At 63.2% G+C, this 113,386-nt stretch carries 113 protein-coding genes, 1 tRNA gene and 1 pseudogene (1 of these 115 running past the window's edge); 44 read left to right on the forward strand and 71 right to left on the reverse strand.

The genetic code is table 11. From position 1 onward, the window contains the following. Positions 1-244: 244 nt before the first annotated feature. On the forward strand, positions 245-832 hold the full coding sequence (locus ACH79_RS34540) for a TRAP transporter small permease subunit (protein WP_161854936.1): 588 nt from the start codon (positions 245-247) through the stop codon (positions 830-832). A 2-nt stretch (positions 833-834) separates the two neighbouring features. Continuing rightward, positions 835-2,370, forward strand: a complete 1,536-nt coding sequence (locus ACH79_RS34545; protein ID WP_161854937.1) for a TRAP transporter large permease subunit — start codon at positions 835-837, stop codon at positions 2,368-2,370. A gap of 49 nt (positions 2,371-2,419) precedes the next feature. Here the strand turns inward: ACH79_RS34545 and ACH79_RS34550 are convergent, their stop codons facing one another. After that, entirely contained in the window at positions 2,420-3,535 is a 1,116-nt protein-coding gene (locus tag ACH79_RS34550) for a TRAP transporter substrate-binding protein (protein ID WP_161854938.1), read from the reverse strand. A 148-nt stretch (positions 3,536-3,683) separates the two neighbouring features. After that, entirely contained in the window at positions 3,684-4,427 is a 744-nt protein-coding gene (locus tag ACH79_RS34555) for a C13 family peptidase (RefSeq protein ID WP_246738246.1), read from the reverse strand. A gap of 222 nt (positions 4,428-4,649) precedes the next feature. Between ACH79_RS34555 and ACH79_RS34560 the strand changes: the two genes are divergently transcribed. From ACH79_RS34560 to ACH79_RS34575, 4 genes are all read left to right on the forward strand, one after another. Beyond that, positions 4,650-5,180, forward strand: a complete 531-nt coding sequence (locus ACH79_RS34560; RefSeq protein ID WP_161854939.1) for a DUF992 domain-containing protein — start codon at positions 4,650-4,652, stop codon at positions 5,178-5,180. A gap of 476 nt (positions 5,181-5,656) precedes the next feature. Beyond that, complete coding sequence (locus tag ACH79_RS34565; RefSeq protein ID WP_161854940.1) at positions 5,657-6,973, forward strand: hypothetical protein; 1,317 nt, start codon at positions 5,657-5,659, stop codon at positions 6,971-6,973. A gap of 50 nt (positions 6,974-7,023) precedes the next feature. Beyond that, complete coding sequence (locus tag ACH79_RS34570; protein ID WP_161854941.1) at positions 7,024-7,266, forward strand: hypothetical protein; 243 nt, start codon at positions 7,024-7,026, stop codon at positions 7,264-7,266. A gap of 136 nt (positions 7,267-7,402) precedes the next feature. Beyond that, positions 7,403-7,687, forward strand: coding sequence for a hypothetical protein (locus ACH79_RS34575; protein WP_161854942.1), 285 nt, complete (start codon positions 7,403-7,405; stop codon positions 7,685-7,687). 210 nt (positions 7,688-7,897) lie between these two features. Here the strand turns inward: ACH79_RS34575 and ACH79_RS34580 are convergent, their stop codons facing one another. From ACH79_RS34580 to ACH79_RS34600, 5 genes are all read right to left on the reverse strand, one after another. Next, a complete protein-coding gene (locus ACH79_RS34580; protein WP_161854943.1) occupies positions 7,898-8,419 on the reverse strand; it encodes a hypothetical protein in 522 nt (173 codons plus the stop codon). A 150-nt stretch (positions 8,420-8,569) separates the two neighbouring features. Continuing rightward, a complete protein-coding gene (locus tag ACH79_RS34585) occupies positions 8,570-8,965 on the reverse strand; it encodes a RidA family protein (protein WP_161854944.1) in 396 nt (131 codons plus the stop codon). 593 nt (positions 8,966-9,558) lie between these two features. Next, entirely contained in the window at positions 9,559-10,488 is a 930-nt protein-coding gene (locus ACH79_RS34590) for a TAXI family TRAP transporter solute-binding subunit (RefSeq protein ID WP_161854945.1), read from the reverse strand. A 1,265-nt stretch (positions 10,489-11,753) separates the two neighbouring features. Continuing rightward, a complete protein-coding gene (locus ACH79_RS34595) occupies positions 11,754-12,521 on the reverse strand; it encodes a gamma-glutamyl-gamma-aminobutyrate hydrolase family protein (protein WP_161854946.1) in 768 nt (255 codons plus the stop codon). Between the two features lie 123 nt (positions 12,522-12,644). Beyond that, complete coding sequence (locus tag ACH79_RS34600) at positions 12,645-13,340, reverse strand: hypothetical protein (RefSeq protein ID WP_161854947.1); 696 nt, start codon at positions 13,338-13,340, stop codon at positions 12,645-12,647. A 147-nt stretch (positions 13,341-13,487) separates the two neighbouring features. Here ACH79_RS34600 and ACH79_RS34605 point away from each other — a divergent pair, with 147 nt between their 5' ends. Further along, on the forward strand, positions 13,488-14,615 hold the full coding sequence (locus ACH79_RS34605; RefSeq protein ID WP_161854948.1) for an AI-2E family transporter: 1,128 nt from the start codon (positions 13,488-13,490) through the stop codon (positions 14,613-14,615). 5 nt (positions 14,616-14,620) lie between these two features. Here ACH79_RS34605 and ACH79_RS34610 read toward each other — a convergent pair whose 3' ends face one another. After that, positions 14,621-14,923, reverse strand: a complete 303-nt coding sequence (locus ACH79_RS34610) for an antibiotic biosynthesis monooxygenase (RefSeq protein ID WP_057839131.1) — start codon at positions 14,921-14,923, stop codon at positions 14,621-14,623. A 202-nt stretch (positions 14,924-15,125) separates the two neighbouring features. On the opposite strand from ACH79_RS34610, the gene ACH79_RS34615 reads away from it, so the two are divergent. Beyond that, positions 15,126-17,279 (forward strand): carboxypeptidase-like regulatory domain-containing protein, encoded by a 2,154-nt coding sequence (locus ACH79_RS34615; protein WP_202639099.1) that lies wholly within the window; start codon positions 15,126-15,128, stop codon positions 17,277-17,279. A gap of 12 nt (positions 17,280-17,291) precedes the next feature. Here the strand turns inward: ACH79_RS34615 and ACH79_RS34620 are convergent, their stop codons facing one another. The 7 genes from ACH79_RS34620 to ACH79_RS34650 all read right to left on the reverse strand — a co-directional run bounded on the left by ACH79_RS34620 (position 17,292) and on the right by ACH79_RS34650 (position 24,395). Beyond that, positions 17,292-17,528 carry a hypothetical protein gene (locus tag ACH79_RS34620; RefSeq protein ID WP_161854949.1) on the reverse strand — a complete coding sequence of 79 codons (237 nt, stop codon included), beginning with the start codon at positions 17,526-17,528 and terminating at the stop codon, positions 17,292-17,294. Positions 17,529-17,667: 139 nt separating this feature from the next. Then, positions 17,668-18,639 carry a tripartite tricarboxylate transporter substrate binding protein gene (locus ACH79_RS34625; RefSeq protein WP_161854950.1) on the reverse strand — a complete coding sequence of 324 codons (972 nt, stop codon included), beginning with the start codon at positions 18,637-18,639 and terminating at the stop codon, positions 17,668-17,670. Positions 18,640-18,693: 54 nt separating this feature from the next. Then, positions 18,694-19,824: an iron-containing alcohol dehydrogenase gene (locus ACH79_RS34630; protein WP_161854951.1), complete on the reverse strand. Its 1,131-nt coding sequence runs from the start codon at positions 19,822-19,824 to the stop codon at positions 18,694-18,696. Between the two features lie 11 nt (positions 19,825-19,835). Next, positions 19,836-20,876, reverse strand: coding sequence for a 4-hydroxythreonine-4-phosphate dehydrogenase PdxA (gene pdxA, locus ACH79_RS34635; protein ID WP_161854952.1), 1,041 nt, complete (start codon positions 20,874-20,876; stop codon positions 19,836-19,838). Continuing rightward, on the reverse strand, positions 20,873-21,985 hold the full coding sequence (locus tag ACH79_RS34640; RefSeq protein WP_161854953.1) for a four-carbon acid sugar kinase family protein: 1,113 nt from the start codon (positions 21,983-21,985) through the stop codon (positions 20,873-20,875). The genes pdxA and ACH79_RS34640 overlap by 4 nt, the downstream gene beginning before the upstream one ends. A gap of 2 nt (positions 21,986-21,987) precedes the next feature. Next, complete coding sequence (locus ACH79_RS34645; protein ID WP_161854954.1) at positions 21,988-23,448, reverse strand: FAD-binding oxidoreductase; 1,461 nt, start codon at positions 23,446-23,448, stop codon at positions 21,988-21,990. Between the two features lie 26 nt (positions 23,449-23,474). Then, on the reverse strand, positions 23,475-24,395 hold the full coding sequence (locus ACH79_RS34650; RefSeq protein WP_246738247.1) for a dihydrodipicolinate synthase family protein: 921 nt from the start codon (positions 24,393-24,395) through the stop codon (positions 23,475-23,477). Positions 24,396-24,528: 133 nt separating this feature from the next. On the opposite strand from ACH79_RS34650, the gene ACH79_RS34655 reads away from it, so the two are divergent. After that, positions 24,529-25,350: an IclR family transcriptional regulator gene (locus tag ACH79_RS34655; protein WP_161854955.1), complete on the forward strand. Its 822-nt coding sequence runs from the start codon at positions 24,529-24,531 to the stop codon at positions 25,348-25,350. Positions 25,351-25,383: 33 nt separating this feature from the next. Here the strand turns inward: ACH79_RS34655 and ACH79_RS34660 are convergent, their stop codons facing one another. From ACH79_RS34660 to ACH79_RS34675, 4 genes are all read right to left on the reverse strand, one after another. Further along, positions 25,384-26,598: a diguanylate cyclase gene (locus tag ACH79_RS34660; protein WP_161854956.1), complete on the reverse strand. Its 1,215-nt coding sequence runs from the start codon at positions 26,596-26,598 to the stop codon at positions 25,384-25,386. A 234-nt stretch (positions 26,599-26,832) separates the two neighbouring features. Continuing rightward, positions 26,833-27,309 carry a 30S ribosomal protein S9 gene (gene rpsI / locus ACH79_RS34665; RefSeq protein WP_161854957.1) on the reverse strand — a complete coding sequence of 159 codons (477 nt, stop codon included), beginning with the start codon at positions 27,307-27,309 and terminating at the stop codon, positions 26,833-26,835. A gap of 1 nt (position 27,310) precedes the next feature. Beyond that, positions 27,311-27,775 (reverse strand): 50S ribosomal protein L13, encoded by a 465-nt coding sequence (rplM, locus tag ACH79_RS34670; protein ID WP_057839142.1) that lies wholly within the window; start codon positions 27,773-27,775, stop codon positions 27,311-27,313. A 154-nt stretch (positions 27,776-27,929) separates the two neighbouring features. Continuing rightward, positions 27,930-28,358, reverse strand: a complete 429-nt coding sequence (locus ACH79_RS34675) for a PaaI family thioesterase (RefSeq protein WP_161854958.1) — start codon at positions 28,356-28,358, stop codon at positions 27,930-27,932. Between the two features lie 86 nt (positions 28,359-28,444). On the opposite strand from ACH79_RS34675, the gene ACH79_RS34680 reads away from it, so the two are divergent. From ACH79_RS34680 to nadC, 8 genes are all read left to right on the forward strand, one after another. Further along, positions 28,445-29,269 (forward strand): enoyl-CoA hydratase, encoded by an 825-nt coding sequence (locus ACH79_RS34680; protein WP_161854959.1) that lies wholly within the window; start codon positions 28,445-28,447, stop codon positions 29,267-29,269. Positions 29,270-29,374: 105 nt separating this feature from the next. Next, on the forward strand, positions 29,375-29,959 hold the full coding sequence (locus ACH79_RS34685; RefSeq protein WP_161854960.1) for a CoA-binding protein: 585 nt from the start codon (positions 29,375-29,377) through the stop codon (positions 29,957-29,959). Positions 29,960-30,111: 152 nt separating this feature from the next. Next, positions 30,112-31,392: an O-acetylhomoserine aminocarboxypropyltransferase gene (locus ACH79_RS34690; protein ID WP_161854961.1), complete on the forward strand. Its 1,281-nt coding sequence runs from the start codon at positions 30,112-30,114 to the stop codon at positions 31,390-31,392. A 209-nt stretch (positions 31,393-31,601) separates the two neighbouring features. Next, the gene (locus tag ACH79_RS34695) at positions 31,602-32,126 is read left to right on the forward strand and encodes a hypothetical protein (protein ID WP_161854962.1); all 525 of its coding nucleotides are present in this window, start codon (positions 31,602-31,604) and stop codon (positions 32,124-32,126) included. Positions 32,127-32,162: 36 nt separating this feature from the next. Further along, positions 32,163-33,119 carry a hypothetical protein gene (locus ACH79_RS34700; RefSeq protein ID WP_161854963.1) on the forward strand — a complete coding sequence of 319 codons (957 nt, stop codon included), beginning with the start codon at positions 32,163-32,165 and terminating at the stop codon, positions 33,117-33,119. 54 nt (positions 33,120-33,173) lie between these two features. Further along, complete coding sequence (gene nadA / locus ACH79_RS34705) at positions 33,174-34,160, forward strand: quinolinate synthase NadA (protein ID WP_161854964.1); 987 nt, start codon at positions 33,174-33,176, stop codon at positions 34,158-34,160. Beyond that, positions 34,157-35,710 carry an L-aspartate oxidase gene (locus ACH79_RS34710; RefSeq protein ID WP_161854965.1) on the forward strand — a complete coding sequence of 518 codons (1,554 nt, stop codon included), beginning with the start codon at positions 34,157-34,159 and terminating at the stop codon, positions 35,708-35,710. The genes nadA and ACH79_RS34710 overlap by 4 nt, the downstream gene beginning before the upstream one ends. Beyond that, on the forward strand, positions 35,707-36,576 hold the full coding sequence (gene nadC / locus ACH79_RS34715; RefSeq protein WP_161854966.1) for a carboxylating nicotinate-nucleotide diphosphorylase: 870 nt from the start codon (positions 35,707-35,709) through the stop codon (positions 36,574-36,576). The genes ACH79_RS34710 and nadC overlap by 4 nt, the downstream gene beginning before the upstream one ends. 11 nt (positions 36,577-36,587) lie before the next feature. On the opposite strand, the gene ACH79_RS34720 is transcribed toward nadC, so the two are convergent. Then, positions 36,588-37,400, reverse strand: coding sequence for an FTR1 family protein (locus ACH79_RS34720; protein WP_161854967.1), 813 nt, complete (start codon positions 37,398-37,400; stop codon positions 36,588-36,590). 144 nt (positions 37,401-37,544) lie between these two features. Further along, on the reverse strand, positions 37,545-38,636 hold the full coding sequence (locus ACH79_RS34725; RefSeq protein ID WP_161854968.1) for a COX15/CtaA family protein: 1,092 nt from the start codon (positions 38,634-38,636) through the stop codon (positions 37,545-37,547). A gap of 130 nt (positions 38,637-38,766) precedes the next feature. Between ACH79_RS34725 and ACH79_RS34730 the strand changes: the two genes are divergently transcribed. Further along, positions 38,767-38,976 (forward strand): DUF2842 domain-containing protein, encoded by a 210-nt coding sequence (locus tag ACH79_RS34730; RefSeq protein WP_161854969.1) that lies wholly within the window; start codon positions 38,767-38,769, stop codon positions 38,974-38,976. Between the two features lie 99 nt (positions 38,977-39,075). Here the strand turns inward: ACH79_RS34730 and ACH79_RS34735 are convergent, their stop codons facing one another. Continuing rightward, positions 39,076-40,128 (reverse strand): polysaccharide deacetylase family protein, encoded by a 1,053-nt coding sequence (locus tag ACH79_RS34735; protein WP_202639344.1) that lies wholly within the window; start codon positions 40,126-40,128, stop codon positions 39,076-39,078. Positions 40,129-40,256: 128 nt separating this feature from the next. Between ACH79_RS34735 and ACH79_RS34740 the strand changes: the two genes are divergently transcribed. Continuing rightward, entirely contained in the window at positions 40,257-41,447 is a 1,191-nt protein-coding gene (locus tag ACH79_RS34740) for a GNAT family N-acetyltransferase (protein ID WP_161854970.1), read from the forward strand. A 63-nt stretch (positions 41,448-41,510) separates the two neighbouring features. Here ACH79_RS34740 and ACH79_RS34745 read toward each other — a convergent pair whose 3' ends face one another. Further along, positions 41,511-43,781, reverse strand: a complete 2,271-nt coding sequence (locus ACH79_RS34745; RefSeq protein ID WP_161854971.1) for an exopolysaccharide transport family protein — start codon at positions 43,779-43,781, stop codon at positions 41,511-41,513. A 285-nt stretch (positions 43,782-44,066) separates the two neighbouring features. On the opposite strand from ACH79_RS34745, the gene ACH79_RS34750 reads away from it, so the two are divergent. The 3 genes from ACH79_RS34750 (at position 44,067) to ACH79_RS34760 (ending at position 48,291) form a co-directional block, all read left to right on the forward strand. Then, positions 44,067-45,200, forward strand: a complete 1,134-nt coding sequence (locus tag ACH79_RS34750; protein ID WP_161854972.1) for a glycosyltransferase family 4 protein — start codon at positions 44,067-44,069, stop codon at positions 45,198-45,200. A 139-nt stretch (positions 45,201-45,339) separates the two neighbouring features. Then, on the forward strand, positions 45,340-46,854 hold the full coding sequence (locus ACH79_RS34755) for an undecaprenyl-phosphate glucose phosphotransferase (protein ID WP_161856711.1): 1,515 nt from the start codon (positions 45,340-45,342) through the stop codon (positions 46,852-46,854). Positions 46,855-47,022: 168 nt separating this feature from the next. Further along, on the forward strand, positions 47,023-48,291 hold the full coding sequence (locus tag ACH79_RS34760; protein WP_161854973.1) for an O-antigen ligase: 1,269 nt from the start codon (positions 47,023-47,025) through the stop codon (positions 48,289-48,291). Here ACH79_RS34760 and ACH79_RS34765 read toward each other — a convergent pair. Beyond that, positions 48,288-48,764 (reverse strand): MarR family winged helix-turn-helix transcriptional regulator, encoded by a 477-nt coding sequence (locus tag ACH79_RS34765; protein ID WP_246738757.1) that lies wholly within the window; start codon positions 48,762-48,764, stop codon positions 48,288-48,290. The genes ACH79_RS34760 and ACH79_RS34765 overlap by 4 nt on opposite strands. Before the next feature lie 123 nt (positions 48,765-48,887). On the opposite strand from ACH79_RS34765, the gene ACH79_RS34770 reads away from it, so the two are divergent. Continuing rightward, a complete protein-coding gene (locus ACH79_RS34770; protein ID WP_161854975.1) occupies positions 48,888-50,093 on the forward strand; it encodes an NAD(P)/FAD-dependent oxidoreductase in 1,206 nt (401 codons plus the stop codon). A gap of 159 nt (positions 50,094-50,252) precedes the next feature. On the opposite strand, the gene ACH79_RS34775 is transcribed toward ACH79_RS34770, so the two are convergent. The 3 genes from ACH79_RS34775 to ACH79_RS34785 all read right to left on the reverse strand — a co-directional run bounded on the left by ACH79_RS34775 (position 50,253) and on the right by ACH79_RS34785 (position 53,245). Continuing rightward, entirely contained in the window at positions 50,253-51,431 is a 1,179-nt protein-coding gene (locus ACH79_RS34775) for a trans-acting enoyl reductase family protein (RefSeq protein ID WP_161854976.1), read from the reverse strand. 153 nt (positions 51,432-51,584) lie between these two features. Continuing rightward, on the reverse strand, positions 51,585-52,370 hold the full coding sequence (locus ACH79_RS34780) for a DUF169 domain-containing protein (RefSeq protein WP_161854977.1): 786 nt from the start codon (positions 52,368-52,370) through the stop codon (positions 51,585-51,587). A 71-nt stretch (positions 52,371-52,441) separates the two neighbouring features. Further along, the gene (locus tag ACH79_RS34785) at positions 52,442-53,245 is read right to left on the reverse strand and encodes a YdcF family protein (protein ID WP_161854978.1); all 804 of its coding nucleotides are present in this window, start codon (positions 53,243-53,245) and stop codon (positions 52,442-52,444) included. Positions 53,246-53,312: 67 nt separating this feature from the next. Between ACH79_RS34785 and ACH79_RS34790 the strand changes: the two genes are divergently transcribed. Then, complete coding sequence (locus ACH79_RS34790) at positions 53,313-54,254, forward strand: acetamidase/formamidase family protein (RefSeq protein WP_161854979.1); 942 nt, start codon at positions 53,313-53,315, stop codon at positions 54,252-54,254. A gap of 20 nt (positions 54,255-54,274) precedes the next feature. Here the strand turns inward: ACH79_RS34790 and ACH79_RS34795 are convergent, their stop codons facing one another. After that, positions 54,275-54,622, reverse strand: a complete 348-nt coding sequence (locus tag ACH79_RS34795; protein WP_161854980.1) for a GrlR family regulatory protein — start codon at positions 54,620-54,622, stop codon at positions 54,275-54,277. Positions 54,623-54,904: 282 nt separating this feature from the next. On the opposite strand from ACH79_RS34795, the gene ACH79_RS34800 reads away from it, so the two are divergent. After that, on the forward strand, positions 54,905-55,105 hold the full coding sequence (locus ACH79_RS34800; RefSeq protein WP_057839093.1) for a hypothetical protein: 201 nt from the start codon (positions 54,905-54,907) through the stop codon (positions 55,103-55,105). Between the two features lie 44 nt (positions 55,106-55,149). Further along, entirely contained in the window at positions 55,150-55,623 is a 474-nt protein-coding gene (locus ACH79_RS34805; protein ID WP_161854981.1) for a GcrA family cell cycle regulator, read from the forward strand. Between the two features lie 199 nt (positions 55,624-55,822). Here ACH79_RS34805 and ACH79_RS34810 read toward each other — a convergent pair whose 3' ends face one another. Then, entirely contained in the window at positions 55,823-56,791 is a 969-nt protein-coding gene (locus ACH79_RS34810; protein WP_161854982.1) for an SDR family oxidoreductase, read from the reverse strand. Positions 56,792-56,945: 154 nt separating this feature from the next. Next, a pseudogene (locus ACH79_RS34815) lies at positions 56,946-57,847 on the reverse strand (dihydrodipicolinate synthase family protein); the annotation flags it as partial. A 350-nt stretch (positions 57,848-58,197) separates the two neighbouring features. Here ACH79_RS34815 and ACH79_RS34820 point away from each other — a divergent pair. Continuing rightward, on the forward strand, positions 58,198-59,421 hold the full coding sequence (locus tag ACH79_RS34820) for an ABC transporter substrate-binding protein (protein WP_161854983.1): 1,224 nt from the start codon (positions 58,198-58,200) through the stop codon (positions 59,419-59,421). Positions 59,422-59,465: 44 nt separating this feature from the next. Here ACH79_RS34820 and ACH79_RS34825 read toward each other — a convergent pair whose 3' ends face one another. The 9 genes from ACH79_RS34825 to ACH79_RS34865 all read right to left on the reverse strand — a co-directional run bounded on the left by ACH79_RS34825 (position 59,466) and on the right by ACH79_RS34865 (position 65,844). Then, positions 59,466-60,146, reverse strand: a complete 681-nt coding sequence (locus ACH79_RS34825) for a hypothetical protein (RefSeq protein ID WP_161854984.1) — start codon at positions 60,144-60,146, stop codon at positions 59,466-59,468. A gap of 15 nt (positions 60,147-60,161) precedes the next feature. Beyond that, positions 60,162-60,743, reverse strand: coding sequence for a hypothetical protein (locus ACH79_RS34830; protein ID WP_161854985.1), 582 nt, complete (start codon positions 60,741-60,743; stop codon positions 60,162-60,164). Between the two features lie 376 nt (positions 60,744-61,119). After that, positions 61,120-61,197 (reverse strand) — tRNA-Pro (locus tag ACH79_RS34835). A 90-nt stretch (positions 61,198-61,287) separates the two neighbouring features. Next, the gene (locus ACH79_RS34840; protein WP_161854986.1) at positions 61,288-61,848 is read right to left on the reverse strand and encodes a MerR family transcriptional regulator; all 561 of its coding nucleotides are present in this window, start codon (positions 61,846-61,848) and stop codon (positions 61,288-61,290) included. Between the two features lie 77 nt (positions 61,849-61,925). Beyond that, positions 61,926-62,255: an integration host factor subunit alpha gene (locus ACH79_RS34845; RefSeq protein ID WP_057858942.1), complete on the reverse strand. Its 330-nt coding sequence runs from the start codon at positions 62,253-62,255 to the stop codon at positions 61,926-61,928. Positions 62,256-62,386: 131 nt separating this feature from the next. Beyond that, positions 62,387-63,364, reverse strand: a complete 978-nt coding sequence (locus ACH79_RS34850) for a beta-ketoacyl-ACP synthase III (protein ID WP_161854987.1) — start codon at positions 63,362-63,364, stop codon at positions 62,387-62,389. Then, the gene (plsX, locus tag ACH79_RS34855) at positions 63,361-64,407 is read right to left on the reverse strand and encodes a phosphate acyltransferase PlsX (protein ID WP_161854988.1); all 1,047 of its coding nucleotides are present in this window, start codon (positions 64,405-64,407) and stop codon (positions 63,361-63,363) included. The genes ACH79_RS34850 and plsX overlap by 4 nt, the downstream gene beginning before the upstream one ends. Before the next feature lie 301 nt (positions 64,408-64,708). Beyond that, positions 64,709-65,296, reverse strand: coding sequence for a DUF177 domain-containing protein (locus tag ACH79_RS34860; protein WP_161854989.1), 588 nt, complete (start codon positions 65,294-65,296; stop codon positions 64,709-64,711). Beyond that, positions 65,293-65,844, reverse strand: a complete 552-nt coding sequence (locus ACH79_RS34865; protein ID WP_161856713.1) for a ubiquinol-cytochrome C chaperone family protein — start codon at positions 65,842-65,844, stop codon at positions 65,293-65,295. The genes ACH79_RS34860 and ACH79_RS34865 overlap by 4 nt, the downstream gene beginning before the upstream one ends. A gap of 121 nt (positions 65,845-65,965) precedes the next feature. On the opposite strand from ACH79_RS34865, the gene ACH79_RS34870 reads away from it, so the two are divergent. Together ACH79_RS34870 and ACH79_RS34875 are read left to right on the forward strand one after the other, a co-directional pair. Further along, positions 65,966-66,451, forward strand: coding sequence for an outer membrane protein assembly factor BamE (locus tag ACH79_RS34870; protein ID WP_371419482.1), 486 nt, complete (start codon positions 65,966-65,968; stop codon positions 66,449-66,451). Positions 66,452-66,577: 126 nt separating this feature from the next. Further along, entirely contained in the window at positions 66,578-67,582 is a 1,005-nt protein-coding gene (locus tag ACH79_RS34875) for a tripartite tricarboxylate transporter substrate binding protein (RefSeq protein WP_161854990.1), read from the forward strand. A gap of 162 nt (positions 67,583-67,744) precedes the next feature. Here the strand turns inward: ACH79_RS34875 and ACH79_RS34880 are convergent, their stop codons facing one another. From ACH79_RS34880 to ACH79_RS34980, 21 genes are all read right to left on the reverse strand, one after another. Continuing rightward, on the reverse strand, positions 67,745-69,865 hold the full coding sequence (locus tag ACH79_RS34880; RefSeq protein ID WP_161854991.1) for a sodium-translocating pyrophosphatase: 2,121 nt from the start codon (positions 69,863-69,865) through the stop codon (positions 67,745-67,747). A 332-nt stretch (positions 69,866-70,197) separates the two neighbouring features. Further along, positions 70,198-70,407: a cold-shock protein gene (locus ACH79_RS34885; protein WP_028345703.1), complete on the reverse strand. Its 210-nt coding sequence runs from the start codon at positions 70,405-70,407 to the stop codon at positions 70,198-70,200. Positions 70,408-70,610: 203 nt separating this feature from the next. Then, positions 70,611-71,606, reverse strand: a complete 996-nt coding sequence (gene thiL, locus ACH79_RS34890; RefSeq protein ID WP_246738248.1) for a thiamine-phosphate kinase — start codon at positions 71,604-71,606, stop codon at positions 70,611-70,613. After that, positions 71,599-72,093: a transcription antitermination factor NusB gene (nusB, locus tag ACH79_RS34895; RefSeq protein ID WP_371419483.1), complete on the reverse strand. Its 495-nt coding sequence runs from the start codon at positions 72,091-72,093 to the stop codon at positions 71,599-71,601. Before nusB ends, thiL begins: the two co-directional genes overlap by 8 nt. A 2-nt stretch (positions 72,094-72,095) precedes the next feature. Continuing rightward, on the reverse strand, positions 72,096-72,587 hold the full coding sequence (gene ribH, locus ACH79_RS34900) for a 6,7-dimethyl-8-ribityllumazine synthase (protein WP_161854993.1): 492 nt from the start codon (positions 72,585-72,587) through the stop codon (positions 72,096-72,098). A gap of 193 nt (positions 72,588-72,780) precedes the next feature. Then, positions 72,781-73,389, reverse strand: coding sequence for a riboflavin synthase (locus tag ACH79_RS34905; protein ID WP_161854994.1), 609 nt, complete (start codon positions 73,387-73,389; stop codon positions 72,781-72,783). Positions 73,390-73,493: 104 nt separating this feature from the next. Further along, on the reverse strand, positions 73,494-74,648 hold the full coding sequence (gene ribD / locus ACH79_RS34910) for a bifunctional diaminohydroxyphosphoribosylaminopyrimidine deaminase/5-amino-6-(5-phosphoribosylamino)uracil reductase RibD (protein WP_161854995.1): 1,155 nt from the start codon (positions 74,646-74,648) through the stop codon (positions 73,494-73,496). Further along, complete coding sequence (nrdR, locus tag ACH79_RS34915) at positions 74,645-75,127, reverse strand: transcriptional regulator NrdR (RefSeq protein ID WP_057839076.1); 483 nt, start codon at positions 75,125-75,127, stop codon at positions 74,645-74,647. The genes ribD and nrdR overlap by 4 nt, the downstream gene beginning before the upstream one ends. A gap of 13 nt (positions 75,128-75,140) precedes the next feature. Next, positions 75,141-76,439 (reverse strand): serine hydroxymethyltransferase, encoded by a 1,299-nt coding sequence (glyA, locus tag ACH79_RS34920; RefSeq protein WP_161854996.1) that lies wholly within the window; start codon positions 76,437-76,439, stop codon positions 75,141-75,143. A gap of 213 nt (positions 76,440-76,652) precedes the next feature. Continuing rightward, the gene (locus ACH79_RS34925) at positions 76,653-77,276 is read right to left on the reverse strand and encodes a glutathione S-transferase family protein (RefSeq protein WP_161854997.1); all 624 of its coding nucleotides are present in this window, start codon (positions 77,274-77,276) and stop codon (positions 76,653-76,655) included. Positions 77,277-78,413: 1,137 nt separating this feature from the next. Continuing rightward, positions 78,414-78,989, reverse strand: coding sequence for a histidine phosphatase family protein (locus ACH79_RS34930; protein WP_161854998.1), 576 nt, complete (start codon positions 78,987-78,989; stop codon positions 78,414-78,416). Between the two features lie 10 nt (positions 78,990-78,999). After that, a complete protein-coding gene (locus tag ACH79_RS34935; protein ID WP_161854999.1) occupies positions 79,000-79,488 on the reverse strand; it encodes a DUF6644 family protein in 489 nt (162 codons plus the stop codon). Positions 79,489-79,494: 6 nt separating this feature from the next. Beyond that, entirely contained in the window at positions 79,495-79,851 is a 357-nt protein-coding gene (locus ACH79_RS34940; RefSeq protein WP_161855000.1) for a DUF6152 family protein, read from the reverse strand. 105 nt (positions 79,852-79,956) lie between these two features. Continuing rightward, on the reverse strand, positions 79,957-80,178 hold the full coding sequence (locus ACH79_RS34945; protein WP_161855001.1) for a hypothetical protein: 222 nt from the start codon (positions 80,176-80,178) through the stop codon (positions 79,957-79,959). Between the two features lie 37 nt (positions 80,179-80,215). Then, positions 80,216-80,440 (reverse strand): hypothetical protein, encoded by a 225-nt coding sequence (locus tag ACH79_RS34950; RefSeq protein ID WP_161855002.1) that lies wholly within the window; start codon positions 80,438-80,440, stop codon positions 80,216-80,218. 114 nt (positions 80,441-80,554) lie between these two features. Then, positions 80,555-81,649, reverse strand: a complete 1,095-nt coding sequence (locus tag ACH79_RS34955) for an ABC transporter ATP-binding protein (protein WP_161855003.1) — start codon at positions 81,647-81,649, stop codon at positions 80,555-80,557. 74 nt (positions 81,650-81,723) lie between these two features. After that, positions 81,724-83,010: an extracellular solute-binding protein gene (locus tag ACH79_RS34960; RefSeq protein ID WP_161855004.1), complete on the reverse strand. Its 1,287-nt coding sequence runs from the start codon at positions 83,008-83,010 to the stop codon at positions 81,724-81,726. 44 nt (positions 83,011-83,054) lie between these two features. After that, positions 83,055-83,885, reverse strand: coding sequence for a carbohydrate ABC transporter permease (locus tag ACH79_RS34965; RefSeq protein WP_246738249.1), 831 nt, complete (start codon positions 83,883-83,885; stop codon positions 83,055-83,057). Between the two features lie 10 nt (positions 83,886-83,895). Next, the gene (locus tag ACH79_RS34970; protein ID WP_246738250.1) at positions 83,896-84,789 is read right to left on the reverse strand and encodes a carbohydrate ABC transporter permease; all 894 of its coding nucleotides are present in this window, start codon (positions 84,787-84,789) and stop codon (positions 83,896-83,898) included. Between the two features lie 350 nt (positions 84,790-85,139). Continuing rightward, positions 85,140-85,655: a transcriptional regulator LdtR gene (ldtR, locus tag ACH79_RS34975; RefSeq protein WP_028345688.1), complete on the reverse strand. Its 516-nt coding sequence runs from the start codon at positions 85,653-85,655 to the stop codon at positions 85,140-85,142. Between the two features lie 443 nt (positions 85,656-86,098). Beyond that, positions 86,099-86,518, reverse strand: a complete 420-nt coding sequence (locus ACH79_RS34980; RefSeq protein ID WP_246738251.1) for a DUF6163 family protein — start codon at positions 86,516-86,518, stop codon at positions 86,099-86,101. 246 nt (positions 86,519-86,764) lie between these two features. On the opposite strand from ACH79_RS34980, the gene hemB reads away from it, so the two are divergent. The 4 genes from hemB (at position 86,765) to ACH79_RS35000 (ending at position 90,076) form a co-directional block, all read left to right on the forward strand. Next, entirely contained in the window at positions 86,765-87,826 is a 1,062-nt protein-coding gene (hemB, locus tag ACH79_RS34985) for a porphobilinogen synthase (protein WP_161855006.1), read from the forward strand. Between the two features lie 158 nt (positions 87,827-87,984). Continuing rightward, the gene (locus tag ACH79_RS34990) at positions 87,985-88,569 is read left to right on the forward strand and encodes an RDD family protein (RefSeq protein WP_161855007.1); all 585 of its coding nucleotides are present in this window, start codon (positions 87,985-87,987) and stop codon (positions 88,567-88,569) included. Between the two features lie 178 nt (positions 88,570-88,747). Next, positions 88,748-89,524, forward strand: a complete 777-nt coding sequence (locus tag ACH79_RS34995; protein ID WP_057849385.1) for an arginyltransferase — start codon at positions 88,748-88,750, stop codon at positions 89,522-89,524. Positions 89,525-89,530: 6 nt separating this feature from the next. Beyond that, positions 89,531-90,076, forward strand: coding sequence for a hypothetical protein (locus ACH79_RS35000; RefSeq protein WP_161855008.1), 546 nt, complete (start codon positions 89,531-89,533; stop codon positions 90,074-90,076). Between the two features lie 90 nt (positions 90,077-90,166). On the opposite strand, the gene ACH79_RS35005 is transcribed toward ACH79_RS35000, so the two are convergent. Further along, positions 90,167-91,561, reverse strand: coding sequence for an Nramp family divalent metal transporter (locus tag ACH79_RS35005; RefSeq protein WP_202639100.1), 1,395 nt, complete (start codon positions 91,559-91,561; stop codon positions 90,167-90,169). A gap of 123 nt (positions 91,562-91,684) precedes the next feature. On the opposite strand from ACH79_RS35005, the gene ACH79_RS35010 reads away from it, so the two are divergent. From ACH79_RS35010 to ACH79_RS35020, 3 genes are read left to right on the forward strand one after another with little or no spacing between them, the layout of a single operon-like run. Then, positions 91,685-92,812: a PspA/IM30 family protein gene (locus tag ACH79_RS35010; RefSeq protein WP_161855010.1), complete on the forward strand. Its 1,128-nt coding sequence runs from the start codon at positions 91,685-91,687 to the stop codon at positions 92,810-92,812. Further along, a complete protein-coding gene (locus ACH79_RS35015; protein WP_161855011.1) occupies positions 92,809-93,462 on the forward strand; it encodes an OB-fold-containig protein in 654 nt (217 codons plus the stop codon). Before ACH79_RS35010 ends, ACH79_RS35015 begins: the two co-directional genes overlap by 4 nt. 3 nt (positions 93,463-93,465) lie before the next feature. Then, positions 93,466-95,238: a flotillin family protein gene (locus ACH79_RS35020; protein WP_161855012.1), complete on the forward strand. Its 1,773-nt coding sequence runs from the start codon at positions 93,466-93,468 to the stop codon at positions 95,236-95,238. A 112-nt stretch (positions 95,239-95,350) separates the two neighbouring features. Here ACH79_RS35020 and ACH79_RS35025 read toward each other — a convergent pair whose 3' ends face one another. Beyond that, on the reverse strand, positions 95,351-96,235 hold the full coding sequence (locus ACH79_RS35025; protein ID WP_161855013.1) for a hypothetical protein: 885 nt from the start codon (positions 96,233-96,235) through the stop codon (positions 95,351-95,353). Here ACH79_RS35025 and ACH79_RS35030 point away from each other — a divergent pair. Beyond that, positions 96,234-97,478 carry an MFS transporter gene (locus ACH79_RS35030; protein ID WP_161855014.1) on the forward strand — a complete coding sequence of 415 codons (1,245 nt, stop codon included), beginning with the start codon at positions 96,234-96,236 and terminating at the stop codon, positions 97,476-97,478. The genes ACH79_RS35025 and ACH79_RS35030 overlap by 2 nt on opposite strands. Before the next feature lie 122 nt (positions 97,479-97,600). Here ACH79_RS35030 and ACH79_RS35035 read toward each other — a convergent pair whose 3' ends face one another. The 5 genes from ACH79_RS35035 to ACH79_RS35055 are packed head-to-tail and all read right to left on the reverse strand — an operon-like array spanning position 97,601 to position 100,888. After that, positions 97,601-98,860, reverse strand: coding sequence for an adenylate/guanylate cyclase domain-containing protein (locus ACH79_RS35035; RefSeq protein ID WP_161855015.1), 1,260 nt, complete (start codon positions 98,858-98,860; stop codon positions 97,601-97,603). A 46-nt stretch (positions 98,861-98,906) separates the two neighbouring features. Continuing rightward, positions 98,907-99,314, reverse strand: coding sequence for an arsenate reductase (glutaredoxin) (arsC, locus tag ACH79_RS35040; RefSeq protein ID WP_161855016.1), 408 nt, complete (start codon positions 99,312-99,314; stop codon positions 98,907-98,909). Between the two features lie 2 nt (positions 99,315-99,316). Further along, a complete protein-coding gene (locus ACH79_RS35045) occupies positions 99,317-100,006 on the reverse strand; it encodes an MIP/aquaporin family protein (protein ID WP_161855017.1) in 690 nt (229 codons plus the stop codon). Continuing rightward, on the reverse strand, positions 100,006-100,533 hold the full coding sequence (locus ACH79_RS35050; protein ID WP_161855018.1) for an arsenate reductase ArsC: 528 nt from the start codon (positions 100,531-100,533) through the stop codon (positions 100,006-100,008). Before ACH79_RS35050 ends, ACH79_RS35045 begins: the two co-directional genes overlap by 1 nt. Next, positions 100,526-100,888, reverse strand: a complete 363-nt coding sequence (locus ACH79_RS35055) for a helix-turn-helix transcriptional regulator (protein WP_161855019.1) — start codon at positions 100,886-100,888, stop codon at positions 100,526-100,528. The genes ACH79_RS35050 and ACH79_RS35055 overlap by 8 nt, the downstream gene beginning before the upstream one ends. A gap of 107 nt (positions 100,889-100,995) precedes the next feature. Between ACH79_RS35055 and ACH79_RS35060 the strand changes: the two genes are divergently transcribed. From ACH79_RS35060 to ACH79_RS35075, 4 genes are read left to right on the forward strand one after another with little or no spacing between them, the layout of a single operon-like run. Next, the gene (locus ACH79_RS35060) at positions 100,996-101,313 is read left to right on the forward strand and encodes a helix-turn-helix transcriptional regulator (RefSeq protein ID WP_161855020.1); all 318 of its coding nucleotides are present in this window, start codon (positions 100,996-100,998) and stop codon (positions 101,311-101,313) included. Positions 101,314-101,369: 56 nt separating this feature from the next. After that, a complete protein-coding gene (locus ACH79_RS35065) occupies positions 101,370-102,734 on the forward strand; it encodes an NAD(P)-binding domain-containing protein (RefSeq protein ID WP_161855021.1) in 1,365 nt (454 codons plus the stop codon). Between the two features lie 52 nt (positions 102,735-102,786). Continuing rightward, positions 102,787-103,956, forward strand: coding sequence for an MFS transporter (locus tag ACH79_RS35070; RefSeq protein ID WP_202639345.1), 1,170 nt, complete (start codon positions 102,787-102,789; stop codon positions 103,954-103,956). Further along, complete coding sequence (locus ACH79_RS35075) at positions 103,953-105,110, forward strand: MFS transporter (RefSeq protein ID WP_161855022.1); 1,158 nt, start codon at positions 103,953-103,955, stop codon at positions 105,108-105,110. The genes ACH79_RS35070 and ACH79_RS35075 overlap by 4 nt, the downstream gene beginning before the upstream one ends. Positions 105,111-105,135: 25 nt before the next feature. Here the strand turns inward: ACH79_RS35075 and ACH79_RS35080 are convergent, their stop codons facing one another. After that, positions 105,136-106,014 carry a DMT family transporter gene (locus ACH79_RS35080; RefSeq protein ID WP_161855023.1) on the reverse strand — a complete coding sequence of 293 codons (879 nt, stop codon included), beginning with the start codon at positions 106,012-106,014 and terminating at the stop codon, positions 105,136-105,138. 323 nt (positions 106,015-106,337) lie between these two features. Between ACH79_RS35080 and ACH79_RS35085 the strand changes: the two genes are divergently transcribed. Then, the gene (locus ACH79_RS35085; protein ID WP_161855024.1) at positions 106,338-106,586 is read left to right on the forward strand and encodes a hypothetical protein; all 249 of its coding nucleotides are present in this window, start codon (positions 106,338-106,340) and stop codon (positions 106,584-106,586) included. Here the strand turns inward: ACH79_RS35085 and ACH79_RS35090 are convergent, their stop codons facing one another. Further along, positions 106,587-107,828: an MFS transporter gene (locus tag ACH79_RS35090; protein ID WP_161855025.1), complete on the reverse strand. Its 1,242-nt coding sequence runs from the start codon at positions 107,826-107,828 to the stop codon at positions 106,587-106,589. It lies immediately after the preceding gene. A 336-nt stretch (positions 107,829-108,164) separates the two neighbouring features. Here ACH79_RS35090 and ACH79_RS35095 point away from each other — a divergent pair, with 336 nt between their 5' ends. After that, on the forward strand, positions 108,165-108,983 hold the full coding sequence (locus ACH79_RS35095) for a chromate resistance protein ChrB domain-containing protein (protein ID WP_161855026.1): 819 nt from the start codon (positions 108,165-108,167) through the stop codon (positions 108,981-108,983). Then, positions 108,983-110,386 (forward strand): chromate efflux transporter, encoded by a 1,404-nt coding sequence (gene chrA, locus ACH79_RS35100; RefSeq protein ID WP_161856718.1) that lies wholly within the window; start codon positions 108,983-108,985, stop codon positions 110,384-110,386. The genes ACH79_RS35095 and chrA overlap by 1 nt, the downstream gene beginning before the upstream one ends. A 111-nt stretch (positions 110,387-110,497) precedes the next feature. Here the strand turns inward: chrA and ACH79_RS35105 are convergent, their stop codons facing one another. Further along, positions 110,498-111,445 carry a cation diffusion facilitator family transporter gene (locus ACH79_RS35105; RefSeq protein ID WP_161855027.1) on the reverse strand — a complete coding sequence of 316 codons (948 nt, stop codon included), beginning with the start codon at positions 111,443-111,445 and terminating at the stop codon, positions 110,498-110,500. A gap of 174 nt (positions 111,446-111,619) precedes the next feature. Then, positions 111,620-113,386: the 3' portion of a DNA topoisomerase IV subunit A gene (parC, locus tag ACH79_RS35110; RefSeq protein ID WP_161855028.1), read on the reverse strand. The gene runs 489 nt beyond the window's last position; the window shows 1,767 of its 2,256 coding nt (coding positions 490-2,256); its start codon lies beyond the right edge, outside the window; it ends in the stop codon at positions 111,620-111,622.

A 113,386-nucleotide genomic window follows, 5' to 3' on the forward strand; every position in this document is an offset into this window, starting at 1 on the left:
GCAACGACCAACCACGTACGCGCCATACCTCAGCGAGCGGAGGCGAAAACGACTACCAGGGCGGCGGCCGGATAGCCGCCCGCGCTCCTGGGGGCGGCTGCGACGGCTACCCAGCCGCTGGCGCCGAGATCGCCGCTCAAGTAACATTCCATCGGACCCGCTCGACGGGACTGATCGGTCGCACTGGATGGTGCGGCCGGTTTTTCACGGGGTCCACGACAGCGCTGCCTCTGAGGGTCAGTTGATGGCCACTGTAATGACCAGCGTCTCCTCTCCGCCAAAGCCGACCCCTCCCCGGGGCTATTTGGCCGTTATCCGCACCATCGACAAGTTCACGGAGTGGACCGGTCATCTCTTCGTGCTCTTCATCATTCCGCTGGTGTTAGCCAACGTTTTCGAGGTTTTCGCCCGGTACTTCCTCAGAAGCCCCACCGTCTGGGCGCTCGACGTAACGACCATGTCGTATGCGGCGCTCTTCATGCTGGGATCAGCGCTGGCGCTTCTGAAGGGTGCTCACGTCCGCACCGACATGCTCTGGGACGGGTTCTCGGATCGGACCAAAGGCATGATCGACAGCCTCGCCTTCATCCTGTTCTTCCTGCCGACGATGGCTGTGCTGTTCTATATCTCGATCGATGACTTCCTTTACTCGATCTCGATCGACGAGCGCTCGAGTTCCGGGGCCTGGACGCCGATATTGTGGCCGCTTCGCGGAGTTATCCCGCTCACCGCCTTCATGCTGTCCCTGCAGGGCATCTCAGAGCTCATGAAGAGCCTGTGGGCATGGCGCACCGGCGAATTCCTGACCAGGCACGAGAAGATCGAGGTCTGAACATGAGCTATTCGGAGCTCCTCGGCCTCATCATGCTGGTCTGCATGGTGGCCGTCATCTTCATCGGATTCCCGATCTCCTTCACGCTGCTGTTTCTCGCCATCATCTTCGGCGGCCTGGGTTTAGGCTGGGAGCAGACCTTCAATCTGAGTTACCTGCAGATCTGGGGCACGATGAAGGACGAGATCTTTCCGGCCGTGCCGTTGTTTATCTTCATGGGGTACATGACCGAACAGGCCGGGCTGATGGAGCGCCTGTTCGGCGCGATGCGCAGCCTGCTTGCACCGGTACGTGGCTCGCTTTATTTGGCGGTGATCCTGACGGCGACCATCTTCGCCATGGCGACGGGCATCGTCGGCGCCGCCGTCACGGTGCTCGGCATCATGGCCGCGCCGATGATGATCAAGAGCGGCTACGACGCCCGGCTGTCCGCGGGCGCCATCGCTGCCGGCGGCACGCTCGGAATTCTCATTCCGCCCAGCGTCATGTTGGTGGTGATGGGCCCGGTCATGGGCGTTCCCGTCAACCTGCTTTACTCGGCGGCGTTCGGCCCGGGCTTCCTGCTCGCCGGCTGCTACATCGCCTACACGCTGACCCGAAGCTTCCTCAACCCGAAGCTCGGCCCGGCCATGACGATGGAGGAGCGCGAGACCGCCTACAAGGAGATGACCACTGAAAGGGTGGGAATGCCGGTATTGATCCTGGCGCTTCTCTGCCTCGTGGCGATTGTCTATCTGCTCATCTATCTGCTGCTCGGCGTTACCCGCGCCCCGTCTCTTGCGGTGACGATCGGCGGGATCAGCGTGTCGGTTGCGGCGCTGCTGCCGTCGCTGCTGGCGGCGTGGGCCTACGTCCGCAACGCCTATTTCCGGGCTGTCGTGCTGGGTATCGCACCGCTGAGCGCGCTGATCGGCTTTACGCTTGGCACCATTGTCGGCGGCCTGGCGACGCCGACCGAGGCCGCCTCCTGTGGAGCCTTCGGCGCCGCCATCCTGGCGCTCGTGTATCGCCGGCTCAGCCTGCAGTCGCTCACGAATGCGGGCATCGGCACGATGGTGACCTCCGCTATGGTGCTGTTCCTGGCAGTGGCCTCAACCGTGTTCGGCGCCGTCTTCACCAAGCTCGGCTCGGCCAATCTGATCACCAACTACCTGCTCGCCGTTCCCTTGGGCGACTGGTGGAAGCTCGCTCTCATCATGGCGATCTTCTTCGTGCTCGGATGGCCGTTCGAATGGCCCGTGATCATCCTGGTGTTTCTGCCAATCGCCCTGCCGGTGGTGGAAAAGCTCCAATTGGGCCTCGGCAAGCTCGACCTGCTGATCTGGTTCGGCACGCTCACCGCCGTCAACATGCAGACTGCGTATCTCAGTCCGCCCGTCGCCATGTCGGCCTATTATCTGCGCAACGTCGTGCCGAACTGGAGTCTCTCCACGATCTACAAGGGCATGGCCGACTACATGGTGATCCAGGTCTTCGTCCTCATCCTGCTGCTGGTGTGGCCGCAAATTGCGCTGTGGCTGCCGCATGCGGTGAGATAGCAAGAGGGGCGGCGCTGCCGCCGCCCCTCGATTTGGTACTCCCCTGCTGCTACTTGCCCTCCTTTGGCGGCCAGTAGTAGTCCGCCTGAAAAGCGTAGGGCGGGAACATGAAGCGCTTGGCCGGCACCACCTTGGCGGCATAGGCCCTCTGAGAGTCGTAGACCTTCTTGAAGAACGGATTCTTCGCCGACTCGGCGGCAGCGAATTCATCCCAGGTCTTGAGGAAGGCCTGGTTGATCTCGGCCGGCGTGGTCAGTAGCTTCACGTTGTGCTTCTCCGCGAATTCGGCAATCGCGTCCGCGTTCTGCCGCTGATAACTCGCCCACCAGCGGAGAAACGTTTCCGAAAGCGCCGACTTGATGGCCTCCCTGTTCTGGTCCGGCAGGCTGTCCCAAACGTCCTTGTTGAAGGCCATCTCGGCCACGGATGCGCTCTCATGCATGCCGGGCGTGTAGTGGAACTTCCACACGGTGTGCAGCCCTAGCCGCTGATCCTCGATGCCGCCGACCCACTCGGCACAGTCGATGGTACCACGCTCAGCCGCCGGCAGGATCTCACCGCCCGGCATGTTGACGACGGCCATACCCATCTTGGAATAGAGTTCGGCAACGATGCCCGTCTGTCGGCACTTCATGCCTCTGAATTCGCTGAGGTCCTTGATCGGGCGCTTGAACCAGCCAAGCGCCTGCGGGCTCGGCGGGATGCTGGGAAACGCGACCAGGTTGAGCTTGAGCTCCTTCTGGTAGAACTCGTTCCACAGATCGAGGCCCCCGCCCTCGTAGACCCAGCCGACGAAGTCGACAGGATCCATGCCGGCAATGCCGGCAGGCGTATTGGCGAACAGGGTCGCAGCCTTGTTCTTGCCGAACCACCAGTAGGAGATGCCCCAGGCGCCATCGATCACCTTCTTGTGCGTTGCGTCGAGAATCTCGAACGGCGGGACGATCGCACCGCCCGGCAGCGCCTCGATCTTGAGCTGGCCTGCCGTCAACTTGTCCACCCGTTCAGCGAAGAACTTCAAGGCATCCTGCGTCGTGGACGACGGGGGCACTGCCGATTGGACCTTTAGTGTTCGAGCCTGCTGCGCGTGCGCCGTGACGGCGAGCGCCAATGTGGCAGAGACAGCAACGACCAGAGCCGTCCCCGTAAGCGAGCTGATTTTCATTGCCTACCTCCCTCTAGCGTTTAAGTGTCTTCCTCCCTCTAACAAATGTGCAGGCGAGCCCATCGGCGTTCTGCCGGCGAACAATCCTATCGCAGATGGGGCGGCTTGGCTGCACATAATGCGCCCCAACAGCTCGTTGGCCGGCCGCTCAGGGACGCGCAATGAGCAACGGCTGTACGTTTTCGCCACCTGACATCAGGGGATTTGACGGCTCGAAGCGCTCGCGCAGTTCTCGCTTTCTGACGAGCGCGCGCGCAACAACAAAAGCGTCCTTCAGGGTGTCAGCCCTCCGGAGTGCGACATTGAAGAAGGCATTTCCGAAATAGGTCCACTTGGCTTTGTCCTGGCAGCCGAATGACGGATGGTCGGCATCGGCCGCCGTGATGACGAGTGTATCGGGGCTCGCGAGACGAGGAATAAAGACCCCGGAATAGCAGGCCGAGATGACCACCACCTTGTACCGCATGCCGGTACGCGCCAGCATGTAGGCGAGATTGGACGGCGTGAGCGTTTGCTCAAGCCGGCCCGCTTTGACTGCGAGGCCTTCGCGCGAGCCATGCGAGGTCAGGATCAACAGCAGAATGTCATTCTTGACGTCCATCCCATTGGCCGCCGCCTGCAGGGACGTGGCCAGGCCTTCAATCGTTGCACCTCCGCCTTTCTTCGAATTGTATTGCACGCGGATCGGGTCGCCTCCGAAGCGAGCTGCTACGACCTGTGCTGCGCCGGTCGCCTCGCTTCTAAACACGCCCTGATCGCCGAAAAGGCCGAAAGACACCACGCTCACCTTGCGCGCAGCCTCAGCGGCGTGCACCGGCGAAACCGACGGCGCAACGGTCACGACAAAAGCGACGAGCAGCGCGCTGAGCTGATTCATCCAGCGTGGGTACACGGCTTCACCTCCCAATCAGCCTCCTCCTCCAAGACGCCGCAGTGAGGCGCCTGGATGCCGGCCATCATCCTCACTCATGAGCGTTCCAGTCTGCCGATCCGGATCGGAAACGTCGCTACCCCCGGTCCTGTAGGGCCATTATAGCCCGGAACGGGGACCTGGAACGGGAACATCGCAATGTCGCCGCGCGTTGAAGGGGTCCATCAGAACGGAGGGACGCCCATGAACAAAGCAACCCTGACTAGAACAACGTTGAATAGCCTCGCAACCACGTGCGTCGCCCTGGCGCTCACTCTCGCCACGGCTCCGGCCACGGCTCAGGACACCGGGCGGACGAGGGTCGGCACGCTCACCTGCAACATATCGCCCGGTGTCGGCCTCGTTGTCGGCGGGCAGCGGCAGCTGGGCTGCGTCTATGCCTCAGCGAGAGGCAGGGGGCGCGAGGCTTACGAGGGCACCGTCAGCACGCTTGGCCTCGACATCGGTGCCACGACCGGCGGTCAGATGGCCTGGGCGGTCTTCGCGCCTGCCACGCTGCCCCGGGGAGCATTGGCGGGAACCCATACGGGTGCGACCGCCGGCGGCACCGTCGGCGCCGGAGCGAGTGCCAACGTCCTGGTCGGAGGCCCGGACCGCAGGATCATCATGCAGCCGGCGTCCGTACAGGGGCAGACGGGCGTGAATGTTGCCGCAGGCGTATCCACACTGGAGCTGCGGCCGGCCGCTGCGCCCGCCCGTCGCATGGCCAAGTGATGACATCATCGCTGGTGGAGTAGTGGGCGGCTCGCCGCCGGGATCATTGCCGCAAGATGCGAAAGGCGCCTCCATTCGGGGCGCCTTTTGCTTTTTGCAGTAGGATGGATGGAGCGACTTGTCCGCCGTAGCTCAACGAGCGAAGGCGGAAGCGATACCCATCATCCCGGACCTTGCGGGGCGGTGATGGGTTTCGCTTCGCTCTACCCATCCTGCATTCTGTTGTCGGATGAGCGGTATCAAGCGTAGCCCGAATGAGCAAAGCGATATCCGGGATTCTCACCGCACCCGCATATCGCTGCGCTCATGCGCGCTACTTGCTGTCGCCGCAGTCGATCGGCGCCCCGTGAGCCTGCGCGCCTGAGTTCAGCCGAGCACCGAAGCACTCCTATAGTTCAAGGCAACGGCATTTGGCTGCGAGGACCCAATCCCCGTCCGACACGTTATCGCGAGGCGAGGTCGACCGAAGGCCAGCCATGGAAACCATCGAGGCATATCTCGACAGGAAACACGAGGAACTCAGGCTGCTGAACGGTTTCCTCGGCACGCCTTTGGCGCTGCGGCATCCAACCTCGGTGACCGAGGTCGTTGAGCAAAAATTCCACATCGCTGCCGCGCTGAAGGCCGAGCATGCGCTGCACGACTGGGCGCTCACGGAGACCGCCTGGACACATCGGGGCCAACTGCGCGCCGGGCCGTTCGAATTCAGCTACGACTATCAACGCGCCGACCTCGAAGTGCGCGGCCCGTCTTTCTACCAGTTTGACAGTTCGGCAGCAGCGAACCAGACCATCTACACGTCTTCTGGAATGGCGGCGATATCGGCTCTGCTGCTGGCGCTCGTACGCTTGACACCCGAGGCGGATATCCTGGTCCTGCCTGGCTCCTACGGTGAAACCCTGGAACTGATCGAAAGCCATTTCCGGCAACTGCGCATAGTCCCGCTGAAGGGCACACCGGGCGAACTCGCCTTCTATGCGGGCCAGCCGCGAATTCTGTTGTTCGATTCCTGTATGTCCGCCGCCGCATTCGAAGCGACCCTCCGTTGTGCAAGGCCGCACCTTGATCTCGTGATTTTTGATACGACCTGCTTCTCGACGGGCTCGGGGCGGGTCCGTCGGGTCCTGAGCTGGGCGCGCCGTTCGGAAATACCTGTCGCGCTCGTGCGCAGCCACACCAAGTTGGATTCCCTCGGCGTGGAGTACGGCCGGCTCGGCTCCGCGGTTTTCGTCGCCTGCGAAAAGCACATTGCCACGGCGAAGCAGCAACGGCTGGCGGACCTCGTCAAGGAAATGCGCAATGCCGTGCGATTGTTCGGCGGCGCGGCGCTGCCCGCGCATTTCCCGCCCTACGTTGGAACGAAGGCCTACCGGATCCTGACCGACAAGCGCGTCGCGGCCATCTTGCGCAACAGCAGGCGGACCGCCCGTTATTTTGCGTCGGCGCTTGCCGGCTCATCGGCGGAGTTGCATTTCGCCCACGGGCTCTATGTCACGCTGGCGCCCAGGCGAATGCTCGACGACAAGCAGACGAAGCAGATGGCGGCGGATTTGTGCGACGATCTGAGAAAGGCCGGATTGCCGCTGCGGCATGCGGGGAGCTTCGGCTTCGATTTCGGCGCGGCCGAATGGTTCCTCGATACCGCACGCAATCGCCACGTGGTCAGGATAGCGGTGCCCGATCTTCCGACGCCGCTGTGGGACGAAGTCGCTCAAGCCGTGGTGCAATGGTGGTCGGCGCACGAGGAGGAACGATTTCGTCCCGCCGGCTTGCCCTTGAATGCGCCCGTATAGGCAAATCGCGGAGCGAGTTTCGATGCCGGTTTCTGCGGAGCGCGAGCCTGATGGATGAACTCCTGCGCTGGGTAGCGACTGTCGGCACGATCGGCGCGGGGCTGGTTCTGGCTGCCCGGGCGCAGCCACGCACGACCGGCTGGGCTTTCGTCGTGCTGAGTGGGGCATCGGTAATCTGGATCGTCGTCGGCTATCTGACCGGAGAATATGCGCTGATGGTGCAAAACGTGGTGGTGACACTTATCAACCTGTTCGGCGTCTACCGATGGCTGATCTGGAAAGGAAAGGTATGAAAGACTTCGCGACGCCGACCTTCGGCAGCCTACGACCGTCCGGGTCGCTTCCGATTTAGGAACCCGTCCGCTGACAAACCATTGTCCCGCGCAAAACCACCTCATCGGGCATCTCAGACCAACCGGAGACCGACAGATGTTGAATTCGCTGACGAGGTTGGCGATCGAGGCAAACGGCGTCATCGCGCTGCGGATGATGAAGCTCATGCTCGGCGGAAGACGCGCGGCGCGGCGCGAAGCCCGACTGATGGTGAGCGAAAAGATCGATACAGCGCTCAAGGCATCCAGGAGCCTGATCGGCGGCGCTTCGGCCGAGGAGATAATCGGTCAATACCGCAGACGCGTGGCCGCCAACGCGAAACGGCTGAGCAAGGTCCGCACGGCAAAAAAGATACGCCGTCGCCGCAAGTGGAAACCATAGCCAACTTTCGCGTTGAGTTCGTAGGTGGAGCGAAGGGTAACAAGCATAGGTACGTAGGGCGGCTTGGCGCTCTTACAGACACGCGGGAGCGCGCCGCTTCATCCTTCTACTTCGAAATGTGCATATTCTGAGCGGGCAAATAATGGAAGGCACAATCACTCCGCAGATAATACACATGGTTCTTGCAAGAGTGAGAAAACAACCTCACCATCAACGCCATTTGATGCCCGGATAGGTCAGATCAAAAAGGCCGATCCACAACATGAGCGCGGCCGCTCCCAAAGAGACGGCCCGCATCACGGTCGTCAATCTCCATTCTTGTCCTGGCACTTTCAAAACAGGGTAAGCACACCCAGAAGACAATCCCAACGGAAGAAAGATAAATGCCAACTCGAGAAGAGACGGATATCTGACGGAAATTGTCGACAGAAGAAGCTCCCTCTCGAAAAGAATTGCGGCTGGCAATACCAAAAGCGACACTGTCAGCAGGAGTGCCGCTCCCCTTCTGTAGATCAATCCTCGCAAGAAGTACGAAGCGAGGAGTAGGCAACTGAACAACAGGCACAAACCCAGTTTGACCAACCTCACATCGCCTATTGGATGGCCGGCCGAAACTGGAAACTTGATCGTCGAAATCAGTGCTGCCCGCAGATCTCCTGACAAGGTCAGCCAAAGCAGGATGCTTACGATCGAAATCGTCGCTTGCAAGCAAAACTGGACGACGCGGTTCAATCCACGACCCTCATGGTATCGTATCTGGTCACTGACTCAGCAAGAGTAGCCGGGTGAGCGCAGCGACACCCGGGATTTTTTATCGATCCCCGCATATCGCCCTGCTCATGCGGGCTACCTGCAACAGGCGAGGCCCGATCCTATGGCATCTCACCACTCCCTCGTCACCGCCGTGAGGCTCATCGTCAGCAACGCGCCGGCCTTCGGAAGCTCCTGGACGCCAATGACCGTGCGCGCCGGCCTGCGATCGCCCATGATCTCGACATAGGCCGCGTTCATCGTCTCGAAGTCGGACATGCGCAGCAGGAAGATGTTGATATGCGTGACATGGCGGAGGTCGGAGCCCACCGCCTCGAGCATCACGGTGAACGATTTCAGGATCTGCCGTGTCTGGGTGGCGACATCGCCGGCCAATTGCCCGGTCGCCGGATCGACGCCGGCCGTCCCTCCAATCGATATGTGTTCACCAACCTTGGCGATGTGACTGTAGGGACCGATCGGTGTCGGCGTGTTCGGCGGTGTGAGCGTCTCAACGCGAGATTTCATTGGCCTGCCCCCTTCATGGCTTCTTCAGTCTGTAGGATGGGTGGAGCGAAAGCGATACCCATCGCTCAAATTTTAATATCGCGATGGGCTTCGCTGTACCCATCCTGGATCCTGCATCAAGATGCTGGAATTGGCGGTTCAGCAAACAGCTTGGAATCTGTCCGCCGTTTCCCAGGCATCGCTTCAAGCGGATGTAATGGTGAGGGGTGTGAGGCCACCCACGTTCGATCTGGTCGAACGTCCAGCCAGACACGGAACTTCATGAGTCAAATGGTGCTATCGTCTCCGGGTCTGTACAAGTGCGACCGCGAGCGATGCCACCAGAACAAAAGCAACGACAATGGCGAACGCTTCAATGTGTCCCATAGCGCCGATCCCTGTCAGGTCAGCCACCCTCCCAATGCTAACTCATCAGGAGGATTGACCCGTGCGACAATTCGCATCGGAGGCCGCAATGACGCACCCCCGAAACATCACCTTCAGAGAAATGCACGCCGGCGGCCTCCGCGGTGTGCTGGCGAACGTCTTGAGGCTTGGGCGCCGGGATGCTCGATCACCAAAAGAGGCAGAAGATGCGAGGGCAATCGTCGGATCTAGCGCACGATCTTGATGTTCGGGCCCTTTGGCTTGGGCTGCGGCTGCTCCTGCGTTGCCGCCACACATTCATATTGCGGCCACTTCGGTAATCGCTCATCGAGATTCACTTCGCGCCATTTCGGATGGCCGTTAACATCCAGCCAACCCTTGTTCTCGCGGATAATCTGAGCGACTTTGGCCACGTTCTGGCACTGCTCGCCGGCGTAGCTAAACGTTATCAGAACGGCTTTGACCGCTACCGTTCTCACCTCGGAGTCCTGCCATTTGTACGTGCCCGCCGGGATGACTGTCGTGAGGTAGCTGTCGAGGGCTTTGTCGTCCACCCCGATGAGCTGGAATTTATCGTCGACCGTCGTGTTCTCCGAAAAGAGCGTTGCCGGCGCGCCAGCCACATAGAACATCGCGTCAATTTCACCCTTGCGCAGTGCCTCCAGCGCTTCCTTGCCTCCGAGAAACACCTCTTTCGAAGGAGTGATCCCCGTCTGGAAGAAAATCGTCTTTGCGGTCAGGTACGTGCCACTTCGTTGGGGACCTATCGCGACACGTTTGCCGTGCAAGTCGTGCAGCGTTTTCAAGGAAAGATCGCCGAGGACATGGACCTCCTCCTTGTAAAGCGGATAAACGGCAGCAAGCTTGGCGGCGATAGCTTTCAGTTCATTGTCGTCAGAAATGTCGCGGATATAGTCGAGCACGTCCGATTGCACGATTCCGAGTTGGACACCGCGCTTCCTGCGAACGTCGAATACGTTCTGAATTGAGCCGGCCGATTCAAAAACCTGCAAGGAGATGCGGCTCGGTTCGGCGATCTTCCTGATGTCCTCGCCAATCTTGATGTACGTGCCAGTTGCACCACCGGTGACAATTCCCATCTGCGGCCCAGTCGAGAGGGACATAGCAAGCACAACGGCCAAAACGGGAAGCTTCATCACTCACTACCTTGGGTTATAACTATGTCACAAATCGCGTGTTATGGTGGCGCGTCACACGCACGTTCAGGTTTTCGATGTGGAACTTTGCTCGCTTGGCCGGCGAGCCTGGCCCAATGAACCCCGGGCGGCATGGGGATATTCCCGCCTTTTGTTATGCATTTTTTTCATTCATCAGCTCGATCACGTATTTCAGGACGTGACGGTGACGTCGGCAGGATACAGGAACTTATAAACTGACGGCTGCGTGACGGGAGTACGGCGATTTCAGGAGAGATCGTTGTGGTGGATCTGGTGAGATAATTGCGGCGAGTCTAGGGCGCAAACACAGGAAACGTCTACCTCCGGCTGTCAATGTTCCTAACTGCCGTCGGTCTCAGCATCGTCGCGCAGCGCAAATCGGGAGTGCGTCGCAGCCATGTGGCGTCATCCCGGGACAGTTATCCCCGCATATCCGCTTGCGCTCAAATTTACTGCGCGCTGCGACCTGATTTGCTTCGCGCGCAACCGCAATCTCAACGTGCACCCTGCGACAAATCAACACAAGGGGCAAATCAATTCTGATTTTCAGAAATCGTGTCAATCCCGGAAATCAAAAATATTCCGCTTAACATGCAGGGCAAATCACTCGCATAACTCCGTTCGTCTCACCCGATTGAGGGGCGCTTCGCGATCGTCACGAACGTGCGGTGAGATGCGATGGACGCTGAATGCGCGGTAGACGTACGCGCAAGGCAGCGTACGGCGAAGTCGTGTGGTTCTGGCGCCGCGGTGCTGGCGTTAAGTTCTTAAGAAGCGAAGCTTCTCAGGGACGACGGAGGCAAAAGAGCCGTTCTCCGGGAAGAGCACGAAGTAAGCCGTAAAGCCATTGCGCAGGGAAGGCCGGAGTGTTTCCGCTGTACCTGTATGTTCGTGTGCGTTTCCTTTATGCGCGACGGCACACAGACCTCGGGTGCAGCCAGCACCCGGTCTTCCCTGCGCCCTCCGTTCTCCAAGGAGGGCAAACGAAGATGCAAACCTCGGGCGATCAGCGCCGCGAGAAGGCGAAACTATTCGCACCGTCATTGCGGGCGAAGAAACAATCCATTGTCACCTCATATGCGGAAAGATGGATTGCTTCGCGGAGCCTGTCATCGGGCGCGTTCGCGCGACCCGTTGACTTTACCAATCTGGGGATGATGGAAAATTTAGCCGACTTCCCGGAGCCGATCCCCTCTTTTCCGCCCCGTAAAATTACGGATCGGATCGGCGGCGGCGTCCGCCGGTCAATTCGCGCGGTGCGCCTTGAGCGCCGCCCCGAACGCCTCGAACAAGGTGCGGTTGATCGGGTTGCGCTGCGGGTCGTATTCGGCGTGCCACTGGACGCCGAGCGCGAAGCTCGGGGCGTCCGCGATCCGGATCGCTTCGATGGTGCCGTCCTCGGCAATGCCTTCGATGACGACGCGCTCGCCGGGTTCGAGGATGCCCTGTCCGTGCAGCGAATTGACCCGGATGGTCTCGCAGCCGAGCAGGCTTGCAAAGGTGCCACCGGGCGTGAGGTGGACGTCGTGGCGGTCGGCGAACACGACTGTCGGGTCGGGATGGATTTCGCCGTTCTCCAACCGCGGCATGCGGTGGTTCATGCGCCCCGGAATCTCGCGGATTTCCGGATGCAGCGAGCCGCCGAACGCGACGTTCATCTCCTGCAGGCCGCGGCAGATGCCGAAGATCGGCACGCCGCGGGCGACGCAGGCCTCCGTCAGCGCCAGCGCGACGTCGTCGCGGTGGATGTCGTAGGGCTCGTGCTTCTCATGCGGCTCGGTCTTGAAGCGGGTGGGATGAACATTGGCGCGGGCGCCGGTCAGGATCACCCCGTCGACGACATCGAGCAGCGCGCCGATATCGGTGATCTCCGGCGACCCCGCAAACATCAGCGGCAATGCGCCTGCGACGTCGGTGACCGCGCGCAAATTGCGCTCTCCGACCATCTGGGTCTGGAAACGATTTTCGACGCGATAGGCGTTCCCGATCACACCGACGACGGGCCGTCTCATCGCAAGTCTTCCGCTGTCATCGTCCTGTGCAAGGATCTTCTGGGTTGGGTCATGATTGGAGAAGATAATGCCTGCGGCTCGGCTGCGGATCAATATCCGCAGGGCGGCAGCGGGGCTGCCTTGCTATTTTCGCGTGAAGGCCTCCCCGGCCTCGATCCCGTCCACACCGGGCAGACCGGCCGCCCGGAGCGCCGAGGCAGCCGAATTGCCGCCATCATCCAGCCAGGGCAATTTGGCCTGGATTCCGCGCGTGACCGGCTCGCCCAGCGCGCCGCCGAAATCGAGCGGCCAGTATCCGTTCGGCACCACTTCGGCCGATATCCCCTGGAGACGATAGCCTTTGCCGAGCACCGCTTCGGCATCGTCGGCCGCCACCGTCCGCGCGGTGCCGGGTGTGGCCGGGTCGGCAAAGCTGACGAGCACCGGAATCAACTCGCTCTTCACCGGTACAATTCCGGTCAGCCGGCTCATCTCGCTGAACGGCACGCGCTTGCCGGTGGCCGCCCCATAGGCGCGCAGGGCGACATAGTTGATGTCATCGAGCACGAGCTTGTTGTCGACATGCGCGAGCAGCGCGACGAGGTTCTTGCCCTGCCCGAGATCGACGAAAACGGCGTCGCCGAGAGTGCGGGTCTGGCCGCGGCGGGTGTAGCTGCGATCGGGATGAACGGCAACGACGCCGGATGCCGATTTGCGCCCCTCCGGCGTCTCGACCTCGACCGTCAGGCGATATTTGTGGGCGGGACGGTTGATCCTGATCTGGTCGCCGATCACCAGCGCCGCCAGCAGCGCAAGCGGACCGAACCATTTGAAACTCATCTCGTCCTCGCCGGCGTCATATCAGTTCATACACCGCTTGGCATACCGGGTGCGGCAGCGTCAAACCGGCGCGTGCGCTGGCGCTTGATCCCGGCGGCGTTTTGTCGAAAGACTGGCCGGTCAATTGTCTTTCGAGAAGGAATCAACGTGACAGGTCCGGCTGACAATCGCCTTCAGGCCCGCAGCGATATGGCGTGGGCGATCTCGGTCGGGGGCATCGGCGTCGTGCTGTTCGCGGCGCTGCTTGCGTTCACCTGGCACTTCGCCGCGACCCTGTTCCTGATCTTTTCCGGCATGCTGCTCGGCGTCGCCCTCAACGCCATGAGCAATTTGCTCGGGCGCGTGGTGCGCCTGCCGCATGCGCTGCGGCTGACGATGGTCTGTCTGGTGGTCGCAGGCATGCTGGCGGGCATCGTCTTCCTCGGCGGCACCACGATCGCCCAGCAGACGACGGCGCTCAGCAGCACGCTCAAATCGCAGCTCGTCAACGTCAAGGGTTTTCTGGAAAGCAACGGTATCGACACCAGTTTCTTCGACTTCGGCACGCTGTCCTCGACCTCGGACGATGGCACGCCGGCGCCCGCCGCGACGCCGACGCCGCATGCGCTTCCGAGCGCCGGCACGATTGCAGCCAGCGGCGGCGCGATCTTCAGCCAGAGCCTGAAACTGGTTCTGGGCACGGCAAGCGCCGTCGGAAACTTCTTCATCGTCCTGTTTTTGGGTATCGCATTCGCGACCCAGCCAAGCGTCTACCGCGATGGACTATTGTTCATGGCGCCCGCAAAGCATCGCACGCGCGCGGTCGCGATCGTCGACCGGATCGGGGAGACGCTGGAGCGCTGGCTGATCGCGCAGATCATCACCATGGTCGCGGTGTTTCTGGTGACCTGGATTGGGCTATCGATCATCGGCATCCAGAGCTCGTTCATCCTCGGAATTCAGGCAGGCCTGCTCGCCTTCATTCCAACGGTCGGCGCCATCCTCGGCGGCCTGATCGTGGTGCTGGCGAGCCTCGCATCGGGATGGGTCGCCGCCCTCTCCGCCTTCATCCTGTTCCTCGGCGTGCACGCGCTCGAAAGCTACGTGCTGACGCCGATCATCCAGCGCCAGGCGCTGGATATTCCACCCGCCACGCTGTTTGCGTTCCAGATCCTGCTCGGCGTCGTCTTCGGCATCTGGGGGCTGGCGCTGGCGCTGCCCCTGATGGCGATCGCCAAGGTGATGATCGACCATTTCAAGGCAGAACCGGTGCCTGTCGCGATCGCGGCCGGCTGATGGCTTCAGTCCGCCGTGGTCAGCACCGTCTCGGTATGCTCGACTTCAGGCGGCGAAGCGAAATACGGCCCGACCAGCGCGCGCCAGGCGGTGAAATCCTCCGAGCCGCGGAAGTCGACGGTGTGGTTCTCCAGCGTCTCCCACTTCGCTACCAGCCGGTAGCGCTGCGGCTTCTCGATCGACTTGTGCAGCTCAAAGCCCTTGCCGCCTTTGGCACGCAGGAACAACGGACGCGCCTTGGCAACGGCCGCTTCGAAATCCTTCTCGGTGCCCGGCTTGACGTCGATTTGTGCGATTTCGGTGATCATCGGTTACGCCTTCTCATGAGAATGGCCGTGTCTAACCCAGCCACCCAAAAAGCAAAAGGCGGATGCATGCGCGTTGCTGCGATGCACGATGCCGCAAGCGTGAGGAAATCGCGCGCGTGACATGCTCCCGCCGCAACCCTCGTTTGATGTACGCTACCGCCAAACAAAGAGCGGCAAGCTCACGGTCACGGGGAGAGAAACGATGAATCTCGGTCGGGCCCTATTCGCATTCACCTTGGCAGCGTCGGCAATCGTGCTCAGCTTGATGGCGGCACCGTCCCGCGCGCAACAGCCGGCGGCGGTCGCGATCGACAATGACGATATCGGCGGCGTGGTGCGCGGACCGAACGGGCCTGAGGCCGGCGTCTGGGTCATCGCCGAAACCAATGAGTTGCCGACGAAGTTCGCCAGGATCGTCGTGACCGACGATCAGGGACGCTACGTGATCCCCGACCTGCCGCCAAACGTGAACTACGCAATCTGGGTCCGTGGCTATGGGCTCGTGGATTCGCCGAAGCTGCGCGCCAAGCCGGGCCAGCAACTCAATCTCACGGCGGTCCCGGCGCCGAACGAAGCGGCTGCGGCGCACTACTACTCGGCGATCTACTGGTACACGATGATGAAGATCCCGCCGGCCAAGGATTTCGGTGGGACGACCGAGATCCCGAAGGAGATCACGCAGGACATCTGGCGCCAGCGGATGAACAATGTCGACTGCATCGGCTGCCACCAACTTGGCCAGGAATCCACGCGCACGATTCCGGGCGCGTTCGGCGAATTCAAGTCCGGCGAAGAAGCCTGGATGCGCCGCGTCGCCTCGGGGCAAACCGGCGAATGGATGGTGAACCGGCTCGCCGGCCAAATGGGCGGCGTGCCGTTCAAATATTTCGGGGACTGGACCGACCGGGTCGCCAAGGGCGACCTGCCGAAATCGAAGCCGCCGCGGCCGGCCGGCATCGAGCGCAACGTCGTCATTTCCTCGTGGGAATGGGCGACCGAAAAACACTTCGTCCACGATCTGATTTCCTCGGACCGGCGCTATCCGACCGTCAACGCCTACGGCCCGCTGTTCGGAGCGAACGAATATTCGTCCGACGACATGCCGATCCTCGATCCCAAGACGCACAAGGTGACGTTCTCGAAGATGCCGGTTGCCGATCCCAATGCGCCGGAATCGTTCGGCCCGCCGCTCCATGCCACGGCTCTGCTCAATCCGGTCAGTCCCTCGGCCTATTGGGGTGACGAGAAGATCTGGAGCCAGCGGACCAACAATCACAACAGCATGTTCGACAAGCAGGGCCGCCTGTGGCTGGCAGCGGCCGTTCGCGGCATCGAAAATCCGGCGTACTGCAAGAAAGGGTCGGACCACCCGTCGGCCAAGGCCTTTCCGCTCGAACGTTCGGGACGGCAGGTGACGGTGTTCGATCCCAAGACCCAGAAGTACAGCTTCGTCGATACCTGCTTCGGCACCCATCACCCGCAATTCGGCTACGATGCCGACGATACGCTATGGGTTTCGGGCACCGGTCCTGTCGCCGGCTGGGTCAACACCAGACTATGGGACGAGACCGGCGATGCCGTCAAAGCGCAGGGCTGGGCGCCATTCGTGCTCGACACCAACGGCAACGGCAAGGTCGACGAATACACCGAACCGGGCAAGCCGGCGGAGGCCGGCAAGGACATGCGGGTCGCTGGTTCGGGCCCCTACGCGGTGATGCCGCATCCGACCGACGGCTCGGTCTGGTACACCGTCAACGTGTTCGTCGGCCAGCCCGGCTTCATGCGCTTCGACCCCAAAACCAAGCTCTCGGAATTTTATGCCATTCCGAAGGAAGGCATCGGCGTTCGCGGCGGCGATATCGACAAGAACGGCGTGCTCTGGGGCTCGGGCTCGAACGGCAGCCTGATCCGCTTCGATCGCAGCAAATGCAAGGCGCCGCTGAACGGACCAGAGGCGACCGGCAACCACTGCCCGGAAGGATTCTCATATTTCAAGTATCCGGGACCCGGCTTCGAGGGCTTCGAGAACTCCAGCGCCGAAGCGAGCTATTACACCTGGGTCGATCACCACAACACGGTCGGCCTCGGCGAAAACATCCCGATCTCCACCGCCAACCTGAATGACGGCTTCGTCGCCTTCAAGGACGGGCAGATGGTGATGCTGCGCATCCCCTATCCGCTCGGCTTTTTCGCCAAGGGCCTCGATGGACGCATCGATGATCCAAACGCTGGCTGGAAAGGCCGCGGTCTCTGGAGTTCGAGCGGCGATCGCACACCCTGGCTGATGGAGGGAGGCAAAGGCTCAAAGCCCCGGGCCGTGCATATTCAGGTGCGTCCCGATCCGCTGGCGAAGTGAGGGAACTAGCGGCTAGCCGAACAGCAGCGCCGCGCCAGCCACCATCAGCGCGCAGCCGATGAACAGAATGGCAGCCCAGCGCATTCTGCGCTGATCATAACGCCCCTGCGCACGACGCTCGGTGATGAGCGCCATCTCGAATTCTTCCGAGGTTGAGAACATGCAACCGAAACCGCCGCGGGCGGAGGCTGCCGCCGCTTCGAGCGACATCAGGGCAGCCTGTGGGTTATGTCTGCGGGGTGAATCCATAGCGCAGATGATATGGACGGAATGGTAAACGGGAGGTTACCGCGCCCATCTTCATCCGGAGATCAATTCAAAAGTATTGAATGAGTCTCCGGACATATCGTGTTGTTCGCGCGCGATGTTTGCGAAAGCTGATAGCGCCCTACTCCAGCTTGATGTTGGCGGCCTCGATGACCTTCTTCCACCGCGCCGTCTCCGACGCGACGTAGGCCGCAAACGGCCCGGAATCGAGCGCGACGGCATCGGCGCCGAGTTCGGCCATCTTCTGCACCGTCTCCGGCTGCTGCATGAACGCCCGGATCTCTGCCGACAGCTTTTCGACGATCGGCTTCGGCGTCGCGGCGGGAACGAAGAAGCCGTGCCAGGCGACCGCCTCGAAGCCGGGCAGATGCTCGGCGACGGTGGGGAGATTCGGATCGAACGATGCGCGCTTGGGCGTTGCGGCGGCGATCAGCGCAAGCTTGCCGTCCTTGGCCTGCGGCAGAAGCAGCGGCACGTTGTCGAAGGCAAGGTCGATCTGTCCGCTGATGAGATCGGTCAGCATCGTGCTCGAGCCCTTGTAGGGCACATGCACCATCTTGGTGCCGGTCATCTGCTGGAACAATTCGCCCGCCAGATGTTGCGACGTGCCGACGCCGGCCGAACCGAACGAGACCTTGTCCGGATTAGCCTTGAGATAGGTGAGCAGATCCGGCAGCGTCCGCGCCTTGATCTTGTCGGGGTTGACGACCAGCACGTTGGGAACCATGCTGATCTGAACGATCGGCTGCAAATCCTTGTCGGGCTGATAGCTGAGCTTCGGACCGTACAGCGACGGGTTGATCGCAAGCGCCGATGTGCTCGCCAGTCCCAGGGTCAGACCATCAGGTGCCGAGCGCGCCAGCCGCGTGACACCGACGATGCTGCCGGCGCCGCCGACATTTTCGACCACGAACGGCTTGCCGAGCTTGGCCTGGAGATGATTGGCGACCATGCGCGCGAAAATATCGGCGGTGCCGCCGGCGGCGAAGGGAACGATCACGCTCACCTGCCTGGAAGGATACGCGTCCTCCGCCTTGGCGGGTGCTGCCGTCAGCAGCATTGCCGACGCAAGAATTAGCCACGTTGATCTCATGGAAGTTTCCTCTGCTTGTTATTGGTTACTGCCGCCCCACCCGTAGCGAGTTGGCTAAAATGCCGTCTCGTACATCTTCAAAATATCGTCGCGGCTCAAATCGCGCGGGTTGTTGTCGAGCAGTCGGCGAATGGCATGCGCCTCGTCCGCCATGACGCCGAGATCGTCCTTGGGCACGCCGAGCGCGGACAGGCGCATCTCGATGCCGAGATCGGCGCAGAATTGATAGGTGGCGTCGAACGCAGCCGCGGGAACGTTGCGTTCCGGCAGGCCGAGCGCATGCAGCACCGCGATCGTCTTTACCGATGTCTCCGGCATATTGAACGCCAGCGTATGCGGAAAGATCACCGCGCAGGCGAGGCCATGCGCCACATGGTGGCGCGTGCCAAGCGGATAGGCTACCGCGTGACCGGCCGTCGTATTCACCGGGCCGAGGCAATAGCCGCCATAGAGCGATGCCAGCGAAAGGCCCGCGCGGGCCTCGCGATCGCTGCCATCGGCCACCGCGCGCCGCAGGTAGCGTCCAACCAGCCGCGCGCCTTCGATCGCGTAGAGGTCGATCGCGGGATGCGCCTTGCGGCTGGTGTAGGCCTCGACGCAATGCGCCAGCGCATCGACGCCGGTTGCCGCGGTAACATCTCGCGGCACGGTCATCGTGAGGTCGGGATCGACGATGGCGATATCGGCCAGCATGAAACGGCTCTGCACGGCGAGCTTGTTGCGGCTCGCCGGATCGGTCACGAGCGCGCGGGTGCCGGCTTCGCTACCGGTCCCGGAGGTGGTCGGAATCTGCATCAGCGCCACGCTGCGGCCCGCGACCTTTTCGGCGCCGACGATGTCGGCGAAGGCCGCTTCACCGGTGCAGAGCACGGCAACCAGCTTGGCGAGATCCATTGCGCTGCCGCCGCCGAAACCGACGATGAGGTCGGGCGCGGCCTCGCGCGCCATCGCCACCGCCTTGTCGAGGTTGGGCAGATCCGGCTCGGGCTTCACGTCGCCGAAAACCTTGACGGATCCGGGCAGCGCCAGTTGATCGACGCGGCGCGCGTTGAAGGGATCCGAAATCACCAGCGGCCGTCGCGCACCAATCCGCTCCGCAAAGCGTGCCGCAGCGGCGATCGTTCCACATCCAAACTCAACGGCAGTGGGACGAAGGATTTCGATCGGCGTGAAGGAATTGGTCATTGGACGTCCGGTTATTGCTTGGAAGATGAGGAAATGCCGCCGGCCAGGCGCTCGGCATAATCGATAGCCTCGATCAGGCTATGCTCGTTGGCGATGCCTTTGCCTGCGATGTCGAAGGCGGTACCGTGATCGACAGAGGTGCGGATGATCGGCAAGCCCAGTGTGATATTGACGCCGGACAGTTCCTGCCAGCGTCCGGTGGCGGGATCGACCTGGAAGCCGAGCAGCTTTACCGGGATGTGCCCCTGGTCGTGATACATCGCGACCGCGGCGTCGAACTGGCCAGCACGAAGCTTGACGAAGATGGTATCGCCGGGCACCGGGCCAACGATGTCGAGACCGTCGGCAACCGCCTTGGCGATGGTCGGCGCCGAGACGTCGATATCCTGCCGGCCGAACAACCCACCCTCGCCGGCATGCGGATTGAGCGCCGCAATGGCGATCTTCGGACGCGCGATGCCGAGCCGCAACAACGCGTCGTTGGTGAGGTCGATCACCTGGCGCAGCCGCTCCGGGGTCAACCGCTTCGGCACATCCTCCAGCGCCACGTGGGTCGAGACATGGCTGACGCGCATGTTGCCATGGGCCAGCAGCATCACCGAGCCGCGCACGCCGGTGAGATGCGCCAGCATCTCGGTGTGCCCGGGATAGTGAAAGCCTGCCTTGTTGAGCGCCTCCTTGTTCAAGGGCGCCGTGACGATGGCCGCGGTCCGGCCGGCCTGTGTCAGCCGTACGCCGTGCTCGACCGCCTTGAACGCAAAGCGTCCGCCATCGGCACTCAGCACGCCCGGCTGGATCGGCGTGCCTTCGGCGTCGGCTTGCAGAAAACAGAGATTGGGCCAATCGCGGTCATCGGCGCTCACCTGCGGAATCGCAACGCTGGCGCCGAGCGCGGCCTTGGCGTCCTCCAGCGCGGTGCCGCTGCCGATGATCAGGAGGCGCAGATCGCCTTTTGCGATCCTGTCCTGCAATCCGATGCAGGCCTTGACGATGATCTCGGGACCGATCCCGGCTGGATCGCCCATGGTGATCGCAAGATGGCGAGAGGTCATGTCGGTTTCCCTGTGCTGAGCAATTGATTGTCATGGAGCAGATCGCGCCATAACTCCCTTGTACCAAACGCTCCGGATTTGGAGATCAAGTCAACGCCGGCCCAGCGGCCGCCCTGCAGGGTCGAGCGCGGCAGCCCCGGCACGAGGCGGCCCGTGACCTGCAACGCCTGCGCACCGAGCGCTACACATAGCGCCTTCAAGGTCTCGCCACCGGCAACGATCAGCGTGCCGGGCGGATCGACTGTTGCGATCAGCGTGGTCATTTCGTGCGCGATCCGCCGTGCGGCCTCGGCGCGCGACAGGCCTTCGGCAAGCGAAAACTTCACCAGCGCCACGCCGTCATCGGCAAGCTTGCGCTGCACCCGCGCCGCACCTCCGGCCTCCCCCTCGGCAAGGGCGATGGTGGCCTCACCGCACGCCTCAAGCTGGGATGCGGTGACGATCTGATCGGAGCCAAACAATCCGAGCACCGGCTTCTTCAAACGCCGAGACACGCCGGCGTCGCGGCCGCGTGCCAGGGCACCGGCCAATCCGCCGCTCCCACACCACAGCACGGGCGCGGCCAGGCTTCGTCCCATCTCGACGACGCGGTCGAGATCGCGGTCGCTCTCCGCGTCGAAGACCTGAACACCGCCGTGCGACAGCGTGTCGGACCGGCCCCGCCGGGCGTCGATGTTTTCCGCTTTCAGCCGCGCCAGAAGGTTCGCGCCGACCGGATACCAGTCGCCTTCCGGCGTGCGTGCGAATTGCTGGCCGTCGCAAGTGCGGCGCCCCTGGTACTCGAAGGCCGGCGCAACAACGCAGGAGGCCCAATGACCGCTGCGCAGGCAGGCGCCGAGTTCGGCGGCCCATGCGCCGCGCAACAGGCTATCGACCTTCTTGTAGGCGATCGTGCCTTCGCCAAGCAGCGGCGCCAGCCGTCCGACGATCTCGACGCTCTCTGCCGTTGCGAGCTCGCGCGTTCCGCTATCGATCGCAAGACTTCGCGGCGTGGTCGTCGGGAGCGCCTCCGGCCAGATCACGTCGAACGGTCCGCACAGCCCAACGAACTCGGCCGCGGTGTCGAGCGCACCGGTGAGGTCGTCGGCAAGAAGGCGGACGCTCGTCATTGTCATGCCGCTCCGCTGTTGGTCACACCGCGCTCGCTCGTGAAGATCTTGTCCGGATTCATCAGGCCATTTGGGTCGAGCAGTTGCTTGATGCCACGCATCAGCTCGATATCGAGCGGATCGGCCGCGCGCGCGAGCCGGGCGCGATTGGTGATGCCGATGCCGTGCTCGGCGCTGATGGCGCCACCCTGCGCTGCGGTTTCGTCGTCGACGATCTCGTTGATCTCGGCCACCAGTGCCGCCGTCGCCGCGGGGTCACTACAGCGATCGCGGTCGATCAGGGCGATCACGTGAATATTGCCGTCGCCGATATGGCCGTGCATCACCACGCGCGCATGGGGAACGGCCGCGTTGATCCTGGCCTCGACCTTGGTGACGAACGCCGCCTGCCGCTCCAGCGGAACCACACTGTCATGCGACACCACATAGCCGCTGCGCTTGTTGCCCTCGGACACGCTGTGCCGCACCGCCCAGATCGCCTTCGCCTGGGCGAGGCTCGAGGCCAGCACGGCATCTTCAGCCAGCCCCGCATCCATCGCGTCCGACAGCACGGTGGCCAACGGCTCGTTGAGGTCGATCCCGGCCAGCGTGTCGGTCAGTTCGACGATCAGATACCACGGCGTCGTAAGGTCGAAGGGAATGGTGACATGGGGCACGGTCGCGGCGATCGCCTCGATCTGGCTGCGCGACATGATTTCGAGGCTGCCAAGCCGGTCGCCGACCGCGCCGCGCAGGCGCTGCATGATCTGCAGGGCCTGCTCGACGCTTTGCAGCTTGAGCAGCGCCAAAGCCGAACTGCGCGGCGGCGCGAACAGTTTCAGCACCGCCGCGGTGACGATACCGAGCGTGCCCTCCGCGCCGATGAAAAGCTGCTTGAGCGCGTACCCCGTGTTGTCCTTGCGTAGCGCGCGCAGGCCGTTGAAGATGCGTCCGTCCGGCAGCACGACTTCGAGCCCGAGCACCAGATCGCGCATCGGTCCGTAGCGCAGGACGGCCGTGCCTCCCGCATTCGTCGAGATGTTGCCGCCGATCTGGCAGGAGCCCTCAGCGCCGAGGCTCAGCGGAAAATAGCGATCCGCGGCCGTAGCCGCGGCCTGTACCTCGGCGAGGATGCAGCCGGCCTCCACCGTGATGGTATTGGCGAGCGGACTGACATGGCGCACGCGCCGCATGCGGTCGAGCCGGATCACCACGTTGCACGCGCCGTCATTCGGCGTGGCGGCGCCGCACATGCCGGTATTGCCGCCCTGCGGGACGATCGAGAGCCGCTTGTCGGCACAATAGCGGACGATGGAAGCAACCTCGGCGGTCGAGCCGGGCTTGACGACCGCGACGGCGCGGCCGCGATAGCGTCCGCGCCAGTCCACCACATAGGGCTCCTGATCGGACGCGGAATCGATGACGTAATTGTCACCGACGATGTCAGCCAATCCAGCAAGCGCATCCTGGAAGGATTTGGACATCGGATCGCCTCGTCGCCGGCGTCGCGTTAGGCGACCGCCGCGGCATTCGCGCCGGCGTTCGCAAGCAGCTCTTTCAGATACGAGGCCGGCAGAGACTCCAGCGGCGGCCGCAGGCGCTGCCATCCGGGATGGCCGGTGCGCTCCGCGACCAGCGCCTTTAGCGATGCCATCTGCGAAAAGCGTGAGACGAGTTCGCGCGCCTTCACGATGCGCGCCTGTGCCGCCGCGAGGTCGGCGTCATCGTCGCCCTTGCCAAAATGCCGATAGACATGGGCGAGGTCGCGCGCGACGAGGTTGGAGGTCGCGGTGATGCACCCCGCGCCCCCCTTGCGCAGCAGCGGCAGGAGCAGCGGATCCGCGCCGGTCAGCACCGAAAAGCCCGGAAAGCGCTCGACCATCGCGGTCATGTTGGCGAAGTCGCCGGAGGAATCCTTGATGCCGACGAAGGTCGCCGGATAGGCCGCGCGCAGCCGCTCGATCAGCGCGTGCGAGATCGGCTGCATCGACATCTGGGGAATATGGTAGAGCACGATCTTGAGCCGCGCATCGCCAAGCCGCTGCACGACTTCGCTGTAGGACGCGTAGACGCCGTCGTCGGTGACGCCCCTGTAGTAGAAGGGCGGCAGCATCACCACGGTATCGACGCCGACCGAGAGCGCGTGGCGCGTTAACGCCACCGTATCGCTGAGCGCCGCGACGCCTGTTCCGGGCAGCAGCCGGTTCGACGCGATGCCGTCGCGTACGACGGCCTCGAGCAGCGCCGTGCGTTCGGCGACCGAGAAGGAGTTGGCCTCGCCGGTGGTACCAAGCAGCGCGATGCCGTCGCAGCCCTCGCTCAGGAGATAGCGGCAATGCGCGACAAAGCGCGCATGATCGGGGGCGAGCTCGGCGTCGAGCGGCGTCAGTGCGGCACAGAACACGCCATGAGGATGCAGGGGTATCGACAAAGTTCCTCCAATCGCCCGAATCTCATTGTTCGGAATGCGAACATTTGTTATATTTGCAGCACTCTCCTAGAACCGGACCGGCGTTGACGTCAAGGCCCGCCGGCCGGCGTTCTTGCAAGCGGGCATTGACGAAATGGCGAAGACCTCTAGGCGCGCGCCGACTACCGCGCCGAAAAATCCCAAGAACTACGTCGCATCCGTCGGCAAGGCGTTTGCAGTGCTGCAGAGTTTTTCCAGCGACGCCTTCGAACTGACGCTCAGCGAGATTGCCGCGCGCGCCGATCTCGATCGCGGAACGGCATTCCGACTGATCCAGACGCTGACGGAGCTCGGGTATCTGCAACCCGTTCCGCAGAGCCGCCGCTTCCGGCTCGGCGTCGCCTGTCTCGATCTCGGCTACACGGTATTGTCAGGCGGAACGCTGCGCGCTTTGGCAGAGCCGCTGCTGCGCGACCTCGTGCCGTCAGTGAGCGACGCAGCCTCGCTCGGCGCGCTCGACGGAGGCGACGTGATCTACCTCGCTCGCGTCGGCACCGGGCTCGACCGGCACAAGATGGATCGCCGTCCCGGCGCGCGCATTCCGGCTTACAGCGCAGCCCTCGGCCATATCCTGCTGGCGCATCTGCCGCGGGATGAGCAAATCCGCCGGCTGGAATTGCGGCCACGCATCAAATTGTCGGAGCGGACCCTGACGGATCTCGATGCCCTGCTCGAGCGGCTCGACCTGGTCAGACGACAGGGCTACGCGATCTCCGATGGCGAAAACGCTTACGGTCTGCGGACGCTGGCAGCGCCGATCTTCGATGCACAAGGTTCGGTGACTGCGGGATTGAGCGTCACCGTGGATGCAACGCGCATGGAGATGGCGGCATTCCGCGACCAGGCCCTGCCCTCACTGACACGTGTCGCGGCCGTCGTGCAGGACCTCGCGATCAAGGCCGGCCTGTCGAACTAGCGGCGAGTTCCTTCTGTCCGCGAGCGCCCTTTGCTAGGTCGCGGGTACCTGCCGTGCGGAAGCCGCGCGACCGGCGCTCTTGCGCCGCCACTTCTCTAGCGACAGCGGCAATTCTTCCGCGGCCTCGACCCGGTTACGGCCGGTGCGTTTGGCCTGATAGAGCGCGGTGTCGGCTGCCGCCAGCAGCACCTCGAGCTCGGTGCCCGCCGGGCCGCCGGCGACACCGATGCTGACGGTGGTGACGACCGGGCCTTCCTCGCAGACGATGTTGGACGCCTCGAACGCCTCGCGCACCCGCTCGGCCACGATCACGCCCTCCTCCAGCGGACACGCCAGCAGCGCCGCAAACTCCTCGCCGCCGATGCGCCCCGACAGGTCGCTGATGCGCAAATTGCTGACCACGACGGTGGAGAACAATTTGAGGATTTCGTCGCCGGCGGGATGGCCGAAGCGGTCATTGATGCTCTTGAAATGGTCGATGTCGAAAATCATCACCGTCACCGGCCGCCCCGCTGCGGCCTCGCGCTCGATCACGCGGTTGCAGGCTTCCGTAAAGCCGCGGCGGTTCAACATGCCGCTCAAGGGATCGACCGAAGCCGCGGTCTTGTGCACCGTCACGGCGCGGTCCGATACCAGCATGAAGATCACGAACACGGTGCCGATCGCATACAGGATCAGTTCGATCGAGAATGCCGTCACCCAAATGCTGCCGGTGAAGGTCTCGTCATGCGGGCGCAGCAGGCTGCCGAGCAGGATCGGCAGCATCAGCACGCAACCATGCACCACCGGCACGGCAATCGACGGCCAGCGCGTCTGCATCGTCCGGCGTCGCTCGTTCCACAATTCGGATGCCGTCAGCGCGGCATAAATCGCGACGATCGATGCTCCGACGATCAACCGCATGGCTGGGTTCAACGACGGCAAGGCCAGCATCGTGCCGACCCAGGCGACCGCGCCAAGCACGAGCCCCAATAGATTGGGCTTGCGGCCGTGGAATACGCGCGAGGCGTTCCAGACCATGCCGCAGGCCATGAAGCCGACCGCGTGCAGCGCCAGCAACAGCGGCTCGCCGAGCGCAGCGCCGCCGATAGTCCAGATCGCTACCGAAGCCGCGCCAAGCAAATAGGCCGACCCCCACCACTTCAAGGCCGGAATGTTGTCCTGCTTGCCGAACAGCACCAGCATGGCCCCGAGCATGCCGGCAACCATCGTGGCAAATAAATATAGCGTTGAAGTATCGAACGACATGGGCTCACCCGAACGCGTGTGATGCTACTTGTTCGGCGCACACTGAAATGCAATTTCGCGCCATCGCATCATCGACACTAGGCGGGCCGTGTTCCATTTTCGTGAGTGCGGGTAAGCAAGTTTTCACGAAAATCCGTGGTAACCCATCACTAAATAGTAAGCAAAAAGGGCGCCGATCGGCGCCCTCTTTCGTCTGGTGAATGCAGCAATCCGCTGCAAATTTTAGCGAAGCAATTAGCGCTTCGAGAACTGGAACGACTTGCGCGCCTTCGCCCGGCCGTATTTCTTGCGCTCCACGGTGCGGGAGTCGCGGGTCAGGAAGCCGCCCTTCTTCAGCACGCCGCGCAGATCCGGCTCGAAGTTGGTCAAAGCCTTCGAGATGCCGTGACGCACGGCACCCGCCTGGCCCGACAGACCGCCGCCGGCGACGGTGCAGATCACGTCGTACTGGCCGGAGCGCGCCGCCGCGACCAGCGGCTGCTGGATCAGCATGCGCAGAACCGGGCGGGCGAAATAGACTTCGACCTCGCGGGTGTTGACCGTGATCTTGCCGGCACCCGGCTTGATCCAGACGCGGGCGACCGCGTCCTTGCGCTTGCCGGTGGCATAGGCGCGGCCGTACTTGTCGACCTTCTTGACGTATTTCGGCGCTTCCGGAGACGCCGTCTTCAGCGACGCCAACTGGTCGAGCGACTGCATGGTATCCGACATCTTATGCGGCCCTCATGTTCTTGCGGTTCATCGAAGCGATATCAACCTTCTCGGGCTGCTGGGCTTCATGCGGATGTTCGGCGCCGGGATAGACGCGCAGATTGCCCATCTGCACGCGGCCGAGCGGACCGCGCGGAATCATGCGCTCGATGGCCTTCTCGACCACGCGCTCGGGGAAACGACCCTCGAGGATCGACTTCGCGGTGCGCTCCTTGATGCCGCCGATGAAGCCGGTGTGCTTGTAGTAGACCTTGTTGTCGCGCTTGCGACCGGTCAGCACGACATGCGCCGCATTGATGATGATGACATTGTCGCCGCAATCGACATGCGGGGTGTAGGTGGGCAGATGTTTGCCGCGCAGGCGCATCGCGACCAGGGTCGCGAGCCGGCCGACTACCAGACCCTTGGCGTCGATCAGGACCCACTTCTTGGTCACCTCGGCGGGCTTTGCCGAATAGGTTTTCATGTGAGGAAATCCGTGAAAATGGAAATCGGCGCCAGATGCGCCGAACTGGCGGGTTTCTAGAGAACGACGTGCCGTCCGTCAACGCCGAAGCGCACAAAATAATGAAGTAAAAGCAATTACTTATAAATATGGTGTGATAATACCGCTAAAAACCCTACGTATTTGGAATGGAGTAGGTCGCCGTCACATGGGCGATCGGATCGGGCGACGAGCCCGACAGCAGGTTGACCTCGCCGACCGCCAGGCGCTTCCCGAGCTTCAAAAGCCGGGCCGCAGCCAGCACGTCTTGCCCCGGCAGCCCCTTGCGCAGGAAATTGATGTTGAGATTGGTCGTCACCGCCAGCCCCACCGGGCCGATCGCCGAAAGCAGCACCACATACATCGCGAAATCGGCCATCGCCATCAGCGTCGGCCCCGACACCGTACCGCCCGGCCGCAGCATGCGATCGTCATAGCGCCTCCGCAGCAGACAGGTCTCGCCGTCGGCGCTCTCGATGGTGATGTCGCCGTCGCTGAAGGCTTGCGGAAATTCCTCGCGGAGGAACTTCTCCAGCTCAGCCACGCTCATTTTCGCTGCCGCCATGCCACCCCTGCCCTCGATTATGAGTGCCTGTTACATTAGGTTGTCAGCAAAGCCCAAAGGAAAATAGTCGGAGTGGAAACCCCGGAATGCCCGCCCAGACTGCCCGCGCACCCACGCCGCAACCTCCGATCCTGCTGCAGGAAAATATCGGCAGCATCCGCCTGCTCACCCTCAACCGGCCGGCCGCGCGCAACAGCCTGTCGGAGGGCCTGATCGCCGAGTTGCACGGCGCGCTGAAGGAAATTCACGACGACAACAGCGTCCGCGCCGTCGTTATCGCGGCCAACGGCCCGGCCTTCTCCGCGGGCCACGACATGAAAGAACTGACCGCGCGCCGAAGCGATGCCGATCGCGGTCGCGCCTATTTCGGGCAGATCATGAACGCCTGCAGCGCGATGATGCAGGCCGTCGTGCTTCTGCCGAAGCCGGTGGTCGCTGCCGTGCAGGGCATTGCGACCGCCGCGGGCTGCCAGCTCGTAGCGAGCTGCGATCTCGCTGTTGCTTCCGAAGCCGCGGGCTTCGCCACCCCCGGCGTCGATATCGGTCTGTTCTGCTCGACGCCGATGGTGGCGCTGTCGCGCAACATCCCGCGCAAGCAGGCGATGGAGATGCTGCTCACGGGCGAGCCGATCTCGGCCGCGACGGCGAAGAATATCGGCCTGGTCAACCGCGTGGTCGCCGCCGGGACCGAGCGCGACGCGGCGATCGCGCTGGCGCAGAAGGTCGCGCTTAAGTCCGCCTATACCGTCAAGCTCGGCAAGGAGGCGTTCTATCGCCAGGCCGAAATGAGCCTCGCCGACGCCTATCGCTATGCGGCCGAGGTGATGACCGAGAACATGATGGCACGCGACGCCGAGGAAGGCATCGGCGCCTTCATCGAGAAACGCGAGCCGAAATGGCAGGATAAGTGACGACGCAGAGCGTCGTCATTCGGGATGGTCCGAAGGACCAGACCCGGAATCTCGAGATTCCGGGTTCGCGCTACGCGCGCCCCGGAATGACTGTGCAGGATTGAAATGAACCACGACAACTACGACGACAACTACATCCGCGGCATCCTCAACGGCGTGAAGTCGATCGCGATGGTCGGCGCCTCGCCGGTCAATGTTCGGCCGAGCTACTTCGCCTTCAAATATCTGGCGCAGCGCGGCTATGACATGATTCCGGTCAATCCCGGCCATGTCGGCAAGAGCTTGCTCGGAAAACCCTTCGTCGCCTCGCTGTCGGATATCGGCCGCCCGGTCGACATGATCGACATCTTCCGCAGCTCCAGCCACATCATGCCCGTCGTCGACGAGGCCCTGACCTTGTCTCCGCCACCGAAAGTGATCTGGATGCAGCTCGGCGCGCGCGACGACGCGGCTGCCGCCAAAGCCGAGGCCGCCGGCCTCAAGGTGGTGATGAACCGCTGCCCGAAGATCGAGTACGGGCGGTTGTCGTCGGAAATTTCATGGATGGGAGTGAATTCCCGCACGCTGAGCTCGAAACGCGCGCCGATTCCGACGCAAGGTATGCGCCTGTCGCTGGATCGCATGAGCGTCGGTGGCGGAGCGACAGCAGCATCGGATCGCGCCGCAAAGAACAAAAACGAGCCGACGTGAAGCAATCCGAAACGATTATTTCGAAGATCCGACCTGACGAAGCAGGCCCGTTTTCAATCCGCCGCATGTGAACCCCTCGCCTTGACGGCGCGCGCGGCTACGATCAGCATCCCCCACGCATTTCGAGCAAGCCAAAGAACAGGACGTAAAGAATGACCGACCGTCTCCCGGGATTTTCGACCCTTGCCGTGCACGCCGGCGCGCAGCCCGACCCCACCACCGGCGCCCGGGTGACGCCGATCTATCAAACCACGTCCTTTGTGTTCAACGACGCCGACCATGCCGCCTCGCTGTTCGGGCTACAGGCGTTCGGCAATATCTATACCCGCATCGGCAACCCGACCACGGCGGTGCTGGAAGAGCGAATTGCGGCGCTGGAAGGCGGCACCGCGGCGCTGGCGGTCGCCTCGGGACACGCCGCGCAGGTCGTCGTGCTGCAACAGCTATTGATGCCGGGCGACGAGTTCATCGCCGCGCGAAAACTCTATGGCGGCTCGATCAACCAGTTCAACCATGCGTTCAAGAGCTTTGGCTGGAACGTGGCGTGGGCTGACCCCGACGATATCGGCAGTTTCGAGCGCGCGGTGACGCCGCGCACCAAGGCGATCTTCATCGAATCGATCGCCAACCCCGCCGGCAGCATCACCGACATCGAGGCGATCGCCGAGGTGGCGCGCAAGGCCGGCGTGCCGCTGATCGTCGACAACACGCTGGCGACGCCGTATCTGATCCGCCCAATCGATCATGGCGCCGACATCGTCGTGCACTCGCTGACGAAATTTCTGGGCGGCCACGGCAATTCGCTCGGCGGCATCATCGTCGATGCCGGCACCTTCGACTGGTCGAAGGATAACAAGTATCCGATGTTGAACGAGCCGCGCCCGGAATATCACGGCATCCGTATCCAGGAGACGTTTGGCAATTTTGCCTTCGCGATTGCCTGCCGCGTGCTGGGCTTGCGCGACCTCGGCCCGGCGCTGTCGCCGTTCAACGCCTTCATGATCCTGACCGGGATCGAGACGCTGCCGCTGCGCATGCAGAAGCATTGCGAGAACGCCAAGGCGGTCGCGGAATTTCTTGCCGGTCATCCCGCGGTGGCGTCGGTGAACTATTCGGGCCTCGCCAGCGACAAGTACAACAAGCTCGCGCGCAAATACGCGCCGAAGGGCGCCGGTGCGGTGTTCACCTTCAGCCTGAGGGGCGGCTACGACGCCGGCGTCAACCTGGTGTCGAACCTGAAACTGTTCTCGCACCTGGCAAATGTCGGCGACACCCGGTCGCTGGTGATTCACCCGGCATCGACCACGCACAGCCAACTCGACGACGAAGCCAAGGTGAGATCCGGCGCCGCACCCGATGTCGTGCGCCTGTCGATCGGCATCGAGGACAAGGAAGACCTGATCGCGGATCTGGAGCAGGCGCTAAGCGCGTGATGGTTGCGGCGGCACGGAAGTGTCAGCAGAAAAACTCGTCATGCCCGGGCTTGTCCCGGGCATCCACGTCTTGGAAGCCGCCAAGGAAGGCGTGGATGGCCGAAACAAGCCCGGCCATGACGGCGAACCTTCGAAATCACAAGCCTCTCGCTAACGCTCATTCCGGCATAGAGTGACGCTGAGCCGCCCTCGATGATTCGGAGCCAACGATGCTGCGCTGGATGACACCATTTCTGTTCGCGATTTTCGCGATCGGAACCGCTGCGGCCGCCGAAAGCCCCGGAGCGATGAAGCCCACCGATGGCCCAGCCGCAGCAAAGCCTGCCGACAGCCCTGACGTCGCCAAGCCCGCCGCCGACAGCCCGGCCGCGGCGAAGCGCGCCAAGGGCACCCCGGCCGCCAAGAGCGCCACGGTCCGCGCCGCTAGCAATCTGCCGCCGGGCTTGCCGCGCGCGCATTACAATTACCGCACCACGATTGCCCCGCCAGCAGCCCCTCTTTATGTGCGGCGCGGCCGCACCTTGGTGGTCGAAGAAGAGGTGTTGGTGCCGACCGGCATCAAGGCCTATGCGCCGCGCATCTTCGGCACACCGCTGCTGCCAGGCTCATCAACACTGCCCGGCTATTACGGGACCAGCCATTCCTACAGCTATGACGGCCCCTATTACGGCGGCCCCTATGAGCCGTATTGGAACCGCTTGCCATATGCTTGCGGCGTGTACGGATATTGCTAAACGCGCATCAGCCAATAACGGAGACGGACAACCGACGTGGCAGGGGCACCGCGGAAAGTAAGCAAGACAGGCGCGGCCAATGCGATCACGGCGGACTTGGTCGCGGTTCTCGTCGCCGTCACGGACGGCGAGCCGAAGATCATGACCATCGCCAACGGCGGTGCGCTGCCGAGCGGCCCGTTCGAATTTGCGCACCGCTCGCTGCAGACGGGATTACGGGCGTGGGTCGAGGCGCAGACCGGCCATCCGCTCGGCTATGTCGAGCAGCTCTACACTTTCGCCGATCGCGGGCGAGGCGGCCATGAGAAGTCGCTGCATTCGATCTCGATCAGCTATCTGGGGCTAACCCGCGAAGACAAGGTCGGTCAGGGTTTTCAGGCGCATTGGTCCGGCTGGTACGAATATTGTCCGTGGGAGGACCAGCGGGCCGGCCTCCCCGCTTCGCTGGCGAAGACATTGGCATCGCGGCTGCGGGCGTGGGCAAAATCCGCCGAGACTACGGCCCTGCAGCGCGAACGCTGGCAGCGCGCCGCGATTACCTTCGGCCTCGACGAGCGCGACTGGAATGAGGAACTGGTGCTGCAGCGCTATGAGTTGCTCTATGAAGCCGGCCTGATTCCAGAAGCGGCGCGCGACCGCCGCAACGCTTCAGCGGTCATTCCCGGCCGCCCGATGACCGGAGATCATCGCCGCATTCTCGCCACCGGGATCGCGCGGCTGCGCGCCAAGATCAAATACCGTCCCGTGGTGTTCGAGCTGATGCCGGCGGAATTCACCCTGCTGCAATTGCAACGCAGCGTTGAGGCGCTTGCAGGCCGCCTGGTGCACAAGCAGAATTTTCGTCGCCTGATCGAGCAGCAACAACTCGTTCAGGAAACTGGCGCAATCGCCGCCGACACCGTCGGCCGTCCCGCCAAATTATTCCGGTTCCGCCATGGCGTGCTGGCGGAACGGGCAGTCGTCGGAACCAAGCTCCCGCTATCGCGCACTTGACTTCGATTATGCTCAGGATAAGTATAAGCCAGGATATACTCAAGGAGAGTATAAATGGTCAGCTTCAGCTCCCCCGCGCTCGCGCGCGTCTCGCCGCTTTACGACCGGATCAAACGGATCATCCCGCCGCCTGAATGGGCGGTTTTTGCCGAGGATGTCGACGCCATTCTCGACCTGAAGCGAAGCCGCAACGCCGTTATCCTCGCGCATAATTACCAGACGCCTGAAATCTTCCACGGTGTCGCCGACATCGTCGGCGACAGCCTGCTGCTGGCGCGCGAAGCCACCAAGGTCGATGCCGACGTCATCGTGCTGGCCGGCGTGCACTTCATGGCCGAGACTGCCAAGCTGCTGAACCCGGAAAAGACCGTGCTGATCCCCGACCTCGCGGCGGGCTGTTCGCTGGCAGACTCCATCACCGCGCAGGACGTGCGGCTGATGCGGCAGCGCTATCCCGGCGTCCCCGTCGTCACCTATGTCAACACGTCGGTGGCGGTGAAAGCGGAATCCGATATCTGCTGCACCTCCGGCAACGCGCTCAAGGTCGTGGAGTCGCTCGGCGTCGAACGCGTCATCATGCTGCCGGATGAATATCTGGCGCAGAACATTGCCGCGCAGACGAACGTGAAGATCATCGCATGGAAGGGCCATTGCGAGGTGCACGAGCTGTTCACGGCGTCCGACGTCCGGCAACTGCGGGAGAATCACCCTGATGTGACCATCCTGGCGCATCCGGAGTGCCCGCCCGAAGTGGTCGCGGAAGCCGATTTCTCCGGCTCTACGGCGGCGATGTCCGATTTCGTCGGCAAGCAGCGGCCGCCCCGCGTGGTGCTGCTGACGGAATGCTCGATGAGCGACAACGTCGCGGTGCTCCACCCCGATGTGGAGTTCATCCGGCCCTGCAATCTCTGCCCGCACATGAAGCGGATCACGCTGAAGAACATCCGCCACGCGCTGGAGAGTGGTCAGCACGAAGTGACGATCGATCCCGCGATCGCTGCGCCGGCCCGGCGCGCGGTGGAAAGGATGCTGGCGATATGAGCATGGATATCTCAGCGCTCGCCGGCCGTCCCGTCATCATCGGCGGCGGGGCCGCCGGGTTGATGACGGCGCTGCAGACGGCGCCCGAGCCTGTGGTGCTGTTGTCAAAGGCACCGCTGGGCGCCGAAGCCTCCAGTCTGTGGGCGCAAGGCGGATTGGCCGCCGCGATGGGCGGAGACGATGCACCTGCCCTGCATCTCGGCGACACGCTGGCGGCAGGCGCAGGTCTCTGCGACGAAGCCATTGCAAGCCGGATCGTCCACGCGGCCCCCGCGGCAGTCGAACACCTCGCCAGACTTGGCGTCGCCTTCGACCGCCGACCCGATGGCGAATGGCGGTTGGGCCTGGAGGCCGCGCACAGCCGCAACCGGATCGTGCACGCCACCGGCGACGGCACCGGGCGCGAGATCATGCGGGCGCTAATTTCAGCCGTGCGCCGCTGCCCGTCCATCAGTCTCCTTGAGGGAGCCGAGGCGCGGAGCCTGATCGTCGAGGACAATGCCATCAAGGGCGTCGTTGCGGTGAACGCACAGGGGCCGTTGACTATCATTACCGGCCGCGTCGTGATCGCGACGGGCGGAATCGGTGGGCTGTTTTTGGATAGTACCAACCCGGCCGGTTGCTTCGGCCAGGGGCTTGCGCTGGCGGCACGCGCGGGCGCAAAACTCTCCGATCTCGAATTCGTCCAGTTTCACCCGACCGCCTTCGACGGCCCGTCGCGTCCGATGCCGCTGGTGACCGAGGCCGTGCGCGGCGACGGCGCGATCCTGATCGACGATACCGGACAGCGCTTCATGGCGGACCAGCCAGGTGCCGAACTCGCGCCCCGCGACATCGTCGCCCGCGCAGTCTGGCGCCGCCGCGCCGAGGGACATCGCGTCTTTCTCGACGCGCGCAAACATCCCGGACAGGAATTTGCAAAACGCTATCCCGTCATCTCCGCGTTCTGCAAGATGGCCGGGATCGATCCCGCGACCGATCCGATCCCGGTGAGGCCAGCGGTGCACTACCACATGGGCGGTATCGCCGTGGATATCGAGGGCCGCAGCACCATGACCGGTCTCTGGGCCTGCGGCGAAGTCAGCCGCACCGGGCTGCACGGCGCCAACCGGCTCGCCAGCAACTCGCTGATGGAAGCGATTGTCTGCGCACAATGGGTCGCCGAGAGCGTACGGGCTGCAAGCTGTGGCCCGCTCAAGGCACGCACCGCCGACACACCTCCGCCCGCATCCGATCCGTCGGCTGTGCGGCCGATCCTGTCGCAAGGTCTCGGTGTGCTCCGTGACCGGCACGGCATCGAACGCGCAATCCGCGGCCTCTATCCGCTCGCCAACGGCAGAAGTGCAGCTTCCGATCCCGCCCTGGTCGGATTGATGATCGCAGTCGCGGCCTGGCGGCGCGAGGAAAGCCGCGGCGGGCATTTTCGCAACGACTTCCCCGATGCCCTGCCTTCGGCCGTGCCTTCATCCATCTCGCTCGTGGAAGCGCTCGATGCCGCCCGCGACATCATTGAAACCGGATCCCTGTCTGTCGGGAGTGCCCAGCCGTGACCCTCACGCCCCTTCTGCCGCTCATGTACGAGCCGCTGGTTCGAACCGCCCTACTCGAAGATCTCGGACGCGCAGGAGATATCACGGCCGATGCAATTGTCCCGGCCGACAGGCGCGCCTCGCTGGTGTTACGCGCGCGCCAGCCCGGCGTCGTGGCAGGGCTCGACATCGCGCGCTGTGCATTTCAATTCGTCAATCCCGCAATCCAGCTCGCTGCGGAGCGGCCTGACGGCAGCGTGGTGGCGCCGGGCGATGTGATCGCCGCCATCGAGGGCCCGGCACGCGGGCTATTGACCGGCGAGCGGACGGCCCTGAATTTTCTCTGCCATCTCAGCGGCGTCGCGACCGCGACGGCCTCGCTGGTATCGGCAGCGCAAGGCACCAAGGCGCGCATCGTCTGCACCCGCAAGACCACGCCCGGATTGCGCACGCTGGAAAAATACGCCGTCCGCGCCGGTGGCGGCAGCAATCACCGCTTCGGCCTCGACGACGCCATTCTGATCAAGGACAACCACATCGCGCTGGCCGGTGACGTCAGAACCGCGATCGAGCGCGCAAAGGCGCATGCCGGCCACCTTGTCAAGATCGAGGTCGAGGTCGATACCCTGTCGCAGCTCGAACAGGCCCTTGCGATTGGCGTGGACGCCGTGCTGCTCGACAACATGACGGTCGAGGAATTGCGGAAGGCGGTGGCGATGACCGGCGGCCGGGCCATCACTGAAGCCTCCGGCCGCATCACGGTCGAGACCGCCAGGGCGATCGCCGCGACCGGCGTCGACCTGATTTCGGCAGGCTGGCTGACGCACAGCTCCGCCGCGCTCGATATCGGGCTCGACTATCTCGAACTCAATCGGCAGGCAGCTTAGCTATCGGCGGGCTATTCGGCCGCCCGCATCGCGGCCTTGTCCTCGCGCATCAGGCGGCTGTTGCGCTGGAACACCGAATAGGTGGCGAAGACAAACAGGATCACCAGTCCCTGGATCGACAGCGCCTCCATGGACGGATTGAGGCCGATCGCGGTCAGGAACGCCGAGCCCTTGACTTCGGTGACCGTGATGATCGCCTGTTCCTGGAATTCCTGCACCGCCTCGCCGATGAACTTGATCGCCATCACGAACAGGAACGCCGAGGTGATGATGAACAGCGGCCGCAGCGGCAGCTTTCGCGCAATCAGGTTGATGAAATAGAATAGCACTGCAAGGCCCGCCGTCGCGGCGGCAAGGCCGGCGAACAGCCCCGCGCTCCAGCCGCCTTCGGTCGTCGCGAGTGCGTTGATGAACAGCACGGTTTCGGCGCCCTCGCGGAACACCGCGAGGAAGGCCAGCGCGCCGATCGCCCATACCGTGTCCTGCGACAGCGCCTGGTCCGCCTTCTGGGCGAGATATTCCTGCCAGCCGCGCGGATCCTGCTTCACCATCAGCCAGCCGCTGACATAGAGCATCAGGCCGGCGGCGAAGAGAATGATGACGCCTTCGAGAACGTCACTGTGATCGCCCGAATTCAGCACCGCGAACAGCCAGGCGGCGATGAAGCTGGCGCCTACGGCCGCGAGCGCGCCGCCATACAGCGCCTTAATGCGATGACCGGCGCCGGCTTTAGTCAGATAGCCGGCGAGTGCTGCGATCACCAGCATGGCTTCGAGCCCCTCGCGGAGCAGGATGACGGCGGCCTGGACGAATGCTGATGACATGGAACGGGATCCGTTTTTTGTTTCGTTTTATCGTCCAGACCATCCAAGTAAAGCGGCCGGGCCCCACACAAAAGCGTCAGGGCGCGAGAAAGCCCCGCAAATTGAGCACTTCCGAAAAGTGCGGCAGATTAGAATCGCTCAATTTCAGCCGGGCTGCCCGAGCGGTAGCACCAGTTTCCGCTGGTCGGACTCGGTACGGCGCGCAACCAGACGCTCGGTCTGCAGGACGGCGAGCGTCAGCACCACGATCGCGACCGCCTGATGCCCCAGCGCCAGGTCGATCGGCACCTGATGCAGCAGCGTGAGGATGCCGAGCACAGCTTGCAGCATGATCGCCGCGACCAGCGACCAGGCGCCGCCAATGATGGCCGCTCCGGCGCGCGAGCGAACCGCGTCAACCGCATGCCACAGCGCCAGTGCCAGCAGCGCATAGGCCGTCATGCGATGTTCGAACTGCACGGTGAGTGTGTTGTCGAACAGATTGCGCCACCACGGCTCCTCGAACCAAAGCCGCGCCGCCGACGGAATGAACGCGCCGTCGATCTCTGGCCAGGTGTTGTACACCCTGCCCGCCCGCAGCCCCGCGACCAGTGCGCCCAAATAAAGCTGGACGAACGTCACGGCGAGCAAGGCCACCCCGGAGACCTTCAGCCGCATGGGGAAAGCGGGCTGCGGACGCGAGGTCATCCGCCGCAGCGTCCAGACGATCGACGCGAAGATGATCAGCGCCAGCACCAGATGCGTCGCCAGACGATACTGCGAGACCTCGGTCCGCTGCGAGAGGCCCGACGCGACCATCCACCAGCCGACCGCGCCCTGCAGCGCGCCCAGGCCGAAGATCAGCCACAGCCGCTTTTTCAATTCGGCGCTGAACACGCCGCGCCAGAGGAAGTACAGGAACGGCAGCAGGTAGACCACGCCGATCACGCGCCCGAGCAGGCGGTGGCTCCACTCCCACCAGAAGATGGTCTTGAACTCCGCAAGGCTCATGCCGGCGTTGAGCTCGCGGTATTGCGGGATGGCCTTGTAGCCTTCAAACGCCTGCGCCCATTGCGCCTCGTTAAGCGGCGGCAGCGTGCCGGTAACCGGCTTCCACTCGACGATCGACAATCCGGATTCGGTCAGCCGCGTGGCGCCGCCGACCAGCACCATGATGGCGATCAGCGCGGCGACCACGATCAGCCACCATCTGACGGCGGTGGCATGCGCGGCCTGCGGTGTGGAACTAGCGGTCATAAAACCCGTCTTAAAGCTCGTCCTAAAGGCCGTCCTGGCTTGCCCCGAAGGCGCGCTTGATTGAATTGGTGCGCCCCTTATAGTCCGCCCCTTCCCGCGCGCAACCCGCCACGAACCTGACATATCCGCCATGACGATACGCACCCGCAAATTCTTCGGAACCATCGCCCTGCTGGTGCTGGTCGTGGTGTGGTCGCTAGTGGGCATGACCATCGCCCAGACGCCGTGGCTGGCCAGTTCGGGCCTTCTGCAGGCAATCTTCTATGTCGTGGCCGGCCTTGGATGGGTGCTGCCGGCGATGCCGATCGTGAGCTGGATGTCGCGGCCCGATCGCGCCTAGAGCATTATCGGTTCTGATTTGATCAGAACCGATGCTCTAGATTCTTGTTTTGACGCGTTTTCTTCACGCGAACCGGTATCCACTTCGCTTGAAAACGCTTTAGACCCAATTGTCACGGGTAGGCCGGATCGCGGGAAACATCATCCCCGACAGCATCACCCGCATCATGCGCAGCGAACCCTGCCGTCCGTTCCAGGCGATCCGCGGCAGCGCGTGCAGATTGGAATATCCCCTGGCCTCGACGATGCCCGGGATGGTCGATACCGCGCTGGCGAAACCGGCCTCCTGCCCCATGACCACATGCTCCCGCCGCCAGGACTGCCGGTCGCCGAACGGATAGGCGAAATGCTTGACGGGGCGGCGCAAGGCGGTCTCGGCGACCGCCTTTCCCATCGTCATCTCGCGCTGCGCGTCCGCCCCTTTCAGGTTCGACAGCGCGGCATAGTTCACTGTCGCGCTGCCGATCGTCACCAGCGGATCGGCGGCGAGTTTCGCCAGATCGTCCCAGTCCATCGACGCCGCGCGCGACAGCGCCGCAAGATCGACGGAGTAGCGCGTGCAGAGGTCGTGGATTGCGAACGAAAGATCCGGCGGCGGCAGCGTCCGCAGCCAGCTCGCCAGAAATTCGAAAGTGTCATACTTCTCGACCGTGCTACCCGTTGCGAAACGCCGCTCCCTGCGGTCGATCACCAGGCTGATGCGCTCCTCGCGCGCGATCATCTCTTCGAGCGCGAGCCACCAAGCTTCACCAATTCCATCCGGAAACGCGGTCGGCAGGTAGACGGTAAAGGGCACGCCGTGCTTTGCCAGCACCGGATAGGCCTGCGTGATCACATCCTTGCAGCCGCCATCGAAGGTCAGGCAGGCAAATCGATTGGCTTTCGGCAGCGTGACCGCCCGCCGGCACACTTCGTCCATCGTGACCAGATCGAAGTTCCAGCGCTTCAGTGCACGGATTGCCCGGTCGAGAAATTGCGGCGTGATTTCACGCCACCGGTTGGGCTGGAACGGTGAGGAATCGCGCGGACGCACGCGCTCGAACCGCAAAATGGCGCCGGCGCCCCCGGTTTGCCGCTGCTTCAGCCTGAAATAGCCGCTGAAATAGCCGAGCTCCATCCGGGCCCGCTGCAAGATTCCGATATCCGACGCCAACGTCCCGCCCTCACTCACGGGTCGCGCTGCCCCGCCGCGCCCGATTGTATTACCCTTTGTTGACATTTCCCTGCGAAGGTCGGCCAACGCCAAAATAGTAAACAATTTCATATAGCACGGGCTTTGCGATGACCATGGCTGCCGCGATTGAAGACCGCACGGCGGATCGAGATGCGTGGTCGAAGGCAGGCCGCATCGCCGGCATCGACATCATTCACGACCTCTCCGCCGCGGAAAATATCTGGCGCAGCCTGGAAGCCGCGCAAACCTCATTCACGCCATATCAGCGCTTCGACTTCCTCAGTTCCTGGCAGCGGCAGGTCGGCGCGCGCGATGGCCTCGTTCCCTTCATCGTGATTGCTTACGACGCGGAGCGTCGTCCGCTGCTGCTGCTGCCGCTCGCGCTGAGGCAGGCCTATGGCGCGCGCTGCGCCAGTTTCATGGGCGGCAAGCATTCCACCTTCAACATGGCGCTGTTCGACCGCGATTTCGCCGCCAGTGCAACGCTGGCCGATCTCGAAGGCCTGATATCGGCGATATCGCAGAGGTCCGAAGCCGACGTCCTCGCGCTGCATCAGCAACCGCTCCGCTGGCGCGACCTGCCCAATCCGCTCGCCTTGTTGGCGCACCAACCGTCGGCCAATGATTGCCCGCTGTTGGTGATGGAGCCTGGCGCCGCACCGGCGGCGCTGGTCAGCAACTCATTCCGCCGCCGCCTCAAGGGCAAAGAACGCAAGCTGCAGTCCCTGCCCGGCTATCGCAGTTACGTTGCGTCGTCAGAGGCTGACATCATCCGGCTGCTCGACTGGTTCTTCCACGTCAAGCCGCAGCGGATGGCCGAACAGAAGCTGCCGAACGTGTTCGCCGAGCCCGGCATCGAGGAATTTGTCCGCGGCGCCTGTACCGCGCCGATCGCCGACGGCAGGCATGCCATCGACATCCACGCGCTGGAATGCGACGAGGAAGTGATCGCGATCTTCGCCGGCGTCGCCGACGGCCATCGATTCTCGATGATGTTCAACACCTACACGATGTCGGCGAATTCAAAATACAGCCCCGGCCTGATCCTGATGCGCGATATCATCGATCACTATGCCGGACAGGGTTATCGCGCGCTCGATCTCGGTATAGGATCGGACGACTACAAGCGGCTGTTCTGCAAGAGCGACGAGCCGATTTTCGACAGCTTCATTCCGCTGAGCCCGCGCGGCAAGCTTGCCGCCGGCGTGATGTCGGGCGTCAACCGCACCAAGCGGCTGGTGAAGCACAATCCGGCCCTGCTGGAGATGGCGCAGAAGCTGCGCAACGCGTTCAGTTAGCCCCCATTTCCCGTCATTGCGAGCGAAGCGAAGCAATCCATCTCACCACGCGGGATAGATGGATTAGGCCGCCACCACGCGCGGGCCCGGCTCGACGGCATCCGACGGCTGGCACGGCCTACTCAGCATCGTCACCTCCGAGAAGCCGACCGCCCTGAGCTGGTCGCACATCGACGCGCGCGCATCCTGCGCCATCGACGCTTCGGGCACCACGACGGCTCGCGCCTGCGACGTCAGCAATTCGGCCGGCAGATCGGAAGCGGTGCCGGCGTCCAACAGCACATGGTCGTAGACCCGCAGCAGCGCATCGATTGCCAGCATCAACCGCGGCGACTGGAGCTGCGCGCGGTCGAAACCGGGACGTCCGGCACTGACGAGATGCGCGCGCGACTGCCGGTCCTTGGTGATGATTTGCGTAAACGAGGCTTCGCCCTGCATCAGTTCAGCAAGCCCGGGCGCGACCGGATCGGCCGACGCTGCCACGATCGCCGGCGAGGACGCGACGAGATCGACGACCACGACTTTCGCCTGCTGCGCCATCAGCCGCGCCAGCGTCAATGCGGTCAGCGTGATGCTCTCGCTCGGCGCGGTGCCGAGCACGGTCACCTTGCGCGTCGCGGCGCCGGCGTCAACCAGCGCATCGGCCAGTTGCTCGATCTCGCCGGTCTCCGTCGCGGTATCGATCCGAGGGCCATCCGCGTGCGGCTCATCCGGCATGGGTTCGGAGGCGTGATCTGTGGCAGCAAACTCCGCCGCCGGAAGTACGCGTGCGATCGCCGGTGCGAGCAACGGTTCCGACGAAGAAGGCAACTCGATTTCGGGCGCGGCCTCATGTGAAACTTCCGGCGAAGCCGCAGCGGCGGCACGCGGCGCGGTCATGCGCAACAGTTCGCCGGTCGCGATGGCACCCGAGGTAAGCAGCAAGGTCGCCAGCGTCGCGATCAAAACGATGGGCAGCTTCTTCGGATAGGCCGGCGTGTTGGAAACGGTGGCGCGGGAGATGATACGGCCATCGGCCGGGGCTGCCTCGATATTCTCGCGGGCGCTCGCCTCGCGGTATTTGGCGAGATAGGTTTCCAGGAGGTCGCGCTGCGCCTTGGCCTCGCGTTCGAGCGCGCGGAGCTGCACGTCCTGGCCGTTGTTGGAGGAGGCCTGCTTCTTCAATTGGTCGAGACTGTTCATCAGGCCGTCGACCCGGCCTCCGGCGATGCGCGCATCATTGTCCAGTGAGCGCGACACCTTGCCCGCCTCCTCGCGCAGCTGGCGATCGAGATCGGCGAGCTGCGCCTTCAACTCCTTGATGCGGGGATGGCCGCCAAGCAGCGTCGACGATTGCTCGGCGAGCTGGGCGCGCAGCGTTACCCGCTGCTCGGAGAGCCTTCGGATCAGTTCGGAATTGAGCACCTCGGAGGCCTCGATCGGCTGGCCGCTTTGCAGCATTTCCTTGATCAGCCGAGCCTTGGACTCCGCGTCCGACTTCAATGCGCGGGCGTTGTTCAACTGCGTGTTGATCTCGCCCATCTGCTGGTTGGACAGCGTGGTGTTGTTGGTGCCTACAAAGAGGCTGGACTTGGAACGGAAATCCTCGACGCGGGATTCGGATTCGGCCACCTTCTTGCGCAGCTGTTCAATTTCACCCGACAGCCACTGCCCGGCCGATTTCGCCTGCTGCTGCCGCGCGTCCTGCTGCAGCACCAGATACCCTTCCGCGATTGAATTGGCGACGCGCGCCGCAAGTTCGGGATCGCGCGACTGGAATTCGACGACGATGACGCGGGATTTGTCGACCGCATAGGCCGTGAAGCGCTCGTAATAGGCTTCCAGCACGCGCTCTTCCGGTGTCAGCGAGAACGGGTCGCGCCCGATACCGACCAAAGCCAGCAACGACTTGATCGGCGAAAAGCCCCGCAACACCGGGTCGAACTCGGGGAGTTCGGCAAGCTTGTTCTTCCTGATGATCTCGCGGGCAAGGTCGCGCGACTGCACGAGCTGCACCTGGCTGGTCACGGCTTCGGGGTCGAGCGCGCTGCGCTCCTCGTTGCGCTCGCCGGTCGGCCGCAGGAACACGTTCTCGCGGCCATCGACCAGGATGCGCACTTCCGACTTGAACCGCGGAGTAATCATGTTGACGGCGACAAGCGACAATACCAGCGCCAGCACCGTCGGAACGATGATCCAGCCTCGCTTGCGCATCAACGCCTGACCGAGCGCGTGCAGATCGAGATCGGCGGAATCGGATGCAGCGATGGGCTTCCGAGCCGCAGGCGCAGGCCTTGCTATCGCCCGCTGCACCACCGGCTTGTCCTTGCCTGCACGCCAGAACGCCAAACGCATCGCACACTCCCGCGGACGCAACTATCGGTCCGCTCGACCGGCGCGATTACACTTCATTATGGTTGCCGCTGGGTTAATTTGCCTACGTGCGCGCCGAAACGCCGCCCCTCGCGTATCAGGTCATTTTTTGTTAACCATCCACACCCTTAATCGCGGAATAGTTTTCCAGGATTTTCGCAATGCGAGGCGTGCTCGCCCCAACTTCATGTCTGGTTGCTGCACTGGCGTTTGCGAGCTTCGTGGCTCGGCCCTCGCAGGTATCGGTCGTATCTGAAAGCTGTCTCGATGCCTGTCGTTGACGGTCAGCCGCTTCGCATCCTGCACGCGACGCGCGCGCCGGTTGGCGGCATTTTCCGCCATATTCTCGATCTCGCCAACGGCCAGGCCGACCGCGGTCATCACGTCGGCATCATCGCCGACAGCCTCACCGGCGGCGAACGCGCCGAGCAGGCGCTGGCGGAAATCGCCCCGCGCCTCAAGCTCGGCGTTCACCGCACCGCCATTCGCCGCGAGCCGCTTCCGACCGATGTTTTGGTATGGGCCCGGTTCCAGCGCATGATCCGCGAACTGAATCCGGATGTGCTACACGGCCACGGGGCCAAGGCCGGCGCCTTCATGCGTTTAAAAACCGCTGCCCGCGGCAAGATCCGGGTCTACACCCCGCATGGCGGCTCGCTGCACTATCCGCTGTCGACGCTGAAGGGCAACATCTATGCCCGCGTCGAGCGCGCGCTGATGAACGATACCGATTTGTTCCTGTTCGAAAGCGCCTTCGCGCGGAACACCTATCAGCGCACCATTGGCACGCCGAAGGGATTGGTGCGATGCGTATTCAACGGCGTCACCGCCAGTGAATTCGATCCCGTCACGAAAGCCGATGACGCCACCGACCTGATCTATGTCGGCGAGTTCCGGCACATCAAGGGCGCCGACCTCCTGATCGACGCGGTGGCGCGGCTGCGCGCCGACGGCCGACCGGTGACGCTGACGCTCGCCGGTGACGGCGAGCAAAGCGAAAGCTTGAAAGCCCAGGTCGAGCAGCTCGGCCTCGGCGAGGCCGTGCGGTTCATCGGTCACGTCAAGGCGCGCTACGGCTTCTCCAAGGGCTCGCTACTGGTGGTTCCCTCCCGCGGCGATTCGATGCCCTACGTCGTGATCGAGGCGGCCGCCGCCGGCATTCCGATGGTCGCCGCCAATATCGGCGGCATCCCCGAAATTTTCGGCCCGCATGGCGACGCCCTGTTCGCGCCCAGCAACGCGGCGGCCATGGCCGATGCCATCAAGGCCGCGCTTGAGGATCCGTCCGCGACCAAGGAGCGGGCTAAATCGCTGCGCGAACGAATCTTCATGCATTTTTCGCAGAAGGCGATGGTCGAAGGGGTTTTTGCCGGCTACCGCGACGCGTTTGCCAATCGTTAACCGTTATTTACCAACGTAACTGTTTCTTCCGATTTGTCCCGTAAGCCGTTGTGTGGGGGAATTCCGCACCGGCGGGCACGTTCCTATGTGCCCGCTCAAGAACGGGATGAGGACAGTGGAACCGATTAACGCACGCTCGATGCTCGATGCCGCGGCGACCGCGAGCGCGGCTCGCCCGCCGGTCGAACGCCGCCGCAGGTTGTCGCCGGCGGCGCTTGCCGTTGCCAATCAGAAAGTCGGTCGCGCCTATTCGCCGATCGTGATCGCAGGCGTGGTTCGCGCTATCGACTTCGGGATGCTCAGCGCAATCGGCATCGCGCTCTATTTCGGATATGCCGTCCCACTCAGCGGCTTCTACTGGGAATTTCTCGCGGCGATCTTCGGCGTGGCGGCAACGGCCGTGATCTGCTTCCAGGCCGCCGACATCTACCAGGTGCAGCTATTCCGCGGCCATCTTCGCCAGATGACCCGGATGATTTCATCCTGGGCGTTCGTGTTCCTGCTGTTCATCGGCGCCTCGTTCATCGTCAAGCTCGGCAGCGAGATTTCGCGGCTGTGGCTCACGGCGTTTTTCCTCACGGGCCTCGCCGCGCTGCTGGCGCAGCGCCTGGGCCTGCGCTCGCTGGTGCGCAACTGGGCGCGCCAGGGTCGGCTCGATCGCCGCACCATCATCGTCGGCGCGGACCAGAATGGCGAAGAGCTCGTCGAGGCGCTCAAGACCCAGGATGATTCCGACATCAAGGTGCTCGGCGTGTTCGACGACCGCAACGACGATCGCGCGATGGATACCTGCGCCGGCAGTCCGAAGCTCGGCAAGGTCGACGACATCGTCGAATTCGCGCGCCGCACCCGCATCGACCTCGTGCTGTTCGCGCTGCCGATCTCGGCCGAGACGCGCATTCTCGACATGCTGAAGAAGCTGTGGGTGCTGCCGGTGGATATCCGCCTTTCAGCGCATACTAACAAGCTGCGCTTCCGTCCCCGCTCCTATTCCTATCTAGGTGAGGTGCCGACGCTCGACGTGTTCGAGGCGCCGATCACCGACTGGGACCTGGTGATGAAGTGGCTGTTCGATCATGTCGTCGGCTTCGTCATCCTGGTGCTGGCGCTGCCGGTGATGGGGCTGGTCGCGCTCGCGGTCAAGCTCGACAGTCCCGGGCCGATATTGTTCCGACAGAAGCGCTTCGGCTTCAACAACGAGCGCATCGACGTCTTCAAGTTTCGCTCGATGTACCACCATCAGGCTGATCCGACCGCCTCCAAGGTCGTGACCAAGAACGATCCGCGCGTCACCCGCGTCGGGCGCTTCATCCGCAAGACCAGCCTCGATGAGCTGCCGCAACTCTTCAACGTCGTGTTCAAGAGTAATCTTTCGCTGGTCGGCCCCCGGCCGCACGCCGTGCAGGGCAAGTTGCAGAGCCGCCTGTTCGACGAGGCCGTCGACGGCTATTTCGCCCGCCACCGCGTCAAGCCGGGCATCACCGGCTGGGCGCAGATCAACGGCTGGCGCGGCGAAGTCGACACCGATGAGAAGATCCAGAAGCGCGTCGAGTTCGATCTCTATTACATCGAGAACTGGTCGGTGCTGTTCGACCTCTACATTCTCTTGAAGACGCCGATCGCGCTGATGACCAAGAGCGAGAACGCGTATTGAGTTCGCGTCATTGCGAGCGCAGCGAAACAATCCATGGCGCGGCAACGGGACAGATGGATTGCTTCGTCGCGGAGTTTATCATCGGGCCGGCCCAAGGCCGGACCCGTTGGCTCCTCGCAATGACGGCGGATAGTGGCGCTGTAGTTAATTGAGTTGCGTGAGTGCGTAATGGCGTATGCGGCGACAGCCGGGGCTTCCCTACCATCGACGACGGCCGCGCCCGGCGTGCTGGCCTTGCAGCGCGCGCTGGTGTGGCTGGTCGGGGCAACCGGCGCCATCGTTTTCATCGAACCCTCGCCCTATGAGCTGGCGACGCTTGCCGCCTGCGTGATCTTCTTCGCAACCGGCTTGCGGATGCGGCTGGTGTTCATACCGTTGCTGCTGCTCCTGTTCCTGGTCAATATCGGCTACAGCATCAGCGCGGTTGCCGTCATGGACCGGCCCAACGTCCCCAACTGGATCGCGACCTCCTGGTACATGGCGATCACGGTCATCTTCTTCGCGATGGTCATCTCCGAGGACACCGCGGCGCGGCTCGACATGCTCCGGCGCGGCCTCGTCGTCGGCGCGGTGATTGCGTCACTCGCCGGCATTGCCGGCTACTTCAATTTCGTGCCCGGCGGGCGGGATCTGCTGACGCTGTATGACCGTGCCCGCGGCACGTTCAAGGATCCCAACGTGTATGGCGCGTTCCTGATCCTGCCCGCGCTGTTCGCGCTGCAAAGCATCGTCTCGGACAAACTCGGCAAAGCGCTCCGCAGCGCGGTCGCGTTTGGCATCATATCGCTGGCGATCCTGCTTTCGTTTTCACGCGCCGCCTGGGGCGGGCTGATCCTTACCTCCGCCTCCATGCTGGCGCTGATGGTGCTGACCAGCCGCTCGCAGGCGCAGCGCTCGCGCATCATCGTGATCGCGCTCGTGACCGTGGTCCTGGCGGCAGCGCTGGTTGCGATCCTGTTGTCATTCGATTCGATCGCGAACCTCTTCAAGCAGCGCGCGAGTCTCGACCAGAGCTACGATGGAGGCCGCTTCGGCCGTTTCGGCCGACATATTCTCGGCGCCGAGATGGCGCTTGGGCTGCCATTCGGCATCGGCCCGCTGCAGTTCAACCGCTTCTTTCCCGAGGACACCCACAATTCCTACCTGAACGCGTTCATGTCGGGCGGTTGGCTCTCCGGCGTCTGCTATCCGGCGCTGGTCTTCGTCACGGTGCTGACGAGTTTCCGCTATGTCTTCGTCCGCGTGCCCTGGCAGCCGATCTATCTGGCAATCTTCGCCGCATTCCTCGGCACGGTCGGCGAGAGCTTCATCATCGATACCGACCATTGGCGGCATTTCTGGATGATGCTGGGCACGATGTGGGGCATGTTCGTCGCCGCCGAACGCTGGAAGGCCGACAATAATCCGGTGCTCTTGACGCCCGCGAAACCGTCCTAGGACCGCTTGCCCCTTTTCGCGGGGTTCGGCGCTTCGACCATCGACTTCAGCTCTTCGGTCGCCGCCAGCATCGTCTCATAGCCCTTCGTCGCGAACTCCAGCAGCAATTTCAGCTCGGCGTCCGAATAGGACTCCCAGAGTTTGACCATGCCGCGCTGCATGTGTTCGTAGAACCGCCCGATCTTGGCGAGGTTCTCCGGCACGATGACGATGAACACCTTGCGGCGATCGGCGGGATCGCGCTCACGGCGGACCAGGCCGGCCTTCTCCAGCCGGTCGACAACGCCGGTAATGGCGCCGGTGGTCAGCCCTGTCACCTCCGCTAGCCGTCCGGCCGTCACCCGGCCTTCCAGGTTGAGGAAGTCGAGACATTCGAGGTCGGAGCCGGAAATCCCGACCGTATTGGCCACCGTTTGCCCGAAAATGACGCCCTGCGCCGACGAGCGCCGCAGCGCGTTCTCGAGTTCCTGCATCAGCGCAGCCCGCGCCTTCGCCCTTGACAAAGCCAGCCTCATCTCTTAGTCGAGATATATCTTAGTTACTAAGATAATTAGCAACTATACGTTCCTACCACTTCACGCACGCATGGAGCAAGCATGAGCGGACGACCCACGGGGCGACCCAAGGCGCTGGTGATCGGCGGCGGCATCGCAGGACCAGTGACGGCGATCTTCCTGAAAAAGGCTGGCATCGACGCCGAACTGTTCGAGGCGTGGCCCTATTCGACCGGCACCGGCGGCGGCCTGCAGATCGCGCCGAACGGCATGCATGTGCTGGCCGAGATCGGATTGGCCGACGAGATGATCCGGCGCGGATCGATCGCGGAGTCCTTCGATTTCCATTCGCAATCCGGCGCCCGCCTTGGTTCGGTCAATCAGAACATGCGGCAGCGCTTCGGCCAGCCGGCCGTGAACATGTGCCGCGCCACGCTGAATGAAATGCTGATCAACAAAGCCTGGTGCGAGAACGTCGAACTGCGTTTCGAGAAGCGGCTGGTCGCAATCGAGGATCGCGCCGACAGGCCCGTGGTTGCGCATTTCGCCGACGGCACCATTGCCGAGGGCGACTTCGTGATCGGCGCCGACGGCGTGCACTCCGCGGTGCGGGCGCACGTGATCCCCGATGGGCCAAGACCGTTCGACACCGGCCTGATCGGCTTCGGCGGCTTTGTCCCGCGCGCGGTGATCGCAGATGCGCCGATCGGCCAGCGCGTGGTGACGACCTTTGGGCAGAGCGGCTTTTTCGGTTACAGCTTTTGCAGCTCGGACGAGAGCGACGGCGTGATGTGGTGGAGCACGCAGCCTTCACACGGTGTCGACGCAGCCGGCTTTCGCGCCATGGGCCAGGACGCGATCAAGCGGCATTTGCTTGATTTCCACGCCGGCTGGCATGACCCGATCCCGCGGATTCTGGACGCTGCCGGAAATATCGTGGTGACGGCAACGCTCGACGTCGCGACGCTGCCGACCTGGTCGCGCCAGCGCACGCTTCTGATCGGCGACGCCGCGCACGCCACCAGCCCGCACGCCGGCCAGGGCGCCTCGCTGGCGCTCGAAGACGCCATGCGGCTCGGCCGGCTGATGCATGACAAGCAGGAGCTTGGTCTGACCTTCCAACAGTTCGAGACCCAACGCCGCCCCCGCGCCGAGAAGATCGTCGCGCTGGCCCGCCGCAACGGCAACAGCAAGCGCGAGTTCAGCGTCACCGGCGCCTGGATCCGCGACCGCATGTTGAAAGTCTTGCTGCCGGTCACGGCGAAGGGAATGGACTGGATGTACGCGTATGATCCGCGGTCAGCGTAGTCCTGTGCATCGCAGCGGCGTGCTTCTCCCTCGCCCCGCTCTTGCGGGGAGAGGGGCGGTTCGGCAAGGACGGTGAGAGATGGACTCGCGGAGACTCCCCCTCACCCGGCGCTACGCGCCGACCTCTCCCCGCGCGCGGGGAGAGGCAAAGCAAGAAAGCTACTTCTCCACCTCGAACGTCAACCCAGCATGATCAACCAGTCGCTTGATCAGCTTGTGCTGCATCGCTGCGCCGGGCGTCCAGAAGCCGGCCGGCACGTCAGGCGTATCGCGCAGCAGGCAGATCGCGCATTCCGAAATCATCTTCGAGGTCGAACCGTAGCCGGGATCGCGATCGCCCTTCACCGCGGCGCGGACCTGCCGGCCATCGGGCGCGATCGCGGCATAGAGGAGATCGTAGAGCCCGTTCTCGCGCTCTTCCCTTGACGGCCCCTCACCCGGCTTCGGCGCGTTCGGACCGGTCTTTTCAGTGTTGGCCGCCATCACCAGCTTGGCATTGGCCTCGCCCTTCTCGCCGGGCCCGGTCAGCACCATCTCGTCATAGACGAAGTCGCGGCCATACGGGAATCCCATCAGCATGTTGGAACGATGGACGTTGCGCGTGTTGATCAGGGCCATCATGAACGGAGCCGTCCAGGATTGCATGTCTTCTTCATAGGCAGGTTTGTTGCCGCGCGGCTGTTTCGGGCCGGTGAATCCCGGCGTCAGCGCAAAGGGATCGTTGAGGATGGCCACCAGGCTGAGATCCTTGGCGACTGCATCGAAGGTCGCCTTGGCGCTCGCCGCCGTGCCGCCGGAAAGCGTTCCGCGCATGTTGCGCACGCGGCCCTTGACGCGCAATGCCGGCGCGCCGAACGTGCGCTTGGCTTCCTCTTGCACGAAGAACGCTCCGAGCTCGAACGGCACAGAATCGAAGCCGCAGGAAAACACGATGCGCGCGCCACTCGCTTTCGCCGCAGCCTCGTGCTTGTCGATCATCTGCCGCATCCAGATCGGCTCGCCGCAGAGATCGACATAGTCGGTGCCGGCCTCGACGCAGGCTGCGATCAACTCGTTGCCATAGAGCTGGTAGGGACCGACCGTGCTGATCACGCATTTGGTCTGGCCAACCATCGCCTTCAACGACGCGGGATCGCCGGCATCGGCCACGATCAGCGGCGTCTCCTTGGGCGCGCCGATCGCATCACGAACGGAAGCGAGCTTGTCGTTGCTGCGGCCGGCCATCGCCCATTTCAAAGAGGCGTCGCCCTTGTAGTGCTCGGCGAGATATTCGGCGACGAGCTGGCCGGTGAAGCCGGTGGCGCCATAGACGACGATGTCGAATTTCGACGAAGACATATTTTGAATTCCCTCAGGCTCGTCATTGTCTGCGACAAACGCGGAGCGTTTGCGCAAGGGAGCGAAGCGACGAAGCAATCCATCTCTGCACTTGCCGCACTACAGATTGCTTCGCTGCGCTCGCAATGACGGTTTCCTCTCGCTTTCGCAAGCCTATTTCTTCGCGTAGGACACGCCCATCCCGGCGCGAACGTCGGCCTGGATGCCGTAGGGCGCGATCGGATAGCGCAGGCCGTTTTTGGCAAGCTGCTTCATGCCGGCAATGGCCTTGGCGAGATGCTCGGGCTTGAGCGCCATCAGCATCTCCTCGTCGGGCACGCCGCCATAGCGCCGTTCGGCAAAACACGGCAGCGACAGGCTCGGCTCGCCGGTCTTCAGCGCCCTGCCCCAGGAATCCGCGCAGGCGGTCTCGCCGACCACGCCCCATTCGAACTTCCTGTAGCCGGTATATTGCAGGCCGTTGATCAGGATGATCATCTGGCCGGGCGTCGCATAGACCAGGCAAATATCCGGCGGATTGAGCCGGCCGCTGGTAAGCGGGCTCACCGCCATTGCCTGATACTGACCGAAAGGCACGACATCGAGCGCTTCCTGACGCTTGCGCGCGTCCTCCGCCGTGCCGTGCCAGACGCCGACGTAGTTTTCACCGGCGAGCCACTTTTCGTCCCTTGGCGCCAGACCGATCACGGCGCGACATTGGGCGCCGACGAGATCCTCGCCGGTGATGCCGACGGTCCAGCCGAGCCGCGAGGCCATGCTGACGATCTGGTCGGTGGTATGCACCGCCGATGGACGCCGGATTTTCGGGACCGCGGTCATTTCCTCGACACTGGCAAACATTTTGATGCCGATCACCGTCGTCTTGAGCCGCAGAAGACTATTCAGATCGGCCACCATGCCGGCCATATCGAGCGTTTCCGGCAGCGTCTGCTGTTGCATGGCGTCAACTCCCAAATCGGCGCGCTGAACGGCGCCTGCATCTCGATTGTAGCCCGGCCGGTTGCCCGCTTCTACTTCGCCGGCCCCGGTAATAGATCATCGATCTTGCCGGTGGCGCGGTAGGCAATGAGGCCCATCCATTCGCGCACCGCCATCTCCGTCCGTCCCAGTCCGTCCAGCGCGGCGTTGGTAAAACTAAGTACGTCGGCGCGTTTGCCGACGCGCCAGTCGACGGGATAGGGCTCGACCGCAAATCCCGCCTTCCGGAACAGGCCGACCGATCGCGGCATATGGAAGGCTGACGTCACCAGCAGCCAGCGCTCGCCCTGCTTCGGCGCGAGCAGGGCCTTGGAGAACTCCGCGTTCTCCTGCGTGTTGCGCGAAGTCCGTTCCATGATCAGCCGCGACTTGTCGATACCGAGGCTCTGGAAAATGGTGCCGGCGAAATCGGCTTCCCTGGCATCGTTCGAAATCAGTTTCGCACTGCCGCCGGAGAATACAACACGCGCTTTCGGATAACGGTGTGCCAGCGCTGCGGCCGCGATCAGGCGGTCGGGCGAGCTTCGCACCACCGGCGTGCCATGCGCGGCGGAAAGATCGGCCTCGATCGATGCGCCGAGCACGATGATGCCGTCCGGCGGCGCCCCGCTGCCGGCCTCCCACGGCGGAAAGCGCTGCTCCAGCGGATAGAGCAGCAGGTTCCCGAGCGGCGACAGCCCGCAAATGACCAGCAGCAAAACGGCTGCGATCACCAGCTTGCGGCCGAGCGATGCAAAGCGCGTGAACATCAGGATGGCGCCGACGAAACCGACGCCGATCAGAAGATTCGTCGGCAACAGCAGGAAGCCGAGCGTCTTGGAGAGGACAAAAAACAAGGGAAGCCTCTGACAATGTCTGGTACAGCGTCATACGACGCCATTGCAGCAATCAAAAGCCCTCCTCATGTCCCACCATCACCTGCATTCCAGCCCCGAAACCTGCCATTGGGGCTTCTTCGAAGCCAAATTGAAGCCGGCCCTGACCATCGCCAGTGGCGATGAAGTCACCATCGACACCGTGACCGGCGGCCCGGACGTGGTGCCGGACCGTAGTCGGTTTCACGTACCTCCCGAGCTTGCCGACATTCACGCGCGAAGCGAGCGCATGCTGCCCGGCCACATTCTCACCGGCCCGGTTGCGGTTGATGGCGCCGAGCCCGGTGACGTTCTGGAGGTTGACATCCTCGACGTCCAGCTCCGGCAGGACTGGGGCTACAATCTGATCCGCCCGCTGGCGGGGACGCTACCCGACGATTTCCATGAGACGCGGATCCTGAACATTCCGCTTGATCGCGATCGCATGGTCGGCCGGATGCCGTGGGGGCTCGATTTGCCGCTCAAGCCGTTCTTCGGTGTGATGGGTGTGGCGCCGCCGCCCGCCTGGGGGCGCATCACCTCGCTGATCCCGCGTGCGATGGGCGGCAATCTCGACAACAAGGAGCTCGGCGCCGGCGCCAAACTATATCTGCCGGTGTTCGTGCCGGGGGCGCTGTTCTCCTGCGGCGACGGCCATGGCGTGCAGGGAGACGGCGAAGTCTGCGTCACTGCAATCGAGACCGCGCTGCAGGGCCGCTTCCGCCTGACGCTGCGCAAGGACCTGCGGCTCAGCTATCCCCGCGCCGAAACATCAGATCACTACATGACGATGGCGATGGACCCCGACCTCGACCAATGCGTGGTGCGGGCGTTGCGCGACATGATCGTGCTGCTCGGCGAGAAACGCAATTTGTCGCGCGAGGATGCCTACACGCTCTGCAGCCTCGCCGCCGACCTGCGCGTGACGCAGACGGTTAACGGCTCCAAGGGCATTCACTGCATGATCGCGAAGGCGGTCGTGCACGGGTAATCGGACGATCTGCGGCTTTTTCAAAAAGGAGAGCGCAGCTTGAGCCTGGCGTGAAACAACACGCTGGTCTTACCGACCAACGCGGTCCCCTGCACCTGTGCACCATCGGCGGTATACGAACCACTGAAGCCGCAGGTGACTTCGCGGCCGCCGAACAGCGGCCGCGCGCCCGCGGATTTCGTGTGCTCATTGGTAATCAGTTCGCCGCGCCATTTGCCGCGATCCGCGGTGTATGAGCCCGTGTAGTAAAAATACGAGTCGCCGCCGGCGACCTTGCCATCGTGCAGCACGATTACTCCGTGCGCGCGGCCCTGGCCGCCGTCCGTCATCTCGATCTGGATGGTGTAGAGGCCGTTCGTTACCGTCATCGCGCCCTCGCCCCGGACATCATCGGCATTCCCTGCCCCACGAAGCAATCAGGAAATAGCCGCAGGAGTGGATCGTTTCGCCGCGCCTGCAACGGCCGTTAACGCTTGCCGCGCACTGTGCGTCACCGGCGCTCGGCCGATCCACAACCCCCACGTCCGCTTTTAATACGCTTTTTCAAATGGATAGACGGCTATCCACAAGTCGTTTGACTCATGTGTGCAAAACTAAATAGAGTCGAAATAGTAACTTTTCAGTACATCGTTTAAAAGTTAGCGTTCCCCATGGCTACAGAAAAAGCCGAAACCGACCGCGTTCCAGTTACGTTGGCGCTCTCGACCATCAACTATCTCGAAAGACTGGTGAGACAGGGCACCCACGGCACCAGCGTTCCCGGCGTCGCAAGAACTTTGATCGAGGAAGGCATTCGGCTCGCCATCAAGGACGGGCTGCTTGCAATCCGCGACAATGGAAAGGCGTCCTGACGGGCAACGACGCGGCGGTCTTCACAGAATGTGGAACCGAGAAAATGCTTACGAATTTACCGACCTGGACCACCGATCGCGTCGAGCTCCTGAAGAGCCATTTTGAGGCCGGCCTCACCTGTCGCGAGATAGCAGCCAGCATCGGCGTCAGCCGCAACGCCGTGATTGGCAAGCTTGCCCGCCTCCAGTTGACGCGCGGCCCGGCCCGGGCCGAACCACGCCCCACCAAGGCTGCCAGAGAACGCTCCCGAAAATCCATTCCGCGCCTGCAGTACAAGATCCTGCAGGCCGTCTATGAAAACGCGCAGCCGCTGCCGGAAGTAACGATCACAAGCGAACACCGCTGCTCGCTGTTCGAACTCAGCAACCAGCGCTGCCGCTGGCCGATCAGCACGCCAGGAGCTGAGGATTTCTGCTTTTGCGGCGACACGCCGGTAGAAGGCATGCCCTATTGCACTGGGCATACCCGCCTCGCCTACCGCCCGGGCTCTCGCCAGCGCGTTGCGCGCGCATATTGACGAGCGACATGCAGTTATCGCGAAGATACGAAGAAGCGGACGGTCGGTTCTGATTCCATCAACCGACCGTCCGCTAACGCGTGATGACTTTTCTTCGAATCGTCATCCGCTTTACCTTTTGTTTGAGCATGATCTCCGCGCAAACGCGTTCCGCGTTTGTCGCGAGGGAAAACCGCTGCACACTTTTCCGGATCATGCTCTAGCCGAGCCGCCAGCCGACCTCTTCCGTAAAGCTCTTGTAGAACTCCGGCGTGTAGGCCTTTTCCGGGGCCTGCCGCACCCGCTCGTCGAGCTTGTGGGCGTCGTCGCCGACGAGAATGCGCCAGCGCTCGGCCTTGACGCCATCGAGGATGATCTTTGCCGCGGCCGCCGCCGTGGTCGGCGCCTCCTCGCGGAAAGTGCGAGCGCGATCCCGCGCGATCTGTTGGATGTCGTCGTCCGACATCGCCGCGGTGTCGATGCCCATGCCGTTCAGGCGCTGCCGCGTCGCCAGGATTTCATTCGGGCTCAGTTCTTCGGATTCCGATCCGCTCTGGATCTTGCGCGAATTGGAAACGATCGAGGTACCGATATGCCCGGGCATCACAACTGAGCATTTGATATGCGGAGCGTTGAGGCGCAGGTCCGTCATCAACGCTTCGGTAAAACCTTTCACCGCGAACTTGGCGGCGCTGTAGGCGGTGTGCGAGGCGCCTATGCCGACGGATGCCCAGAAGCCGTTGACGCTCGATGTGTTGATGATGTGGGCCTCGTCGGCCTTCATCATCAGCGGCAGGAAAGTGCGGACGCCGAGATAGACGCCGCCCCAGCAGATGTTGAAGGTGCGCTCCCACTGCTCGCGCGTGTTGGTGAACAGGCTGCCGCCGCCGCCGATGCCGGCATTGTTGAACAGGAGATGGATCTTGTCGGTCGCCTGCTGCTCGATCAGCTCGTCGCGGAAGCGCTGCAGGTGAGCCTCGATCGAGACGTCGGCGACATGGGTGGTAATGCGCAGACCCTGCGGCAGCTTTTCCGCCTCGCACAGCCGCTTGGTTTCGGCCATTGCTTCCGGCGAGACGTCGCACATCGCGACATTGCAGCCTTCGGCGACAAGCTGGCGCGCGAGTTCGCGGCCCATGCCCGTGCCGCCCCCGGTGATCACGGCGAACTTTCCGGCAAAATCCTTCATTGCGACGCTTACCTCGATTTTCAATTTTTGAGTTGGGGCCCTCATGGAAATGGAGCCCGTGGGGAAGGACAGTAACAGGTGAGAACCGCCGGTAAAGCCGCCCATAAGACGGGCAGCGCGATTGTCTCGTGACCGTTTCGCGGAGCGGAATTTTCTCCGCCGCCTCGCGCGAGCCGCCCAGTGCGCCCAATCCCTCCAGCGCCTTCCGGATGGCGGCCTGTTGCGTGGGCGACGCTTCGGGCATCGGCGCGCGGGAGAAAGTCGCCGGCAGCCCTTGCAGCGACTGTGCGTAGCGCGTGCACGCCGGCAGATTATCGGAGACGATGGCGTTCCACAGCGTCAGCAGTTTCTTGTGCAGCTCGAGCGCACGGACATGGTTGCCCGACTTGACCACGTTCCAGAGCTCGACGGACGCATGCGGCGCCGCGCTCAGGATCGCGGCGATCGAACCATGCGCACCAAGCGTATAGGACGGATACATCAGGGCATCGACGGCGCTGTAGATCAGTTTGTCCGGCGCCATCATCATGAGATCGGCGAACAGTTTCAGATCGCCCGCGCTCTGCTTGACGCCGACGACGAGCGGCACCTCATTCATGATCCGTGTCAGCAGCGCCGGCGACAGATAGGACCACGGCACGACGTTGTAGATGATGATCGGCATGCCGGTTTCGTCGGCCATGCGACGGAAGTGATCGACATCGCCTGCTCGTCCGGCTTGAACAGATAATGCACCGGCGTCACCTGCAGCGCTGCGACGTCCATGTCGCGCACCAGCCTGCCGCGGCGGATCGCATCGCGGGTGAAATCGACGATGATCCCGGCGATCACGGGCGCGCGCCCTTTCGCCGCTTCCACCGTCGCCGCCACCAGGTCCCGATATTCCTCGTGGTCGAGCGTATGCCCCTCACCGGTCGAACCGCCGGCCGCCATGCCATGACTGCCGGCCGCGATCAGCCAGTCGACCTGGGGTGCAACGAGTTTGAACTCGATCTCGCCGTCTTTCCGAAATGGCGTGGTCATCGGCGGTACCACGCCGGTCGGACGTGTTTTCATCGAACTGCCCTCGCGTTCCACCCGAATGTGCGGGTGTGTTCCCGCTTTCCCGGCGATACCAGCCGGTCGCGGCAAGCCTACTGAATGTCGTCGCGGCGATCCAGTTGCAGCATCAACGCGGCTGATCAGCAGAAATGCCGGAGCAACAATGGAGGTGGCGACTTTTGCGCTGCAGCGCCAATACTGCCGGGGCCAGCGGTTGCGCTGGCAGTCCCTTGACCTATGTCAATGGACTGCACGGCGCGATGGCGAACCTTCCCCGGGGCGTAACCTGCTCGCGTGACAGGGTGCGGGGGATTGTTCACCTGACGCCGCTTGCTGCGAAAACCGACATATCGAGGGCACCGCAGATGAATGTGGCAGTCCGACTCCTGATCGCTTTGGCGGTCGCGTTGACGTCGCTGGGTGCGATGTCGCCGGAACGTTCCGAACAACCCGCCGATGAGACCGAGATACGCATCGGCAATCTCATGCCTTATTCAGGAAAGCTGGCCGAATTCGCCGCCATCGGAAGAGCCCAGGCTGCCTATTTCGACATGATCAATGCCCAGGGCGGGATCAACGGCCGCAAGATTCGCTTCATCTCCCGCGACGACAATTCCGATCCCACCGTTGCGCTCGACATGACGCGCAAACTGGTCGAGCAGGACAATGTCCACCTGATATTCGGTTCCTTCGGAACGCCAGGGAACCTTGCGATCCGGCGTTTCCTGAACGAGAAGAAAATTCCCCAGCTGTTCCCGGTTTCCGGCGCCGATGAGTTGAGCGATCCGAAGGCGTTTCCGTGGACGATGGGCTGGCAGCCGTCATCCCAGGCCGCGGGGCGCATCTACGCCAACTACATCCAGGCCACCTATCCGCAGCGCAAGATCGTGATCGTTTGGCAGAACGATCACTTCGGCAACGACCTGCACAAGGGAATCCAGAAGGGCCTCGGCGACCTCAAGCGCATGATCATCGTCGGCCTCGCCTTCGATGTAGCCGATGAGCATATCGATGGACATGTTTCCATCCTGAAGCGATCCGGCGCCGAGATCCTGCTGTTCGCAGGCGTCCCGACAGCAGCCTCGCAAGTCATCCGCTTTGCGGCAGACCTGCATTGGCACCCGGCGTTGCTGTTGAACGATGCGGCGGCCTCCATCGGCGCCACATTGGGGCCCGCAGGGGCGCAGAAATCCGCTGGTGTGATTTCGGCCACGTTCCTCAAGGATCCGACCGATCCGGCCTGGAAGGACGATCCGGCAATCAAGAACTGGCTGAACTTCATGGACAAGTATTATCCCGACGGGGACAAGGGCAGCGGCGCCGCGCTTTACGGCTATGCCGCCGCGGAGACGCTGGTTCAGGTGCTGAAACAATGCGGCAATGATCTCTCGCGCGAAAATATCATGCGGCAGGCAGCTTCGTTGAAGGACTTCGAGGTTTCCGTCCTTCTGCCCGGCATCAAGGTAAACACCGGCACGGACGATTACCGGCCGATCAAGCAGATGCGCCTCGTTCAGTTCGACGGCCGCACCTGGCAGCTAATCGGCGACGTGATCGATACGGCGTTCACGGACGGTCAGAACAAATAGGCCGCGAGATTTTTCCCAGGCGCGCGCGCTTGAAGCTCGATGCGTCAGCGCTTGCAGATGTCGCGGGTCTCTTTCTGCTCGCTGCGCATGACCTGCATTATTTCGGCCGGGGCAAAGCTGCCGAAATCGGCGGCGACGAGCGTACCGTAGCGACGGTGGTTCTTGAGCATGAGCAACAGGCGATCTCTGATATTCTCGATGGCGCGTGCGTCATCGGCCGATATCGCCGGCTTGCCTGTAGAACCGGCGGTCTGCTTGGCGTAGGCAAAGAACTTGGTAGTGGCCTCCACTGCCGCGGCGCGGTTATCGGGATCGCAGAGTTCGCGATCGTCCAAGGCGTAGATGCAGCTCGCCAATTGTCCCCATGAGTTGGCCTGATTGATCGTCTGGTTTTCGGACCAGCGGTCTGACTTGCCAGCCATTGCGGAAATGTTCGCCTGCATGCTGCCGGCCTTCAGGATGAAGTACGCTGCGCTCGGCTCCATCTTACTGGCGTCCGGACCGACGTCCACCGCCTTGAAAATACAGCTTCGCACGACCGGCGCGGTTTCCGGCCGGCCGATACGATTGGTGTCGGCAAACATTGAAACACTGGGTCCGCCCGAGAACTGGCTCTTCACCAGATCCGATATTTTAGGCGCCCAGATCCATCCGCCGACGACGAGGAAGCCGCCGAGGAAGGCAATGATGGGCATGCGGATGAGGCTGAAAATTTCGCCGGCCATTTCAAACTCCTGGCACTAGGCCTTCGGGCAATTGTCGCTCGTACCTTTGTAGCGATCGAGCATCGGCTTCATCGCTGTGGGCACGCTCCAGCCGAAATCGGCCTTGATCAATCGCCCGCTGCTGGTGTCCTGCACCAGGGCTGCGTTGATCGCGCGGTTGCGCGGGCTGTCCCAGAGCTTCCTGACTGTGGACATTTCGGCTTCGCCATATCGCTTGGCCGTGTTCATCATCTCATCGAACTTCGCAAAATAGCGATTGATGTAATCGACGATGTAGGCGCGGTTGTTCCGCTCGCAGACCGCGTTGGGGTGCGTGACGAGATAGCAGTTCAGCGCCGCCGTCATGTCCCTCGCCCGGTCGAGATCGCGCCAGTCAACGCGATGCGTGTCGGTGGAAAGCTTCGGGAGCAGCCCGTCCCTTTCGGGCTGTTCAAGCGCGGGGTAACACGCCTGGCGTATTTTCGCCGCCCTCCACTCGCCCATACGTTCGCCGCCCGGCAGGTAATCCCCGGTATGGCCCATGACAAAATAGTTGATCAGGTTTATGCCCAAAAAAATGCCGCCAAGAACAAAGGCCGCACGCTTCAGGAAATCCATGGCTCATACTCTGCACAGGTTGTGCTCGGGGATTTTGTAACACCCGGAGTGTGCCAGGATCGTTAATTGCGGCTCGATGCACGGTTGAGGTTAAGGCGAACTTACCTTCTGGAGCGGGCTAGCCTCAGGGCGTGTCCCGGCACCTCGCGTGAACCTTGAGCCCGCGGCCACGACCTACATACGAGAGGCAGTATCAATCTATGGGAGGCCGCGGTGACCCATTGGCGCGATACCATGGTCGATCGACCGGAAACGGATGCCGGGTCTTATTTTACAGGCTGGACGATCAGCGGCGTAGCTGTGCTGGGGACCATTGTTGCCGTCTGGGCTCTCGGCATCTAGCCGAGATCAGGATCGCCATCCGTGAAGATATAAATGGTCGGAGCGAGAGGATTTGAACCTCCGACCCCTAGTCTCCCAGACTAGTGCGCTAACCGGGCTGCGCCACGCTCCGATGCCGTTCCATTAGCTGCGATCAGCGTCCGGCGCAAGGCGCGCGAGTGGCCTCTTTGAGGCCCAATGAGCGGGCCCAGTTCCCGCCGGCTCAGCCGTCCTTCATTGCCGTATCCAGCAACTCCCGGCAGGAGATCAGATCCTTCAGCACCCGTTCGAGGCGTTCGCGGTCGGCGTCCGACGGCCCCGGCTTGCCCTTGGCGAACGGCAGCAAAATGCCGTCGTCGTCGGTATCGGCAAAGCGATAGTCGATTTCCTTCTCTTCGGTCTCGTAATCCTCGTCCTCGGAATCGGCATCCGCGGTCGGGATTTCTCCCTCTTCGGGCTCCTGCAGACTGAGACCGATCGCCTCCTCGACCGCTCCGAAGGTGACGGCAGAAGTCTGGTCGGCAAGGCCCTGTACCGATTTGATGCCGTGCTCTTTCAGGATCCGCTGCACGCCGCGGATGGTGTAGCCCTCGCCGTACAGCAGACGGCGGATCCCCTTCAGCAGATCGACGTCGTCGGGGCGATAGTAACGCCGCCCGCCGCTTCGCTTCATCGGCTTGATCTGGGCGAACCGCGTCTCCCAGAATCGCAGCACGTGCTGGGGAATGTCGAGCTCTTCAGCGACTTCGCTGATGGTGCGGAACGCATCCGGCGCCTTGTCCAAATGCCACTCCTCTCAACTCATCTAGTTGGTGAAGACGCAGTACTCGCCTTGCTACGCGGTCGTGCTACTCGGTCTCGCTATTCGGCCTTGCTTTCGCCGTTGCCCACCGCATGGCCGTTGATGCGCTGCTTCAGAATCGCCGATGGCTTGAACACCATCACACGACGCGGCGAGATCGGCACTTCAGTACCGGTCTTCGGGTTACGTCCGATCCGCTGTCCCTTCTTGCGCACCATGAACGAGCCGAACGACGACAGCTTCACCGTCTCGCCTTTCTCCAGGCAATCGGTAATCTCTTTCAAAACGAGCTCGACAAACGCGGACGATTCCGTTCGCGAGAGGCCCACCTTCTGGTAGACCGCCTCGCAGAGATCGACACGTGTGACTGTTTTTCCGGTCCCGGTCATCGCCTGCCCCGCACTCTCGGCGAACAAATTTATTGCCTGAAATTATGAGGTTAGCACGCAATGGTCAACAGCGAGCATCATGCAGAAGCATGAAGTCGGCCACAATTTTAATCGGTAGTTTTACCCAGCGCTTACCAGCGCACGAGGGCGGAACCCCAGGTGAAGCCGCCGCCCATGGCTTCAAACAGCACCAGATCGCCCTTCTTGACGCGCCCGTCCTTGACGGCAACCGCAAGCGCCAGCGGAATCGACGCCGCCGACGTATTGCCGTGCTGATCGACGGTCAGCACCACCTTCTGCGGCGCAATATGAAGCTTGTGCGCTGACGCGTCGATGATTCGCTTGTTGGCCTGATGCGGAATGAACCAGTCGATGTCCTCGGCGCTGGTTCCCGTAGCATTGAAGGCGTCCACGATCACATCCGTGATCATGCCGACCGCGTGCTTGAACACTTCGCGGCCTTCCATCCGGAGATAGCCGACGGTCTGGGTGCTGGAAGGACCGCCATCGACGAACAGCTTTGCCTTGTGCCGGCCGTCCGAGCGCAGATGCGTCGTCAGCACGCCGCGGTCGGAAGGCAGGCCCGGCTGGTCCTGCGCCTCGAGCACGACCGCGCCGGCGCCGTCGCCGAACAGCACGCAGGTGCCGCGGTCGTTCCAGTCGAGAATGCGCGAGAAGGTTTCGGCGCCGATCACCAGCGCGCGCTTGTAAGCGCCGGAACGCAGGAAATTATCGGCGGTCGCGAGCGCGAAGACGAAGCCGGAGCACACCGCCTGCAGATCGAAGGCGGCGCCGTGGTGGATGCCAAGTTCGTTCTGAACGGCGACCGCGGTCGCCGGAAAAGTGTTGTCCGGCGTCGAGGTCGCCAGCACGATCAGGTCGATCGCCTGGGCGTCGAGGCCGGCATGCTCCAGCGCGGCGCGCGCGGCGTTGATTGCCAGATGCGAGGTGAACTCGCCTTCGGCCGCGATGTGCCGCTCCCGGATGCCGGTACGCTGCACGATCCACTCGTCCGACGTATCGATCCGGGCGGCGAGTTCCGCATTGGTCAGCACCTTCTGCGGCAGATAGGAGCCGCAGCCCAGCACGACCGAACGTTTCGCAGTCACGAGACAGCCTCCTGCGCGGTCTGTGCCAGTGCACTACCGTCGCTATTTATCATCTGATTGATCTTGGTGAGGAGATCGCAGCGGACCATCTCATAGCCAACATCGATTGCGTAGGCAAAGCCTTCGGCGCTGATTCCGCCATGGCTTTTGACGACCACGCCTTTCAGGCCAAGCAGCACGCCACCATTGGATTTGTTCGGATCGAGCTTGTCCCGGAGCGCCTTGAACGCGCCGCGGGCGAACAGGTAACCGATCCGGGATAGCCAACTGCTTGCCATGGCGTTGCGCAGAAAATCCGCCATCTGCCGCGCAGTGCCTTCGGCGGCTTTCAACGCGATGTTGCCGCTGAATCCTTCCGAAACGATCACATCGGCCGCGCCCTGGCCGATCCCGTCGCCCTCGACGAAGCCAATATAATTGAGCTGCGACGCGCGCAGCAACTCGGCGGCCTCGCGGATCTCCTCATGGCCCTTGATCTCCTCGACCCCGATGTTGAGGAGGCCGACAGTCGGCCGTTCCCGGTTGAACAGCACGCTCGCCATCGCGCTGCCCATCACCGCCAGAGCCACGAGATGGTGCGCGTCGCCGCCGATCGTGGCGCCGAGATCGAGCACGACGGAATCGCCGCGTGCCGTCGGCCACACGCCCGCAATGGCCGGGCGATCGATCCCGGGCATGGTGTGCAGATGGAAGCGTGCCATCGCCATCAGGGCGCCGGTGTTGCCGGCGGAAACCGCAACATGAGCCTCGCTCCGCTTCACGGCGTCGATCGCAAGCCACATTGACGACCTTTTGCGGCCGCGGCGCAACGCCTGGCTCGGCTTGTCGTGCATACTCACCGTGACATCGGTATGGACCACGCGCGATGCTGCCTTCAGCGCCGGATATTTCGCGAGTTGCTCGTCGATCAGCTTGCTGTCGCCATAGAGCAGGAATTCGGTGTCGGGATGCCGTTCCAAAGAGATTGCGGCGCCGGGAATGACGACCGATGCGCCGACATCGCCACCCATGGCGTCAAGCGCGATTCGAACCTTTTGAGGCATGAACGTCCCGGAAACCTGATCTCTTGCGGCCCTCGTAGAGCCCGGCCGCGCACTGGAATGGCACCGCTAAAGCGATGCTCGGTGAAACGCAACGCGCGCCTCCGCCGGGCCGCGACAATAGCGTGTCCCCGTTCTGACACAACCTCTTGAGGGCGGTCTTTTGGCGAAAGGGAAGCGGTGTGGCCCGAAATCCAAAATAAGAAATATACCCAGATAATTCAATATCTTATTTTGGATTCTTGGGAAGATATTGGAGCTACTTCAACCCGAACGCAGCTTCCTAGGCCACTTTAGCTGCCGGCTACTTGCCCTTGGGCTTCCTGGCGCCCGATTTTTTCGGTTCTGCTTTCAACGCCTTGAGCGCCGCGAACGGATGATCTTCGGGATCGGCTGCTTCAACCACCGGCTCAAATACGGCGCCGGGCTTGCGCGGATAGGGATCGACGGCGAGATACAAGGCGTCGGTGGCAACCCTGCCGAGGTCGATCATACCGTTCTCGATCGGCTCGGGCGGATCGGGCATCTCCTCGTCGCTCTCTTCGGCCTCGTCGACCAGCGCGGCCATCTGCGGGATCTGCTCGGGCGGCGCGAAGATCAGATCGATCGGTTCGTCGATATCGTTCTCGATCTCCTCCAACGTCACCACGCAGGTCTGGCCGATCCGCGCCCGCACGTGGCCGACCACGTGGAAGCGGCCGCCGCTCTTTGGCGTGACGTCGAAAGAGGCCCGCACCGAAAGCACCTCACGCAAGCCTCCGACATCGGCCACGGCAGCGCGGATGGCCTGATCGGCCTGGATATCGCGATGCAGGCCCGTCTCCGGTATCTGCGCTACCGCGACGGGGACGCGCCACGGGTCGGGTTTCTCTGTCGTACCGGTCTTGCTCATTGCTGTGCGCCTGCCTTCTCGGGCGAGGGAAACCTGGCCGAACCACTTACCAGCGCCGCCTCGCCCTGGCTGTCGAGGGCGGCCATTGCCGCCTCGGCATAGACCGCAAGCAGGCGGGCTTTTTCGATATTCTCGCCGTTCAGGATATTCTTGCACATGGCCTGTGCCAGCGCCTCGCGGCCGTCCGTCAGCGCCAGGTCATAGGCCGTTGTCCGGCCATAGAAGGCCTCGCCGAAGGCCTGCATCCGCTTCGGCACCTTGAGGTCGCTGACCCCCATCTCGCGCAGATTATCGTCCATATCGTTGCAAAAATGGTCGAATAGCCCCTGCGACAGGGCCGTGGCCCCCTCGACCGATTTCAATCGCCGCAGCACCAGCCACAAATGCAGCAGAAGCAGGTCAAAACGGCCGTTAACCGTGTCCGGAACCCCAAAGTCCCGATAAAACAACGGTTCTCGCGCCTGCGTCACGATCATGCCATAGATGGCCTCGATGGTGCCGCGCAACGGCGGCCGGGGTTTCCTGAAGTGATTGAACGGCCAAAGCATTGTGGGTTCCGCGAGCGAGCCCTCCAGATTCTTTGCCGGGGGCCCGCGCATGTTGCAATCCAGCGTGCTGCCCGGTACGTCAACGCACCGCGCGATGCAAGAGGACGGGCTAATTCCTGACATGACCGAAATGAGCCACCTGAGCACCAGCGTGCCCTCGTCGCGCCGCCTGTCCGCATGCCGGCGCGGTTTTCGCGCGGCGGCGGCCGTGGCATTGGTCTGCGCGGCGCTGGCCGGATGCACCGGCGAGCAGTTCCAGAAGGGCTATATCCTGCCGCCCAACGCGCTGGAGCAAATTCCGATCGGCGCCAGCCAGGATCAGGTGCTGATCGTGATGGGAACGCCGTCCACGGTGGCGACCCTGAACGGCGAGGTGTTCTATTACATCTCGCAGCGCTCCGAACGCAAAGTCGCTTTCATGAACCAGCAGGTCGTCGACCAGCGCGTGATCGCGATCTATTTCGACAAGAACCGCCAGGTGACGCGGCTTGCCAATTACGGATTGCAGGACGGCAAGATCTTCGACTTCATCAGCCGCACCACGCCCACATCCGGCCAGGAGCTCAGCTACCTGACGCCGCTGTTCAAGCTCTTGAGCTTTAACTAGAGCCAGTCACTTCTGAATCACTCTGTTCCGTGGCGCGGAAATCCTGCGCCAAGTCGCCCGCTTGCCCTCTGCGCACGCGCTGCCTACGGTCCCTGCCAACAAGAATCCAAAGCAGGGAGTGAACTTGTGACGATTAAAGCTATTTCTCGCCGCCGCGTTTTGACCGGAGCTGCAGCCGTATCGGCGGCGGCGATTTTGCCGCGCTCGAGCTTCGGCTCTGACTGGCGCCCGACCGAGACCGTGCGTCTCATCGTACCGGCAGCGGCGGGCGGCAGCACCGACGTGATGGGACGTTTGCTGGCCGCGCATCTGCAGACCGCTTGGGGCCAGTCAGCCGTCGTGGAAAACCGCTCCGGCGGCGGCGGCACCATCGGCACTGCCGAAGCCGTGCGGGGCAAAGCCGACGGCCACGTCATCCTGGTCGGCAATCCCGGTCCGAACGCGATCGCCTACAGCATCTTCCGCAACATGACCTACAAGGCCGACCAGTTGCAGCCGGTCAGCAACATGATCCGGATTCCCAACATTGTCTCGGCGCATCCGTCGACCGGCATCAAGTCGATCCCAGAGTTGATCGCCTACATCAAGGCCAATCCGGACAAGCTGACCTACGGCTCCTCCGGCGTCGGGCAGAGCCCTCACCTCACCGGCGCCTGGTTCCTGCAACTTACCGGCCTGAAGATGGTCCATGTGCCGTTCCGCGGCGCAGGTCCGGCGCTGCAGGCGGCACTCGCGGGCGACATCCAGATACTGTTCGACAACCTCTATCCCACGCTGCCGCAGACCCAGGAGGGCAAGCTCACCGCGCTTTGCGTGACCACGCCCGAGCGCAGCCCGGCGGCGCCGAACATTCCGACCATACGCGAGGGTGTACCCGAACTTGCGAAGTTCGACGTCTCCTCCTGGTTTGGCGTCTTCCTGCCGAAGGCTACGCCCGCTCCCGCCGTCGAGGCGCTCAACAAGGAGATCAAGGCGATGCTGGCGCGCGATGACGTCAAGAAGACCATCGGCAACATGGGCGCCACCGCCGACTGGGGCACGCCGCAGCAATTCTCTGACTTCGTGCAGGCCGAGACCGCGAAGTTCGGCGAGATCATCAAGCGCGAAGGCCTGCAGATGGATGTGAATTGAGAAGTTCGTAGGGTGGGTCAGGCGAAGCCGTAACCCACCTGCGGTCTCGCCGCGCACAAACATTTCGGTGGGTTACGCTGCGCTAACCCACCCAACGAAGGCCGAAACAAAAACCCCGCGGCTCGCACCGCGGGGTTTTCGTTTCGAGCGGCTTTCGCCGGCTCAGTGCGCCAGGATCGCCAGCAGCAGCAGCGCCACGATGTTGGTGATCTTGATCATCGGGTTGACCGCAGGACCCGCCGTATCCTTGTAGGGATCGCCGACGGTGTCGCCGGTCACCGCCGCCTTGTGGGCGTCGGAGCCCTTGCCGCCGTAGTGACCGTCCTCGATGTACTTCTTGGCGTTATCCCAGGCGCCGCCGCCCGAGGTCATCGAGATCGCGACGAACAGGCCGGTCACAATCACGCCGAGCAGCATGGCGCCGACGGCGGAGAATGCCGCCGACTTGCCGGCCGCGCCGCCGCCCGCGATTGCATAGATCGCGAAGTAGACGAAGATCGGCGACAGCACCGGCAAAAGCGACGGAATGATCATTTCCTTGATCGCCGCCTTGGTCAGCAGGTCGACGGCCTTGCCGTAATCGGGCTTGTCGGTGCCCTGCATGATGCCGGGCTTCTCGCGGAACTGGCGCCGCACTTCCTCAACGATCGCACCGGCCGCACGGCCGACGGCGGTCATGCCCAGCGCGCCGAACAGGTACGGCAGCAGGCCGCCGAACAGGAGGCCAACCACGACGTAGGGGTTGTTGAGCGAGAAGTCCGGAGCGACACCCTGGAAGTACGGATGTTTGGCAGAATTGCCGATGAAGAATTTGAGGTCTTCATTGTAAGCCGCGAACAGCACCAGCGCGCCGAGACCGGCGGAGCCGATCGCATAGCCCTTGGTGACCGCCTTGGTGGTGTTGCCGACGGCATCGAGCGCGTCGGTCGACTTGCGCACTTCCTTCGGCAGGCCGGCCATTTCGGCGATGCCGCCGGCATTGTCCGTGACCGGGCCGAAGGCGTCGAGCGCGACGATCATCCCGGCCAGCGCAAGCATCGTCGTGGTCGCAATCGCGATGCCGAACAGGCCGGCAAGGCTGTAGGTGATCAGGATGCCGGCGATGATGACGATCGCGGGCAGCGCGGTCGCTTCCATCGAGATCGCCAGACCCTGGATCACGTTAGTGCCGTGACCGGTGACCGAGGACGCCGCAATCGACTTCACCGGGCGATAGTCGGTTCCGGTATAGTATTCGGTGATCCAGATGATCAGGCCGGTGACGACAAGGCCGATCACCCCGCACTGGAACAGCGCCATGCCGGTGTACTTCACACCCGCCAGCTCGCCAAAACCGATCAGCCAGTGAATCACGGCTGCAACGCCGAGCAGCGACAGCACGCCGGTCGCGATCAGGCCCTTGTACAGCGCGCCCATGATGGACTGGCTGGCGCCGAGCTTGACGAAGAAGGTGCCGATGATCGAGGTGATGATGCAGACGCCGCCGATGGCGAGCGGCAGGGTCATCATGTTCACCAGCAGCGGCGAGTTCGCGAAGAAGATCGCGGCCAGCACCATGGTGGCGACCGCAGTCACCGCATAGGTCTCGAACAGGTCGGCGGCCATGCCGGCGCAGTCCCCGACGTTGTCGCCGACGTTGTCGGCGATGGTCGCCGGGTTGCGCGGATCGTCCTCGGGGATGCCGGCCTCGACCTTGCCGACGAGGTCGCCGCCGACGTCAGCACCCTTGGTGAAGATGCCGCCGCCGAGACGGGCGAAGATCGAGATCAGCGAGGCGCCGAAGCCAAGTGCCACCAGCGCGTCGACGACGACGCGGTCGTTGGCCTTCAGCCCCATGATCTGGGTGAGATAGGCGAAATAGATGGTAACGCCGAGCAGCGCGAGGCCGGCCACCAGAAGGCCAGTGATCGCGCCCGCCTTGAAGGCCAGTTCAAGACCGCCGGCCAGCGAAGTGGTCGCCGCCTGCGCGGTGCGCACGTTGGCGCGGACCGAGACGTTCATGCCGATGAAGCCGGCGGCGCCCGACAGCACGGCGCCGACCAGGAAGCCAATCGCAACCAGCATGCCCAGGAAGTAGGCCAGCAGCGCGAAAATCACGATGCCGACCATGCCGATCGTCATGTACTGGCGGCGCAGATAGGCCTGCGCGCCTTCGGCCACCGCCGCCGCGATCTCCTGCATACGCGGATTGCCGGCGTCCGATTTCAGAACGGAAGACGTCGCCCAGATGGCGTAAACGATCGAAAGCGCTCCGCAGAGCACAATCACCCATAATGCTGTCATAGAAGTTGCCTCAGATGCTGGTTTTCCGCCCCACGCCATCCCGCGAGCGCGGCCGGCGCTTATTATGGAGGCCTTCCCTGCCCAGAAGGGTGACCTCAAATCGGCGGGACCATGCCAAAATCGTCTCCCCGGCGCAACGCCGCCGAGGCCGGAATCCGTCGATTTTTGAAAGGATTCACCGGTAACCGGGCTCGGCAAGTCGTTGCCTGCACAGCGGGCAGGCGCTGGCTTTGAGGTTGGGCCCAAAAATACAAGAACCCGCTCAATCCTATCGGGATCGAGCGGGCTCACTAGCCATTCCAGTACATCCGTGAAACGACCGTTTCGAGGCCTTAGACGAGCGACAGGTTTTCCGCGCTCACCTTGCCCCGCATCTTGTCGGTCTTGAGTTCGAACTGAACCTTCTGACCTTCGGCCAGTCCGCCGAGGCCCGCACGCTCGACGGCGGAGATGTGCACGAACACATCCTTACTGCCATCGCTGGGCTCAATGAAACCGAAACCCTTTTGACCGTTGAACCACTTCACTGTTCCCGTAGCCATTTCTCTTCTCCAAAGCACATAGGCTTTCATTCCGCACGGCGATCGCGCGGATTCAAATCCAATATCGACGATGTCTCTGGAAGAAGCCCCAAAGGGCGCGTTCGAAAAGGCACGACGGTAATCGAATGGCCATACACCTATAGGTTTTCGGCGAAATAGCAATGGCTGGCGGGAAATAAAGGCCGGCGTTTAGCGTGCCACCTTCAAAAATGGCTGTAAGAGCGACGTTCCAGCGTTATTTCCTTGCCCTGTCCGTCGATGAACTTCGGAACCGCGCTTCCAGCGATCACCGTTCCAATGGAACTCACCGTGACGCCGACACGCGTTGCGGCTTGCGCGAAAGCCTCGACGCGATCCTCCGGTATCGTGCACAGGATCTCGTAATCATCGCCGCCTGCAATCAGTGTTTCCAGGCCGACAATGCCGCGCGACACCAGATCCTGCGCCGCGCCGGACAACGGGATCGACTCCAGATCGATCACCGCGGATACGCCGGACACGCCGCAGAGCTTGGTGAGATCGCCGGCAAGGCCATCCGACACATCCATCGCCGCGCTGGCATGGTCGCGCACGATCTCGGCCAGCGCCACGCGCGGCTGCGGAATGCGATAGCGCCCGACCAACGCCTCGCGTGCGGCCTTGTCGGATGCGGCAGCATGCACCTTCCCGCCGTGCAGGATGGCAAGCCCCAGCGCGGCGTCGCCAATCGTGCCCGTCACCATCACCCGATCACCCGGACTGGCGCCGCTGCGATGAATCATCTTCCCCGGCGGCACGCGGCCGAACGCGGTGACCGAGACCATCAGCGGCCCCGGCGTGGATACGGTGTCTCCGCCAAGCAGCGGACAGGCGAATTGCCCAGCATCGTCGCCGAGCGCCGCCGCGAACGGCTTTAGCCAGGCGTCGTCGGCGCTGCGCAAGGCCAGCGTCAGCACGAAGCCGGCGGGCTTAGCGCCCTTCGCCGCGAGATCGGAAAGGTTCACCCGCAGCGCCTTGCGCGCGACCGTGTCGGGGGGATCGTCAGGCAGGAAATGCACGCCTTCGACGATGGCATCCGTCGTCACCACGATATCGTCGCCCCATGACCTCAACGCCGCGGCGTCGTCGTCGAGATGGAACGAGCCGGGGTCTGTCGCGAGCGGCCGGAAGTATCGCGCGATCAGCGAGTCCTCGCCGGACGCGGGTTTGACGCTAACCACGCGCGAACTCGTCGGCGCGGAACTGACGCGCGATCTGGTCGAGTACGGCGTTGACCATGCCGGTCTCGTCCTTTTCGACGAAGGCATGCGCGACGTCGACATATTCGGATACGACCACGCGGCCCGGCACATCCCTGCGGTGCTCCAGCTCATAGGAGCCGGCGCGCAGCACCGCGCGCAAAATCGCATCGATCCGCTTCAGCGGCCAGCCCTTCTGCAGCGCATCGTCGATCAGGGGATCGAGCCTCGCCTGGTCGCGCACCACGCCCGACACCACGTCGCGGAAAAACGCCGCCTCCGCCGGCAGGTATTTGTCGCCTTCGACTTCGTTGCCGAGCCAGTGGCTCTCGAACTCGGCGAAGATGTCGTTGATGCCGGCGCCCGCGATGTCCATCTGGTACAGCGCCTGCACGGCGGCCAGCCGCGCCGCGCCACGGCGATTGGCTTTCTTGTCAGTGGCTTTGGCGGGCTTCTTCTCTGCCATCATCATCAGGCCTTTGCCAGCCGGCGTTTGATCCGCAGCATCGCCAGCGCCGCACGCGCGGCGTCGCCGCCCTTGTTGAGTTCGCTGGCGCGCGCTCTCGCCCAGGCCTGCGCATCGGTATTGACGGTGATGATGCCGTTACCGAGCGGCAGCTTGCGCGTGACCGCCAGATCCATCAGTGCGCGCGAAGATTCGATCGAGACGATCTCGAAATGGATGGTGTCGCCGCGCACCACGCAGCCGAGCGCGATCGCGGCGTCATAGGGTTTACCGTTCCTGTCGGCAGCATCGAGCGCAATGGCGATGGCGGCCGGAATCTCCAGCGCGCCGGGAACCGTGATGACGTCGTGTGTCACCCCGGCGGCCTTCAGCTCGGCGACGGCGCCTTCCAGCAGTGCATCCTGGATGTCGTCATAAAACCGCGCCTCGACGATCAGCGCGCGCGCGCCTGTGATGTCGGTCTGGTCTTTCAGCGGTGCGCGCCGTGCGTCTGCCATCATTCAATCCATTTCACTCTGGTACTGGCGCGTTATGTAGTCGCCGCGGGTGGCTAAGCCAAGCACTTACTCGGAGCGTCGTCATTCCGGGATGGTCCGAAGGACCAGACTTCAGTGGTGCAATTGCACCCCGGCGAATCTCGAGATTCCGGGCTCGATGCTAACGCATCGGCCCGGAATGACGGCTGCTCCGTCACTTCATTTCCGACAGCCGCGCCGCGTAGCGGGCCATCAGGTCGACCTCGATATTGACTTCGCTGCCTGCTGCCCAGCCGCTGAGCGTGGTGACACTAAGCGTATGCGGGATGATCAGCACCGAAAATGTGACATCCGCGACCGTGTTTACGGTCAGCGATACTCCGTCCAGCGTCACCGAGCCTTTGGCGGCGATGAAGCGGGCGAGTTCGCGCGTGGTACGCAGTTCGAACCGGGCCATATCGGGCAGATCGTCACGATTGACGATGGTCGCAATCCCGTCGGCATGCCCCGCAACGATATGGCCGCCGAGTTCGTCGCCGATCTTAAGCGCCCGTTCGAGATTGAGTTTGGTGCCTTTGGCCCAATGCTTGGCCGTGGTCATGCCGAGCGTTTCCGCCGCGACATCGACGTCGAACCAGGTCTTATCGCCCTCGACGCCGGATGCTACCACCGTGAGGCAGACGCCATTGCAGGCGATCGAGGCGCCATCGGCGATCGTTGTCTGGTCATAGCGGCAGGCGATCCGCATGCGGTGCAATTGCCCCTGCGCCGTTGGCGTCAAGGCTGTGATCTCGCCGATGTCGGTGACTATTCCAGTGAACATTTTACACCACCGTCATGGCCGGGCTTGTCCCGGCCATCCACGTCTTCCGTTTCATCTGCCGCCAAGACGTGGATGCCCGGGACAAGCCCCCGGGCATGACGAGCTTAGACAGCGCGCTCATAAATAGTCAGAGTGTCCTTATCCAAGCTTTCGCTAGCACGTGTCCTGAACGCGGGCGACCCGGTGATTGCCGAGAGCGGCAATGCGTCCAGCGCGGGAATGCCGTCGGCGCCGACCTTGTCGGGGCCACGCAACAGCCAGATTTCATCGACCAGGCCGCTGGCGACGAAGGAGGATGCGACCCGCGAGCCGCCTTCCACCATCAGCCTTGTGATGCCCTTGCCGGACAGCGCATGGAGCACTGCCGGCAAGTCCAGTCCGGGCGGTTTGGCGGTAGCCGCAACGCGCACCACCTGCGCGCCGGCGGCGCCGAGCTTCATGGCTGCGGGAGCGTCGGCGAAATCTGATGTCATCACCCAGAGCGGCGTCTGCCGCGCGGACTGAACCAGCTTGCTGGTGCCGGGCAGCCGCAGCGCGCGATCCAGCACCACCCGCACCGGCGAGCGCGCTTCCATCCCAGGCAGGCGGCAGGTCAGATGCGGATCGTCCGCCAGCACCGTGCCGATCCCAACCAGGATGGCGTCGCATTGCGCGCGCAGCAGATGCACGCGTGTCTTCGCCGCCTCTGCGCTGATCGCGATCGGCTTGCGGCCGGCCGCGCCGATCTTGTCGTCGTCGGATACTGCGAGTTTCAGGATCACATGCGGGCGCTTGTCGCGGACGCGGCGGAAATGCCCGGCGTGGTCGCGCGCGGCTTCCTGAGCGCCGAGGCCGACCTCGACGGTGATGCCGGCGGCGCGGAGTTTTGCGTGCCCCTGCCCGGCCACTTCGGGATTGGGGTCTTCGATCGCCGAGACCACGCGCGCAATGCCGGAGGCGATCACGGCATCAACGCACGGCGGCGACTTGCCGAAGTGCGAGCAAGGTTCGAGCGTCACATAGAGCGTGGCGCCGCGCGCGGCCTCGCCCGCGCGCTTCAGCGCCTCAGGCTCGGCGTGAGGCCGGCCGCCGGGTTGGGTCCAGCCGCGGCCGACGATGACGCCATCCTTCACGACGACCGCGCCGACGGCCGGATTCGGCCAGGTCCGCCCCAGCCCGCGACGGCCGAGCGCCAGCGCCAGCTGCATGAAGCGCTGGTCCGCGGCTTTGGACTCCCTGAGTTTCTGCCCGTACTTGTCTTCCAGGATGCGGAAGATCATTTGCGCAACGTGGCGACCCGCGCGTCGTCTTCGCCGGTGAGTTCGCCGAGCACCGTCTCGAAGTCCTTAGCCTCGCGGAAATTGCGGTAGACGGAGGCGAAGCGCACATAGGCGACGTCGTCGAGCTGGCGCAGATGCTCCATCACGATCTCGCCAATCGCCTCCGAGGAGACTTCCGCCTCGCCACCGCTTTCAAGTTCGCGCACGATGGCCGAGACCATCTTCTCGACCCTTTCAGGGTCGACTGGCCGCTTGCGCAGACTGATCTGCAGCGAGCGGACCAGCTTGTCGCGGTCGAACGGCACCCGGCGACCGTTGCGCTTGATCACGGTCAGTTCGCGCAACTGCACCCGCTCGAAAGTGGTGAAACGGAAGTTGCAGGCGATGCACACCCGCCGCCGCCGGATCACGGCCGAGTCCTCGGTCGGCCGTGAATCCTTCACCTGCGTATCGAGACTGTTGCAGCTCGGACAGCGCATCCACTCGCGTCCTTTACTGATAGATCGGGAAGCGGTCGGTCAGCGCCTTCACGCGTTCCTTGATCGCAGCTTCAACCAGCGGCGCCTTGCCGTCTTCCGACTGCGCCAGCGCATTGAGCACCTCGGCGATCATGCCGCCGACCTGCTTGAACTCGGCTACGCCAAAGCCGCGTGTGGTCGCCGCCGGCGTGCCGAGACGCAAGCCCGAGGTCACGAACGGCTTTTCGGGATCGAAGGGAATGCCGTTCTTGTTGCAGGTGATGGCAGCGCGCACCAGCGCCTTCTCCGAGACGTTGCCCTTCAGACCCTTCGGCCTGAGGTCGACCAGCATCAGATGGTTATCGGTGCCGCCGGAGACGATATCGAGGCCGTGGCCGCGCAGCGTTTCCGCCAGCGCCTTGGCGTTCTCGACGACGTTCTTGGCGTAGACCTTGAAGTCCGGACGCAGCGCCTCGCCGAACGCTACCGCCTTGGCGGCGATGACGTGCATCAGGGGACCACCCTGCAGGCCCGGGAAGATCGCCGAATTCAGTTTTTTGGCAATCGCCTCGTCGTTGCACAGGATCAGGCCGCCGCGCGGGCCGCGCAGCGACTTATGCGTCGTCGTCGTAGTGACGTGGGCATGCGGCACCGGCGAGGCATGGACGCCGCCGGCGACGAGGCCGGCGAAATGCGCCATGTCGACCAGCAGATATGCGCCGACGCTGTCGGCGATCTCGCGGAAGCGCTTGAAGTCCCAGGCGCGCGAATAGGCCGACCCGCCGGCGATGATCAGCTTCGGCTTCACCTGCTCGGCCTGCTTCGCCACTTCATCCATGTCGATGATCTGGTCCTCGCGCCGCACCGTGTAGTGCGAAGCCTTGAACCACTTGCCGGACATGTTGACCGGCGAGCCGTGGGTGAGATGGCCGCCGGCAGCGAGGTCGAGGCCCATGAAGGTATCGCCGGGCTGCAGCAGCGCCAGAAACGTCGCCTGGTTCATCTGGCTGCCGGAGTTCGGCTGCACGTTGGCAAACTGGGCGCCGAACAGCTTCTTGGCGCGCTCCATCGCCAGCGTCTCGGCGACGTCGACCCATTCGCAGCCGCCATAGTACCGCGCGCCCGGATAACCTTCCGCGTACTTGTTGGTCATCACCGAGCCCTGTGCTTCCAGCACGGCCCGGCTGACGATATTTTCGGACGCAATCAGTTCGATCTCGTGCCGCTGGCGACCGAGTTCGCCCTTGATCGCGGCGGCGATTTCCGGGTCGGCCTCGGCAAGGGTGGCCGTGAAGAACGAGTCGGGCGCGGAGGCGGTCTTGGCGCTGGTCATTGGACGAAATATCTCCACCGCCGCAGGCCCTTGGGGGCGAAGCGGGCGGGTCTGGTGTGGCCGGTCGAAAGAAGCCTGCGAGATACCACATCCGGCCGAAGTGGCCAAGCATTTGCGGTATCCGGCTGGTATTTGTGCAAGATATGGTGGGGATGTAGGGGGTTCCAAGCCCCCCTGTTTCCCGTCGCCTCCGATCCGAAACCCCATTCACCGTCACGCAAACCGGTACGGCCCGCCCTTGGCGACCGAGCGCTGGAACGCCGGCCGGGCGTGCATGCGCTCCAGCCAGGCGGCAAGGTTCGGATAGGGGCCGAGCTTGTCGAACACTTTTGCCATCTCGCCGACAAAGCTCATCTGGATGTCGGCACCGGTCAGCGACGCCCCGACGAAGAACTCCCGCCCCTTCAGTGCGCCGTCGACATAGCCGAGGTGGTTGGCGAGCTCGCTGTCGATGCGCGGATGCAGGGGCGCGCCAGCCTCCTTCAGCCGGCCGACATAGAGGTTGAGCATCAGCGGCAGCATCGCCGAGCCTTCGGAATAATGCAGCCACTCGTTGTAGGCTTCGTAGTCGGCGCTGCCGGGCGCCGGCATCATCGCGCCCTTACCGTAATGGCGGATGATGTAATCGACGATGGCGCCGGACTCGGCGATGGTGGTGTCGCCGTCGGTGATGACGGGCGATTTGCCGAGCGGATGAATCGCTTTCAACTCCGGCGGCGCGAGTCGGGTCTCGGCGTTGCGCTGATAGCGCTTGATCTCGTGCGGAAGCCCGAGCTCTTCCAGCAGCCACAGGATCCGCTGCGAGCGGGAGTCGTTGAGATGGTGGAGCGTGAGCATGGGGTTTCCTCTGGTTGTTGCTGGCGCGGTTCACTTGAGACTGTCATTGCCAACCAGGCGAAGCAATCCACATCGCAGACCGTAGGATGGGTGGAGCGAAGCGATACCCATCAATGCCACCAATACGGCGCATGTCGCGATGGGTTTCGCTTCGCTCTACCCATCCTACAGCAGCCAGTACGCCGCGGCCCATCAGCGTCATTGCGAGCGCAGCGAAGCAATCCATTTTTCCGTTATGCCGCGAGATGGATTGCTTCGCTGCGCTCGCAATGACGGTGATATAGATTCGCGATCTCGCGACATGTTTTGCCCGAGTTTTTCATCTCTTTGTCCGCCCTCTCATTGGGAGGGCGCAGGGAAGACCGGGTGCTTGCTGCACCCGAGGTCTCGTGTGCCGTTGCGCATAAAGGAAAACGCACACGAGCATACAGGTACAGCGGAAACACTCCGGCCTTCCCTGCGCAATGGCTTTACGGCTTATAACGAGCTCTCCCCGGAGAACGGCTCTTTTGCCTCCGTCGCCCCCGAGAAGCTTCGCTTCTCTTGGACTTAACGCCAGCACCGCGACGCCAGGACCACACGACTTCGCCGTACGCTTCCGGCGCGCACGTCTCGCGCCATTCACGTCCATCGCATCTCACCGCGCGTTCGTGACGATGGCCGACGCCCCTCATTTGCCGTGAGACGGGCGGAGTTATGCGACTGATTTGGGTGAGAACGAAAGCAGAATATTTTTAAGAGCGCCACTGGACACAACATCTAGCTGATTTGTCCCTCAACCTGCGCGAGATTTTCGTCGGTCCTCTCGTGAACCAGATCACATGCGGGCGTTTTGACTGCGCCTATAAACCATCCGGGGCTGACAGATGGATTTCCCAAGATGGAAAGCTCACTCCCACAGCGGAAAGCCAGGACGCGACGCTGGCTGATAACGGCCTTCCTGATTTACGGCGCGATGATCGCCGGTCTTCTTGGATTTGTTGCAGTTTTTTCCAGTAACGACACCCATGAGACAGCGGCCGAAAACACGGCGACCGTAGCGGCCACGAAACCTGCGCGATTTGAGGCCGTGATCGCCAACTGGAACCGGTATCGCAACAAAGACGCGAGGGCGGACGCGCGGTAATCGCACTGCGCTCAATCGAGAAGCAGGCGGCCGACCGGTTCGGCGCGGTCGCTGCCGCCTTTGACGACGACGATCTCGCCGCTGGCCGGCGAGACGCCGGTCAGCGCCGAAATGTTCGCGCCGTGCGTCACGACGAGCAGGTTTCCGCCTGCCGTCCATTTCGCGATGAGCGCGCGCCCTCCTGCCGTAAGCGTCTCCCTTTGATCGCGCAGCACCACGACATTGCCGAATGTCGGCTCGGTCTCGATCGTGCCGAGGTTCATCAACTTGGCGGTGTCGGTGCACCGGCACCACGGCGAACTCAGGATCTTTTCGAACGCGATCCCTTCCCGTTTGAGCCGCGCGCCGATCTTTTCCGCGTCCGCCCTGCCCTTGGCGCTGAGGTTGCGCTGGGTGGCGCAATCCTCGACGCGGAAGCCGGGCGGATCGCCAAAGCCTCCCGGCGCATCGGCGTGCCGCATCAGCGCGACATGCCCGCCGGCGCGCAGGGCATTCCAGGCCTTTGCAGCCTCGTCGGCGATGGCGGTCTCCGCCGTGGCGCTGAGGCCGAGCAGGAGTACGAAGATGGCGAAGCGAATAAGGGACATAGCCACCTCACTAGAAGTAGGCAATCAGGCGTCCCGCACAGATAACGCCGAGCCACAGCAGGATCGATAGCAGCGCCGTCGCCTTGGCTCCAAGGGAGGCTTCCTTTCCCCACGCTTCAGCATGGCGCCATGGGATCGCATGCGCGATCACGATGTTGATCAGCGCCGCCACAATCAGCAGCGCCTTGGCCTGGAATGCCGGGTTCTTCACAACATGCGAGGCATCGGCGCTGAACAGCAAAAATCCCATGCTGATCGCGACCAGAAAGCCGGCGCGCGACACCGGCAACAGCAATTGCGCCATCGGCTGGATCGCAATCGCGCGCCCGAGCCCCAATAGCCTCAGATCGAGCGCCAGGATCGATCCGACGAGCACCACAAAGCCGATGATGTGCAAAATCTCGACCGCGGGATAAAGCGCGGGCGAAGAGCGCATCGTGTGTCCCAGCGCGCTTTCCTGCAGCGACAGGAAGATCGATGCGGCCGGCTGATGTTCCACGCGCGCCTACCGCAACTCGATCCGCTTGCCGTCGAGCACGATATATTCGATCCGCGCCTCGTCCGGCTTGGTGGTGTGAGGATAGCCGAACACGGTGCAGGTCTTGCCGGGCGCGATCAGATCAGCCGTCGCGCCGCGCGCCTGCATGCGCGAGGGCGGCGCCAGGACGAAGTGCCAGCGCTTGCCGTCGACCTCCATCTCGATCTCGCAATGCGGGTTCTCGAAGGTCGATTTCAGAATCTTGCCGGTGACGGTGAAGGATTTTGACGTATCGTATCCGCCCCAGCCGTGATGGGCGATGGCGGAAGCCGGCACGAGCGCTGCCGCAAGCGACAGGAATAAGCGACGGGTGAGTGAGGTCATGGCAGCCTCCGTCGATCAGAGCCCGGAATCTATGGTGGCGTGCGCGGGGCAGCAAGCCTTTCTCCGCCAGGTTGTCCTTCCACCCGCTGCGTCGATCGGGTCCCCCTACAGCCCCGTATATCCAGCCTTCACCGGATCATTGCTGCCGTCGAGCTGGCGCAAATAGGTCAGTCCGCACACCGTCAGCCGGTGCGGATCCTTCTCGCCGGCCTCGACCAGCGTGGTGAGATAGGCCGTCACCTTGGCGCGCGCCTCGTCGCTGGCTGCGGAAGTGCAGTTCAGAAGCAGGTCATAGGTCTGCATGATGCGATCGATCGCGGCTTCCATGGAATTCTCCTCACGTGGGATGACACCGTTGATACGGTCAGGCCGATACGCTGGCCTCGAATTTGGCGATTGCCCTGTTGGCGAGCCTAATCCGGTTGAATTCGCCGAGCTGGAACATCTTGACGATGATTTCGAGCAGCCGCTCGTCGGTGGCGAAGCTGTCGGCGATGGCGCCGGTTTTGCGGAGGTAGTTCGAGGCGATGGCATAGGCGTCGTCCACCACCTCGAAGTTCATGACCTGCAACCCACGCTCGACCAGCATGCCCCACCTGTTTTATGGCCGGGCCGACAATGCGCAAGGGCGCGAGATGGTTCCATTTTTTTTGGAACACGGAACTTTAGGCGATCAAACAAACGTGCTTCGGCCTGATTTCACTCAGGAAATCGGCAGTTCGGTCTGCGGATCGAAGAAATGCAGGCGGCCGGCCTGCGCCGACAGGCGAACCCGGTCGCCGCGCGCGATCACGGTTTCCGCCGGCACGCGGGCGGCGGTGATGCTGGCATTGCCCACCCTCGTCTCCAGCAGGATTTCCGAACCGAGCTGCTCGACGACCTCGACGTGGGCGTCGAAACCAAGGCCCGGGGCGCCAGTGCCGAGCGAGAGGTGCTCCGGCCGCATGCCCATGATCACGCGGCGACCGCTGTGCACCGCGAGCGCGGACGCATCCGCGGGCCCGATCGTGAGCCGCAGGCCCTCCGTCTCGACCGATGTCACGCCCGCCGCGCTGCGCACGTTGACGTCGATAAAGTTCATCGCGGGCGCGCCGATGAAGCCGGCGACGAACTTGTTGGCGGGCTTGCCATAGACCTGCAGCGGCGTACCGATCTGCTGAATGCGGCCGTCGCGCATGATGACGACGCGGTCCCCGAGCGTCATGGCCTCGACCTGGTCGTGGGTCACGAATACCGAGGTGGTCGGAATTTCCGCATGCAGCCGCTTGATCTCGATACGCATCTGGGCGCGCAGCTTGGCATCGAGGTTCGACAGTGGCTCGTCGAACAGAAACACCTGCGGGTTGCGGACGATGCAGCGGCCGAGCGCGACGCGCTGCTGCTGGCCGCCCGAAAGCTGCTTCGGCTTGCGCTGCAGCAAATCATGCAGCCCGAGCATGCCGGCGGCGCGGTCGATCGCCGTCTTGATCTCAGCCTCCGGCGTCTTCTTGTTGCGCAGGCCGAAAGCCAGATTGTCGTAGACGCTCATGTGCTGGTAGAGCGCGTAGTTCTGGAACACCATGGCGACGTCGCGGTCGCGCGGCGGCAGGTGATTGACCACCTTGTTGCCGATGCGGATGTCGCCGCTGGTGATGTCTTCCAGGCCTGCGATCATGCGCAGCGTCGTCGACTTGCCGCAGCCGGATGGGCCGACCAGCGCCACGAACTCCTTGTCGGCAATCTCGAGATCGACGTCCTTCACGGCGTGGAACAGCGAGCCATAATGCTTGTTGAGCTTGCTCAGTGAAATTGCTGCCATTGCCTCGCCGCTATCGAACCTGTTGCTGTTTGGAAAGCCCGCCGCAAATCGCGCGGCGGGCCTCACGTCGTTGATTACTGCGCGGCCTTGCTGACCAGCGGGGCGTTCTCGGCGAGTACCTTTGCAATGTCCTCGCGCTTGCCGGTGACCGCTTTGGTGACGGCGTCGTTGAACGCCTTGTGCACGGCGGGCCATTGCGGGAAATAATAGGCGCCGCGCACCTTGTCCGGGGAGTCGAGCACCGCCTCCTTCAGCAGCTTCATGAAGGGATCCTGCGCGGCGATCTCCGGCCAGAACTCTGTGTTGGGCGGTGGCGCGCCGGTCGCCTTGAACATTTTGATCTGGCCTTCCTTGTCGAGCATCATCGCATTCAGCATCTGCTTGGCGAGCTTCTTGCGCTCTTCCGGTATAGACTTCGGGATTGCCCAGCCCCAGATGTCATCCCAGCCGAAGGGCTTCTTCCGGTCGGGGCCGAGTGGGAAGCGCGCCGCGGCGACCTTGCCGGCAATCTTCGACTTGTTGGGATCGTTGAACGTGCCCCACCACAGCGTATCAGCCACCGTGAATGCGGCGTCGCCCGCCATGAAGATGGCGTTGGCTTCGTTGCGGTCATAGGCCGGCATGCCGCGCGGCGCGATCTTGTGGGTGTTGATCGCATCCCACCAGTACTCCACCGTCTTCTGCATGCAGGGGTCGGTCATGCTCGATTTCCAGCCGGCTTCCGCGAGCTTCTTGTTGTCCCGCTCGTAGGCCGGCAGCAGCACGTCGCAATTGTTGGCCCACATCGACCAGAACCAGCTGAACCAGGAGTGGTTCATCGACATGCCACCGACATAGCCGAACTTCACCTTGCCGTCCGCCTGTAGCTTCTTGCTCAGGGTGACGAGCTCATCCAGCGTCTTCGGCACTTCGTCGGGCTTGACGAGGTCGGAGCGGTAGAAGAACACGCTGAAAGTCTGGCCCATCGGTACGACGGTGTTCTGTCCCTGCGCATTGGCGAACACGATGGGCGACATGCTCCATTTGGAGCCAAACTTGTTGGCTTCGACATCGTCGGTCGGCTCCAGCAGATGCGCCCAGGTCTGACCCCAGTCGTCATTGTGCCAGATCACGTCATACTGATCCGAGTTCGAGGTCAGCGAGGCCGTCATCTTCTCGACATAGACGCCGTAGGAATTCGGCACCTTGACGATCTTGACGCCGTTCTTGGCGCCCCAGGCCTCGAACATCGCAATCGAGGCATCCTGGATCGGGCTCGGCTGATAGCCGATCCGCAGCTCCTTCACCTGTGCGGCGGCACTGCCGGTCACAGCCACCAGGGCTGCGGTTGCCGCAACGAACCATCTCGCCAGTCCCTGCATCGCCTCTCCTCCTCTTTTTGTCGTTGTGTCGTGTCGTCCCTCAGCTAGATCCGTAGTCCCCGGATGACGTATTTCTGGCCGAACAGCGCGATCAGGAAGGCCGGCACCAGCGCCATGACCGCGGTCGCCGCCATCAGATTCCAGCGCAGTCCCATCTCGGTGACGAACTGCGCCATGACCACCGTGATGACAGGCACGCGATTGCCGGTAAGGATCAGCGCGAACAAAAACTCGTTCCAGGTGAACAACCAGCACAGCACCGCGAGCGCCGATATCGCCGGCAGCGCCGACGGCACCGCGACGCGGATGAAGGCGCCCCACCGGGTGCAACCGTCGATCATGGCGGCATATTCCATCGACGGATCAATGCCGTCGAAAAAGCCCTTCATCAGCCAGGAGAAGAAGCAGATGTGCACCGCTATGTGCGGCAGCAGCAGGCCGGTATAGGTGTCATAGAGGCCCCAGCTTTGCGTCACAAAATAGAGCGGCAAGACCCAGGAGATGTAGGGCACGCAGCGGAACACATAGATGGTGCCGAACCAGAGTCGCGAGGCCGGCCCGGTGAAGCGCGACAACATGTAGCCACTCGAGACCGTCACCAGCAGCGAGAACACGGTCGCCAATGTCGAGATCAGCGCGCTGTTGAGAAAGGCCGCCACAATCCGGTCGTCGGTCAACACCTCGGCGAAGCTGGCGAGCGTGAACTCGGTGCCGCGATGGACGTAATAGATGCCGGATTCCGGGCGCAGCGAGGTCAGGATCAGCCACAGCACCGGAAAGGCGAACGCAAAGCAGATGAAGGCGACCGCGAGCGCAAACAGCGTCTTGCGGCCCATCGGCGGCAGCCACGGCAGAAATTGGGGGCGGCTTACCATGGCCATCGGATCAAGCCTTTGCGATACGGTCGACGAGGCGATAGAGCGCCACGCCAATCACGAGAATGACGAGCCCGCCGATGATCGCGGCTGCCGAACCGCGGCCGAGATCGAGATTGAGGAAGGCGTGGACATAGGCGTAGAGGCTGAACAGCTCGGTCGAGCGGCCCGGCCCGCCGCCGGTCAGCGTCCACACGATATCGAAAGTGCGGAAGGCGTCGATGGCGCGGATCACCACGCAGACCACGATCACCGGGCGCAGCATCGGCAGCGTGAGATAGCGGAACACGCGCCAGGCGGTGGTGCCGTCGATGGCGGCGGCCTCGAATGGCTCCTTCGGCAGGCTCTGCAGGCCCGCGAGCAGCAATAGCGTGAACCACGGCGTCCACAGCCAGATGTCGGTCAGCAAGATGATGCCGAACGCGCTCCAGCGCTGCACCAGCCAGGGCTGCCCATCGAGGCCGATGGCTTCCAGCACCACATTCACGATGCCGAACTGGTCGTTGAAGATCCAGCGGATCATGATCGCGGCGATCACGGGCGCCACCATCAGCGGCACCAGGAGGATCGTCTGCACCAGCTTCTGGCCGCGGAACGGACGGTTGAGCAGGAGCGCCAAAGCCAGCCCTGCCACCAGCGCGCCGGCAACGCTCAGCACCATGAACAGGAAGGTGTTCGGCAGCACTACGTACAGGAACGCCGGATCCGATATCACGGCGACATAGTGGTCGAAGCCGATCCAGGTCTTCTTGGGATTGTAGAGCGCCCAGTCGCGAAAGCTGGCGTTGGCGCCAATCACGATCGGCACGACCTGAAACAACAACAGCAGCAGCGCAGCCGGCGCGATCAGAAGCAGCACGAAGCGCTGTTGCTCGCCGAACATGGGACGCCGTGATGCCGACAAGCCCGTTTCCCCATTTGGGCGTCAAGCCGTCACGGCTCTTTCCGGCCGCTACGTGCGTGAAGCCTGTATTTATTTGGGATTATGGGCGGGGGCTCGAAGGCTAGTCAATCCGGATTGTGCAAGAGGCACAATCGGATGGTGCAAAGGAAGTCGGTGAACGCCGGGCGCAATCTAAACATCCGTGCGCAGCGACGCGACTTGAGGTTGTCTGAAAAACAAAACGCACCGGACCCGGAAAACCGGGGCCGATGCGCTTTGAGCAAGGCTTACTGCCTTGCCAGTTCATTGTCCGCCCTTTGGTTTGCCGGTCTTCTATGTGGCCGGCTTGACCGTTAGGCAGAACGAAATTCTCAGAGCCGATACAGGATCTGGTCGGTCCAGAACCGCTCGAGGCGGTGCAGCGACTTGTTCAGCGTCGCGAACTCCTCGTTCGAGATGCCGCCGACCTGCTCCACCGTCTTGACGTGCTTCTGATAGAGCGCGTCGACGATCTTGCGGATCTCCTGGCCCTGCGCGGTCAGGCGGATGCGGACCGAGCGACGATCAACGCGGGAGCGCTGATGATCGAGGAAGCCGAGCTCAACGAGCTTCTTCAGGTTGTAGGAGACATTGGAGCCGAGATAGTAACCGCGCGTGCGCAGCTCGCCCGCGGTCAGCTCCTTGTCGCCGATGTTATAGAGCAGCAGAGCCTGCACCGAATTGATGTCGGCGCGGCCGCGGCGATCGAATTCGTCCTTGATGACGTCGAGCAGCCGGCGATGAAGCCGCTCCACCAAAGTCAACGCTTCCAGATAGAGCGGCTGCACCGGAGTTTGACCGGCAGAGCGTTCAGCGGTTTCCACCGCCGTCGCAACGGCTTTGATCATGACACTTCCCCTGTCGTCGTTTTTCGACTTATTTCGACGAAACTTCTGTCCCGCCTGATAGCTTCAACTTAAGGGGCCCGTTTGAAGATCCGCTTAAATAAGACAATAAAGAGATCATGAATTTAACAGAGTGAATTGTGCATTAAGCCCTATGGATCAAGGCTTTTTGCAACATTTCATTGAGGCTGGAAGCGCCCTGTTCACGCTTCGTCTGCACCCCCTGTCGCATTCGGAAACAGGTGCGTCTGAAATCGAAACGCTCGCGTAAGATGTGTGGTGGAACCCTTTACGCCCCTTAACGGTGACTGAAAGGTTACCGGGAAAATTTTGGAAAATTGTACGGGACCGCGTCGCGATTTTTGCACGCGAATTGATTATGGCGGAAAACTGACACGTTGCTTCTCCCTTCTTCCCGCGTCGAGGGAGCGCATCAGCGCAAACCGCTACGGCGGGCGTTCGCGCGCGGCCATCCATGCGAGCATGAGATAGGCGCCGAGCATCACGGCCTCGAGCGCCACCACTGTCAGGCTGCCGCCATAGATCCCCGGGAACATCAGTTCGATTACCGCCATCGACACCACGGTGGTGAGCCACACCACCGCGCCCCAGGGCGTGGCGAGCCAGAGGCCGACGGCGGCGACGAGTTCGATGACGGCGAAATAGACGGTCGCCGTCTGCCAGGCCATCGACTGGTTCTCGAACGCCTCTTCCTCGCCGCCGATGAAACCTGTGACCTGCGCCCAGTGGTACAGGCCCTTCATGATCGACACGATCGCCATGATGCGCAGGAACAGCACGAGGCGCCGCGTCCACACATTCTCCTCGGACTCGATCCGTTCCGACGACATCGCCCCGACCGACATCGCATTGTCCCGGGCCTTGTCCCGCGCCGAAAGGTCAGACGCCGGCCCACGAGCTGAATTGGAAGCTGCCCCCGGAATCGGGGCTGAATGGTGCTGGAATCTGCTCATGGCCTCATGTCTTGGCCCGCCGGCACGGCAAAATCAATTGCCGATGAGATGGATCAAGGCGCGGTGACGGGCGGCGGGCAAGGTGCTAGAACTGGAACAAATCAAAATTGAGCCGTCGTCTTCAGGAGTACCCATCACATGGCGATCAAATTTGGGCGCCCGATCGAAATGCGCGACGCGCCGCGGCGGCAGACCGCCCTCGCCTCCACCCCGCTCGACCTGATCATCCGCCCCCGCCGCAACCGCAAGGCGGAATGGACGCGGCGGCTGGTGCGCGAGAACGTGCTGACAACAGACGACCTGATCTGGCCGCTGTTCGTGGTCGACGGCACCAACGCGCGCACGCCGGTGGCCTCGATGCCCGGCGTCGATCGCCTCACCGTCGATCAGGCGGTGCGCGATGCCGAGCGCGCGATGAAGCTGAACATCCCCTGCATCGCGCTGTTTCCCTATACCGAGCCGTCCCTCCGAGACGAGACCGGTTCCGAGGCGCTCAATCCGAACAATCTGGTCTGCCAGTCGGTGCGCGCGATCAAGAAGGAATTTCCCGAGATCGGCCTGCTTTGCGACGTCGCGCTGGATCCCTTTACCAGTCACGGCCATGACGGGCTGATCGAGGACGGCAAGATCCTCAACGACGAGACGGTGGCGGTGTTGGTGAAACAGGCGCTGGTGCAGGCCGAGGCCGGTTGCGACGTCATAGCGCCCTCCGACATGATGGACGGCCGCATCGGCGCGATCCGCGAGGCGCTGGACGACAATGGTTTCGTCGATGTGCAGATCATGTCCTACGCGGCGAAATACGCTAGCGCCTTCTACGGCCCGTTCCGCGACGCTATCGGCTCGGCAAAAACGCTGTCTGGCGACAAGCGCACCTACCAGATGGACAGCGCCAATTCCGACGAAGCCTTGCGCGAGGTCGAACTCGATATTGCAGAAGGCGCCGACATGGTGATGGTGAAACCCGGCATGCCCTATCTCGACATCGTGCGGCGGGTGAAGGACACGTTTTCGATGCCGACCTTCGTCTACCAGGTGTCGGGCGAATACGCGATGATATCAGGCGCCGCCAGCAATGGCTGGATCGACGGCGAGCGCGCGATGATGGAAAGCCTGCTCGGCTTCAAGCGCGCCGGCGCCGACGGGATTTTGACGTATTTTGCGCCGAAGGCCGCCGAGCGGTTGAAAAAAGGCGAATAGCGAGTAGCGAATGGGAATGCCTATATTCGCTACTCGCCACGCACTATTCGCCATTCGCCGCTCAATATTGCTCGCTGTTAATGGTCGCAGGCCCTTGGCGCGGGCCCAGCCGGTTCCCATGTCTCTCGTTCGGGAAATATCGGCCTGGAGGACGAACCATGTCTTATAGCGGCTCTGGCAATAGCGGCGGCGCGGATGCCGGCGGCCCATCAAGTGCTGGCGGCGCCTGGCGGAACGACGGCGGGGTGCCGCCGCATGCGTTCGATCCCGATATGCAGCCGGAACTGTTTCGCGGCGTGCTGACGCGGCGGGTGTTTGCGTTTCTGATCGACCTCGTGGTGCTGTCAGTGCCGGTCGTCCTCGGCTACATCTTCATCTTCGTGTTTGGCATCGTTACGCTGGGACTTGGCTGGATGCTGTTCTGGCTGGCGTGGCCGGCTACCATCGTGTGGGCGATTGTCTATTACGGTGCCTCGATCGGCGGGCCGCATTCGGCGACGCTTGGCATGCGCGCAATGGATCTGGAATTGCGTACTTGGTACGGCGCACCGGGCTATTTCGTGCTCGGGGCCTGCCATGCCGTGCTGTACTGGATCTCCGTCTCGTTCCTGACCCCGCTGGTGCTCTTGATCGGTCTGTTCAACGGCCGCCGCCGGCTGCTGCACGACATGATCCTGGGAACCGTGGTCATCAACAGCTCGGTTCGTACCCAGGTAGCGCCTTCGCCCCGCAGCAGCTACTGAGCGACCAGCAAACCGGATTGACCGTCAGCCTTTGGGGCGCAATACTAGAGCCGGTCCGGCCCGCTGAATCGGGTCGGGCCGGCACTTTTCTTGTGTGAGGCGTTTTTTTAACGGGAACTGGTGTCTACTTCGCTCGAAAGCGCTATGGTTGATTGTTTCGGAGGCCTGACGAACCGACGTGACCCAGCACTCGCGTGATACCCCGCAATTCTACCTGACGGCGCCCTCGCCCTGCCCCTATCTGCCGGGCCGGCACGAGCGCAAGGTGTTCACGCATCTGGTCGGCGACAAGGCCGGCGACCTCAACGACCTCTTGACCCATGGCGGCTTCCGCCGCAGCCAGTCGATCGCCTACCGCCCGGCCTGCGACCAGTGCCGGGCCTGCGTTTCCGTGCGCGTGATCGCCAACGAATTCCGTCCCTCGCGCAACTTCAAGAAAGTCCTAGCGCGCAATGCCGACATCGTCGGCGAGCAGCGCAGCGCAGTGCCGACCTCGGAGCAGTATTCGGTATTCCGCGCCTATCTCGACAAGCGGCACCGCCATGGCGGCATGGCCGACATGACCGTGCTCGATTACGCGATGATGGTGGAAGACAGCCATGTCGAAACCCGCATCATCGAGTACCGCAAGCGCGGCGTCGACACCGGCATCACCGGCCGCGGCGAGGAGCTCATTGCGGTGGCGCTCACCGACGTGCTCAGCGACGGGCTGTCGATGGTGTACTCGTTCTTCGAGCCGTCGCAGCAGAGCCGCTCGCTCGGCACCTTCATGATCCTCGACCACATCACCCGCGCCCGCCGGCTCGGGCTGCCTTATGTCTATCTCGGCTACTGGATCGAGGGCTCCAAGAAGATGGACTACAAGGGCCGCTTCCTGCCGCAGCAGCGGCTGGCGCCGTCAGGCTGGCTCCGGGTGGACGCTTCTGGCGAGATGCTGACCGAGCCGCAGGATTAGACAACGATGGTTCGGCATTGCGCGGCGGGCAAAGGCGCACCCGCGCCGTCGGTGTCATTTGTCAGTACTCGGAAGTTCAGATCGCAAGTCCTCCTCGCGTTGCTCTTTTTGGCTTTGCTGACGAGCACCTACGCTTTTGCCTGCGAAACCGGCCATAAGGACTATCATGGTCGCTGTGTCGAGACCAAGAACCCATCCGCCAAGCTTGTGAAATTCCTCAACGGCTATGGTCGGCAGGTCAATGAAATTGGCGAAGTCGCCGATCTCTTCGCTCCGAATGTTCCTTTGTTCGACAAGCCCGAACCCGGTCGCAAAGTCATCCATTTATGGAAACACCCGAATGCGGACATCGAATCCGAAGCCAGGATCGAAAAGATCCTACCCGATTTCTATTACGTGACGGTGAGTGTGTACGAGGGTCCAACCTCGTGCGGCATCGATGAGTTCAGGCTGAAAGGACCGAAGACGACGCTGCGCGGATACGTGCCAAGAAATAATCCTCAGGATGTGCCGTCTCTCTGGAAGTTCCGGCATATGAGCGGGCTGTGTTAGCTTGTAGCCCGGATGGAGCGCAGCGAAATCCGGGGGCCGTACTCAAGATTCCCGGATTGCGCTTCGCTCCATCCGGGCTACGAACTCCAATCATCCGAAGAACGTCTCGACCAAGAGCTTGACGTTCAGCGCCACGATGATGCCGGCGACGATCCACGCGACGGCAGCCACGCCGCGAGGGATGACGAACTCGCCCATCTTGCGCCGGTCGGAAACGAACCGGACCAGCGGGATCACCGCGAACGGCAATTGCATCGACAGGATGACCTGGCTGAACACCAGGAGTTGGCTGGTGCCGCGTTCGCCATAGATCGCGGTGACGATCACGACCGGAACGATGGCAATGCCGCGGGTCAATAGCCGCCGCGCCCAGCTCGGCAGGCGTAGATGTAAAAAGCCTTCCATCACGATCTGGCCGGCCAGCGTTGCCGTCACCGTCGAATTGAGACCGGAGGCGAGCAGTGCCACTGCGAACAGCGTCGAGGCTATGCCGAGGCCGAGCAGCGGCGACAGCAGTTCATAGGCCTGGCCGATCTCGGCGACCTCGGTGCGTCCGCTCGAATAGAAGGTGGCTGCGGCGACGATCAGGATCGCGGCGTTGATAAACAGCGCCAGCATCAGCGCAATCGTCGAGTCCGTCGTCGCCCATTTGATCGCCTCGCGGCGGCCTTCGCTGGTGCGTTCATAGGCGCGGGTCTGCACGATTGCGGAGTGCAGGTAGAGATTATGCGGCATCACGGTGGCGCCGATGATGCCGATCGCGATGTAGAGCATTTCAGGGTTGGTGACGATCGCGGGCGACGGCACGAACCCCTTCAGAACGGCAGCCACCGGCGGCGCCGCAGCCACGATCTGAATCGAAAAGCAGATCGCGATCACGATCAGCAGCGAGATGACAAAGGCTTCGAGGAAGCGAAAACCCTTGTTCATCAGGAGCAGCAGCAGGAAGGCATCGAGCGCGGTGATCAGCGCGCCCCAGATCAAGGGAATGCCGAACAAGAGATTGAGCGCGATCGCGGTGCCGATCACCTCGGCGAGATCGCAGGCGATGATCGCGGCCTCGCAGGCCACCCACAGCATGAAGTTGACGGGCCGCGAGAAGCTGGCGCGGCAGGCCTGCGCCAGATCGCGGTCGGTGACGATGCCAAGCCGCGCGGCCAGCGCCTGCAACAGGATCGCCATCAGGTTCGACAGCAGGATGACCGCAAGCAGCGTGTAGCCGAACTTCGAACCGCCCGCGAGGTCGGTCGCCCAGTTGCCGGGATCCATGTAGCCGACCGAGACCAGATAGCCGGGGCCGAGGAAGGCCAGCAGCCGGCGCGACCAATGCCCGCCAAAGGGCACCGAAATGGTCGAATTGACTTCAGGCAGGCTCCGCTGGGCACCGGCGGCCGCGTCAGCGCGCCATCCGGTGGCGGTCGTATCGGTCATGATCAAACTCTTGGCCGAGGGTTCGGCGCCCAAGCCAGGCGTGCGTGCGTCCATATCAAAGGGATAAACGAGCTTCGATCTTATTGCAAATCATTTGCAACTGCATCTGGCGATCACGAAAATGATACGGACAATCCTCCTTGTAAAGCACCGAAGAAGTGCTTTACGTTATAGCCCATGATCAAGGTTCCAGTCGAAACGCCGACGGCCACCCTGCGATACGCCCTGGCGCCCGACGCGGCCGGCATTGCCGCCATCGAAGCGACCTTTGCCGACTACGATCGGATGATGGCCATACTCGCCGAGGTCGCACCGGTTGGCGCCAACCTCGTCGCGCTCCACGCCCAGGCCTATGAGCGGATCCGAATTGAGACCGGACTGCCCGCCCGCCTCGTGACGCTCGGCCTGCGCGACCGCGCCAACTACGTGGCCGGCGCGGCGGTGCGCAAGATTCCGCTCGACGACAAGCTGTTCGCGATCAAGGGACCGACTTCCGTGACCATCAGCACGGTCCGCGGGCGTGTTTTGGTGCCCTTCCATATCCCTGGCTATCTCGACGGCTGGGAAAGCCCCTTCCCGGCGCATCTCGTCTCGGATGGCCACGTCTACGAAATCCACATCGCCGTCAAATCGAAATCACCACCGGAGGAGAAGACCATGGTTCACGAGGGTATCCTTGCACGTATGGGTAGACTTCTTGCCGCTATCGCCAGCGAGACCATCGACAATGCCGAAAACAGCAACAAGGTCGCGCTGGTCAAACAGGCGATCCGCGAGATCGACGCCGGCGCCGACGAAGCGCGCCATGCGCTCGGTAAGTCGCGCGCCGAGGAGTTCCGCCTCAAGCGCCGGCGGGAAGAACTCGACGCCGAAGTAGCCGGGCTGACCGAGAAGATTCGTCTTGCGGTTGCAGAAAACCGCGAGGATCTCGCGCGCGCCGGCGTTGCTCGGCAAATTGATCTTGAGTCGCAAGGCACCGCGCTCGAACGCGCCATGGATTTCATCGAACTCGAAATCGACGAGCAGACCAAGGCCTTACAGGCGATGCTTGGCGCGCGGCGTGAAGCCGAAACTCGCCTCGCCGATCTCGAAGCGAGCCTCGAAAAACATTCACCGCAGGAAACCGGACGCACGGCTGGTGCGACAAAGACAGTGAGTCCCGATCGGGCCATGGCCGCGATCGCCCGCGTCACGGGTGTGCCGGCTTCCGGCGTGCCAGGTGACAAGGAACTCGACGAACTCGACCGGTTGCACCGCGAAAAGGAAATCGCGGCACGCCTTGAAAGGATCAAGTCGCAGCAATGAGTGCCCTGACCGACATCCTGCTGGCGCCGGACGTGCGGCCCTTTGCCGTGGCCGCGGCGATCATGCTGGCGCTCGGCGGCATCGAACTGCTGGCAACGCTGGTCGGATTTTCGCTGAGCCACATCGGCAAGGACATCGGGGTCGAGACCGACAGTGAAAGCGGCCTCGGCGGCCTGTTCCTCTGGATCAATGCGGGACGTCTGCCGCTGTTGATCCTGATCATCCTCGCGCTCGGCGTGTTCTCGATTGCGGGTTTCTTTCTGCAGGGCCTCGCGCATGGCATCGGAATCTCGATTCCGGCCGCGATCGCGGCCCTTGCCGCTGCAGCCCTCAGCCTTCCCGCCATCCGCGTCACCAGCCGCGGCGTCGCCCGTGTGATTCCGCGCGACGAGACCTATGCGGTCGACGAGGCCGACTTCATCGGGCACGTCGCCGAAGTTTCGGTCGGGCCGCTCGACCAGGGGCTGCCCGGCCGCGTTCGTCTCAAGGATGTCTTCGGCAACTGGCATTCTCTCGTCGCACGCGCCAGTCCCGAATCCACGCCGCTTCCGGTCGGCGCCAGCGTGCTGCTGGTCGACCGTGACGCCAAGAGTTTTATCGCTATCTCCGCACCCGCCGACCTCATTGCACAACGATCAGACAGGGTTTAAAACATGTGGGAACTTGCAGTACCCGTCGCTATTGGCGTCATTGTCGTTCTTGTTATCGGTCTCCTGCTTGCAAAACTCTACCGCCGCTCGACGCGTGACGAAGCCTATGTCCGCACCGGTCTCGGCGGCCAGAAAGTCGTCCTCGACGGCGGCTCCATCGTCCTCCCGGTTTTTCACTCCGTCGCCGCGGTCAATCTGAAGACGCTGCGGCTGGAAGTCGCCCGCGGCGGCCCGGACTCGATGATCACCAAGGACCGCATGCGCGTCGACATCGGTGCCGAGTTCTATCTGCGAGTCAAACCCGATAGCTCCTCGATCGCGCTCGCTGCGCAGACGCTGGGCAGCCGCACCCAAAATGGCGGCGAGCTGCGCGAGCTGATCGAAGCCAAGTTCGTCGACGGCCTGCGTTCGGTGGCCGCCACCATGAATCTCGAAGAGCTGCAGGAGCAGCGCGCCACCTTCGTGAAGTCAGTGCAGGAGGCGGTCGGCGCCGACATCCAGAACAACGGCCTCGAACTCGAGTCGGTGTCGCTGACGCGGCTCGACCAGAGCGACATCAAGCATTTCAATCCGAGCAACTTCTTCGACGCGCACGGTCTGACGACGCTGACCAAGATCACAAGGGAGCGCGAACAGGAGCGCAACCAGATCGTCCGCACCACCGAGGTCAATATCGCGCAGCAGGACCTCGTCGCCCGCCAGACCACGCTGACGATCGAGGCCACCAAGCGCGAAGCGGAACTGGCGCAGCAGCGCGACATCGCCAACAAGACCGCCGCGATGCGCGCGCAGACCGCGCAGGTCGAGCAGACCGCGGTGCAGAACGAGGCCGAGTATCGAATCCAGCAGGAACTTGCTGTCGCCAACAAGCAGACCGAAGCCAACCAGTTGCGCGACACCCGCAAGATCGAGGCCGATCTCGCCGTGAAACGGCGCAACACCGAAATGGAGCGCGACTTGCAGATCGTGGCGCAGGAAAGCGCGATCGCGATTGCCACCAAGAGCAAGGAGCAATCCGAGGCGCAGACGGTTGCCGAAACCGCGCGTGCGCTGGCAATTGCGGCCGAGGAAAAGGTCACCACCGCCAAAGCCGTCGAAATCGCCGAGCGCGACAAGATCATCAACGTGATCGCGGCGCGCAAGGCCGCCGAGACCGAGGCGATGCCGATCACCGTGATGGCGGAGGCCGAGAACCAGGCCGCGAACAACAAGGCGGAGGCCATCACCATGCTGGCCAAGGCCGACGCCGATGCCGCGATCACGCGCGCGGCCGGCGTCAAGTCGCTCGGCCAGGCCGAGGCCGAGGTGGCGGCGCTGAAGGCGGAAGCCCGCAACAAGCTCTCCCAGGCGATCGTCGACTACGATCTCACGCTGGCGCGCATCAACGTGATCCCGAACGCGCTGGCCGAAGCGGTCAAGCCGATCGAGAAGATCTCGGACATCCGGATCTTCGACACCGGCGGCATGCTCGGCCGCGGCGGCGGCAACGGCGCCATGAACGGCCACAGCAACGGTCTCGGCCTCGGCGACGGCCTTGCCGCACAACTGCTGTCGGTCTCGGCGTTCAAGCCGATCATCGACAAGATTCTGGCCGAAGGCGGTTTTGCCGCCGGTCCTGACGCGCTGACCAGCCTGACCAATGCGCTCGCCGCGCAGCAACTGGCCGCTCCTCCGGCCGAACTGCCCGCCGTGCTTGATGAAGATGACGATGAGGTGGCGACGCCGCCCGCGACGATCTCCGGAACAGGCAAGGCGACGCTCGGACCCAAGACGTAATCAAAACGGCGGGCTGATCCGTCGTTTAGATCGAAATCGAAAGAGGGCCCGCCGCCATTCGCCGCGGGCCTTTTTTCGTGCGTCTGCGCATGTCTGAATTTATTATCGGCGCTCAGCGTTCGCCGAGATTGTCCATCGTGAACTTGCGAATCCGCTGCGCAAATGGGGCAACGACACCCGCGAAAGGTTTCCCGCCTTCCCGCAGCGCCAACATCTCCTTGCGTTGCTCCTCGATCAGCTCAAGCACTGCCTTTTTCTGCTCGGCCTTTAGGTCGGTTGCGCTCTCCGTGCGCTGGCGCGCGCCATCGAGAACCGTCTTGATCTCCGCCTCGGGAATCGTCGCAAAGAACCCTTTCATCGTTTCGTCTACTGCGGTTTTCCAGCTCTTCTGATTGAATCCCGCCTTGGTGATCAACTTTTGGCTCGCAGCATCCTTCTCGAACCAGTCGTCGGCTTCGTCATCGTCGTACGCGAAATCGCCAAACTCGGTCTTCAGCTTCTCGATAAGGTCAACGACGGTGCCGGCATCGCGAGAGGTCAATGCCAACGCGACCTTGTCGAATTTGGCCACGCTCAATGCAGCGAGCAAAGCAAAGGCTAATGCGACAGCCGCAGCTGCCCGTGAAGGGAAACCCTGCATTTTCAATCTACTCCTGTTGATTCCAATGAACGATCCCACCCACTTCACGGACGTGCTCACCGAATCAACAGGCAGCTCGCAAGGAAGTCGCGCCATCTGCCACTGCACATCAAATGCGCAGATTGTCAATTCGTCCGCCGCTCGATCCAAATATGCAGACGCGCTTGCGACATCGGACGACACCAGCGCAACGCCCTGCGGTGCTCCACGCGCGGCGATTTCTGTCGCGGGGACCGTGTGCTTCCGGTGCGTGTGGAGGTTTTTGTTTGTAGAGAAGCTTGTCGGGAAACGGGTGGGCTGGATCGTCCCTGGGCCGGACAATGCGCGGGAATGGAATCCATCATGGAACTCTGCCATGTCACCCGACCCGACGCCTCGCCTGCCCGCCACCTTCAACCGTCTGGCCTGGTCGAACCTCGCAGCCCAGTCGGCCGAGCAGATTGCGCTGGCCGCAGCGCCGATCGTCGCCGTGCTCCTGCTCGGCGTTGGCGAAGGCCAGACTGGCCTGCTGCAGACGGCGTTGACGCTGCCCTTCATCCTGTTTGCGATTCCCGCGGGCCTCCTTGCCGACCGCGTCTCGCGGCGCTGGGTGATGGCGGGCTCGGAGGCGCTGCGGGCAGCCGCGCTTGCCGCAATCCTGCTGCTGCTCTGGCTCGGACAAATGACGCTGCCCCTGCTGTCGCTGCTTGGCTTCATCGCGGTATGCGGCACGGTCGCCTACAGCGTCGCCGCGCCCGCGCTGGTGCCGTCGCTGGTCAATTCAGAGCAATTGCCCGCGGCGAACGCGCGGATCGAACTGGCGCGCACGGTGGCGTTTGCGAGCGGCCCCGCGCTCGGCGGTGTGCTGGTCGGATGGGTCGGCGCCGCGCCTGCGTTCGGCGTTGCCGCGGCGCTATCCGTGATCGCAGTCGTGCTGCTGTCAGGCATCTATGAGCCGGCGCGCGCGCCTGCCCCGCGCCGCCATCCGCTGCAGGAGATCAGGGAAGGCGCGGCGTTCGTGCTGCACCATCCGCTGCTGCGGCCGGTGTTCATCACGCAGTTCATCTTCAACACGGCGTCGTTCCTGCTGCTCGCCGTGTTCGTGCCCTATGCCGTTCGCCATCTCGGGCTATCTGCCACCGGCGTCGGCGTGACGCTCGGGATGTATGGCGTCGGCATGGTGGCCGGCGCGCTCTCGGCCACGCGGGTGATGAAGCGCCTCGCCTTCGGCACCGTGATCGGGCTTGGGCCGGTGACCGGCTTCATCGCGGCGGCCGTGATGGCGCTGACCACGGTCGTTCCGGCGGCATGGCTTGCAGGCCTGAGCTTCTTCCTGCTCGGCGCCGGTCCGATCCTCTGGGTGATCTCGACCACGACGCTGCGCCAATCGGTGACACCGCCCTCGCTGCTCGGCCGCGTCTCCGCCATCAACATCATGAGCTACGGCGCCCGCCCGCTCGGCTCGGCGCTCGGCGCCATCGTCGGCGGCCTCTACAGCGCCGAAGCCTGCCTCTATCTGGCAGCCGTCATCTTCGCCGCGCAGGCGCTGGTGATCCTGCTCTCACCCGCGGTCTCGCTGGCGCGGCAGCCGGACATGGTGGGTGAGCCGGCGCGCTGCTAGCCATTAGGGTCGTGTCAAGCTGAAATCGTCATTGCGAGCGCAGCGAAGCAATCCATCGTGCAGCGCAAAGAAAGAATGGATTGCTTCGCTGCGCTCGCAATGACGGTGGCTAAAGCAGGCGCCTAGCTCGCCAGATACCGCTCATACTTCCCCGCCACCACCTCGTCCGCGGCGATATCCGGATCGAGCGTGTACAGATCCTGCGCGCGACCGATGCCGCGTAGCGCGTAGCGGCCGGTGGAGACCAGGTAGTTTCGTCCGGCGGCATCGAGGCCGGCGCGGAAGGCTGACGACATCAGCAATTCGCGGTCGACCGAGCGGCACATCGAAGCGATGCGGCTGACCTCGTTCACCGCCGGCCCCACCACGGTGAAGTCGAGCCGGTCGTCGCTGCCGATATTGCCGTAGAAGACCTCGCCGACATGCAGGCCGACATGCGCCGATGTCACAGGCCTGCCTTCCGCCGTGCGGCGGGCGGTGAGCGCCTTCATGTTGCGGCGGAAGCGGTGCTCGGCGCGCAGCGCCGCGCGCTTGGCCTTCGCCATGTTCTCATGGGTGAACATCGCCAGCACGCCGTCGCCGATCAGTTTAAGCACCTCGCCGCCGGCGTCGTGGATGGCGTCGATCGAGGCCTGCGCGTAATCGTTGAGGAATGGAATGATCTCGCCGGGATCGATGCTCTCGCTGATCGCGGTCGAGCCGCGCAGATCGGAGAACCACAGCACCGTGTTGATCCGCTCGGTGACGCCGCGCGTCATCCGTCCGCGCAGCACCTGCTCGGCCGTATCGCGCCCGAGATAGACGCGCCCCAGCGTCTTGGTGATATCGGCCTGCGCTGCGGATTTGATCGCAAGTCCCAGCACCGGCACGAGGTCCCGCAACGCAGCCAGCCCCTGCGCGCCAAACCCCTCATCGCGCCTTGTCACCCAATAGGAGTAGACGCAATCCATCTGCCCCATGGTGCCGGTCTCGCCGAACCGGTGGACATAGGCCACCACATGCTTGTGGCCTTTCTCGGCAAGATCGCCCATGAATTTGAAATTGGGGGCCACGCCGTTGGCGAGCTCGACCGGTAGTTCCTCATGGCCGTTTTCGAGCATGTAGTAGAAGATCGAACTCCGCCAGGCGGCTGCGGCCTCGCCCTCGTTGGTCGAGCCATATTCGAAGACGTCGCTTTCGTTGGTCTCGGCGTCGTTCCAGCGAAAGCCGCGGCCTTCGAAAATCGGGTGCAGCGTATCGATGAAGACCATCCCGCGCGACACGGGGAGGCCTTCGGCACAGCAGCGCTCGCAGAAACCGCGGATCAAATCGTTTTCGGGCAGGCCTGTAAGGCCCTGGCTGACCAGCCAGTTCATCAAGCGCAGACGGGGCGTGAGTTCCATACGCCATTATGCCGCGCAATCGTGACGAGTGAAAGCCTCACGCCCTTCAACGTTTCGCGCGCGTCACCGCCTCGCCGTCTTCCTTGACGAAGGACTGTACGGGGTTATCGAGCAGATCGAGCACCAGCTCCGACGGCCGACACAGCCGGACGCCTTTCGGCGTCACCACGAGCGGCCGGTTGATCAGGATCGGATGCGCGAGCATGAAGTCGATCAGTTCGTCGTCGCTCCACTTCGGATCGGCAAGGCCGAGCTCGACATAGGGCGTGCCCTTTTCGCGCAGCAGCTCGCGCGGCGAGATGCCCAATGCCCCGATCAATTCGACCAGCCGCGCGCGGCTCGGCGGTGTCTTCAGATACTCGATCACCTCAGGCTCTTCGCCGCTTTGCCGGATCATCGCCAGCGTGTTGCGCGAGGTGCCGCAGGCGGGATTGTGATAGATCGTGACGGTCATGGTCAGGCCTCCTTCGTCGCTGCCGCCTCGCCTGCCCCGCGCAGCAGCCAGGTCATGAAGATCAAGGCAACCACCGCGCCGCAAAGCTCCGCCGCGATAAAGCCGGGCAGATCGGCGGGGCGAATGCCGGAAAACGTATTCGTCATCGACCGTGCGATTGCAACGGCGGGATTGGCAAAGGATGTCGAGGCGGTGAACCAGTAGGCTGCGGTGATGTAGAGGCCCACCAGCCACGGCACGGCGACGCGGTTGAACCGGATGCCGCCCAGGATGGTGGCGATCAGGCCGAAGGCGGCGATACCTTCCGCAAACCACTGCGCGCCACCGGTTCGCATTTTCAGGGAGGCATCGATCAAAGGCAAGGCGAACATTGCATGCGCAATGATCGTCCCCGCAATCCCGCCCGCGACCTGAGCGGCGACATAGGCCAGCGCCTCGCGCGGCGCGAGTTCACGCTTCAATGCAAAGACCAGCGACACCGCCGGATTGAAATGCGCGCCCGACACCGGTCCGAGAATGGTGATGAGTACAACCAGGATCGCACCGGTCGGCAGCGTGTTGCCGAGCAGCGCCAGCGCGACGTCCTTGGTCAAGGTCTCCGCCATGATGCCGGAGCCGACCACGGTCGCAACGAGCAGCGCGGTGCCGAGCGCTTCGGCCGCGAGGCGGCGCGGCAAATCAAAATCGGACATTAACTGGCCTTCTCCTGGCCTGAGGTCGAGCCGTCGGTGCGGCCAATGTCGCGCAGCTTGGTCCCGAGCGACAGGCGATCGATGCTTTCCAGCGGCAGGCTGGCGAAGGCGGCAATTCGATTCTTTAGATAGCGGAAGGCCTCAACAAACGCCGCTTCCTTTTCGATGTCGGTACCTTCGACGGCGGCCGGGTCTTCGATCCCCCAATGCGCCGTCATCGGCTGGCCCGGCCATATCGGGCAGGATTCGCCGGCAGCGTTGTCGCAAACCGTGAAAACGAAATCCATCACGGGTGCATCGCTGCGCGCGAACTCATCCCAGCTCTTCGAGCGCAATCCGTCCGTGGGGTAGTCGAGACGGTTCAAAACTTTGATCGCAAATGGATTGACCGTACCCTTGGGCTGACTGCCGGCGGAAAAGGCGCGGAAGTTGCGGTGGCCTTCCTTGCGCAGGATCGCTTCCGCCAGAATCGAACGTGCGGTGTTTCCGGTACACAGGAAGAGAACGTTGTAGAGGCGTTCAGACATGGGCTTTCCTCCTTGTCTTCGGCGGACAACAAGGCGTGAGGTCTTCGATCAGCGGTCCGCAGATTTCCGGGCGGCCGTCGCAACAATCCCGCAGCATGAACAGGACTACGGCCTGAAAGGCCTTGAGATCAGCACGATAGACAATCGAACGGCTGAAACGACGCGCCGTCACCAGCCCCGCACGGGACAGGATGGCCAGATGCGACGACATGGTGTTTTGCGGCACGGCAAGTGCCTTGGCGATGTCGCCGGCTGCGAGCCCGTCCGGTTCGTGCTTCGTCAATAGCCGAAACACGTCGAGACGGGTCGATTGAGCAAGCGCCGCCAGCGCGAGAATGGCTTTTTCCGATTCCATATATCCAGACTTATCGATATATCGCTTCCTGTCAATCCTTGGCCTTTATTTCGATAATTCCAGAAATACCGTAGACGAACCTGGGTTCATGTGAGAAGATTGCCCTCATGAAAATCGATGATGCCGCCGCCCATCTAGAAGCATTGGGTAACCCGACCCGGCTGAAAATCTACCGCGCGCTGATCCGCGCCGGCGGCGCCGGGCTTGCCGTCGGCCGGCTGCAGGAGAAGCTGAAAATCGCGCCCTCCACTCTCTCCCATCACATCAAGGCATTGGTGGTGGTGGGGCTGGTAACCCAGGTGCGCGATGCCACCACGCTGATCTGCCACGCCAACTATGAAGTGATGCGGGAGCTGGTCGGTTTTCTCGTTGCCGAATGCTGCACCGAAAGCGCTGAGACCAAGGACACCAGGACCGCGGCTTGAATGCCGCGTTTTTCTCGACCGCTATTTCGATATTTCTAGTTTTATGGGAGGAAAGCATGAGCGAAGCCAAGACCGTCGCCATCATCGGAGCCGGGCCGGTCGGCCTCGCCGCGGCGGCCCATGTGCTGGAGCGCGGGCTGGAGCCGATCGTGCTGGAGGCCGGCGACAGCGTCGGCCACGCCATGCGGCAATGGGGCCACGTCCAACTATTCTCGCCCTGGGAATACAATGTCGACAAGGCGGCGGCGCGCCTGCTCGCGACCACGGGCTGGAATTCTCCCGAGCCGGACCAGTATCCGACCGGCGCGGAGATGGTGGAACATTATCTCGAACCGCTCGCCGGCAATACCGCGCTGAAATCCCGCATTCACACGTCGAGCCGCGTCACCGGCATCAGCCGTGTCGGCTTCGACAAGATGAAGACCAACGGCCGCGACAAGGCGCCGTTCGAAATCCGCTATCAGAACGGGCAAGGCCCGAGAGTCGTGAAGGCTGACGCGGTGATCGACGTATCAGGCACCTGGCATGCGCCGAACCCGGCAGGCGCCAACGGTCTCCCCGCCATTGGCGAGAAAGAGGTCACCGACAGGATCGCTTACGGCATGCCCGATGTGCTCGGCAAAGACCGCGCACGCTATGCCGGCAAGACCGTTGCGGTGCTGGGCGCTGGCCATTCCGCGATCGGCACGCTGACCGATCTGGCGAAACTCGCTGAGCAGGCGCCGGGCACCCGGCCGATCTGGCTGCTGCGCGGCAGCGATCCCGCCAAGGCGTTCGGCGGCGGCGCGAATGACAAGCTGGTGGCCCGTGGCGAGTTGGGCGCGGCTTTTGCCGCCTTGGTGAGCGCTGGCCGGATTGAGCTGCAAAGCGAATTTCGCGTTTCGCATCTCATCGCAGATGGCCCCCGCCTCGTCATCGGCGCTCTATCGGGCTGCAGCGCCCGTCGCGTCATGGCCGATGAATTGATCGTCGCAACCGGCTTCCGGCCGGACCTCGATTTTGCGCGCGAGCTGCGCATCCGGCTCGATCCGGCGATCGAATGCCCGGTCGCGCTGGCGCCGCTGATCGATCCCAACATCCACAGTTGCGGCACTGTGCGCCCTCACGGCGCCCGCGAATTGGCGCAGGACGAGCCGGGATTCTACTTCGCCGGCATGAAGTCTTACGGCCGCGCGCCGACCTTCCTGATGCTCACGGGCTACGAGCAGGTGCGCTCGATCGCGGCCGACATCGCTGGAGACCGCAAAGCCGCCGAGCGGGTCGAACTGGTGCTGCCCGAGACCGGGGTTTGCAGCCGTTCACTCGCGCCAGATGCCAGCAATTGCTGCGGCGGCCCTGCATTATCGGATGTTGACGCCTGTTGCGTCGCGGATGAAAAAGCAAAGCAACAAGGCAAGACGGGATGTGGTTGCGCGTCCTGATCAACAGGGAGTGAGCGGAATCTCGCTGGAAGGCCGATCCGTCATTGTCGCGATGTGCGTGGGGCAGCTCGGCAGCCTGCTTCCGCACGTCGTCGTACCCTCGATTCTGGCCGCATTCCTGATTCCGGAATGGCACTTAAGCGGCGCCCAGGCCGGCCTGCTGGCGGGCTCCGGCGCGGCGGGCTACATGCTCACAGTCCCCGTGCTGGCGACGCTCACCGATCGCATCGATGCGCGCAAGATCCTGATCGCGGGCTCGGCGGTCAGCGCGCTCGGCACGTTGCTGTTCGGTGCCTTTGCCACCGGCCTGTGGTCGGGCGCCCTCTTCAACGCCATCGCCGGCATCGGCTTTGCGGGCGCCTATATGCCCGGGCTCAAGGCGCTGACGGATCGTCTCGCACCCGGCGACTCATCGCGTGCGATCACGCTCTACACGTCGAGTTTCTCGTTCGGCGTCGGCCTGTCGTTCCTGGTTTCACAGCTTGTGGCGGACGCCTGGGGCTGGCGGACCGCGTTCTTCGTCACCGCCGCCGGACCGCTGGTGATGCTTATGGTCTGCTTCCTGTTGCGGCCAGTCGAACCAAAGCCGGCGTCGGGGCGGCTTCTGGATTTCGCTCCGGTGTTCCAGAACCGGAAAGCCATGGGTTTTGTGCTCGGCTACGGCGCGCATTGCTTTGAACTCTACGGCATAAGAACCTGGATCGTGGCGTTCTGGACCTTTGTCGTTGCCCGGAATTCCGACGCTTCGATCCTGACGCCCGTCGTCGTCAGCGTGGTGTTCTCCCTGCTTGCCATGCCCGCAAGCATACTCGGCAACGAATTCGCGCTCCGGTTCGGCCGTCACCGCGCAATCACAGCCGTCATGCTTGCCTCCGCCGCCGTGGCACTTCTGATCGGCTTCTTCGCCGACAAGTCGCCCTGGTTGCTGCTGCCTTTGATCCTCGTTTATGCCGTCACGGTACCTGCCGATTCCGGCGCGTTGACGTCGGGCATGTCGATGGCGGCGGACCCGAGCCATCGCGGAGCGACCATGGCGATGCATTCCACGATCGGCTTCAGCCTCTCCGCGCTTGGTGCGTGGGCGCTGGGCGTCGCATTGGATGCCACCGGCGGTCCGCAGAGCGGATCGGCCTGGATGGCTGCCTTCTCGGTGCTGGCCGCCGGCGCCCTGCTCGGCCCGCTGGCGCTAATCTGGTCGAGACGAGAGACGCGACAACCGTGAACCAGCTTCCCATCATTTTGGCCCTCGGCACGACGCAGACGCTGGCCTGGGCGTCGAGCTACTACCTGCCCGCGATCCTCGCCGATCCCATCGCGCGCGATCTCGGCGTTTCCTCAAGCTGGGTGTTTGGCGCGTTCTCGGCATCGTTGGTGCTCTCCGCCCTGCTGGCCCCACGGATCGGACGTCAGATTGACCTCGTTGGCGGCAGACCTGTGCTGTCGATGTCGAATCTGATGCTGGCGGCAGGTCTCGCGCTGCTCGGCATGAGCACATCGGTCCCGCTCATGATCGTCGCCTGGCTCCTGCTCGGCATCGGCATGACCGCGGGCCTGTACGACGCCGCCTTTGCTGCGCTTGGGCGGATCTATGGCGATTCGGCCCGCCGCTCGATCACCGGCATCACGCTGCTGGCCGGCTTTGCCTCGACGGTCGGATGGCCGCTATCGGCGTGGGGCCTGGAAACCATCGGCTGGCGCAACACCTGCTTTGCCTGGGCGGCGACCCATATCCTGATCGGCCTGCCGATCAATTTGCTGATGCTGCCGGCGGTGAAGGGCGCGAAAGCCGCGGTGGCGGCAGCCGTCAAGCCGCATATCCCGATCGACCGCACCATGATCGTGCTCGCCTTCGTCTTTGCCGCGGCATGGACCGTCACCGGCGCGATGGCGGCGCACCTGCCGCGCATCATGGAAGCGGCCGGCGCGACCACTGCGCAGGCAGTATTTGCCGGTGCGCTGATCGGCCCCGCGCAGGTCGCCGCGCGGATCTTCGAGGCGGGCTTTCTCAGCCGCTACCATCCGCTGGTCTCGACCAAGCTCGCCTGCATCACGAATCCGATCGGCGCCGCGATCCTCTGGCTGGCAGGCGGCGGCGCGGCCAGCGTGTTCGCGGTCTTTTACGGCTCGGGCAACGGCATTCTGACCATTGCGCGCGGCACGCTGCCGCTCGCAATCTTCGGCCCCGAGAACTACGGTTATCGCCTCGGCATCATCGGTGCGCCGGCGCGGATGGCACAGGCGGCAGCGCCGCTGTTGTTCGGGCTTTTGATCGAGGCGATGGGCGCGCGGGTTCTGATCGTCTCCTCCGCACTCAGCATCGCGGCGCTGCTGGCGCTGTTCCTGCTGCGGAAGGGACCACCGCGGCCGCACCCGTAAACGGAATGGCGTGATGTTCGCCAGCCTACGGCGTTTTGACCTCGGACGTCGCAATCCATATGCCCGCAAACACGGCGACCAGCCCAACAATCAGGTTGGGCGTGATCGGCTCGCCGACGAGCTGGGTGGCGAGCAGGCCGGCTGCGATCGGATTGACGGTCATGGTGTTGGCAACGCGCGTCGGCGAGGCCCGCTCCAGCGCCAATACCCACAGGATGAACGCCAGCGCGCCGCCGGCGACGCCAAGATAGATGCCCGCGATCCATTGCGGCGTGCCGAACGCGTTCAAGGCCGCGACACTGCCGGTGAACAAGCCGACCAGGATCAGCGCCGCGGCGCCCGTCCCCATGCCGACGGTGAGGAAGCCCAGCGCGCTGGAGCGGCGGATGAACGGGCGAGACCACACATTGTAGAACGCCATGCACAGCACCGCGCCCGTCATGATCAGTTCGCCGCGCCACGCCCCCGCCGGAGCCGCCGCAAGCCCGGAGGCGAGCGCTGCGACAACACCGAGCACCGCGACGCAGACGCCGATCGTTTTCCGCTTCGTCAGCGGCTCGATGCCGAGCAGCGCCCCCACCATCATGGTCTGCAGCGGCAGCGTCGCCAGCGCCAGCGAAGCGCGCGCCGCGGTCGTAAACGTCATCGCGATGTTGTAGAAAACGAAGAACACGCCGAAGAAGCAAAAGCCAAGCGCAGCGACGGCAGGCCAGTCTGCGCGCTGCGGCCATCTCACCCTAAGCAGCAACGCTGCGGGCAGCACGCAGAGAAAGCCGATGCCCCAGCGCAGAATGGCGAGCGTGATCGGATCGGCATTGCCGGCGAGATAACGCGTGATCGCGGCCGCACTGCCACCGAGGCAACTAGAGACCAATGCGATGGCAACCCCGACCCCTTCGCCCACTGCCGCCTCCATCGCGTTGTGCGTTCTTGATCGCAGGATGCGCCTCACAAGAAGTCAACGCAAATGGCGGCAAGTGTCAGCAGAACGGGCGACCACCTACACCTTACGCGTGTATCGCTCGCAGGCCGGGTATCTGCCAGTTCGGAGCTGCGTCACATCAGCTAATTACGCGTCAATCCATTCCTAAATTTCAATCAATTGCATCGAACCCGCATAGCACGCCGCTAACAAGTTTTTGTCATGAGGATGAGCTAACTGGAATCCAGTCTTCCAGTAGTTTCGGAGCTCCGGTATGTCGAAGCTTCAAGGCTGTGGAATTGACAATGCAAGAAGCGATCCGCCTACGTGAACTGGAAGCCGAGTGCCGGCAGCGCGCGCTGAGCGAACCTGACAGGAAATGGTACTGGCTCGCGCAGGCCGCCAAGTACCAGGTACAGGCCAGCCAGAAGATCGCCTTCCACGCCGAGGAGGCCAACACCACCGACTCTCCAGAAGTCAAGTTGGCGCAATGGTCGCACGGCCGTGACGAGCGCCGGCTGGCGGGCCCCTACGCCGTGAAGGGCGAACGATAGCTAACGCCCCTGCTCTTCCGGCGGCCTGATGTGTCGGAACGAGAACAGCAGCGCCAGGTCGTAGGCGATCTTGAGCGTGCCGCAGACCACCAAAGGCAACCCCGTAAACGATGTCATCAGCAGCGCGCCCGCGATTGCCGGGCTGATCGCCGATGCGAGGCTGCGCGGCACGGCGGTGACGCTGGCGGCCGCGGGCCGCTCGGCCGGCGTCACCACCGCCATGACGTAGGAGGTGCGGGTCGGGACGTCCATCTGCGACAGCGCCGAGCGCAGCAGCAACAACCCGAGCGCCACGTAGAGGTTCGGTGCAAACGCCGCCAGGATCAGGAAGACGCTGGAGGGAATATGCGTAAACACCATGGTGTTGACGAGGCCGATACGTTTCGCGATCCAGGCCGCGACCGGATAGGAAAAGGCGCTCAGCGTGCCCGACCAGAAGAAAAACAACCCGGCCGCCGATAGTGACAGGTCGAAACGTTCGAACAGCCAGAGCACCAGCAGGGATTGCGCGACGAAGCCGCCGGCGAAGGCATCGATGCTGAACAGCGCCGCGAGCTTGTAGACGGTGCCGCGCGAGGGGCCGAGCGGTGCTTGCTGTGCCTTCTCCTCGCCGCGCTGGTGCGGCACATAGCGATAGAGCGCCGCGCAGGCGATGCCGAGCACGGCATAGGCATAGAACATCTGGCGGAATGCGGCGAGTTGGGTGGCGCCCCCGGCGACGAGGAAATCGGGCAGCGAGGCCGCGAGCGAACCCGCCGCGGTGCAGAGCGCGCCGATCAGGCTGTAGCGCGCGAACACCTGCGTGCGGCGCTCGTCGGTCGCGCTATGCGCCAGCACCGCATGCTCCAGCGGCACCAGCACGCCGAGATCGCCACCGGAAGCGTTGATGGTGCCGATGAAGGCGACGAGCGCGATCAGCACAAAATGCTCGACGGCGGGAAAGGCGATACCGGTCGCCGCCATCAGGCCGGCGCCTGCGATCAACAGCGGCCGCAGATCGTGGCGCGGCGCGATCCAGCCCGTGATCAGCGTCAGCAGCGCCGTGCCGAGCAGCGATGCGGTCGCGACGATGCCGACCGCGACGGCGTCGTAGCCGAGCGCGCTCATGTAGGCCGGCAGAATGATGATGGCAAAACCGTCACCGAAACCGCGCAGGCCACGCGCGAGGTAGAGCAGCCTGATCAGCGCGTTGGCAGTGGAGGGGTTGGGTTCAGTCGCGATACCGGTCACGCTTGCGTCCATGCGCCATCCCCCACAAAAGCGAGAGTGCGCAGAGCTTGGACGGCGGACCGTCTGACGGGGAGCCTGCTTTGTCCCCGGTGGCCCGAAGCTAGGACCGAAACCGGTGGGGCGCAAGCGCCCTCTCGCAGGATGGGTGGAGCGCAGCGATACCCATCAAAAATCGTGGTGGCGCAGGATGATGGGCATCGCTTCGCTCCACCCATCTTACGGCATCGCGTGATTCAGTTGACAGCGGAAGTCTCCAGGGTTTAATTCGCCACATGGGGATGTTGCGATCTCCCCACGAGGCGACATGCCCAAGTATCGCGTCCCGTTTTCTTTGACGAGGGCGCAGCCATGTCATCCTATGCAACGATATCTCCAGACAAGCTTTCCAAACTGATCGGCACGGCGAACACGCCTGCCCTGATCGACGTACGCACCGACGAGGATTTCGCCGCCGACCCCCGCCTCATTCCGGGCGCGGTCAGGCGTAATCACGAGGAAGCCGCCGATTGGGGCGAAGCGTTCTCCGGCCGCCCGGCCATCGTCGTCTGCCTGCGCGGCCAGAAACTGGCGCAGGGTACCGCGGCCTGGCTGCGACATCTCGATGTTTCGGCCGAAGCGCTGGAAGGCGGCTTTGAAGGCTGGAAGGCGGCCAAACTGCCGCTGGTGCCGGCTGAGAAGCTGCCCGCACGCGACGCAAAGGGTCGTACCGTGTGGGTGACCCGCGCGCGGCCAAAGATCGACCGCATCGCCTGCCCGTGGCTGATCCGCCGCTTCGTCGATCCAAACGCGGTGTTCCTGTTCGTGACGCCGGCTGAAGTGCTGGCAGTCGGCGAGCGCTTCAATGCCGCGCCGTTCGACGTGGAAAATGTGTTCTGGAGCCACCGCGGCGAACTCTGCACCTTCGACGTCATGGTCGAGGAATTTGGCCTCGCGACACCGCCCTTGTTGCGGCTGGCAGCGATGGTCCGCGGCGCCGACACCGGCAGGCTCGATCTCGCCCCGGAAGCGCCCGGACTGCTCGCAGCGTCCCTCGGCCTGTCGCGGATGTTCGACGACGACCTGGAACAACTCGAAGCCGGCATGACGCTGTACGATGCGTTCTATCGCTGGTGCCGCGATGCGACCGGCGAGACGCACAATTGGCCGACCAACAAGGCGAAGCCGTAATGGAAGCGACGATCCACAAAGTGACCGATGCCGACGCCGTGAGGGAAACCGGGCACGGCATCAGCATCAGTGAAGCCCTCCGCGTCTGGCTTCGGGTCGCCGTGCTCAGTTTCGGCGGCCCGGCCGGGCAGATCGCGGTGATGCACCGCATCCTGGTGGAAGAGAAGAACTGGATCTCCGAGAGCCGGTTTCTGCATGCGCTGAACTACTGCATGCTGTTGCCGGGACCGGAGGCGCAGCAGTTGGCCACCTATATCGGCTGGCTGCTGCACCGGACCGCCGGCGGCATCATGGCGGGCGGGCTGTTCATCCTGCCCGGCGTCATTGCCATCATGGGGCTGAGCTATATCTACGCGGCCTATGGCAATGTCGGCTTCGTCGAGGCGGTGTTCTTCGGGCTGAAGGCTGCCGTGCTTGCGATCGTGGTCCACGCGGTCGTCCGTGTCGGCAAGCGCGCGCTGCGCAACCGGGTGATGATCGCGCTTGCGGCGATCGCCTTTGTCGCGATCTTCTTTTTCAACGTCCCCTTTCCGATCATCATCATCGCAGCCGGCGTGATCGGCTATTTCGGCGCGCGCAGCGGCCGGCCGGAGTTTGCCGCCATCGAACATGGTGGCGGCGGAAAGAAAGTGGCGGCGGTCGACAGCCTGCTCGGTGACGAACTGCCGGAGCATGTCCGCCCGAGCGTGGCGCGGGCGCTGAGGGTAAGTTCGATATGGCTGTTGCTATGGGTCATTCCGGTCGCGGCGTTGCTGATCGGGCTCGGCCAGGCCAATGTGTTCAGCCAGATCGCGCTGTTCTTTTCCAAGATGGCTATGGTGACGTTCGGCGGCGCCTATGCGGTGCTGGCTTATGTCGCTCAGCAGGCGGTCGAGCATTATCACTGGCTGCAGCCGCGCGAGATGCTGGATGGCCTCGGCATGGCCGAGACCACACCGGGGCCGTTGATCATGGTGCTGCAGTTCGTCGGCTTCATGGCCGCCTATCGCGATCCCGGCGCGTTGTCGCCGATGGTCGCGGCAACGCTTGGCGGACTATTGGCGACATGGGTCACTTTCATCCCCTGCTTCCTCTGGATCTTCCTCGGCGCGCCCTACATCGAGACCCTGCGCGGCAACAAGGGGCTGGCGGGCGCGCTGTCGGCCATCACCGCGGCGGTCGTCGGCGTGATCCTCAACCTGTCGATCTGGTTCGGGTTGCACACGCTGTTCCGGCAGACCACGCCGGTTCGCTCGTTCGGCCTGTCGTTCGACATGCCGGTGTGGGGAAGCCTCGATCTGGCAGCGTTCGTGCTGGCGGCTGCCGCGGCGACGGCGATCTTTCGCCTCACCATCGGGATGCTGTGGGTGCTGGCTGGTTCGTGCGCGGCGGGCGTGGCGTTGAGGTTGGCGGGAATGGTTTGAACAGAGCGAAGATTCGTAGGGTGGGCAAAGGCGCGTAGCGACGTGCCCACCATATATCGGCGTGTTTCATCACGAATGGTGGGCACGCTGCGCTTTGCCCACCCTACGGCGTCACACCCGCTCCGCCGGCGCCAGCCGGCAGGCCTCGGCGGCGGCTTCGATCTGCAACGTCGGGTGATGAATGTTGAAGCGGTGCGAAAGCTCCTCACACACGCGGTGCAGGAAGGCGTCGTCGCTGCCGCCTGGCCGCACCAGATGCGCGGTCAGCGCCGTCTCGTTGGTGCTCATGGCCCAGACGTGGAGGTCATGCACATCGGAAACGCCTTCGAGGCCGGCGAGATAGTCCCGCACCTGCGCCAACTCGATGCCGCGCGGCACGCCGTCGAGCGCGAGATTGACGCTGTCGCGCGCCAGGCCCCAGCCGCTCCAGAACACCACGGCCGCAATGACGAGGCTGATCGCGGGATCGAGCCACAGCCATCCCGTCAGCATGATGATTCCGGCGGCAACCACTACGCCAAGCGAGACGCCGGCGTCGCCGACCATGTGCAGATAGGCGCCGCGAATATTGAGATCGCCATGGCGGCCGCGCATGAACAGCAGCGCGGTGCCGCCGTTGATGACCACGCCGAGCGCGGCGACCAGGATGACGGTCATCCCCGCAACCGGCGCGGGGCTATAGAGCCGGTTGACCGCCTCGACGACAATACCGCCGACCGCAACCAGCAGCAGGCCGGCATTGAACAGCGCCGCCAGGATCGAGGCACGGCGATAGCCATAAGTATGCCGCTGCGTCGGCTGCTTCTGCGCAAGCCATGCCGCACCCCATGCCAGCAAAAGCGCGACTACGTCGGAGAGGTTGTGAACAGCGTCGGAAATCAGCGCCAGCGAGTTGGCGGCATAGCCGAAGATCAGCTCGGCAATGACGAATACCGTATTGAGCGTGGCACCAATGGCGAACGCCCAGCCGAAATTGTCCGGCGCATGGCTGTGGCCGGCGTGACCATGAGAGTGATCATGGACGTGGGAACGATCGTGATGAGCGTGATCGTGCGCCATTTCGCCTCGACTGGTTCGACGGCGACTTATATAGCGCGGGAAATTTCGAATACTATCACAGGCGAAATCGCAGGGTGGGCAAAGCGAAGCGTGCCCACCATTCTCGATGAACGTGCCGATAGATAGACGGTGGGCACGGCGCTGGCGCGCCTTTGCCCACCCTACATTCTCCGCCTACTCCACCCCGCGCAAAAACTTGTTCGACTTCGGCAGGCCGTGTGCGAGGCGGCCGGCGTCGGCGCGGGTGCCGCGCCAGTCGGACAATTCCTTGGCGCTCATGCTCTGCTCGCGGCCGGCGGAGTCCTTCCAGGTCAATCCAGCCTTGAACTCGAACACGGCGACGTCGGACAATTTGGCGCTGGAATATTTCTGCAGCCGCACGCCGCGGCCACGCGCCATCTCCGGGACCTGGTCGAGCGGGAACAGCACCATCTTGTGGTTGGTGCCGATCGCGGCGACGGTGTCGCCCTGCACGGTCGCAATCGCGCAGGCCTCGTTCGGCATGGTGACGTTGAGCACCTGCTTGCCCTTGCGGGTATTGCTGACGCAGTCCTCTTCCTTGACCACAAAACCCTGGCCCTCGCTGCTCGCGATCAGGAACTTGCGCTCGCCCTTGTTGACGAACAGCGACACGATGGCTGCGTCCTGCTCGAGGTCGATGAACATGCGGATCGGCTCGCCATGGCCGCGGCCGCCCGGCAGCTTGGCGACGTCGAGCGAGTAGAACTTGCCGTTGGTGGCGAACAGCAGCAGCTTCGACGTTGTCTCGGCGAAGAAGGCGTGGTCGAGCTTGTCGTCGGTCTTGAAGGCAAGGCCCGAGATATCCTCGACATGGCCCTTCAGCGTCCGGACCCAGCCCTTCTCGGAGATCACGACCGTCACCGGCTCGCGCTCGACAAAGGCTTCCTCGATCGCGGCGAGATCGTGCTCGGGCGCGTCGGCGAACTGGGTGCGGCGCTTGCCGAGCGGCGTCTTCGGCCCGAAGATGTCGCGTACTTTCCGGACCTGCTCGCCGACCTTGGACCATTGCTCGGCTTCGGAGCCGAGCAGCGACTTGATGCCCTTCAATTCGTTGCGAAGGTTCTTGTCCTCGGTGCGGATCTCGAATTCCTCGAGCTTGCGCAAGCTGCGCAGGCGCATGTTGAGGATGGCGTCGGCCTGGACTTCGGTGAGCTTGAACGCCTTGATCAGCGCCGGCTTCGGCTCATCCTCGGTACGGATGATCTTGATCACCTTGTCGATGTTCAGATAGGCGATCAGGTAACCGCCGAGGATTTCGAGCCGGTTCTCGATCTGGGTCTTGCGGTAGTTGGAGCGGCGCACCAGCACGTCGCGCAGATGGTCGAGCCATTCGCGCAAGCACTCCGCAAGCCCCACCACCTTGGGGATCTTGCCCTTGATCAGCACGTTGAGGTTCAGCGAAATCTTGCTCTCGAGCTCGGTGAGCCGGAACAGCGATTCCATCATCAGCGCGGGATCGACCGCGCGGGATTTCGGCTCGATGATCAGGCGAACGTCCTCGGCGGATTCGTCCCTGACGTCGCCGACCAGCGGCAGCTTCTTCTCGTTGAGCAGTTCGGCGATCTTTTCGACCAGCCGGGATTTCTGCACCAGCCACGGGATCTCGGTGATGACGACGACCCATGTGCCGCGGGCGCCCTCTTCCTGGGTCCACTTGGCGCGGGTGCGGAACGAGCCGCGCCCGGTCATGTAGGCTTCGGCGATACTTTCCTTTGAGTCGACGATGATACCGCCGGTTGGGAAGTCCGGGCCCTTGACCCATTTCAGCAGCGCCTTGGATTTCGCCTCGGGCTTGTCGATCAGATGCAGCGCGGCGTCGCAGAGCTCGGCGGCGTTGTGCGGCGGGATCGAGGTCGCCATGCCGACTGCGATGCCCTGCGCGCCGTTGGCAAGCAGGTTCGGGAAGCCGCCGGGCAGAAC

Source organism: Bradyrhizobium sp. CCBAU 051011, from assembly GCF_009930815.1.
Classification (GTDB): Bacteria; Pseudomonadota; Alphaproteobacteria; order Rhizobiales; family Xanthobacteraceae; genus Bradyrhizobium.

Coding starts and splice junctions, on each gene's coding strand:
- ACH79_RS34540 (WP_161854936.1), top strand. CDS start 245: ATGGCCACTGTAATGACCAGCGTCTCCTCTCCGCCAAAGCCGACCCCT.
- ACH79_RS34545 (WP_161854937.1), top strand. CDS start 835: ATGAGCTATTCGGAGCTCCTCGGCCTCATCATGCTGGTCTGCATGGTG.
- ACH79_RS34550 (WP_161854938.1), bottom strand. CDS start 3,535: ATGAAAATCAGCTCGCTTACGGGGACGGCTCTGGTCGTTGCTGTCTCT.
- ACH79_RS34560 (WP_161854939.1), top strand. CDS start 4,650: ATGAACAAAGCAACCCTGACTAGAACAACGTTGAATAGCCTCGCAACC.
- ACH79_RS34565 (WP_161854940.1), top strand. CDS start 5,657: ATGGAAACCATCGAGGCATATCTCGACAGGAAACACGAGGAACTCAGG.
- ACH79_RS34570 (WP_161854941.1), top strand. CDS start 7,024: ATGGATGAACTCCTGCGCTGGGTAGCGACTGTCGGCACGATCGGCGCG.
- ACH79_RS34575 (WP_161854942.1), top strand. CDS start 7,403: ATGTTGAATTCGCTGACGAGGTTGGCGATCGAGGCAAACGGCGTCATC.
- ACH79_RS34585 (WP_161854944.1), bottom strand. CDS start 8,965: ATGAAATCTCGCGTTGAGACGCTCACACCGCCGAACACGCCGACACCG.
- ACH79_RS34590 (WP_161854945.1), bottom strand. CDS start 10,488: ATGAAGCTTCCCGTTTTGGCCGTTGTGCTTGCTATGTCCCTCTCGACT.
- ACH79_RS34595 (WP_161854946.1), bottom strand. CDS start 12,521: ATGAGACGGCCCGTCGTCGGTGTGATCGGGAACGCCTATCGCGTCGAA.
- ACH79_RS34600 (WP_161854947.1), bottom strand. CDS start 13,340: ATGAGTTTCAAATGGTTCGGTCCGCTTGCGCTGCTGGCGGCGCTGGTG.
- ACH79_RS34610 (WP_057839131.1), bottom strand. CDS start 14,923: ATGATCACCGAAATCGCACAAATCGACGTCAAGCCGGGCACCGAGAAG.
- ACH79_RS34615 (WP_202639099.1), top strand. CDS start 15,126: ATGAATCTCGGTCGGGCCCTATTCGCATTCACCTTGGCAGCGTCGGCA.
- ACH79_RS34620 (WP_161854949.1), bottom strand. CDS start 17,528: ATGGATTCACCCCGCAGACATAACCCACAGGCTGCCCTGATGTCGCTC.
- ACH79_RS34625 (WP_161854950.1), bottom strand. CDS start 18,639: ATGAGATCAACGTGGCTAATTCTTGCGTCGGCAATGCTGCTGACGGCA.
- ACH79_RS34630 (WP_161854951.1), bottom strand. CDS start 19,824: ATGACCAATTCCTTCACGCCGATCGAAATCCTTCGTCCCACTGCCGTT.
- pdxA (WP_161854952.1), bottom strand. CDS start 20,876: ATGACCTCTCGCCATCTTGCGATCACCATGGGCGATCCAGCCGGGATC.
- ACH79_RS34640 (WP_161854953.1), bottom strand. CDS start 21,985: ATGACGAGCGTCCGCCTTCTTGCCGACGACCTCACCGGTGCGCTCGAC.
- ACH79_RS34645 (WP_161854954.1), bottom strand. CDS start 23,448: ATGTCCAAATCCTTCCAGGATGCGCTTGCTGGATTGGCTGACATCGTC.
- ACH79_RS34655 (WP_161854955.1), top strand. CDS start 24,529: ATGGCGAAGACCTCTAGGCGCGCGCCGACTACCGCGCCGAAAAATCCC.
- ACH79_RS34660 (WP_161854956.1), bottom strand. CDS start 26,598: ATGTCGTTCGATACTTCAACGCTATATTTATTTGCCACGATGGTTGCC.
- rpsI (WP_161854957.1), bottom strand. CDS start 27,309: ATGTCGGATACCATGCAGTCGCTCGACCAGTTGGCGTCGCTGAAGACG.
- rplM (WP_057839142.1), bottom strand. CDS start 27,775: ATGAAAACCTATTCGGCAAAGCCCGCCGAGGTGACCAAGAAGTGGGTC.
- ACH79_RS34675 (WP_161854958.1), bottom strand. CDS start 28,358: ATGGCGGCAGCGAAAATGAGCGTGGCTGAGCTGGAGAAGTTCCTCCGC.
- ACH79_RS34680 (WP_161854959.1), top strand. CDS start 28,445: ATGCCCGCCCAGACTGCCCGCGCACCCACGCCGCAACCTCCGATCCTG.
- ACH79_RS34685 (WP_161854960.1), top strand. CDS start 29,375: ATGAACCACGACAACTACGACGACAACTACATCCGCGGCATCCTCAAC.
- ACH79_RS34690 (WP_161854961.1), top strand. CDS start 30,112: ATGACCGACCGTCTCCCGGGATTTTCGACCCTTGCCGTGCACGCCGGC.
- ACH79_RS34695 (WP_161854962.1), top strand. CDS start 31,602: ATGCTGCGCTGGATGACACCATTTCTGTTCGCGATTTTCGCGATCGGA.
- nadA (WP_161854964.1), top strand. CDS start 33,174: ATGGTCAGCTTCAGCTCCCCCGCGCTCGCGCGCGTCTCGCCGCTTTAC.
- ACH79_RS34710 (WP_161854965.1), top strand. CDS start 34,157: ATGAGCATGGATATCTCAGCGCTCGCCGGCCGTCCCGTCATCATCGGC.
- ACH79_RS34720 (WP_161854967.1), bottom strand. CDS start 37,400: ATGTCATCAGCATTCGTCCAGGCCGCCGTCATCCTGCTCCGCGAGGGG.
- ACH79_RS34725 (WP_161854968.1), bottom strand. CDS start 38,636: ATGACCGCTAGTTCCACACCGCAGGCCGCGCATGCCACCGCCGTCAGA.
- ACH79_RS34730 (WP_161854969.1), top strand. CDS start 38,767: ATGACGATACGCACCCGCAAATTCTTCGGAACCATCGCCCTGCTGGTG.
- ACH79_RS34740 (WP_161854970.1), top strand. CDS start 40,257: ATGACCATGGCTGCCGCGATTGAAGACCGCACGGCGGATCGAGATGCG.
- ACH79_RS34745 (WP_161854971.1), bottom strand. CDS start 43,781: ATGCGTTTGGCGTTCTGGCGTGCAGGCAAGGACAAGCCGGTGGTGCAG.
- ACH79_RS34750 (WP_161854972.1), top strand. CDS start 44,067: ATGCCTGTCGTTGACGGTCAGCCGCTTCGCATCCTGCACGCGACGCGC.
- ACH79_RS34755 (WP_161856711.1), top strand. CDS start 45,340: ATGCTCGATGCCGCGGCGACCGCGAGCGCGGCTCGCCCGCCGGTCGAA.
- ACH79_RS34760 (WP_161854973.1), top strand. CDS start 47,023: ATGGCGTATGCGGCGACAGCCGGGGCTTCCCTACCATCGACGACGGCC.
- ACH79_RS34765 (WP_246738757.1), bottom strand. CDS start 48,764: ATGCAGGAACTCGAGAACGCGCTGCGGCGCTCGTCGGCGCAGGGCGTC.
- ACH79_RS34770 (WP_161854975.1), top strand. CDS start 48,888: ATGAGCGGACGACCCACGGGGCGACCCAAGGCGCTGGTGATCGGCGGC.
- ACH79_RS34775 (WP_161854976.1), bottom strand. CDS start 51,431: ATGTCTTCGTCGAAATTCGACATCGTCGTCTATGGCGCCACCGGCTTC.
- ACH79_RS34780 (WP_161854977.1), bottom strand. CDS start 52,370: ATGCAACAGCAGACGCTGCCGGAAACGCTCGATATGGCCGGCATGGTG.
- ACH79_RS34790 (WP_161854979.1), top strand. CDS start 53,313: ATGTCCCACCATCACCTGCATTCCAGCCCCGAAACCTGCCATTGGGGC.
- ACH79_RS34795 (WP_161854980.1), bottom strand. CDS start 54,622: ATGACGGTAACGAACGGCCTCTACACCATCCAGATCGAGATGACGGAC.
- ACH79_RS34800 (WP_057839093.1), top strand. CDS start 54,905: ATGGCTACAGAAAAAGCCGAAACCGACCGCGTTCCAGTTACGTTGGCG.
- ACH79_RS34805 (WP_161854981.1), top strand. CDS start 55,150: ATGCTTACGAATTTACCGACCTGGACCACCGATCGCGTCGAGCTCCTG.
- ACH79_RS34810 (WP_161854982.1), bottom strand. CDS start 56,791: ATGAAGGATTTTGCCGGAAAGTTCGCCGTGATCACCGGGGGCGGCACG.
- ACH79_RS34820 (WP_161854983.1), top strand. CDS start 58,198: ATGAATGTGGCAGTCCGACTCCTGATCGCTTTGGCGGTCGCGTTGACG.
- ACH79_RS34825 (WP_161854984.1), bottom strand. CDS start 60,146: ATGGCCGGCGAAATTTTCAGCCTCATCCGCATGCCCATCATTGCCTTC.
- ACH79_RS34830 (WP_161854985.1), bottom strand. CDS start 60,743: ATGGATTTCCTGAAGCGTGCGGCCTTTGTTCTTGGCGGCATTTTTTTG.
- ACH79_RS34845 (WP_057858942.1), bottom strand. CDS start 62,255: ATGACCGGGACCGGAAAAACAGTCACACGTGTCGATCTCTGCGAGGCG.
- plsX (WP_161854988.1), bottom strand. CDS start 64,407: ATGCCTCAAAAGGTTCGAATCGCGCTTGACGCCATGGGTGGCGATGTC.
- ACH79_RS34860 (WP_161854989.1), bottom strand. CDS start 65,296: ATGAGCAAGACCGGTACGACAGAGAAACCCGACCCGTGGCGCGTCCCC.
- ACH79_RS34865 (WP_161856713.1), bottom strand. CDS start 65,844: ATGCTTTGGCCGTTCAATCACTTCAGGAAACCCCGGCCGCCGTTGCGC.
- ACH79_RS34870 (WP_371419482.1), top strand. CDS start 65,966: ATGACCGAAATGAGCCACCTGAGCACCAGCGTGCCCTCGTCGCGCCGC.
- ACH79_RS34880 (WP_161854991.1), bottom strand. CDS start 69,865: ATGACAGCATTATGGGTGATTGTGCTCTGCGGAGCGCTTTCGATCGTT.
- ACH79_RS34885 (WP_028345703.1), bottom strand. CDS start 70,407: ATGGCTACGGGAACAGTGAAGTGGTTCAACGGTCAAAAGGGTTTCGGT.
- nusB (WP_371419483.1), bottom strand. CDS start 72,093: ATGATGGCAGAGAAGAAGCCCGCCAAAGCCACTGACAAGAAAGCCAAT.
- ribH (WP_161854993.1), bottom strand. CDS start 72,587: ATGGCAGACGCACGGCGCGCACCGCTGAAAGACCAGACCGACATCACA.
- ACH79_RS34905 (WP_161854994.1), bottom strand. CDS start 73,389: ATGTTCACTGGAATAGTCACCGACATCGGCGAGATCACAGCCTTGACG.
- ribD (WP_161854995.1), bottom strand. CDS start 74,648: ATGATCTTCCGCATCCTGGAAGACAAGTACGGGCAGAAACTCAGGGAG.
- nrdR (WP_057839076.1), bottom strand. CDS start 75,127: ATGCGCTGTCCGAGCTGCAACAGTCTCGATACGCAGGTGAAGGATTCA.
- glyA (WP_161854996.1), bottom strand. CDS start 76,439: ATGACCAGCGCCAAGACCGCCTCCGCGCCCGACTCGTTCTTCACGGCC.
- ACH79_RS34925 (WP_161854997.1), bottom strand. CDS start 77,276: ATGCTCACGCTCCACCATCTCAACGACTCCCGCTCGCAGCGGATCCTG.
- ACH79_RS34930 (WP_161854998.1), bottom strand. CDS start 78,989: ATGTCCCTTATTCGCTTCGCCATCTTCGTACTCCTGCTCGGCCTCAGC.
- ACH79_RS34940 (WP_161855000.1), bottom strand. CDS start 79,851: ATGACCTCACTCACCCGTCGCTTATTCCTGTCGCTTGCGGCAGCGCTC.
- ACH79_RS34945 (WP_161855001.1), bottom strand. CDS start 80,178: ATGGAAGCCGCGATCGATCGCATCATGCAGACCTATGACCTGCTTCTG.
- ACH79_RS34950 (WP_161855002.1), bottom strand. CDS start 80,440: ATGCTGGTCGAGCGTGGGTTGCAGGTCATGAACTTCGAGGTGGTGGAC.
- ACH79_RS34955 (WP_161855003.1), bottom strand. CDS start 81,649: ATGGCAGCAATTTCACTGAGCAAGCTCAACAAGCATTATGGCTCGCTG.
- ACH79_RS34960 (WP_161855004.1), bottom strand. CDS start 83,010: ATGCAGGGACTGGCGAGATGGTTCGTTGCGGCAACCGCAGCCCTGGTG.
- ACH79_RS34965 (WP_246738249.1), bottom strand. CDS start 83,885: ATGGTAAGCCGCCCCCAATTTCTGCCGTGGCTGCCGCCGATGGGCCGC.
- ldtR (WP_028345688.1), bottom strand. CDS start 85,655: ATGATCAAAGCCGTTGCGACGGCGGTGGAAACCGCTGAACGCTCTGCC.
- ACH79_RS34980 (WP_246738251.1), bottom strand. CDS start 86,518: ATGTCGGTCGGGGCGATGTCGTCGGAACGGATCGAGTCCGAGGAGAAT.
- hemB (WP_161855006.1), top strand. CDS start 86,765: ATGGCGATCAAATTTGGGCGCCCGATCGAAATGCGCGACGCGCCGCGG.
- ACH79_RS34990 (WP_161855007.1), top strand. CDS start 87,985: ATGTCTTATAGCGGCTCTGGCAATAGCGGCGGCGCGGATGCCGGCGGC.
- ACH79_RS35000 (WP_161855008.1), top strand. CDS start 89,531: ATGGTTCGGCATTGCGCGGCGGGCAAAGGCGCACCCGCGCCGTCGGTG.
- ACH79_RS35005 (WP_202639100.1), bottom strand. CDS start 91,561: ATGGACGCACGCACGCCTGGCTTGGGCGCCGAACCCTCGGCCAAGAGT.
- ACH79_RS35010 (WP_161855010.1), top strand. CDS start 91,685: ATGATCAAGGTTCCAGTCGAAACGCCGACGGCCACCCTGCGATACGCC.
- ACH79_RS35015 (WP_161855011.1), top strand. CDS start 92,809: ATGAGTGCCCTGACCGACATCCTGCTGGCGCCGGACGTGCGGCCCTTT.
- ACH79_RS35020 (WP_161855012.1), top strand. CDS start 93,466: ATGTGGGAACTTGCAGTACCCGTCGCTATTGGCGTCATTGTCGTTCTT.
- ACH79_RS35030 (WP_161855014.1), top strand. CDS start 96,234: ATGTCACCCGACCCGACGCCTCGCCTGCCCGCCACCTTCAACCGTCTG.
- ACH79_RS35025 (WP_161855013.1), bottom strand. CDS start 96,235: ATGGCAGAGTTCCATGATGGATTCCATTCCCGCGCATTGTCCGGCCCA.
- ACH79_RS35035 (WP_161855015.1), bottom strand. CDS start 98,860: ATGGAACTCACGCCCCGTCTGCGCTTGATGAACTGGCTGGTCAGCCAG.
- arsC (WP_161855016.1), bottom strand. CDS start 99,314: ATGACCGTCACGATCTATCACAATCCCGCCTGCGGCACCTCGCGCAAC.
- ACH79_RS35045 (WP_161855017.1), bottom strand. CDS start 100,006: ATGTCCGATTTTGATTTGCCGCGCCGCCTCGCGGCCGAAGCGCTCGGC.
- ACH79_RS35050 (WP_161855018.1), bottom strand. CDS start 100,533: ATGTCTGAACGCCTCTACAACGTTCTCTTCCTGTGTACCGGAAACACC.
- ACH79_RS35055 (WP_161855019.1), bottom strand. CDS start 100,888: ATGGAATCGGAAAAAGCCATTCTCGCGCTGGCGGCGCTTGCTCAATCG.
- ACH79_RS35060 (WP_161855020.1), top strand. CDS start 100,996: ATGAAAATCGATGATGCCGCCGCCCATCTAGAAGCATTGGGTAACCCG.
- ACH79_RS35065 (WP_161855021.1), top strand. CDS start 101,370: ATGAGCGAAGCCAAGACCGTCGCCATCATCGGAGCCGGGCCGGTCGGC.
- ACH79_RS35070 (WP_202639345.1), top strand. CDS start 102,787: ATGTGCGTGGGGCAGCTCGGCAGCCTGCTTCCGCACGTCGTCGTACCC.
- ACH79_RS35085 (WP_161855024.1), top strand. CDS start 106,338: ATGCAAGAAGCGATCCGCCTACGTGAACTGGAAGCCGAGTGCCGGCAG.
- ACH79_RS35090 (WP_161855025.1), bottom strand. CDS start 107,828: ATGGACGCAAGCGTGACCGGTATCGCGACTGAACCCAACCCCTCCACT.
- ACH79_RS35095 (WP_161855026.1), top strand. CDS start 108,165: ATGTCATCCTATGCAACGATATCTCCAGACAAGCTTTCCAAACTGATC.
- chrA (WP_161856718.1), top strand. CDS start 108,983: ATGGAAGCGACGATCCACAAAGTGACCGATGCCGACGCCGTGAGGGAA.
- ACH79_RS35105 (WP_161855027.1), bottom strand. CDS start 111,445: ATGGCGCACGATCACGCTCATCACGATCGTTCCCACGTCCATGATCAC.